The sequence below is a fragment of the Pseudomonas sp. LS_2 genome, assembly GCF_042709235.1.
Taxonomy (GTDB): domain Bacteria; phylum Pseudomonadota; class Gammaproteobacteria; order Pseudomonadales; family Pseudomonadaceae; genus Aquipseudomonas.
Genome location: NZ_JAVAYC010000011.1, coordinates 55,875 through 167,823, shown reverse-complemented (window position 1 = coordinate 167,823; position 111,949 = coordinate 55,875). Strand labels below are relative to the sequence as shown.

Below are 111,949 nucleotides of genomic sequence, written 5' to 3'. Positions count from 1 at the left end.
TTCAGCAAGGTCATGTCCGGCACCCTGCGCCTGATGAACGTGCCGCCTGACAACCTGCCGGCCCCGACCGAACAGCAAGCCGTCAATGCGGCGCCCGCCAAAGGAGGGCGTGGTTGATGACAATGCCATTGAGCAAGCTTTTCGCCCAGGCCAGCCGCGATCCGCTGATTCGCGAGCTGACCCTCGACAGCCGCCAGGTGCGCCAGGGCGACCTGTTCCTCGCCGTGCCGGGCGCCAAGGTCGATGGCCGCGATCACATCGCCGACGCGCTCGCCCGTGGTGCAGCCGCCGTGGCCTATGAAGAGCAGGGCGCCAGCGTGCTGCCGCTCACCGACGTGCCGCTGATTCCGGTGCGCGGGCTGATCGGCCAGCTGTCGCAGATCGCCGGGCGCTTCTATGGCGAGCCGAGTCGTCAGTTGAACCTGGTGGGCGTCACCGGCACCAACGGCAAGACCAGCGTCACCCAGCTGGTGGCCCAGGCGCTCGACCTGCTGGGCCAGCGTTGTGGCCTGATCGGCACCCTGGGGACTGGTTTTCATGGCGACCTGCAGAGCGGGCGCTTGACTACGCCCGACCCGATCGCAGTGCAGTCGACCCTCTACGATCTGAAGAAAGCGGGCGCCAAGGCCGTGGCCATGGAGGTTTCCTCCCACGCCTTGGAGCAAGGTCGTGTTGCGGCCCTTGAGTTCGACATCGCGGTGATGACCAACCTGTCGCGCGATCACCTCGACTACCACGGCAGCATGGAGGCCTACGAGGCTGCCAAGGCCAAGTTGTTCGCCTGGCCGAGCCTGCGTTGCCAGGTGGTCAACCTGGATGACGATTTCGGTCGTCGCCTGGCCGCCGACTTTGCCCGTCGCCCGGCCACCGAGCATGTGGAAACCCGGCTGCTCAGCTACAGCCTCGAGAACCCTGGTGCTTCTCTTTTCTGTCGTGAGGCGCAGTTCTCCGACGATGGCGTACGCGCCACGCTGGTGACCGCCCAGGGCGAGCGAACCTTGCGCAGCCAGCTGCTCGGTCGCTTCAATTTGAGCAATGTGCTCGCGGCGGTGGCCACGCTGCTGGCGCTTGACTATGCGCTGGATGAAATCCTTGAAGTAACCCCGCAACTGCAAGGCCCGGCTGGCCGCATGCAGCGCCTGGGTGGCGGCGACAAGCCGCTGGTGGTGGTCGACTACGCCCACACCCCGGACGCGCTGGAAAAAGTGCTCGAAGCCCTGCGCCCGCACGCCCACGGCAAACTGTTGTGCCTGTTCGGTTGTGGCGGCGACCGTGATCGCGGCAAGCGCCCACTGATGGCCGAAGTGGCCGAGCGCCTGGCCGATCGCGTGCTGGTCACCGACGACAACCCGCGTACCGAAGATCCGCAGTGCATCTTCGACGACATTCGGCCTGGTTTCGCCAAACCTGCCGAGGTGGCCTTTGTCGCCGGTCGTGGCGAGGCCATTGCCCAACTTATCGCCAGTGCCGCTGCCGATGACGTCATCGTGCTGGCAGGCAAGGGGCACGAGGATTACCAGGAGATCAACGGCCAACGCCATGATTTCTCCGATTTGACCGAAGCCGAAAAGGCGCTATCAGCCTGGGAGGCTCCACATGCTTAAGCCCATGACACTCAGCCAGCTGACCACGGCACTGGGTGCACGCCATGTCGGGGCCGACGCCTCGTTCAGCGGTGTCAGCATCGACAGCCGCAGCGTGGGGGCCGGGCAGTTGTTCGTTGCCTTGGCCGGGCCGCGTTTTGATGGGCACGACTACCTGGCGGACGTAAAGGCCAAAGGGGCGGTTGCGGCCTTGGTCGAGCGCGAAGTCGACGGTGTCGACCTGCCGCAGCTGGTCGTCGCCGATAGCCGCCTGGCCCTGGGTCAGCTCGGCGCGCTCAACCGTGCCGCGTACGACAAGCCGGTCGCGGCCATTACCGGTTCCAGCGGCAAGACCACGGTCAAGGAGCTGCTCGCCAGCATCCTGCGTACCCGTGGCCCGGTCCTGGCCACGCGCGGCAACCTGAACAACGACCTCGGTGCGCCCCTGACGCTGCTGGAGATTTCCTCCGAGCACAGTGCAGCGGTGATCGAGCTCGGGGCCTCGCGCATCGGCGAAATTCGCTACACCGTCGGCCTGACCAAGCCGCAGGTGGTCATTTTGAACAATGCCGGCACTGCCCACGTGGGCGAGTTCGGCGGCCCGGAAAAGATCGTCGAGGCCAAGGGGGAAATCCTCGAAGGCCTGGGTGAGGGCGGTGTCGCCGTGCTCAACCTGGACGACAAGGCCTTCGCCATCTGGCGCAAGCGCGCAGGCGCGCACGAAGTGCTGAGCTTCGCCCTGGCCAACGCCCAGGCCGACTTCCATGCCAGCGATATCGGCCGCGACGCCCGGGGTTGCCCATCTTTCACCCTGCACGGGCCCAATGGCAGCGTGCCGGTTCAACTGAACCTGCTGGGTACTCATAACGTTGCCAACGCCCTGGCCGCTGCCGCCGCCGCCCATGCCCTGGGTGTGAGCCTGCCGGGCATTGCTGCAGGCCTCGGCGCGGTGCAGCCGGTCAAGGGCCGGGCAGTGGCGCAACTGGCGCCGAACGGCGTGCGGGTGATCGACGATACCTACAACGCAAATCCCACCTCGATGTGCGCAGCCATTGATATACTCGCCGGCTTTTCCGGGCGCACCCTCCTGGTGCTCGGGGATATCGGCGAACTCGGCCAATGGGCCGAGGAAGGCCATCGCCAGGTGGGCGAGTACGCGCGGGGCAAGGTAGACGCCCTGTATGCGACAGGCACCAACATGGCACATGCGGTCAAGGCGTTCGGTGCCAATGGCCAGCATTTCGCAACTCAAGCCGAGCTTATCGATGCTGTTCGCGTCGAAAGCACCGGCGACACCACTATCTTGATCAAGGGCTCGCGCAGTGCTGCGATGGAAAACGTCGTGGTCGCGCTGTGCGGCGCCAGCGGGGAGAAACATTAATGCTGCTGCTGTTGGCTGAGTACCTGCAACAGTTCTACAAGGGCTTCGCGGTCTTCCAGTACCTGTCCCTGCGCGGGATCCTGGGAGTGCTGACCGCGTTGTCCCTGGCCTTGTGGCTGGGCCCGTGGATGATCCGTACCCTGCAGATCCGCCAGATCGGCCAGGCCGTGCGTAACGACGGCCCGCAATCGCACCTGTCCAAGTCCGGCACGCCGACCATGGGTGGCGCGCTGATCCTCTCTGCCATCGGTATCAGCACCTTGCTATGGGCCGACCTGTCCAACCGCTACGTGTGGGTGGTGCTGATCGTTACCCTGCTGTTCGGTGCGATCGGGTGGGTGGACGACTACCGCAAGGTCATCGAGAAGAACTCCCGTGGCCTGCCGAGCCGCTGGAAGTATTTCTGGCAGTCGGTGTTCGGCCTGGGCGCCGCGGTCTTCCTTTACATGACGGCGCCAACCAGCGTCGAAACCACGCTGATCGTGCCATTCCTCAAGGACTTCACCATTCCGCTGGGCGCAGGCTTCATCGTGCTCACCTACTTCGTCATCGTCGGCTCCAGCAACGCGGTAAACCTCACCGATGGCCTCGACGGCCTGGCGATCATGCCGACGGTGATGGTCGGCGGTGCCCTGGGCATCTTCTGCTACCTGTCGGGTAACGTGAAATTCGCCGAATACCTGTTGATTCCCTACGTTCCGGGCTCGGGCGAGCTGATCGTGTTCTGCGGTGCACTGATCGGCGCCGGCCTTGGCTTCCTGTGGTTCAACACCTACCCGGCCCAGGTATTCATGGGCGATGTCGGTGCGCTGGCCCTGGGGGCGGCGCTGGGCACCATCGCGGTCATCGTCCGCCAGGAAATCGTGCTGTTCATCATGGGCGGCATCTTCGTGGTGGAAACCCTGTCGGTGGTGATCCAGGTGGCGTCGTTCAAGCTCACCGGCAAGCGCGTGTTCCGCATGGCACCGATTCATCACCACTTTGAACTCAAGGGCTGGCCCGAGCCGCGTGTGATCGTCCGTTTCTGGATCATCACCGTGATTCTCGTGCTGATCGGCCTTGCCACCCTGAAGCTGAGGTAAACGAGCGTGTCACTGATCGCTTCCGACCAATTCCGCATCGTTGTCGGCCTCGGCAAGAGCGGCATGTCCCTGGTTCGCTTCCTGGCGAGCCGGGGCATTGCCTTTGCGGTCGCCGACACCCGCGAGCAGCCGCCGGAACTGGAAACCCTGCGCCGTGAATACCCGCAGGTGGAAGTGCGTTGTGGCGAACTCGACCCAGAGTTCCTGTGCCGCGCCAACGAGCTGTATGTCAGCCCTGGCCTGGCACTGGCCACCCCGGCCTTGCAGCAGGCGGCCGCGCGTGGCGTGAAGCTGTCCGGCGACATCGACCTGTTCGCCCGCTATGCCAAGGCACCGATCGTGGCCATCAGCGGCTCCAATGCCAAGAGCACCGTGACCACCCTGGTGGGCGAGATGGCCGCCAAGGCCGGCAAGCGCGTGGCCGTGGGCGGCAACCTCGGCACGCCTGCACTGGACCTGCTGGATGATGCGGTCGAGCTGTACGTGATGGAACTGTCGAGTTTCCAGCTCGAGACCACCGACCAGCTCAATGCTGAAGTGGCCACCGTGCTGAACATCAGCGAAGACCACATGGACCGCTACAGCGGCCTGCCGGCCTATCACCTGGCCAAGCACCGCATCTTCCGTGGTGCACGCCAGGTGGTGGTGAACCGCCAGGACGCGTTGAGCCGACCCTTGCCGGTAGAAGGCCGTCCGTGCTGGACCTTCGGCCTCAACAGCCCTGATTTCAAGGCCTTTGGCCTGCGTGAAGTGGATGGCGAGAAGTACCTGGCGTACGAGTTCCAGGCCCTCATGCCGGTGCGCGAACTGAAGATTCGTGGCGCCCATAACTACAGCAACGCCCTGGCTGCGCTGGCCCTGGGCCACGCCGTTGGCCTGCCGTTCGAGCCGATGCTCGAGGCCCTGCGTGAATTCGCAGGCCTTGCCCATCGCTGCCAGTGGGTCCGCGAGCGAAATGGCGTCAACTGGTATGACGATTCCAAGGCCACCAATGTCGGTGCAGCCTTGGCTGCCATCGAAGGCCTGGGTGCCGATATCGACGGCAAGCTGGTGCTGATCGCCGGCGGCGATGGCAAGGGCGCCGATTTCGCGGCCTTGCGCCAGCCGGTGGCCGAACACTGCCGCGCAGTGGTGCTACTGGGGCGTGATGCCGAACGCCTGGCCGAGACCCTTGGCAATGCCGCGGCGCTGGTGCGGGTCAAGACCCTCGAAGAGGCCGTGCAACGTTGCGCGGAACTTGCCCAGCCCGGGGACGCCGTGCTGCTGTCGCCTGCCTGCGCCAGCCTCGACATGTTCAAGAGCTTCGAAGAGCGCGGGCGCCTGTTCGCCCAGGCAGCGGGAGGGTTGGCATGATCTTCGACATCATCAAGCCATACCCGTCGCCGCTGATCAGTGGCCGTGGCATCGACCTCGACTTCCCGCTGCTCGTCGGCTGCCTCGCGCTGCTTGGCCTGGGCCTGGTGATGATCACCTCGGCCTCTTCGGAAGTGGCCGCCGTGCAGTCCGGCAACCCGCTGTACCACATGACTCGCCACCTGATCTACGTGGCGCTGGGCCTGGGGGCTTGCATCGTCACCATGATGGTGCCGATCGCCACCTGGCAGCGCATGGGCTTCATGCTGCTGATCGGCGCATTTGCCCTGTTGGTACTGGTGCTGGTGCCGGGTATCGGCCGCGAAGTGAACGGTTCGATGCGTTGGATCGGCTTCAGCTTCTTCAACGTCCAGCCCTCGGAAATCGCCAAGGTGTTCGTGGTGATCTACCTGGCCGGCTACCTGGTACGTCGCCAGACCGAAGTGCGCGAGAGCTGGATGGGCTTCTTCAAGCCCTTCATCGTGCTGCTGCCAATGGCCGGTCTGTTGCTGATGGAGCCGGACTTCGGCGCTACCGTGGTCATGATGGGGGCCGCAGCCGCCATGCTGTTCCTGGGTGGCGTCGGCCTGTTCCGCTTCAGCCTGATGGTGGCGCTGGCGGTGGTCGCGGTGTTCGTGCTGGTGCAGGCGCAACCCTACCGGATGGCGCGACTGATCACCTTCACCGACCCTTGGTCGGACCAGTTCGGTTCCGGCTACCAACTGACCCAGGCGCTGATCGCCTTCGGTCGTGGCGAATGGCTGGGCGTGGGCCTGGGCAACAGTGTGCAGAAGCAGTTCTACCTGCCTGAAGCGCACACCGACTTCGTGTTCTCGGTGCTGGCCGAGGAGCTGGGCGTGATCGGTTCGTTGTGCACCGTGGCGCTGTTCATGTTCGTCACCATTCGAGCGCTGTACATCGGCCTTTGGGCCGAGAAGGCCAAGCAATTCTTCGCGGCCTACATGGCCTTTGGCCTGGCCTTCCTGTGGATCGGCCAGTTCCTCATCAATATCGGGGTGAACGTCGGCCTGCTGCCGACCAAGGGCCTGACCCTGCCATTCCTCAGCTACGGCGGCAGTTCTCTGGTGATCTGCTGTGCCTGTGTGGGGCTGTTGCTCAGAATCGAATGGGAGAGCCGCACGCACCTGGGCAGCGAGGAACACGAATTCAACGAGAGTGATTTTGCCGAGGAGCCCCATCATGGCCGCTGACGGCAAGAACATCCTGATCATGGCAGGCGGCACCGGGGGCCACGTGTTCCCGGCCCTGGCCTGCGCCCGCGAGTTCCAGGCCCGTGGCTACAGCGTGCACTGGCTTGGCACCCCGCGTGGCATCGAGAACGAACTGGTGCCTCAGGCCGGGCTGCCACTGCACCTGATCCAGGTCACCGGGCTGCGCGGCAAGGGCAAGCTGTCGCTGCTCAAGGCGCCGTTCACCTTGGTCAAGGCCGTGCTACAGGCGCGGCGCATCATTCGCCAACTCAAGCCGGTATGCGTACTGGGCTTCGGCGGCTATGTCACCGGCCCCGGCGGCGTTGCCGCGCGCCTGTGCGGCGTACCGCTGGTGATCCATGAGCAGAACGCCCGCGCAGGTACCGCCAATCGCCTGCTGGTGCCGCTGGCGGCGCGAGTCTGCGAAGCTTTCCCCGACACCTTCGCGACCAGCGACAAGCGGCGTACCACCGGCAACCCGGTGCGCCCGGAGCTGTTCCTGGAGGCTGCGCGCGCGCCCCTGGCCGAGCGCCGTGCACGGCTTTTGGTGCTCGGCGGTAGCCTGGGTGCGGAACCATTGAACAAATTGCTGCCTAAGGCCCTGTCCGAGGTGCCTGCCGACCTGCGACCGGAAGTTTTCCACCAGGCCGGCAAGCAGCATGCGCCGATCACCGCCGAGCGTTATCGCGAGGCCGGGATCGAGGCTCAGGTAGAGCCCTTCATCAAAGACATGGCCCACGCCTATGGCTGGGCCGACATGGTGGTGTGCCGGGCCGGCGCCCTGACCGTCAGCGAACTCGCGGCGGCGGGCCTGCCCTCGATGCTGGTGCCCTTGCCCCATGCCATCGACGACCACCAGACCCACAACGCCCAATATCTGGCTCGCGAAGGTGCCGCCTTCCTGATGCCACAAGCGACAACTGGCGCAGCGCAACTCGCTGAACGCCTGAACGAGGTGCTGATGCAACCCGAGAAACTCAACACCATGGCCGGCACCGCACGCCGCCTGGCCAAGCCTGCTGCAACCAGCACCGTGGTCGATATCTGCCTGGAGGTGGCCCATGGTTGAAAGCCAGAAAGCCATGCCTCACCCAAAGATGGGCCGTATTCGTCGCATCCACTTCGTCGGTATCGGCGGCGTGGGCATGTGCGGCATCGCCGAAGTGCTGCTGAACCTGGGCTATGAAGTGTCCGGTTCCGACCTCAAGGCTTCGCCGGTCACCCAGCGCCTCGAATCCTTCGGTGCCGAGATCTTCATCGGCCATCGTGCCGAGAACGCCGCCAACGCCGACGTGCTGGTGGTGTCCAGTGCCATCAACCCGGCCAACCCGGAAGTCGCCACCGCCCTGGAGCGCCGCATCCCGGTGGTACCGCGTGCCGAAATGCTGGCTGAGCTGATGCGCTACCGCCATGGCATCGCCGTGGCCGGTACCCATGGCAAGACCACCACCACCAGCCTGCTGGCGTCGGTGTTCGCCGCCGGTGGCCTGGACCCGACCTTCGTCATCGGTGGCCGCCTGACTGCCGCCGGCACCAATGCCCAGCTCGGCACCAGCCGCTACCTGATCGCCGAAGCCGACGAGAGCGATGCCAGCTTCCTGCACCTTCAGCCGATGGTCGCCGTGGTCACCAACATCGACGCCGACCACATGGCGACCTACGAGGGCGACTTCAACAAACTGAAGAAAACCTTCGTCGAGTTCTTGCACAACCTGCCGTTCTACGGCCTGGCGGTGATGTGCCTGGACGACCCGGTGGTGCGCGAGATCCTGCCGCAGGTCCAGCGCCAGACCGTCACCTACGGTTTCAGCGAAGAGGCTGACATCCGCGCCATCAATGTGCGCCAGCAAGGCATGCAGACCCACTTCACCGTGCTGCGCCGCGACTGCGAGCCGCTTGAGGTGTCGGTGAACATGCCGGGCAACCACAACGTGCTCAACGCCCTGGCCACTATCGCCATTGCCACCGACGAGGGCATCACCGACGAAGCTATCGTCCAGGGCCTGTCCGGCTTCCAGGGCGTGGGTCGACGCTTCCAGGTATATGGCGAGCTGCCGGTAGAGGGCGGCAGCGTGATGCTGGTGGACGACTATGGCCACCACCCAACCGAAGTCGCGGCGGTCATCAAGGCCGTGCGTGGTGGTTGGCCGAGCCGTCGCCTGGTCATCGTCTACCAGCCGCACCGCTACAGCCGTACCCGTGACCTGTACGACGATTTCGTCCAGGTGCTTGGCGATGCCAACGTACTGCTGCTGATGGAAGTCTACCCGGCCGGCGAAGAGCCGATTCCCGGCGCCGACAGCCGCCAGCTGTGCCACAGCATCCGCCAGCGCGGCAAGCTGGACCCGATCTACATCGAACGTGGCGCGGAGCTTGCGCCATTGGTCAAGCCGCTGCTGCGTGCCGGCGACATCCTGCTTTGCCAGGGTGCCGGCGATGTCGGTGGCCTGGCCCCGCAGTTGATGAAAAGCCCGTTGTTCGCTGGCGCCGTCGCCAAGCAGGAGAAACCGCTGTGACTATCGCCTACGACAAGCTGCACTCGACCCTCGACCCGAAAGCCTTCGGTCGTGTCGCCGTGCTCTATGGCGGCAAGAGCGCCGAGCGCGAGGTGTCGCTGAAATCCGGCGCGGCGGTGATCGAAGCGCTGACCTCGGCGGGTGTCGACGTGCTGCCGATCGATGTGGGTGACGACCTGCTGGACATTCTGCAACGCGAAACCATCGACCGCGCCTTCATCATTCTTCACGGCCGTGGTGGCGAAGACGGCAGCATGCAAGGCCTGCTCGAGTGCCTGGGCATTCCCTACACCGGCAGCGGCATCCTCGCTTCGGCCCTGGCCATGGACAAGCTGCGCACCAAGCAGGTGTGGAAAAGCCTGGGTATCCCCACGCCGCACCACGCCGTGCTGGCCAGCGAGCACGATTGCGTCGAGGCCGCCAAGGAACTGGGCTTCCCGCTGATCGTCAAACCGGCCCATGAAGGTTCGAGCATCGGCATGGCCAAGGTGAACAACGCCGAAGAACTGGTCGCAGCCTGGAAAGACGCTGCCCGCTACGATTCGCAGGTGCTGGTCGAGCAGTGGATCCACGGTCCGGAGTTCACCATCGCCGTGCTGCGTGGCCAGGTGCTGCCGCCGATCGCGCTGGGCACCCCGCACGTGTTCTACGACTACGACGCCAAGTACATCGCCAACGATACCCAGTACCGCATTCCGTGCGGGCTGAGTGCCGAAAAGGAGCAGGAACTGATCGACCTGACCGCGCGTGCCTGCGATGCCGTTGGCATCGAAGGCTGGGGGCGTCTGGATGTCATGCAGGACGAGCAGGGGCGTTTCTGGCTGCTCGAAGTCAACACCGCACCCGGCATGACCGACCATAGCCTGGTGCCCATGGCGGCCCGAGCGGCGGGCCTGGACTTCCAGCAACTGGTGCTGGCGATCCTGGCTGCCAGTGTCGAGACGCGAGGTTAATAGCCATGCAAGGCGCGATGTTACGTCAGCAGCCCCCCGTGACGCCCGGCCGTAGCAAGCCGGTGCCGCGGGGTGCCAGCCGACTGGTGGCCAAGGAGCCAATGTCGGCGCGCCTGCCCAAGGCCAACTTCAGTGTGTTCAAGCGCCTGCTCTGGCCGGTGCTGCTGGTCGCTGCCGGTTTCGGCGCGTATGAAGGCGCGGTGCGCCTGATGCCCTATGCCGACCGGCCGATCACCAAGATCGCCGTGCAGGGCGACCTCAGCTACATCAGCCAGCAGGCGGTGCAGCAGCGTATTGCGCCGTACGTGGCGGCGAGCTTCTTCAGCGTCGACTTGCCAGCGATGCGTACCGAGCTCGAGCAGATGCCCTGGATCGCCCATGCCGAAGTGCGTCGGGTGTGGCCCGACGAGGTGGTGATTCGCCTCGAAGAGCAACTGCCGGTGGCCCGCTGGGGCGATGAAGCGCTGCTCAACAACCAGGGCCAGGCGTTCACCCCGCGTGAGCTGGCCAACTATGAGCACCTGCCGCAGCTGTTCGGGCCGCAGCGCGCTCAGCAACAAGTGATGCAGCAGTATCAGGTATTGAGCCAGATGCTGCGCCCCATGGGCTTTTCCATCGCTCGCCTGGAGCTGCGCGAGCGTGGCAGTTGGTTCCTGACCACCGGCGCCGGTAGCGCCGGCCCAGGCATCGAACTGCTGCTGGGGCGCGATCATCTGGTGGAGAAGATGCGCCGGTTCATTGCCATATACGACAAGACACTCAAAGAGCAGATCACCAACATCGCCCGCATCGATCTGCGTTACGCCAACGGGTTGGCCGTTGGCTGGCGGGAACCGAATGCACCGACGACGGCCCAACCCGCCGTTGCGAAGAATTAGAGAGAGGCAGGACCATGGCAAACGCGCATAGCGGAAAAATGATCGTCGGGCTGGATATCGGCACCTCCAAGGTGGTGGCGCTGGTCGGCGAAGTGGCCGAAGACGGCACCCTGGAGATCGTCGGTATCGGCACCCACCCGTCCCGCGGGCTGAAGAAAGGCGTGGTGGTGAACATCGAGTCGACGGTGCAGTCGATCCAGCGTGCGGTGGAAGAAGCCCAGCTGATGGCCGGCTGCCGCATCCACTCGGCGTTCGTCGGGGTTGCCGGCAACCATATCCGCAGCCTGAACTCCCACGGCATCGTCGCGATCCGCGACCGCGAGGTCAGCCTTGCCGACCTCGAGCGCGTACTCGATGCTGCCCAGGCCGTGGCCATTCCGGCCGACCAGCGCGTGCTGCACACCCTGCCGCAGGACTACGTGATCGATAACCAGGAGGGCGTACGCGAGCCCCTGGGCATGTCGGGCGTACGTCTGGAGGCCAAGGTGCACGTGGTGACCTGCGCGGTGAACGCGGCGCAGAACATCGAGAAATGCGTGCGTCGCTGTGGCCTGGAAATCGATGACATCATCCTCGAGCAGCTGGCTTCGGCCTACTCGGTGCTGACCGACGACGAGAAAGAGCTGGGCGTGTGCCTGGTGGACATCGGCGGCGGCACCACCGACATCGCTATCTTCACCGAAGGCGCCATCCGCCACACCGCAGTGATTCCGATCGCCGGCGACCAAGTCACCAACGACATCGCCATGGCGCTGCGTACCCCGACCCAGTACGCCGAGGAAATCAAGATCCGCTACGCCTGCGCCCTGGCCAAGCTGGCCGGTGCCGGCGAGACCATCAAGGTGCCGAGCGTGGGCGACCGTCCACCGCGCGAACTGTCGCGCCAGGCCCTGGCCGAAGTGGTAGAGCCGCGTTACGACGAGCTCTTCACCCTGATTCAGGCCGAGCTGCGTCGCAGCGGCTACGAAGACCTGGTGCCCGCTGGCATCGTCCTCACCGGCGGTACCTCGAAGATGGAAGGCGCCGTGGAGCTGGCCGAGGAAATCTTCCACATGCCGGTACGCCTTGGCGTGCCGCACAGCGTTCGGGGCCTGAGCGACGTGGTGCGCAACCCGATCTATTCAACGGGCGTGGGCTTGCTCACCTACGGCCTGCAAAAGCAGACCGAGGACTTGCCCCTGACCGGCAACAGCAGCAGCAACAGCTATGGCGATGAACCTAAGGCCCCAGTGCTTGAGCGCTTCAAGCGCTGGGTCCAAGGCAACTTCTAAGTTTCAAAGCAGTAGTGGTAGGCGCAATAACTAGAGAACAGTAAGGAGAGGGAAAATGTTCGAACTCGTAGACAACGTCCCGCAAAGCCCGGTCATCAAGGTGATCGGCGTCGGCGGTGGCGGCGGCAACGCCGTCAACCACATGGTCAAGAGCAACATCGAAGGCGTGGAATTCATCTGCGCCAACACCGATGCCCAGGCGCTGAAGAACATTGGCGCGCGCACCATCCTGCAACTGGGTACCGGCGTAACCAAGGGCCTGGGTGCTGGTGCCAATCCGGAAGTCGGTCGCCAGGCCGCCCTGGAAGACCGCGAGCGCATCGCCGAAGTGCTGCAGGGCACCAACATGGTGTTCATCACCACCGGCATGGGTGGTGGTACCGGTACCGGCGCTGCGCCGATCATCGCTGAAGTGGCCAAGGAAATGGGCATCCTCACCGTTGCGGTGGTGACCCGTCCGTTCCCGTTCGAAGGCCGCAAGCGCATGCAGATTGCCGACGAGGGCATCCGCATGCTCGCCGAAAGCGTCGACTCGCTGATCACCATCCCCAACGAGAAGCTGCTGACCATCCTGGGCAAGGATGCCAGCCTGCTGTCTGCGTTCGCCAAGGCTGACGATGTACTGGCCGGTGCCGTGCGCGGTATCTCCGACATCATCAAGCGTCCGGGCATGATCAACGTCGACTTCGCCGACGTGCGTACCGTGATGGGCGAGATGGGCATGGCAATGATGGGCACCGGCTGCGCCAGCGGCCCGAACCGTGCTCGCGAGGCCACCGAGGCGGCGATCCGCAACCCGCTGCTGGAAGACGTCAACCTGCAGGGCGCGCGCGGCATTCTGGTGAACATCACCGCCGGTCCCGACCTGTCCCTGGGCGAGTACTCCGACGTGGGTAGCATCATCGAGGCTTTCGCCTCCGATCATGCCATGGTCAAGGTCGGCACCGTCATCGACCCCGACATGCGCGACGAGCTGCACGTTACCGTGGTCGCCACTGGCCTGGGTGCGCGCATCGAGAAGCCGGTCAAGGTCGTCGACAACACCCTGCAGACCGCTCACGCGGCCTACGAGGCGTCGAACCCGGCCCCGGTTCGCCAGGAGCAGCCAGCCGTCAACTACCGTGACCTGGAGCGTCCGACCGTGATGCGCAACCAGGCCCACGCAGGTGCTGCGGCAGCCGCCAAGCTCAACCCACAGGACGACCTGGACTACCTGGATATCCCGGCCTTCCTGCGTCGCCAGGCCGATTAATGGAATTTATCAGGGGTATAAGGGTGATTGGTGTTCAGCAAAGGCCGGGTCTGATATCATTCTCAGCCTTTGTTGATACCTGTTCGCAATTTGCGCTGAAGCGGCCAATGCCATGATTAGACAACGCACCCTGAAGAATACCATCCGTGCTACAGGTGTCGGCCTGCACTCGGGCGAGAAGGTCTACCTGACCCTCAAGCCTGCACCTATCGACACCGGCATCGTCTTCCGCCGCGCCGACCTCGACCCTATCGTCGAGATCCCGGCTCGTGCGGCCAACGTCGGCGAGACCACCATGTCGACGACGCTGGTCAACGGTGACATCAAGGTCGATACGGTCGAGCACCTGCTCTCCGCCATGGCGGGCTTGGGCATCGATAACGCCTACGTCGAGCTCTCCGCCTCGGAAGTGCCGATCATGGATGGCAGCGCCGGTCCCTTTGTATTCCTGATTCAGTCCGCCGGCCTGGAAGAACAGGACGCGCCCAAGAAGTTCATCCGCATCCTGCGCGAAGTGACGGTGGAGGAGGGCGACAAGCGCGCCACCTTCATGCCATTCGAAGGGTTCAAGGTGAGCTTCGAGATCGACTTCGATCACCCGGTCCTGCGCAACCGGACCCAAAGCGCCAGCGTCGACTTCTCCAGCACCTCGTTCGTGAAGGAAGTCAGCCGCGCCCGTACCTTCGGCTTCATGCGCGACATCGAGTACCTGCGCAAGCACAACCTTGCGTTGGGTGGCAGTGTCGAGAACGCCATCGTGGTCGATGAGGACGGTGTGCTCAACGAAGACGGTCTTCGTTACGAAGACGAATTCGTCAAGCACAAGATCCTCGACGCCATCGGCGACCTCTACCTGCTGGGCAACAGCCTGATCGGCGAGTTCAAGGGCTACAAGTCCGGGCACGCGCTGAACAACCAGTTGCTGCGCAAGCTGATTGCAGAGAAAGACGCTTGGGAAGTGGTCACTTTCGAAGATGCCAGCACGGCACCGATCTCGTACATGCGCCCTGTTGCGGCCGTGTAAGTTCGAACACTCTCTAGTTCAATCAAGGCCACCTTCGGGTGGCCTTTTTTATGGCTCGGTCTTTTTGCCTGCGCCTTGCGCGTGGCTGGCCAGTCGCTCCAAGGCCGCCCGCAGTTTGGGGTCGGCGATGCCTTCGGCGGTATCGCGCAGGCTTTCGGCGGCCTGTTCGGAAAGCTCGCTGCCATTGCTTGCGCGCTTGGGCGGGGCTACTGGCGGTTGGACCTTGAACAGGATGCGCTGAAGGTTACCGAATGCCTCCAGCTCTTGAAGCTGGCGCTGCAGACGCTTTTGCTGGTACCGCAGGCGCGTGGCCCAGTGGCCGTCGGTGACCACCAGCAGCAAGGTGCCATCACGCCAGGAGGCAACGTGGCAGTGTTCCCGCGCAGCCGGTTGCAACTGGCTCTCCAGAAGGCGCTGCAGGTGAGCCAGGCGCTCGGCCTGGTTAAGCAGCAGGCGCAGGGGCCTTGCCTGACGCAGCAGAGTAGAGGGCGGCTGGGCGGAAGGGGGTTTGTAGGCCATGGGGATACGCAAGAGGTTACAAGATCGGCAGTCTAACAGATGCCGGTGCCTGCACTTGCGGGCCTGGGCAATCAGGTTTCATGTTGCAGAACCTTGAACTGGGAAAAAATGTCCCTATGTTTAGAACCGCCCCGTAAAAGCGCTGTGCCAGTATCGTGGAAATCCGCTACTTTCCTCACCATCGTTTCCGGGTAGAATGCTCGTTCGCATGCGGCCCAAGGGCTGCACGGGCGACTCACGGGGCCGCCCTCCATCCCTAAGTGTGGAAGATCCTGCCGATATGTTTGCGCCTTTGTTAAAAAAACTTTTTGGAAGCAAGAACGAGCGTGAAGTCAAACGCATGCTCAAGACGGTGAATATCGTCAATGCCTTCGAAGAGAAGATGGTGGCCCTCTCCGATGAACAGCTGCGGGCCAAGACCGTAGAGTTCAAGGAGCGCCTGGCCAAAGGCGAGACACTCGACCAACTGTTGCCTGAAGCCTTTGCCGTTGCGCGTGAAGCCGGCAAGCGCGTCATGGGCATGCGTCACTTCGACGTGCAACTGATTGGCGGCATGACCCTGCATGAGGGCATGATCGCAGAGATGCGTACCGGTGAGGGCAAGACCCTGGTCGGTACCCTGGCCGTCTACCTCAACGCCCTGTCCGGCAAAGGCGTGCACGTGGTCACCGTGAACGACTACCTGGCCCGTCGCGACGCCAACTGGATGCGCCCGCTGTATGAATTCCTCGGTTGCTCGGTCGGCATCGTCTCGCCGTTCCAGCCGCCGGAAGAGAAGCGCGCAGCCTATGCCTGCGACATCACCTACGGTACCAACAACGAATTCGGCTTCGACTACCTGCGCGACAACATGGCCTTCAGCCAGGACGAGAAGTACCAGCGCGAGCTGAACTTCGCGGTCATCGACGAAGTCGACTCGATCCTTATCGACGAAGCGCGTACCCCGCTGATCATCTCCGGCCAGGCAGAAGACAGCTCCAAGCTGTACATCGAGATCAACCGCCTGATCCCGCGCCTGACCCAGCACATCGAGGAAGTCGAAGGCCAGGTCACCCAGGAAGGCCACTATAGCATCGACGAGAAGGCCCGTCAGGTCGAACTCAACGAGGCCGGTCACCAGTTCATCGAGGAAATGCTCACCCAGTCCGGCCTGCTGGCCGAGGGCGAGAGCCTGTACTCGGCGCACAACCTGGGCCTGCTGACCCACGTCTACGCTGGCCTGCGTGCGCACAAGCTGTTCCACCGCAACGTCGAGTACATCGTCCAGGACGGCCAGATCCTCCTGATCGACGAGCACACCGGTCGTACCATGCCGGGCCGTCGCCTGTCCGAAGGCCTGCACCAAGCCATCGAGGCGAAGGAAAACCTGAACATCCAGGCCGAGAGCCAGACCCTGGCCTCGACCACCTTCCAGAACTACTTCCGCCTCTACAACAAGCTGTCCGGCATGACCGGTACCGCCGACACCGAAGCGTTCGAGTTCGCCCAGATCTACAACCTCAACGTGATGGTCATTCCGCCGAACAAGCCTCTGGCGCGCAAGGACTACAACGACCTGGTGTACCTGACCGCCGACGAGAAGTACGCCGCGATCATCGCCGACATCAAGGAAAGCATGGCCAAGGGGCGTCCGGTGCTGGTCGGTACCGCCACCATCGAAACCTCCGAGCACATGTCCAACCTCCTGAAGAAGGAAGGTATCGACCACAAGGTGCTCAACGCCAAGTACCACGAGAAGGAAGCCGAGATCATCGCCCAGGCCGGTGCGCCAGGCGCGCTGACCATAGCGACCAACATGGCCGGCCGTGGTACCGACATCCTGCTGGGCGGTAACTGGGAGGCCGAAGTGGCTGCCCTGGACAACCCTACTGCCGAGCAGATCGCCCAGATCAAGGCCGACTGGCAGAAGCGTCACCAGCAGGTCCTCGAAGCCGGTGGCCTGCACGTGATCGCCTCCGAGCGCCACGAGTCGCGTCGTATCGACAACCAGCTGCGCGGCCGTTCCGGACGTCAGGGCGATGCCGGCTCCAGCCGCTTCTACCTGTCCCTGGAAGACAGCCTGATGCGCATCTTCGCCTCCGACCGGGTGAAGAACTTCATGAAGGCCCTGGGCATGCAGTCCGGCGAGGCCATCGAGCACCGCATGGTCACCAACGCCATCGAGAAGGCCCAGCGCAAGGTCGAAGGTCGCAACTTCGACATCCGCAAGCAGCTGCTCGAATACGACGACGTGGCCAACGAACAGCGCAAGGTGATCTACCACATGCGCAACAGTCTGCTGGCGGCGCAGAACATCGGCGACACCATCGCCGAGTTCCGCAGCGAGGTGCTCGATGCCACTATCAGCCAGCACATTCCGCCGCAGTCGCTGCCCGAGCAATGGGACGTGGCCGGCCTCGAGGCCTCGCTGGCCAGTGATTTCGGGATCAAGCTGCCGATCCAGCAGTGGCTCGACGAGGACGATCATCTCTACGAGGAGACCCTGCGCGAGAAGCTGCTGGCCGAGATCACCAACGCCTATAACGAGAAGGAAGACCAGGCCGGCGAAGACGCCTTGCGTACCTTCGAGAAGCAGATCCTGCTGCGCGTGCTGGACGACCTGTGGAAAGACCACCTGTCGACCATGGACCACCTGCGTCACGGCATCCACCTGCGCGGCTATGCGCAGAAGAACCCGAAGCAGGAGTACAAGCGCGAGTCGTTCACCCTGTTCCAGGAGCTGCTGGAGTCGATCAAGCGCGACACCATCCGGGTACTGTCCCACGTCCAGGTTCGCCGCGAAGACCCGGCCGAAGAAGAAGCCCGCCTGCGCCGCGAGTCCGAGGAGCTGGCCCGTCGCATGCAGTTCCAGCATGCCGCAGCGCCTGGGCTCGAGAGCGAGTTGAGCGAGGAGGGTGGCGAAGTGGCGGTGGCCTCGGCGCCAGTGCGCAACGAGCAGAAGCTGGGCCGCAACGAGCCGTGCTGGTGTGGTTCGGGCAAGAAGTTCAAGCATTGCCACGGGCAGATCGAGTGATCGATTGCTCGTAGTATCCCTAGGGCCGCTTTGCGGCCCTGCTTTTTGATATCAACGTTTTTCTAGGAGCGCACACATGGCTGTCGGTCTCGGTCCCCTGCCCACCCTGCACCCGGTTCCAGGTTTCGAACTCGGCATCGCCTCGGCAGGCATCAAGCGCCCTGGGCGCAAGGACGTGGTGGTGATGCGCTGCGCCGAAGGCTCCAGCGTGGCCGGCGTGTTCACCCTCAATGCCTTCTGCGCAGCGCCCGTGATCCTGTCCAAGCAGCGCGTGCAGGGCACCGTGCGTTACCTGCTGACCAACACCGGCAATGCCAACGCCGGCACCGGCGCGCCTGGGCTGGCCGCCGCCGAGCGCACCTGCGCCAAGCTGGCCGAACTGGCCGGTGTACCGCCTGAGTCGGTGCTGCCGTTCTCCACTGGGGTGATCGGCGAGCCGCTGCCCGTCGAGAAGATCGAAGGCGCGCTGCAAGCCGCCCTGGACAACCTGTCGGAGCACAACTGGGCCGAAGCCGCGACCGGCATCATGACCACCGACACCCTGCCCAAGGGTGCCAGCCGCCAGTTCCAGTTCGAAGGCAAGACCATCACCGTCACCGGCATCAGCAAAGGCGCCGGGATGATCCGCCCGAACATGGCCACCATGCTCGGCTACATCGCCACCGACGCCAAGGTCGCACCCAGCGTGCTCAAGGACCTGATGCTCGATGGTGCCAACAAGTCGTTCAACCGCATCACCATCGACGGCGACACTTCGACCAACGACTGCTGCATGCTGATCGCCACCGGCAAGGCCGATGTGCCGGAAGTGACCGAGGCTCGCGGCGCGTTGTTCGAAGCGCTGAAGCAGGCGGTGTTCGAGGTATGCATGGAAGTGGCCCAGGCCATCGTGCGTGACGGCGAAGGCGCGACCAAGTTCGTTACCGTGCAGGTCAACGGCGGCGGCAACCACCAGGAATGCCTGGACGTCGGCTATGCCGTGGCTCATTCGCCGCTGATCAAGACCGCGCTGTTCGCCTCCGACCCCAACTGGGGCCGTATCCTCGCCGCCGTTGGCCGTGCCGGCGTGCCCGAGCTGGATGTCAGCCTGATCGACGTGTTCCTGGGCGAGGTGTGCATCGCCAGCAAGGGCGGTCGCAGCCCAAGCTATACCGAGGCGCAGGGTTCGGCGGTGATGGCCCAGGAAGAGATCACCATCCGTATCGAGCTGGGCCGTGGCCAGTGCAGCGAAACCATCTGGACCACCGACCTGTCCCACGAATACGTGAAGATCAACGCCGAATACCGCACTTGATATGCATCGGGGCCGCTTGCGGCCCCGTGTTCCAATTCCATGGAGCCGAACCATGAGCTACCACCTGATCATCGGCGACAAACTGTATTCCTCCTGGTCGCTGCGTGGCGCCCTGGCCCTCGAGCTGGCTGGCGTGCCCTACGAGGAAACCCTGGTCAAACTCAACCAGCCCGACACCCGTACGCGCATCCTGGCGTACTCCGCTACCGGCAAGGTGCCGCTGCTCAAGACCGAGCATGGTGTGATTGCCGACTCCCTGGCGATCGCCGAATACCTCAACGAACAGCATCCCGAAGCGCAACTGTGGCCCGCCAATGCCACAGCCCGCGCCCAGGCGCGTTCGGCCTGTGCGCAGATGCACAGCGGTTTCTTCGCCCTGCGCGGCGCCATGCCGTTCGACCTGTCACGTGACGAGGCGCTGGAGAGCGTTCCGCTGGACGTGCAGGTGGATATCGACCGTATCGTCGCGCTGTGGGCCGAATGCCGCCTGGCGGCCAAGGACAGCGGCCCGTTCCTGTTCGGCAAGCCAAGCCTGGCCGATGCCTTCTTCGCGCCGGTGGCCGTACGCTTGCGCACCTACCGCGTGGAAGTGCCCGCCGAAGCTGCGTCCTACATCGAGACGATCTACAACTGGCCTGCCTTCCAGGCCTGGCAGAAAGCTGGCCTGGCGGAGCGTGAAGGGTGAAGCGTATTCACGTGGTAGCCGCCGTCATTCGGGGGGCCGATGGGCGCATTCTGATCGCCCGGCGTGCCGATACCCAGCACCAGGGCGGCCTGTGGGAGTTTCCCGGCGGCAAGGTCGAGCAGGGCGAGGGCGTCGAGGCTGCGTTGGCCCGTGAGCTGCGCGAGGAGCTGGGCATCGAGGTCAGCCGCTCGCGGCCGCTGATCAAGGTCAGCCATGACTACCCGGATAAACAAGTACTGCTGGATGTGCGCGAGGTCGATGCTTTCAGCGGCGAACCCCATGGCGCGGAAGGCCAGCCCCTGGCCTGGGTGGCACCGAGGGATCTTGGCCAGTACGAGTTCCCCGAAGCCAACAAGCCGATCGTCGCGGCTGCGCGCCTGCCTGGCCAGTACCTGATAACCCCGGATGGCCTCGAGCCGCCGGCGTTGCTGCGCGGTATCCAGAAGGCGATTGCCAGCGGTATTCGCCTGGTGCAGTTGCGTGCGCCGGACATGTACGACCCCAAGTACCGCGATGTTGCGGTGGATGCAGTCGGCCTGTGCGCAGGCAAGGCCCAACTGATGCTCAAGGGGCCGCTGGAGTGGCTGGGTGACTTCCCCTCGGCCGGTTGGCACCTGACCGCTGCGCAGCTGCGCAAGTATGCGGCCAATGGCCGGCCGTTCCCGACGGCGCGCTGGTTGGCTGCGTCCTGCCACAGTGCCGAGGAGTTGGCGCTGGCCGAGCAGATGGGCGTGGACTTCGTGACCTTGTCGCCGGTCCAGCCCACCCAGACCCACCCCGAGGCGCTACCCATGGGCTGGGATGAGGCGCAGCGCTTGATCGCCGGGTTCAACCAGCCGGTGTTCCTGTTGGGAGGCCTTGGCCCTGCTGAATGCGAGCGTGCCTGGGATATAGGAGCGCAAGGTGTGGCAGGGGTTCGGGCGTTCTGGCCTGAGGTCTGAGCCGGTCGCATATCCTGTGGGAGCGGGTTTACCCGCGAACCAGGGCAAAGCCCTGGCCATACACCGAGGTGTTTTTTTCGCGGGTAAACCCGCTCCCACAGGTACTGCATTGCGTTATGCGTCTGCGTGGTTCCGATAGGAGCGGCTGTGCGGCTTCCCCATCAGGCTTCGGGCTTGGCCGCTGGCCGCCACAACACTTCCGTCACTCCCTGCCGCCGCCCAATGATCCGCGCCGCGACGAACAGCAAGTCGGACAGCCGGTTGATGTACGCCAGACCAACCCCTTCCAGAGGCTCCAGCGCATTGAGCTGCTGGCAGCGCCGCTCTGCTGTCCTTGCCTGGCTGCGGCACACATGGGCCTGGGCGACCAGCGCCGAGCCGCTGGGAAGGATGAAGTTCTTCAGTGGCCCCAACTCTTCGTTCCAGACGTCGATAGCCGCCTCCAGCCGCTCCACTTCGGCGCTATCCAGTGCCTGGTAGCTGGGCATGGCCAGCTCGCCGCCGAGGTCGAACAGGCGGTGTTGGCAGGGCGCCAGCACCTCGCTGAGCTCCGTCAAGCCCTGCTCGTCCAGCCCGGCCAACAATAGCCCAAGCTGGCTGTTGAGGCTGTCAACCTCGCCGATGGCCTCGATACGCGGGTGGTCCTTGGGCACCCGGCGGCCATCGCCCAGGCCGGTTTCGCCCTTGTCGCCAGTGCGGGTGTAGATTTTCGACAGGCGATAGCCCATGTCATGCCTCCGTGATGGCCGGTACTGCCTGCCCCGGCTGGCTCAGAGGCAGGCGCAGGGTAAAACAGGTGCCCTGGCCCGGGGTGGAGTGCACCTCCATCTGCCCCTTGTGGTTGTTGGTGATGATGAAATACGACACCGACAGGCCCAGCCCGGTGCCCTGGCCGATTTCCTTGGTGGTGAAGAACGGCTCGAAGGTGCGCTTGCGCACGGCCTCCGGCATGCCGATACCGTTGTCCTCGACCTGGATTTCCGCCCACGGCGGGTTGAGCCGGGTACGCAAGGTGATACGCCCCGGTTCGCTGGGCCGTGGTCGCTGGTGAATGGCCTGGGCGGCGTTCTTAAGCAGGTTCAGCAGCACCTGCTCCAGCTCGTTCGCCGTGCACGGCACAGGGCCCAGGCCGGGGTCGAATTGGCGCACGATGGCCTGGCCCTTGAAGTCGAAGCCGATGGCCAGGTCGAAGTCGTTGCCGGCGATCTCCACGGCCTGGTCGATCAAGGCCGGTAGGTCGCACGGGGCCAGTTGTCGGTTGCTGCGACGGCTGAAACTGAGCATGTGGGTGACGATCTTCGCCGCTCGTGCCCCGGCCTGCTGGATACCATCGAGCAACTGCGGCACCTCGCGGCCCTGCAGGTAGCGGTTGACCTCGGCCAGGTCTATCCCCTGCTCGCTGGCTTGCTCCTGGTTGCGGGCAAGCTCCGGCGACAGGCGCCTGCGAATGTTCTGCACGTTGTGCAGGATGGCGCCCAGCGGGTTGTTGATCTCGTGGGCCATGCCGGCTGCCAGGCCGCCGACCGAAAGCATTTTCTCCGACTGCACCATCATTTCCTCCAGCGACAGCCGCTGGGTGATGTCGTCGATACGGATCACCACGCCACGGCCACCACCGCCCATCAGCGGGTAGAAGGTCAGGGCGTAGTGGCGCACGTCGTCGCCCTTGGGCCAGGTGACCCGCTCGATCTTCGCCACGCGGTGCTTTTCGACGCTTTCCTTGAGCTGCGCGAGGAACGGCTTGAGCGGCTCGAACGCGATGAAGATCGGCTGGTTCAGCGCCTCGTCCAGTGGCGTGCCGGAAAGCACGGTGGCTTCGTGGTTCCACTGGGTGACGTAGAGTTGCTCGTCAAGGGCGATGAGCGCAGAGGGCATGGAGTCGATGATGCTGTTGAGGTAGTTCTGGAAACCTGTGAGTTTCTTCTCGATCTTGCTACGTACCTGCACTTCCAGTTCCAGCTTGCGGTTGGTGTGGCGGGTTTCCTCGGCCAGGCCCTGGGCCTGGTCGTAGGCCGACTGGAATTCGTCACGGGCGCGCTTGAGCTGCTGCTCGCGCGCCTCGATCCGCGAAAGCATGGTGTTGAAGGCCTGGCCCAGGCTGCCGATCTCGTCATCGTTGCCGCGCTGGGCGCGCAGGGCATAGCTCTCTTCGCGTGTGACCTGGCGGGTGAGTTCCTCGAGGCTGTTGATCGGCTGGGTGATGAGGCGCTTGATCTGCCGGGCGATCACGATCCACAGCAGCACACTGAACACCAGGATGGCCAGGCTTGCCGAAAGGGTGCCGGTATAGAAGGCGGTGGGCAATTCGCTGCTGGCTACCAGCAACAGGTGGGCAGGCGGGCTGCCGGGGCGCGGCAGGGCGATCAGTTGGGTGCTGCGAAACTCCATCAGGCGCCAGCCGTCGATATTGCGGTAGCGCTTGGGCAGCGTCAGCGGCTCACCCTGCTGCAACTGTGCGAGCAAGCGGCCATCGCTGCCGTAAAGTGCGGCCGCGCGCAGTGGCGAGTAGCTGTCTAGCTCGTCGAGCAGGGCCTTGGCGGCCTCCTCGGAATCGCCAGCTCGGCTCGACAGCTGCGGGTTCGACACCAGTTTGCCGATGGTCTGCAGCGCCTGGGGCGCCATGCTCTCCTGGGTGATCCAGTAGGCGGCACTGATGAACGCCAGGTTGGCCACCAGCAGGATGGTCACCAGAAGCACCAGCAGGGCCGCCAGCAGCTTCTGCCCGACCGGGAGGTTTTCCAGGCGTTGGCGCAGTGTCATGGGAAGGGTTTCGTCCTTTTCGGTTCAGGCACTGGGCAGGCCACGGGCACGCAGGTTATCGACCAGGCGCCGGTGCAACTGTTCCAACCGGTCGATGGCCAGGCCGTGACGTGCGGCGCTGCGGCACGCGTGGCCGAGCAGGTAATGCACTTCGGTGCGCCGACCATGGCGCACATCCTGGTACATGGAAGAGTAGTTGGCGGCGGTGGCGAGGATCACCCGCTGTACCTCCTCGTCGAGGTCCTCGGCGGCCTGGGGCTGGCCGCAGCGTTGCAGCAGCATGGCGAGCTCCTCGCAAAGGCCGGAGACTTCGCTGAGGTGCCCCAGCAGGCCGCCGTTCTGGCAGTCGTGCAGCACGGTCAGTGGGTTGATCGCGCAGTTGAGTGCCAGCTTGCGCCACAGGCGGCTGAGGATGTCAGGCGTCCACTGGCCTGGGATACCGGCCTCTTGCAGGTCAGCGAACCACTCGGGGGGCGTTGGGTTGGTCGGGTCGCCCAGCCAGTTGAAACCGTGGCCTGCAAAATTCACCCGCCAATCCTGCTCGCGAAATGCGCCTTCGGTGCTCGAGGCGAAGATGCAGCGCGCATGGGGCGCCTGCTCGGCGACCTCGTCCTGGCTACCAAGGCCATTTTGCAGCAGCACGATCTCGGCGTCGTGGGCCAGGCGAGGCGCCAGCCGCGCCACGGCCGGAGCGGCGTCGTAGGCCTTGCACGCCAGCAGCAGGCGATGGATCGGCCCCTGGGCGTCGTCGGTTTCAGCGGGAATCGCGTAACGGCTGACGCGCGCCTGTTCGACCAGGGTCAGGCCGCCAGCGGCCTGGTAGGCGGCCAGGCGCTGCGCATCGCGCAGGATCAGGCGCACCGCCTTGCCTGCCCGCGCCAGGCGGCAGGCCCAGAGGCTGCCGAGGCTACCGGCGCCGAGAATATGCCAGGTGCTGCTCATCTGCGTTTCGCAACCCGTTATAATGAGCCCGCATTTTAACCCTCAAAACCGACGCGCTCCATCGTCAGGCCTGCTTTGGGCAGTGGCCTCACCGAGCGCGGTTTTCATGTATGGAGAAAAACCAATGCCTTCGTTCGACGTGGTATCGGAACTGGACAAGCACGAAGTCACCAACGCCGTGGACAATGCGGTGAAGGAACTGGACCGTCGCTACGACCTCAAGGGCAAGGGCAGCTTCGAGTTCAAGGACAAGGAACAGACCGTGCTGCTGACGGCCGAGGCCGAGTTCCAGCTCGAGGCGATGATCGAGATCCTGCGCCTGGCCCTGGTCAAGCGCAAGATCGACGTCAAGTGCCTGGAGGTCAAGGATGCCTATCCATCCGGCAAGGAAATGAAGCAGGAGGCCAAGTTCCGCGAAGGCATCGACAAGGAGCTGGCGAAGAAGATCGTCGCCCACATCAAGGATGCCAAGCTCAAGGTCCAGGCCGCCATCCAGGGCGAGCAGGTGCGGGTGACCGGCAAGAAGCGCGACGACCTGCAAGAGGCCATCGCGGCCTTGCGCGCCAAGGAGTTCGACATGCCATTGCAGTTCAACAACTTCCGCGACTGACCGGGCGCTGGGTAGGAACCTTGATGGCGTAGTAATGTCCATCGGTTCCTGTGGCCGTGGTTTTTCTCACGGCCGGATTTACCGCTGCACATGCCGTTCGGCATCAGGAGATGAACATGGATTTGAACGCCGAAGTCGATCAGTTGGTGCGCCAGTCGCAAACCTGGATACCGCTGATCATGGAATACGGCAGTCGTGTACTGCTGGCCCTGCTGACCCTGGCCATCGGTTGGTGGATCGTCAACAAGCTCAGCGAGCGCCTGGGCAAGCTGGTGGGCATGCGCGCCGACGCCGCCCTGCAGAGCTTCATCAGCACCCTGGCCAATATCGTGATGAAGGTGCTGCTGCTCATCAGCGTGGCGTCGATGATCGGCATCGAAACCACTTCGTTCGTCGCCGCCATCGGTGCTGCGGGCCTGGCCATCGGCCTGGCTTTGCAGGGTAGTCTGGCGAACTTCGCCGGCGGGGTGTTGATCCTGATGTTCCGCCCTTTCCGCATCGGTGACTGGATCGAGGCCCAGGGCGTGAGTGGCACCGTGGACAGCATCCAGATCTTCCACACCGTGCTGCGTACCGGTGACAACAAGACCGTCATCATGCCCAACGGCAGCCTGTCCAACGGCATTATCACCAACACCAACCGCCAGCCGACCCGCAAGGTGGTGTTCGATGTGGGCGTGGACTACGAGGCCGACCTGCAGAAGGCGCGCAACGTGCTGCTGGAGCTGGCCCAGGACCCGCGTGTGCTGCCGGACCCTGCACCGCAGGCGGTGGTGGCAACGCTGGGTGACAGCGCGATCACCGTATCCCTGCGCCTGTGGACCAAGACCGCCGACTACTGGGACGTGATGTTCATGCTCAACGAGCAGGCCCGCGACCGCTTGCGCGCCGAGGGTATCGACATTCCCTTTCCGCAGCGCGTGATACGCGTGGTGCAGGAGCCAGCCGCGCAGTAACATCGCGCTGATAACCTTGGGGCCGCTGCGTGGCCCTCCGCGGGCAAGCCCGCTCCTACAGGATCTACACACTACCTGTAGGCGCGGGCTTGCCCGCGGAGGGGCACACAGCGGCCCCGCATTTTTGGCATACACACCAATTCCCTCTTTCACCCGAAACCCGCCATGAAACCACTGCTGTACATCACCCCCCTCAGGGCCTTGCTGTTCGGCCTGACCCTGGCCCTGTTCGAGTTGCTCACCTACCTGGCCAGCGATGCGGTCATGCCAGCCATGCCGGCGGTGGTCGAGCATCTGCACGCCAGCCCCGAATACATCCCCCATGCCCTGAACCTGTACCTGCTCGGCGCAGTGATGTTGCAGTGGCTGATCGGCCCGTTGGCCGACCGCTATGGCCGTCGCCCGCTGCTGCTGGTGGGGTGCGCGTGCTTCGGCCTGGCTTGCCTGGCGACCTTCTGGGTGCACGACATCGACGTGTTCAACCTGCTGCGGCTGTTGCAAGGCATCGGCCTGGGCTTCGTGGTGACGGTCAGCTACCCGGCCTTGAACGAGGCCTTCAGCGAGGCAGATGCGGTACGCATGATGGCCCTGCTGGCCAATATCGCGCTGCTGTCGCCGCTGCTAGGGCCGCTGGTAGGCACCCTGATGCTGCAATGGCTGGACTGGCGCTGGCTGTTCGTGGCCTTCGCACTGGGGGCGGTGCTGTGCTTCGTGCTGTTGCATAGGCTGATGCCCGAGACCCTCGGCGTCGAACGTCGTGATGGCTCGCGTCTGCCGTTCACACCGATTCACCTGCTGCCCTTGCTGGCAGCCTATGGGCAACTGCTGCGCAACCGCAGTTTCGTTGCCGGTAGCGCCGCGCTGGGCCTGGTCAGCTTGCCGTTGATTGGCTGGATCGGCCTGTCGCCGGTGCTGCTGATTCATGATGAGGGCTTGAGCACGATGGCCTATGCGCTTTGGCAGTTGCCGGTATTCGGCGGCTTGATCCTCGGTAACCTGATCATCAACCGCATCGCCGACCGCTACCCGTTGCCGAGCCTGGTGCGCGGCGCGCTCTGGCCGTATCTCGCAGGCCTGTGCCTGATGGCCCTGGCCACCTGGCTGTGGCCGACGGTGCCCAGCGTGGTAGTGGGTATGGCGATGTACGCTCTGGGCCTGGGGGTGGCCAATCCGGTGCTGTACCGCATGACGCTGTTCTCCAGCATCCAGAGCAAGGGCCTGGTGTCGGCGATGCTGGGGATGATCACCATTGCCCTGCTGGGCCTGGGCGGCGTGGTGCTGGCCATGCTCGGCGGTGGCGCGAGCCTGCTGCATTTCGCGCTGCTGGCAGGTGTTGCCGGGGTGCTGGCGGTATGGCCATTGCGGTACGTGCTAGGTGGGCGGACTGGAGAAGGGGCTGTGGCGCAGTAAGGTGCGTTGGCGGTACCGGCCTCTTCGCAAGCAAGCCCGCTCCTGCAGTACGGCACGCATCTGCAGGCGCGAAGAGGCCATCAGGGTTGCTGCTCGGCCGCCTGGTTTTCCACCGGTGCAGGCTTGCCCTTGCCGGCCTCCTGTCGCCAGTGCAGGGCGATCAGGATCAGCGTTGGCACACCCAGCAGCGCAGTGATCAGGAAGAAGTCGTGGTAGCCGAACTTCTCCACCATTACCCCGGAATAGCCGCCGATCAGCCGCGGCAACAGCAGCATGATCGAGCTCAGCAGCGCGTACTGGGTCGCGGAGAACTTCAGGTTGGTCAGGCTCGACAGGTAGGCGACGAACGCCGAGGTAGCCATGCCTGAGCTGAAGTTGTCGAGGGAAATGGTCACCACCAGCATTTCCAGGTTCGGCCCCATGTCGGCCAGCATCACGAACATGATGTTGGTGCCGGCCGAGGCCACGCCGCCGATGAACAGGATAGGCAGGATGCCGAAGCGTACGATCAGCAGCCCGCCGATGCCTGCGCCCACCAGGGTCATGATCAGGCCGAAGATCTTGCTGACGCTGGCGATCTGGTCCTTGGTGAAGCCCATGTCGATGTAGAACACGTTGGCCATCACGCCCATGACGGTGTCCGACATGCGATAGGTGGCGATCAGACCAAGCAGCAGCAGGGCCTGCCAGCGGTAGCGCACGATGAAGTCGTTGACCGGGGTCAGCACTGGCGCCAGGCCTCGTCGGCCCATGGACGACAGGCAGGCCCAGGTCAGCAGTGCATAGAGGATCAGGCGCAGGAAGGCGCGGTCTTCGAGCAGCAGGTCGAGTACCGTCGCGTCGCCGAAGATCACGCTGGACCAGTCGGTATTGAACATCTGGGTGAAGCTGGCCGGTACCGACACCAGCAGGATGATCAGCACGAATACCGACACCAGCTGGTGCATCAGGCCGTAGCGCGCGGCCGAGAGCTGCGTGCGCAGCGGCACGGGCGGCTCGCGCATCACCAAGGTAGTGAACAGCGCGGGCAGCATCAGCACGCCGAACAGCACGTAAGTGCCGGTCCAGGCCTTGTGCAGGTAGCTGAAACCGGTGGAGCCGAACCATTCGGCAAAGAACAGCGCGCCCGCAGTGGCGAGCAGCGCGGCAACCCGGTAACCGGCCATGTAGCTGGCGGCGAGGGCGGCTTGGCGCTGGTCGTCGGCGATTTCCAGGCGATAGGCGTCTACGGCGATGTCCTGGGTGGCCGAGGCAAAGGCCACCAGCACCGCCAGGGCGATCAACCAGGAAAGATGCTTCTGTGGGTCGCACAGACCCATTCCGACCAGGCCAACCACCACCAGCACTTGCGATAGCAGCAACCATGAGCGACGACGGCCCATCTTGCCGAGCAACGGCAAGCGCCACTGGTCGAGCAGCGGCGACCATACCCATTTGAATGCGTAGGCCAGGCCGATCAGGCTGGCATAGCCGATGGTCTCACGGGCTACGCCGGCTTCGCGCAGCCACACGGAAAGGGTGGAAAACACCAGCATGTAGGGCAGGCCGGCGGCAAAGCCGAGCAGCAGGAGGACCAGGGTAGACGGGCTGGCATAGGCAGCGAGCGCAGCGCGCCAGGTTTTACGGGGCATGGGCCAACATCTGCCTCAAATTTGCTAACACAAAGCGCGCACTCTAACCGCTGTGCTCCATTGGGCGCCAGCCATGGCGCGACATATCCACACGATTATTGGCCACATTTACGCCTTCTGCGCGCAACCTGGCTCGTTGTTCGTCGCCCGAGGGTGTGCCAAGCGCCAGGCTCAACCGGCCACCCGCGCCGAGCACCCGGTGCCAGGGTAGCCGGGTATCGGCTGGCAATTGACCCAAGGTGCGGCCGACCCAGCGTGCCGCACGGCCCAGGCCGGCCAGTTCGGCGAGCTGGCCGTAGCTGACCACCTTGCCTGGCGGCACCTGCCCGAGCACCGAATACAGCGCCGTTCGTCGGGCCTGGGCATCGTCCGGTGAGCTGTCCGGTGCGCCCGACATCAGCGGATGACGCGACGCACGGCCGATGTGCCGGGGCCGCGCGTGCAAACGAGAGGGGAACTCGGTGGCATGGGCTGGGTCTGTCCTTGTTCTGACATTGGGTAGCTGGATAATGCCCGGCTTTTTACTTCAAACCGAGCCTGTATCTGCTTATGCATTCTAGAGCCTTGTTGTGCATCCTCGCTGCCTCGCTTAGCGCCCCGGTCCTGGCCGACACCGTATGGATGAAGAACGGTGACCGGCTGACCGGCAAGATCAAGGTGTTCGATGGTGGCAAGTTGCTGCTGGAGACGCCCTACGGCGGCAATATCGCCCTGGACTGGAAGCAGGTCCAGACCCTGGAAAGCGACCAGGAACTGCTGGTCAAGCAGGACGCCTACAGCGGTGAGCGCACCAAGTCGCTCAAGGCCGCCGAGGCCGGCAAGGTCACCCTTGCCAATGGCGATACGCCCAAGACCGTCGAGCTTGGCAGCATCGAGCAGATCATGAAGCCGCGTCCTTTGGTGGAAGACTTCATGTGGAAGGGCAATGTCGACCTCGCGTTGGACTACAAGCGCGCCGAGAACGACACCGACGACTACGACGTCAGCTTCAAGACCACCGCGCGCCACGGCCGCTGGCGGCATAACGCCGAAGGCGAGTACAACCGCGAGACCAAGGACGACGTCACTACCACCAACAACTGGAGCGCCGAGTACGCCCTGGACCGCTTCATTACCGAGAAGTGGTTCTGGCAGGGGCGCCTGGAGTACAAGCGCGACCAGATCGAAGACCTGGCCCGCCAGCGCACGATCGGTACCGGCCCTGGCTACCAGTTCTGGGACGACGAGCTGGGGGCGTTCTCGCTGGGTGGGTTGATCAACCGTACCGACTTCGAGTACCGCGACGGCGGCAAGGACAACTTCTACGCCGCGGCGGTGAAGTGGGACTACAACCGTTATCTGATCGGCAAGACCGTGGAGTTCTTCAGCAATGGCGAACTGGGCAAGCCGCTGGGCGGCGTGGCCGACTACTCGCTGGATGCCGAGGTGGGACTGCGCTACAAGGTCACCGAGTGGGCCTCGCTCAACCTCAAGGCCGAGAAGGACATCATCGAAGGCAGCGACGACGGTGACCTGGACAGGACCCGCTATACCGCAGGGTTCGGCGTGACCTGGTAACGGCGCAAGCCGTTTCGCCATGCCTGTAGGCTCGGGCATGATGGGGTGCTGAACCGCACAGCCAGGGTTTCGCCCAGATTCGCGGGCAAGCCCGCTCCTACAACGCTATATGTGCAATTGCTGTAGGAGCCGGCTTGCCCGCGAACACCGGCTCATCCGTGCCATCCACCACCGCTGCCAGGTATTTCAGGGTCGCCCGCAGGAACCGAAGCCGGCCTTGCTTTTCTTGCCGCTTGTAGCTTAATAGCTCGCAATTGATTTTCATTCGCCGAGGATCTCGATTGTGAGCTCGAATGCCATCCGCCCCGCCCGCGAACTGCTGCTCAAGGAGTATCGCGGCGTCCTTTCCACCTTGTCCAAGTCGATGCCCGGCTTCCCCTTCGGTTCGGTGGTGCCTTACTGCCTCGACGGCGAGGGCCAGCCACTGATTCTCATCAGCCGTATCGCCCAGCACACCCACAACCTGCAGAAAGACGCCAAGTGCTCACTGCTGGTCAACGAGCGCGATGCCGAAGATGTACAGGCCGTGGGGCGCCTGACGGTGATGGCCGAGGCGCGCAAGCTGGTCGACGAACAAGCCATCGAGGCCGCTGCCGAACGCTATTACCGCTATTTCCCCGATGCCAGCAACTACCACAAGGCCCACGATTTCGATTTCTGGGTGCTGGAGCCTGTGCGCCATCGTTACATCGGCGGTTTCGGCGCCATCCACTGGCTCGATCAGGTCACCCTGGCCAACCCTTTTGCCGGCAAGGCCGAAGCCAGCATGATCGAGCACATGAACAGCGATCACGCCAATGCCATTGCCCATTACGTGGAGCTGACCGACTTGCCGCGCAGTGCCCCGGCGGAATTGGTCGGCATCGACAGCGAGGGCATGCACCTGCGCATCGGCCAGGCGATTCACTGGCTGCCGTTCCCCAGTACCTGCAATACGCCGACACAAGTCCGCGAGGCCTTGGTATTGCTCGCTCGCGCAGACCAATGGCCCGCTGTTGTAGAGGCCGAGGGTTGAAATAGCGAGCACACGCATCCATCTGGGGTCTTATTGGAAGGTTGTCTTCCGTTGAGGGTCGCTTGATGCGTGTTTTCCTACTGCTGTTTCTTATTTTTCCGGTGCTGGAGTTGTTCGTTTTCGTCAAGGTCAGCGCCGCCATTGGTTTCTTCCCGGCGTTGCTGCTGATCATTGCCGGCTCCGCCCTGGGTCTGCTGGTGATGCGTGTGGCAGGCCTGGCCACGGCATTGCGCGCCCGCGAAAGCCTGCAACGTGGCGAGCTGCCTGCCGAAGACATGTTCCAGGGCCTGATGCTGGCCGTCGGTGGTGGTTTGCTCTTGCTGCCAGGCTTTATCAGCGATGTGCTGGGCCTGGTGTGCCTGCTGCCATTCACCCGGAGCCTGCTGGCGCGCAAGGTGCGCCAGCGTGCCGAGGAGCAGGCCATGCGCCAGCGGGCCTTCCAGGACGACCCGTTGCAGGCCCGGCCGCACGACCCTGCCCACCGCCCCAACGTCATCGAGGGCGAGTACGAGCGTCGCGACAAGTGATCCTTGGCGCTTAAGCGTTTGAAAAAAAATCCCCGGACAAGCCTTGTAATCGTTTTCAGAGCCCCTATGTAAGGGTCACCGCAAGGTTTCTGGTGGCAACACCAGACATTACACACAGGGTTCGCCCCCGCGGGCCCTGACCGGCAACGCCGGATAGCCTCAACCGCCGGTCTTGATACCGGCCGATGAAAACCACAATTTGGGAGAGATCGACAATGAAGCTTCGTCCTCTGCATGACCGCGTCGTCATCCGTCGCAGCGAAGAAGAATCGAAAACCGCTGGCGGTATCGTCCTGCCGGGTTCGGCTGCTGAGAAACCAAACCGCGGCGAAGTGGTCGCCGTGGGCGCCGGCCGCATCCTGGACAACGGCGAAGTACGCGCGCTGGCTGTGAAAGTGGGTGACAAAGTGGTTTTCGGCCCGTACTCGGGCAGCAACACCGTGAAAGTCGACGGCGAAGACCTGCTGGTAATGGCTGAGAACGAGATTCTCGCCGTTATCGAAGGCTGATTTCCCCGATTCCCTGCAAGAATTTCAAGGATTAAACGATCATGGCTGCTAAAGACGTAAAATTCGGCGATTCCGCCCGTAAGAAAATGCTCGTTGGTGTCAACGTTCTGGCTGACGCTGTAAAAGCGACCCTCGGCCCGAAAGGCCGTAACGTTGTCCTGGCCAAGAGCTTCGGCGCGCCGACCATCACCAAAGACGGTGTTTCGGTCGCCAAGGAAATCGAACTGAAAGACGCCTTCGAGAACATGGGCGCCCAGCTGGTCAAGGAAGTCGCTTCCAAGGCCAACGACGCTGCCGGTGACGGCACCACCACCGCTACCGTCCTGGCCCAGGCTATCGTCAACGAAGGCCTGAAGGCCGTTGCCGCCGGCATGAACCCGATGGATCTGAAGCGCGGTATCGACAAGGCCACCGCCGCCATCGTCGGCGAGCTGAAGAACCTGTCCAAGCCATGCGCCGACTCCAAGGCCATCGCCCAGGTAGGCACCATCTCCGCCAACTCCGACAACTCCATCGGTGAGATCATCGCCGAAGCCATGGAAAAGGTCGGTAAAGAAGGCGTGATCACCGTCGAAGAAGGCTCGGGCCTGGAAAACGAACTGTCCGTCGTGGAAGGCATGCAGTTCGACCGTGGCTACCTGTCCCCTTACTTCGTCAACAAGCCGGACACCATGGTGGCCGAGCTGGAAGGCCCGCTGCTGCTGCTGGTCGACAAGAAGATCTCCAACATCCGCGAGCTGCTGCCTGTGCTGGAAGCCGTTGCCAAGGCCGGTCGCCCGCTGCTGATCGTTGCCGAGGACGTCGAAGGCGAAGCGCTGGCCACTCTGGTGGTCAACAACATGCGCGGCATCGTCAAGGTTGCTGCGGTCAAGGCACCTGGCTTCGGCGACCGCCGCAAGGCCATGCTGCAGGACATCGCTACCCTGACTGGCGGCCAGGTCATCTCCGAAGAAATCGGCCTGACCCTGGAAACCACCACCCTGGAGCATCTGGGTAACGCCAAGCGCGTCATCCTGTCCAAGGAAAACACCACCATCATCGACGGCGCTGGTGCCGACGGTGACATCGAAGCGCGCGTCAAGCAGATCCGCGCCCAGATCGAAGAGACTTCCTCGGACTACGACCGTGAGAAGCTGCAAGAGCGCCTGGCCAAGCTGGCTGGCGGTGTTGCCGTGATCAAGGTCGGTGCTGGCACCGAAGTCGAAATGAAAGAGAAGAAAGCCCGTGTCGAAGACGCCCTGCACGCGACCCGCGCAGCCGTCGAAGAAGGCGTGGTGCCTGGCGGTGGTGTTGCCCTGGTTCGCGCCCTGGCTGCGATCACCGAGCTCAAAGGCGACAACGAAGACCAGAACGTCGGTATCGCCCTGCTGCGTCGCGCAGTAGAAGCCCCGCTGCGTCAGATCACCGCCAACGCCGGCGACGAGCCAAGCGTTGTGGCCGACAAGGTCAAGCAAGGTGCGGGCAACTACGGCTACAACGCCGCCACCGGTGAATACGGCGACATGATCGAGATGGGTATCCTGGACCCAGCCAAGGTCACTCGTTCGGCCCTGCAAGCCGCAGCTTCGATCGGTGGCCTGATGATCACCACCGAAGCCATGGTTGCCGACCTGCCGGAAGACAAGCCAGCTGCCGGCATGCCTGACATGGGCGGCATGGGTGGCATGGGCGGCATGATGTAAGCCAGCCTTACCCGCTTGAGCTGTAAGAGAAACCCCGGTTCGTGAGAACCGGGGTTTTTTATTGGCCTGCAACCAGGCTTTTCAGGCAATGCTGCCCTGTTCCACCGATGCCACCGCCATACCCCGGCGATACAGCACCAGGTAATAGCAACCCAGCCCGATCAGCCAGCAGAACACCGCCGTCCACAGGTTGTGGGACAAAAAGTGCGCGCCTTGCAGCATGCGCCCGAACGACAGCAGGGAGCCCGCCGCGAGCGCCACCCCCAAGGCCACGCGGGCCAGCCGTGGCTTGCGGTCGCGCAGTGCGAAGAACAGCGCGAACAGGCAAAACCCGGTCGCCGCATGCCCGCCGGGCCAGCATAGCCCTGGCTTGTCGGTGGCCGGACGGGCCTCCAGCAGCTTGCTGTAGGTTTCCTTGCCGCCGAACTGGCTCAGGCTCCACGGGCACTGCACCTGGGTGAGCTGCTTGAGCGGGGTGACGAACGCTGTGGACAACCCCAGCGCCAGCACCAGGCAACCCAGTTCGCGACGCCAGCTGCCCAGCCTCGACCAGAACAGGCTGATGCCAAACGCCAGCAAGGCCAGCAGGCCTAGCACGATCACACCCTGCTTGACCCGGTCGTGCAGGATGTTTTCCAGCCAGTAGCTGTGGCGGCCGATGAACTGCCCGGCCGTCGGGTCGAACATCAGCGTGGCCAGATCCATGTCCAGGGACGTCTTTTCCAGCAGTAGCAGCGCCACCACGGTGGCCAGGGGAATACCCAGGCACAACCACAGGTTGAGCGGGCGAGGGCGAGAGTGAGGCATGGCAGCTCCAAGGGCGAAGGATCGGCCATTCTCGAGCTGGCGCTATGCTTTGTCCGTGAAGGATCGGTGAAAAAACCGTCACGTGTGGTGAATTTCGCCCAAGACTGGCGAAGCGTGACCGATGACCGTAAGCTGCGCCCTGCCGCGCAGAGCGAAAGCGCCGCACAGGAGACCCCGATGCGTATTCTTTTGGTTGAAGACAACCGCGATATCCTCGCCAACCTGGCCGATTACCTGGGCATGAAAGGCTACACGGTCGACTGCGCCCAGGACGGCCTGTCGGGGCTGCACCTGGCTGCCACCGAACACTACGACCTGATCGTGCTGGACATCATGCTGCCCGGTATCGACGGCTACACCCTGTGCAAGCGCCTGCGCGAAGACGCCCGCCGCGACACCCCGGTGATCATGCTGACCGCTCGCGACCAACTGGACGATCGCCTGCAAGGCTTCCGCTCCGGCGCCGACGACTACCTGCTCAAGCCGTTCGCCCTGTCCGAACTTGCCGCGCGCATCGAGGCCGTGCTGCGTCGCGCCCAGGGTGGGGGGCGCCGCGCCTTGCAGGTGGCCGACCTGAGCTACGACCTGGATACCCTCGAAGTGACCCGCCAGGGTCGCCTGCTCAAGCTCAACCCGGTCGGCCTCAAGCTGCTCGCCGTGCTGATGCAGAAGAGCCCGCACGTGCTGCGCCGCGAAGTGCTCGAAGAAGCCCTGTGGGGCGATGACTGCCCTGACAGCGACAGCCTGCGCAGCCACGTCCACCAGCTCCGCCAAGTGATCGACAAGCCTTTCGACAAACCGCTGCTGCATACCGTCCATGGCGTCGGCTATCGCCTGGCCGAGGGCCGCGATGGAGTTTAAGCAAAGCCTTGCCCAGCGCATCATCATCGCCTTCGCGCTGATGAGCGCGCTGGTGGCGGGAGCCTTCGCCTTCGGTATCGTCGCCACTGTGCACCTGGTCGAGGAACGCTTGATCTCCTCGGTGCTGGGCGGCGACCTGCAACGCCTGCTGCGCATGGACAGCGTCAGCGACTGGAGCCATCGCCCACGCCCGGACCAACTGTTCTACTTCAGCGGCGGGCGCGACGATTTCGAGCTGCCCAAGGACCTGCGGCACCTGCAACCCGGCTTTCACGAGGTATTCCGCGACCAGCTGTCGTACCACGCCATGGTCGAAGTGGTCGATGGTCGTCACTACGTACTGCTGCAGGACCAGAGCGACTTCGAAGAGCGCGAGCGGGTGCTGTTCGCGGTGGTGGTGGTGGGGTTTCTGCTCAGCCTGGTGCTGGCCGTGGTGCTCGGCTGGTTGCTGGCGCGCCGGGTGATGGCGCCGGTGATCCGCCTGGCGCGCCAGGTGCGCCATCGTGACCAGCTGCTGGGCCTGGCGCCGCCCCTGGCGCCGGACTACGCAGCGGACGAGGTGGGCCAGTTGGCGGCGGCGTTCGACGATACCCTCGGCCGTCTGCGCGATGCCCTGACCCGCGAGCGCTTGTTCACCAGCGATGTCAGCCATGAACTGCGCACGCCGCTGATGGTGCTGGCCACCTCCTGCGAGCTGCTGATGGAAAACCCAGGACTGGATAGCCGCTCACGCAATCAGGTGGAGCGGATCGCCCGAGCCACCGAAGAGATGCGCGAGCTGGTCAAGACCTTCCTGATGCTGGCCCGCGCCCAACGCGACGAAGGCGCAGTGGCCTCGCGCCTGACCTTGCGCGAAGTGGCGGACGATCTCACCGGCGTATGGCGCGACACCATCGAGCAGAAAGGCCTGACCCTGTATTACGACGGCCGGGTCAGCGCCAGCCCGGTGCTGTACAACGCCACCTTCCTGCAATCGGTGATGGGCAACCTGCTGCGCAACGCGGCGCACTATACCGACAGTGGCTATATCCGCCTCAGCCTCGAGCCCTATGGGTTCAGTGTCGAGGACAGTGGGGTGGGCATACCGGAGGAACAGCGCGAGGCGATGTTCCGCCCCTTCGTGCGCGGCGATGAGCGACGCGGCGAGGGGCTGGGGTTGGGCTTGTCGCTGGTGCAGCGGATCTGCGATGACCAGGGCTGGCGCGTGACACTGACCGCCAGCGCACCCCATGGCTGCCGCTTCCAGGTAGACCTGAGCCAGGGTACGGTCTTGCCAGCCGACTTGGACGATCAGGTGTCAGTCCAGGAGTAAATTTTTGTAAGACTTTGCTGTTTGATGTAATGGATTTTTCACATCGGCATGACCTGGCGCCAACGCTCTGCCTCCTAAGGTAGCGGCATTGGAATCAGGAGATGCCGCATGCGTAGCCCCACCAAGCTTGAGTTTTCCGACAAGTACGACCAGCAACACGCCCACGAATATTTCCTCAAGCACCAGGACGGCCTGGCCCGTCGTCTTTCCCACCAACGTGACGAGCAGTTGGCCCGCCGCGCCCTGGCGCTGGCCGGCGAGCCCGGTCTTGTGCTCGACCTGCCGTGCGGCGCAGGCCGTTTCTGGCCGCTGCTGGCGGAAAAAGCCAACCGCGTCATCATCGGCGCCGACAACTCGGAAGCGATGATCGAGACAGCCTGTGCGTCACAACCGCCGGAAGTAGTGGCAAGGGTACGCCCCTTGCAAACCTCTGCCTTCGCCATCGACCTGCCCGACAACGCCGTGGACAGCATCTTCTGCATGCGGTTGTTCCACCACATCGGCGATGCCGCCCACAGAAAACTTATTCTTGATGAATTTCAACGGGTTAGCCGGGATAGCGTGATCCTTTCGCTGTGGGTGGATGGCAATTTCAAAGCCTGGCGGCGGAAAAAACTGGAAGAGCGGCGCCGCGCCAAAACGATGCGGGACAGTTACCAGAACCGCTTTGTGTTACCGGCAGATACGGTTGAGCAAGAATTCGCCGCCGCCGGCTTCAGGGTTCAGGAGCGTTTGGATTTCCTGCCGTTCTACGCCATGTGGCGTGTCTATGTGCTACGCAAGGGGTGACGGTTTGAAGGCTACAGCTCAAGGTCAGGCATCGCAGTTCGAACATTACTGGCAGCAGCAGGGCGAGTGGGTAGAGGCACCCAACCAGCGACGCGGCGGTGAAAGCGGCGTGCAACGCCTGGACGACGGTAATGGGCAGTTGCTTTATGCCAAGCGCCAGGTTGGCCATATCTACCGTAGCCTGCGCCATCCATTCGGCCGCCCGACGGTATTGCGCGAGGTCGATGCCTTGCAGAGCGTGGAGCAACTGGGCGTGCGCGTGCCGCGCATCGTGTTCTGCGGTGTCGAACGTGATGTCGAGCAACAGTGGCGAGCGTTGCTGGTGAGCGAGGCGCTGGAGGGCTTCGTGGACCTCGACACCTGGCATGCCGAGGGGGCTCGCGAACGTTACCCGGAGGCACTTCACGAGCGCATGCTCAAGGACTTGGCCGACAACCTGGCGCGCATGCACCTGGGCCACTGGCAGCATGGCTGCCTGTATGGCAAGCATGTCTTCGTGAAGGTGCTGGGTGAAGGCGAGCAAGCCCGCGCCGAAGTGGCCTTGCTGGACTTGGAGAAATGCCGACGGCGCATCAGTTGCCAGCGTGCGGCCTACAACGACCTGCACCAGCTTAAGCGCCATTCGTCACTCAACCCGGCAGAATGGCAAACCCTGCTCTACTTTTACCAGATGGCGTTTGGCAGCGCTGTCAAAGGGTTAGGGTAATGAAACTAGAAATAGCTCGAGCTTTGTTTCTGCTTGGTGCGCTGGCGGTCACCACCGTGGCGGTGGCTGCCTGGGAACAGCCGCGTCCGACGGTGTTCAGCAAGGGTGAGTTGCTAAGCCAGTGCGCTTCGCCGCGTGTGGCGAAGCAGGAAGAGGCGAGCAGTGCCAAGCCCGACCAGGACCTGTTGCTGTTCCTGTTCGGCATGCGCCAGGGCTTGCGGCCGTTTGGCTGATGGCTGCTGGTTGACGACCAAGGCCCCGCTGATGCGGGGCCTTGGTGTTCATGGGCCGGGATTTCGTGTCGCCTGTAGCGGCCCGTGCGCACGCTGCAGGAGCGGGCTTGCCCGCGAAAGGGCCGGTACAGGCAACCTCACCCTTGCTGGTTCACCGGCTGGGCCCCAGCCGCCACCTCCCGGTGCGCCAGCAAACTGTAGATGCACGGCAGCACGAACAAGGTGAACAAGGTGCCAATCGACATACCCGTGGCAATCACGATACCGATGTCGAACCGGCTGACCGCCCCTGCACCGGTAGCCAGAATCAGCGGCACCATGCCGAACACCATGGCCGCGGTGGTCATGAGCACTGGCCGCAGGCGAATCGCCGCCGCTTCCTCGATCGCCTCGCGAACCCCCAGGCCCTTCTCCACACGCAACTGGTTGGCGAACTCGACGATCAGGATGCCGTGCTTGCTGATCAGCCCGATCAGCGTCACCAGCCCCACCTGGGTGTAGATGTTCATGCTCGACACCCCGAGGAACAATGGCAGCAGCGCGCCGCAGATCGACAATGGCACCGTCACCAGGATCACCAGCGGGTCGCGGAAGCTCTCGAACTGCGCCGCCAGCACCAGGAAGATGATCGCCAGGGCCAGGCCGAAGGTCACCCACAACGCGCTGCCTTCCTGCACGAACTGGCGCGCCGCGCCAGCGTAGTCGAACGAGAAGCCCTCGGGCGCTTCCTCGCGGGCGATATCGACCACGGTCTGCAACGCCTCGCCGATGCTCACCATCGGCACGCCCTGGATGATTGCCGAGTTCAGTTGCTGGAACTGGTTGAGTTGGCGCGGCCGGGCCCGGTCGCTGAGCGTGATCAACGTCGCCAACGGCAGCAACTGGCCCTGGTCGTTCTTCACGTAGTAGTTGTTCAGCCAGTCGGGGTTATCGCGGTAAGGTCGCTCGACCTGGGCGATCACCTTGTAGCTGCGACCCTCCAGGGTAAAGCGGTTGATCTCCGCCTCGCCGAGCAACGTCGCCAGGGTGCCGCCCAGGGCATCCATGGACACCCCCATCTGCGCCGCCTTGGCACGGTCGATGGACACCACCACCTCCGGCTTGTCGAAGGCCAGGTCGATATCCAGGAAAGCGAACTTGCCCGAGGCCTGGGCGCGGTCCTTCACCCGCTGGGCAACCTCGAGCAGTGCCGGGTAGTCGCCAGCGGTGTTGATCACGAACTGGAACGGCAGGCCCTCGCCCGTACCTGGCAGCGAAGGCAGGTTGAAGCCGAATATCTGCAAGCCGCCGATGTCCTCGAGCTTGGCCTGCACCAGCGGCAGCAGTTCCATCTGCGTGCGGTCGCGCTCGTTCCAAGGCTTGAGCAGGAAGCCGCCGATGCCGCTTTGCACACCGTTGAAGCCGTTGATCTGGAACGACGAGTAATACTCGGGGAAGGTCTTGAACAGCGGCGTGAACTGGTCTGTGTAGGCATTCAGGTAGTCGAGGTTGGCCGGTTGCGGCGAGCTGCTCATCATGAAGATCACGCCCTGGTCTTCCTCCGGGGCCAGCTCGCTTTGGGTGAACATCAGCAGCAGCGGGATCAGGCACAGGACGATGGCGGCGAACACCAGCACCACCGGCCGGCTGTCCAGGGTGCCGTGCAGCAGGCGCTGGTAGCGCACTTTCAGGCGCTCGAAGATCACATCCAGGCGGTGGGCCAGGCCGCTGTCGTTCTGCTCGGGGCGCAGCAGCAAGGCGCACATCATCGGCGACAGGGTCAGGGCGACGATGCCGGAGATCACCACGGCCCCGGCCAGGGTCAGGGCGAATTCCTTGAACAGCGCGCCGGTCAGGCCCTCCAGGAAGCCGATAGGTGCGTACACCGCGGCCAGGGTGATGGTCATCGACACCACCGGCATGGCGATTTCCCGCGCGCCCTCAAGGGCCGCGTCGGTGGGCGTCTTGCCTTCCTCGATATGGCGGTGGATGTTCTCCACCACCACGATGGCGTCATCCACCACCAGGCCGATGGCCAGCACCATCGCCAACAGTGTCAGCAGGTTCAGCGAATAGCCCATCATCTGCATGAAGAACAGCACGCCGATCATCGACAACGGAATGGTCACCACCGGGATCAACACCGAGCGCAGCGCGCCGAGGAATAGGAACACCACGACGATGACGATCAGCACCGCCTCGGCAAGGGTCTTGATGACCTCGTCGATGGAGGCCTGGATGAACAGCGTGGCGTCGTAGGCGATGGACACCTTGAGCGCCGGCGGCAGCTGGGCCTCGAGCTGCGGCATGATGCCCCGCACGGCCTTGATTACCTCCAGCGGGTTGGCTGCGGGCGTGGCTGTCACGCCGATGTACACCGACGGTGTGCCATCGAACGAGCTGACGGTGTCGTAGTTCTCCGCGCCCATCTCCACGCGCGCCACATCGCCCAGCAGCACGCGGCGGTCGCCCTCGGTCTTGACCGGCAGCGCGGCGAAGGCCTCGGCCGACTTCAGCTCGGTGGCCGCGTTAATACTGGTGACCACGTACTCACCCTTTACCTCGCCCGCAGCGGCGAGGAAGTTGTAGCGGCGCACGGCGCTGGTCACGTCGCTGGCCGAGAGGCCAAAGCCGGCCAACTTGACCGGGTCGACCCAGATACGCATGGCGAACACCTGGTTGCCGAGGATTTCCGCCTCGGCCATGCCCGGCAAGGTGGCGAGCTTGGGCTGGATCACCCGCGAGAGGTAGTCGGTGATCTGCGGGTTGCTCATCTCTTTGGAGTAGAAGCTGATGTACATCAGCGCCGAGGCATCGGCGGCCTCCTTGCTCAGCACCGGGTCTTCGGCGTCTTGCGGCAGTTCGTTGCGCACTTCGTTGGCCTTGGCCAGCAACTGGGTGAACAGGCGGTCGCTGTCGGCGCCGATGCGCGCGTAGACCGAGATCACCGAGAAGTTCTGGCGGCTCACCGAGGTCATGTAGTCGATGCCATCGGCACTGGCCAGGCTCTGCTGCAAGGGCTGGGTGATGTAGCCCTGGATGGTCTCGGCGTTGGCCCCGGGGTAGGCGGTGGTCACCGTGATCAAGGCGTTTTCCATTTCCGGGTACTGGCGGATCTGCAGCTTGCTCCAGGCCTGGAAGCCCAGCAGCAGGATCAGCAGGCTGACCACGCTGGCCAGCACCGGGCGACGAATGAAGGGGTCGGTGAATGCCATGCCAACCTCCTTCAGGGCTTGTCGCTGGATGGTTTTACGGGCGGGTCCTGGCTGATACGGATCGCCGCGCCCGGGGTTAGCTTCAACTGCCCGGCGGTGACCACCTGCTCGCCGGCTTCAAGGCCTTGGCTGACAACCACCACGCCATCACGCCGCTCGCCGGTCTGTACAGCGCGCTGCTCGGCAACCAACTGCGCCTGGCCATCTTCGGCCTTCTTCTCGGTGGCCACGTACACCGAGTTGCCATACAGGGTGTAGGTGATCGCGCTTTCCGGTACCACCACCTGCGGGCGTGGGTCGGGCAGCAGCACCAGGAGGCTGGCGAACATGCCGGGCAGCAACTTGCCGTCGGGGTTGGGCAGGGTGGCGCGCACCAGCAGGTTGCGCGTGCTTTCCTCGACCTTGGGGTTGAGGGCGCTGATGGCGGCGCTGAAGGTCTGGCCGGGGAACGCCGCGACCTGCACCTGCACCTGCTGGCCAAGGGCGAGCTGCGGCAGGGCTTGCTCGGGCACGTTGAAGTCGACGTAGAGGCTGGAGAGGTCCTGGAGGGTGGCGATCACCGTGCCGCTGGCGAGGTAGGCACCGATATCCACCTGGCGGATGCCGATGGTGCCGCTGAACGGTGCGCGCATGCTCTTCTTGGCCAACGAGGCCTTGAGCTGGTCGACCACGGCCTGGTTACGCCGGTACTGGGCGCTGAGTCGGTCGAACTCGCCGCGAGAAATGGCCGAGTCGCCGACCAACTGGCTGCCACGGTTGTAGTCGACCTTGGCCAGGCCCAGGTCGGCCTGGGCGGTGCCCAGCAGGGCGGTTTCCTGTTCGCTGTCGAGTTCGAGCAGCAGCTGGCCCGCCTTGACCTGCTGGCCGGAATCGAAGTGCAGGGAACGGACCGTACCGGCTACTTCCAGGCTCAGCTCCACGCCTTGCAAGGCCTTGAGGCTGCCGACCGCCGGCAGGCGCTCCTGCCAGGTGCGTTGTTCGGCCTTGGCCGCAGCCACGCTGATGGGGGGCTTGGGGGCGGAGAACATCTGGATCTGCCGATAGATGGAGAATGCCTTGATACCCGCCAGGGCGAGCACGATCAGCAAGACGACAGCCAGCATGATCAGCATGCGGCGACGAAGCATGGGTCCGGTTCCTTGGAAATCGTTGTTATGGGTATGGCACGACGGCGGGCGCTCCTGCCCATGTGCACTGAGGGGAAGTATTGCCTGATTTGCGGGAAGTGGGGAAGGGCAGGAAGAAATTGTTGCGGGTACCGGTCGGCGCAGAACCTGCAGGCGCGGGCTTGTCGGGGCGCCGAACCGCCGCGAGCACCAGCGTGGCCGGTAGCATCACCCGCGCTGCATCGTTCGCGGGCCCGCTCCTGCAAATCCAGCGGCGTCCTTGCAATCAATCAAACCAGATGCAGGTGGTTGTCCCACAACCCCGAAGGCAGGTTCAGCGGCTGCCCGACCCATTCCGCCTGGCGGCAATCATAGAACCGGCAACGCCCCTGCCCGGAGGTCACCACGAAGCCCTCTTTCACGGCCCCGATCCCCGCACAATCGGGCATCGGCGCATCCAGCCTCACCGCACCGCTGTCCAGGTCCCAGATAAATACCCGGTTGGCCCGTGGTGCGGTCAGCGCCACCAGGCGCAAGTCGCTGTGGATCGCCACGCTGGCGGTGTACTGGGCCATCGATTGCAACTGCCGCTCAGGCACCGGGAAGGCCTTGAACGGCTCGCCCGGGCGCTTGATCGCCAGCAGTTCTGCCATCACCTCGGAGCCGCCCATGAACTGCTGGCAGGCCACGATGGTGCCGTCGGTGCCGACCGCCAGGTGCCGTATGCTGTTCATCTGCTGGGCGAGGGTTTCCTTGCTCAGCAGGGTACCGTCGCGCTGCATCAGCACCAGGCTCGGCTCCATCGCGTCGAGGTTCATTTCCACGCGGCTCTCGGCTTCGGTGCGGATACCACCGTTGGCCACCACCAGGGTTTCACCGTCGGGCAACCAGGACACCTCGTGAGGGCCGATGCCGTGGGTGGAAATTTCCCCCGTGTACACCAGGCGCTCGCCTTCGAAGCGGTACACCCCGAGCACGCCACGGCCTGGGTCGGTGGTGTCGTTCTCGGTGGCGTACAGCCATTCACCGCCTTTGTGAATCACCGCGTGGCCATAGAAATGCCGGTTCGGCTGCGAGGTCACGGTCTGCAACAGGCGGCCATCGCGCAGGTCGACCAGGTAGCTTTCGGTACCGGGGCGACGCGCGACGAACAGCGCGACGGGCTGCTCGGGGTGATGGATGATCGCATGGCAACGCTGGGCCACCTGGGTGGCGAACACCTGGGTGCCGTCCAGGCGGTAGCCCACGGCGTAGTGTCCGCCATCGGCATCGTCGCGCGCCGACAACAGCAGCGGTTCGCTGCCTTTGTTGCGCAGCAGGCTCCAACCGCCGAGGGTCAGGGCGCTGAGCACAACGCTACCGAGTTTGAGGGCCTGGCGTCGCAGCATGATCAGTCACCGTCGTTGGCATTGAAGCCCAGCTGGATGTTCAACGCCTTGGCCAGCTCGCCTTCGTGCAGGCGGTGGACGACGTTGAGGCTGTCGTAGATCTGGTTGAGCGCCTGCTTGCCGGCGTCGTCCTGGAGCAGCTCGGTCAGCGACTTGTCGTTGTCGGCCAGCAGTTTGGCAGCGGTCGCGTAGGCATCGTCGATCTTCTGCGCCAGGGCATCCTGGTCCTTGCCCAGCAGACCGCGCAGGCCCTTGTTGTCGACCCCGAGCCACACGGTCTGGGCGGCCTTGAGCGAGGCTTCCAGGCTCTTGAGCGAGGAATGGCTGCGCCAGGCTTCGGCCTGGAACGGCTGGGGAATGCCTTTGCTCTGCCGACCCATGGGGGCGCCGAGCTTCTTCTTCAACGTGTCCAGTGCGGTGACCTGGGCGCGCAGCAGGTCGGCAATGGCCTCGTGGGAGTCCGCGTAGCGCTGGTTGGGGAACTTGGTCATCTGCGACAGCATGCCGTCGGTGCTGTTCCAGCCCTTGAGGATCTCTTCGGCCAGGGTCTTCTGGTGTTCGCCGATGGCGACCAGCAGCGGACAGTAGCGTGCCTTCTGCTCGGCGGTGGCGAGGTCTGGCTTGCTGTCGAACAGGATGTATTCGTAGGCCGACAGGCCACGCACCACCACGCTGGCCTTGCCCAGGGCAGCGGCATCGACCGGCGCGTCGCCGGCTACCAACTGCTCGACCTGGCGGCCGACCAGGTTCTTCTTGTCGGGCCAGAACTGCACCTGCCAGGCGCGGTTGCCTTCGGCCAGCGGGCCGACCAGTAGCGGCTGCAGCTCGGCCCAGGCTTTTTGCGCGGCGAGGAAGTCGGCGCGGGCCTTGTCCAGCGTTTCCTTGCCTTCGCAGTAGGCCAGGGCGCTGGCGGCCAGCATGCGGTCGGCGTCGACCCAGCGGCTGTAGGTGGGCAGGATCACCTGCTTGGCGATGGCGGCGGAGGTCACGGCCTGTGGGTCCTGCGGGGAGCAGGCACCGAGGGCGAGTGCGGCGAGGCTGGTGAACAACAGTTTGGGACGGAACATGCCCGGCTCCTTGCGCGTTTAAAGTGAATTCAGGAACGCCAGCAGCGCAGCGCGCTGCTCGGCATTGAAGGTCAGTACCTGACGGCGTGCAGCCTCGGCCTCGCCGCCGTGCCAGAGCACCGCTTCGAGCAGGTTGCGGGCGCGCCCGTCATGCAGGAACTGGGTATGGCCGCTGACCGTTTCGGTCAGGCCGATGCCCCACAGCGGCGGCGTGCGCCAGTCCTGGCCGCCGGCCGCGAATTCGCTGCGGTTGTCGGCAAGGCCCGGGCCCATGTCATGCAGCAGCAGGTCGCTGTAGGGGCGGATTACCTGGCCTGCCAGCTCCGGCTCCTCGGGGTTGGCGCCGGTAGTGAATTGAGGGGTGTGGCAGCCTTGGCAGCCGGCCTGGAAGAACAGGGTCTTGCCGGCCAGCACCTGGAGCGAGTCGACATTGCGCCGTGCAGGCACCCCGAGGTTGCGGGTGTAGAAAGTCACCAGGCGCAGGATATTGTCACTGACTTCCTTTTCGCCATCGGCGCCGTCGCCGTTGGGCGCGGTCAGGCACTCGGTCTGTACCTGCGTGCAATCGTCCTCGGGTTTGAGGGTGCTGGTCAGGCCCATGTCGCCGGCGAAGGCATGCACGTTCTGCTGGTTGACGTTGGGCTGTCCCGCTTTCCAGCCGAAGCGGCCGACCACGGTCTTGCCCTCGGCGTCGTCCCACACGCGATTGGCGCGGCCGCGGATCCCATCGCCGTCGCGATCGTGCGGGTCTTCGTTGGCCAGTATCGCCGCCTCGGGAATGGCTTCGAGCAGTCCCAGGCCGATCATCGGCGGGGCGATGCGTGCGGAAAACCGTGTGTCGGGGTGCATCGGGCCGTAGCCCAACTGGGTGATCTGCAAGGTCGGGCGACGCAGCTCGACCTGGTGGCCATCGGCGAAGGCCACGCTGTGGGTATCGTAGGTGACACGCACCTTGCCTTCAGGCTTCACGCCGGGGATGGCCATGTCTTGCAACTGGGTGCCGTAGGTGGGTTCGGGCACCACGCCCAGGCGTTCGATTTCCTTGGCGTAGGCGGGCTGGTCGGGCAGCGACAGGCGCACCAGCATCGACACCGCGTTGCTGGCGTCGGGCTCGGGCGGGTGGCCGCGGCCGTCGCGCACGTGGCAGTTCTGGCAGGCATTGGTGTTGAACAGCGGGCCCAGGCCGTCGCGTGCGGTGGTGGTGGACGGGGCGATCACCCAGGGGCTGCGGAAGAAGCTGTTGCCGACGCTGAAATCCAGGCGCCGCTCGGGCGTGAGGTTGGCCGAGGGCATCGCGAAGGCATTGCGGTCGCTGCGCAGCACGGTCGCCTGGCCACCGGAAAGCGCTTCGCCGGGCTCGGCCTGGGTGAAACGCGGGGCGTCGTCACAGGCGGCCAGGGCGAGGGCCAGCAGCAGGAGGCTTGGGCGAAGCAGGGACATCGATGATCCTGGGCGTGGGGTAAAACCGGCGAGCAAGCTTAGCAAACTGGGGGAAGTGGAATAAGAGCAATTTGCAATTGCTACATGAAAGTGCTGTCAGGAAGAGGTTCTTTTGGCTGTGCTGGCCTCTTCGCGGGTAAACCCGCTCCCACAGGTACGGCGCCACTCTCAAGAGTTGCGGGGACCCTGTGGGAGCGGGTTTACCCGCGAAGAGGCCCTCAAGGCGAATAAAAAAGGCGGCCCGAAGGCCGCCCTCTTGTGAGCCCTCAACTTCGATCAGAATTCGTGATCGGCAGTATCCGGGTTCAGGTTGTCGATGCCCAGCTTGCCTGCGGCCTGCTCGATGGCACCGGTCTGCTTGACCAGCGCGGCAATCGCGTCACGCACGATCTGGTTGCCGGCCGCGTTGTCGGCGGCGATCAGCTGGTCGTAGTGCTCGCCCTTGAGGGCGTGGTCGACGATCACCTGGATCTTCGCCTCGGTGCTTTCCAGGTCAGCCTTGAGGGTGGCGTCGGTGGCCGGGTCGACCTTGGCTACCAGCGAGGACAGGCTCGGGCCGGTCAGCTTGCTGCCGTCGACACGGGCGTACTCGCCCAGGTACACGTTGCGGATGCCCTTGGCGTCGTAGAAGTGCGAGTAGTGGGTGTTGTCGCTGAAGCAGTCGTGCTCGTCTTCAGGCGAGTTCGCCTCCAGGGACACCTTCATGCGCTCACCGGCCAGCTCGCCCAGGGACAGGCTGCCCATGCCGAACAGCATCTTGCGCAGGCCATCGTTGGCAGGCTCTGCTTCCAGGCTCGCGCGGTAGTTGTCGGCGACGTTCGGTGCCCAGTTGCCGACCATTTCCTCGAGGTCTTTGACCAGCAGGTCGGTGACCGCCTTCAGGTAGGTGCGGCGACGGTCGTTGTGACCGCCAGTGGCGCCTTTGCCTTCGAGGTAGTCGGATGCCGGGCGGTTGCCCGCGCCTGGGCCGGTGCCGTTGAGGTCCTGGCCCCACAGCAGGAATTCGATGGCGTGGTAACCGGTGGCGACGTTGGCTTCGGAGCCGCCCAGCTCGTTCAGGCTGGCCAGCTTCTCAGGAGTGATGTCCTTGACGTCGACCTTTTCTTCGCCCACCTGGATCTCGGTGTTGGCGATGATGTTGGCGCTGCCGGCCGGGTTGCCCAAGGCGTGCTCGTAGCTCTTGTCCACGTAGTCGATCAGGCCTTCGTCCAGCGGCCAGGCGTTCAGCTGGCCTTCCCAGTCGTCGATGATGGTGTTGCCGAAGCGGAACACTTCGCTTTGCAGGTAAGGTACGCGGGCGGCGGCCCAGGCGTCCTTGGCAGCCTTCAGGGTGTCGTCGTTGGGCTTGGCCAGGAATGCATCGATGGCGGTTTGCAGCTGCTTGGCGGTGCTCAGCGAGTCGCTGTACACGGCATGGACGATCTCGGCGTAGTGCTTGACCACGGCCTTGGCAGCGGCTTCATCGACAGCGCCCGGCGTCGCGGCGGCAGTGCTGGCGGCAGCAGGTGCCTGGGCTTGCGGCGCGGCGGCCTTGTCATCCTTGCCTTCGCCACAACCGGCGAGAGCGATGGCGATGGCCAGCAGACTGGCGGAGGCCAGAGGCATTCGAATCATTGTGGTCTTCCTGCGTCGAGTGGTTGAACCGTGGGAACCGTGCGTAGTGGCACGCCAAACCGCAACATAATGCGAAAGATTTGCATTTGGTGTAAAGGGTTTGCCACGGATTTCATGAAATGCCCGCGTACGGGCATTGTCGGTGGGTAGGCTAGAGGACCGAGACCTGGTTGCGCTGCGCTTGCCTGAGAAACGCCGTCAGCTCGCGTGACGGCAGGGGTTTGCTGTAGTGGTAACCCTGCCCCTCGTGGCAGCCCTGGGCAATGATGTAGCTCTCCTGCTCGGCGGTTTCCACGCCTTCGGCGATCACTTGCATCCCCAGGCTCTTGCCCAGCTGGATGATGGCACGCACGATGGTGGCGTCGTCGTCGTCATCGAGCAGGTCCTGCACGAAGCTCTTGTCGATCTTGATCTTGTCCAGCGGCAGCGACTTCAGGTAGCTGAGCGAGGAGTAGCCGGTACCGAAGTCATCGATGGCGATCAACGCGCCGGAGCGGCGCAGGCTCAGCAGGTGCTGGGCGGCGGTGCTGATGTCTTCCATCAGGCCGGTCTCGGTGACCTCAAGCTCCAGGCTGCGCGGCGGCAGGCGGTAGATCTGCAAAAGGTTGTTGACCACCCGCGGCAGCTCGTTGTGGTGCAACTGCACGGTGGACAGGTTGACCGCCATGCGCAGTTCGCTGAAGCCCAGGTCGTGCCATTCGCGCAGCTGGCGGCAGGCCTGGTCGAGCACCCATTCGCCGATGCTGATGATGTTGCCGTTCTGCTCGGCCAAGGGAATGAACTGATCGGGCGGCACCATGCCCAGGTCCGGGTGCTGCCAGCGCAGCAGCGCCTCGACCCCGACCACGCGGTGGTCGCGGTAGCTGACCTGGGGCTGGTACACCAGGTACAGCTGGTTGCGCGGCAGGGCTTCGCGCAGGTCTTTCTCCAACTCGCGGCGCCGCCGCATCTCGCTGTCGACACTGGCGATGTAGAACTGGTAGCGGTTGCGCGAGCGGGCCTTGGCCAGGGTCATGGTCTGTTCGGCCTTTTGCAGCAGTTTCTCGGTGCTGTCGCCATCCTCGGGGAACAGGGTGATGCCGATGGTGGCGCGCAGGCGGATCTCTTGCAGGTCGAGGGCGAACGGCACTTCCAGGTCGTCGAGGATGCTCTGGGCCAGCTCTGCGGCCTCGTAGGGCTGCTCGATGTTGGCCTGGACCAGGGCGAACTGGTCGCCGCCCAGGCGAGCGAGGGCGCCCAGGCGGCCACTATGGGCGCGCAGGCGGTCGGCCAGGGCCAACAGCAGTTGGTCGCCGACCTGGTAGCTGAACTGTTCGTTGATGCCCTTGAAGTCGTCCAGGCCCACGCACAGCACTGCCACCCGATGTTGCAGGCGCCCGCCGTCGGCGAGGATCTTGTCCAATTGGTGCTGCAACTGCTGGCGGTTGGGCAGGCCGGTGAGGAAGTCGTACTGGGCCATGCGTTGCAGGCTGTTTTCTGCCTCATGGCGCAGGTGCGTGTTGCGCTCGATCGAGGCCAGCAATTGGTTGGCGGTGTTGACCCAGATGCCCAGTTCGTTGCGCTCGTGGCCCTTGAGCAAGGGAATCTGGTGCTGGCTGGGGCGGTCGGGGTTGATCTGGGTGAGGTGCTCGATGATCTTCGACAGCGGCTTGGTCAGCAGCCAGTGGTAGACCAGGTACAGCACTAGGCCCATGGCCATGGCCCGCAGCACCCCGGAAATGAAGATGATCACCGCATTGATCAGAAAGCCCTGGCCGTAGCCGGCGGTGTCCAGGGTGATGTTCAGGTCGCCGTAGTACTCGCTGTAGGGCCCGCGGCCGACCAATTGCGTGGTGAAGGTTCGTTCCTGGCCGAGGATCAGGTCGGTCAGCCAGCGCAGCGACGACGCCTGCAAGGGGCGGGACTTTTCCGCCAGCATGGTTTCGTTGGGGTGGCCGATCGCCGCCATGCGCACGGCCTGGTCCTGGAACAACCCTTCCATGACCTGCATGCCCATTTCCCGGTCGAGACTGTACACCGCCTGGGTGGAAGGGTCGCGGAACATGTCGAGGATACGCTGGGCGTCGTGGTTGACGGCCTGGCGCGTCTTGTACGCGTCGTAGACGATCTGAGCGCAACTGAGGACGACACCGACCGCCAGCGCCGAAAGCAGCACGACCCTGAGCAACTTGACGGATAAGCTGTTCCGAAATTCCAGCTTCAATGGGGTTTCCTTAATCCATGCGCGTGCCATTATTTTGCCATCAATTGCTGGCAATACACTATTGACCCGTTTGCCGCGGCATTCGACGTTCTGGTCGATGGATCTGCCCCTCGGCACTGTATCGGTTGTTCGGCCCAGCGACTTGAGTGTGCGGCGTCAACTTTCCAGAAGATTGATGTTAGCGCGCTATCGGCTGCGAGCAAGAGGGGGGCTTGAGGCATGCTAGCCAAAAGCCATAAAAAAACCCGGCCGAGGCCGGGTTTTTTATAGGGCTGACGAAAATCAGGCCTTGAAGGTCTTGCCTTCGAACTGCTGGGCGACGAATTCCCAGTTCACCAGGTTCCAGAACGCCTCGACGTATTTCGGGCGCAGGTTGCGGTAGTCGATGTAGTAGGCGTGTTCCCAGACGTCGCAGGTCAGCAGCGGGGTGTCGCCGCTGGTCAGCGGGCAGCCGGCGCCGATGGTGCTGGCCAGGGCCAGGGAGCCGTCGGCCTTCTTCACCAGCCAGCCCCAGCCGGAGCCGAAGGTGCCGACGGAAGTCTTGGTGAACTCTTCCTTGAACTTGTCGAAGGAACCGAAGGCCTTGCTGATGGCGTCGGCCAGGGCACCGGTTGGCTGGCCACCGCCGTTTGGCGACAGGCAGTTCCAGTAGAAGGTATGGTTCCAGACCTGGGCGGCGTTGTTGAAGATGCCGCCGGAGGAGCTCTTGACGATCTCTTCCAGGGTCTTGCCTTCGAATTCGGTGCCTGGGACCAGGTTGTTCAGGTTCACGACATAGGTGTTGTGGTGCTTGTCGTGGTGGAACTCCAGGGTTTCCTTGGAGATGTGCGGCTGCAGGGCATCGTGGGCGTACGGCAGCGGCGGCAATTCAAAAGCCATGGTGGAATCTCCTGATTCAGGTCTAGTTCGCGGTTTGCGCAAGGCCGATCACGGGCGGCCCTATGAGCGTCGGCGAGTTTTTACTCTTTGCGACGCAAGGGCTGGATCATAGCACCAGCCCCCGCGCATAACCACGCAACAACCGTAGGGAATAAAGGTTCCAGAGCTGTTCGTGTGGTTCGTCGCACCGTGTTGACCTCGTTGCGGGTACGTCACCTTGCTGAGGACGGTGGTGGACCTGTGAAGCGGATCTACCCGCGAGGCAGTCAACGAAATCGTCACGGCGAATAATGAAGGGCTCAGTTGAAGATCAACTGCGCCGCCACCGCAAACATCATCACCGCCACCATCAGGTCGAGCAGGCGCCAGGTGCTGGGGCGCGCCAGCCACGGCGCCAGCCAGGCTGCGCCGAGGGCAAGGGTGAAGAACCACACCAGGGATGCGCTGGCCGCACCGGCCACGTAGGCGCCGGGCACGGTTTGCTGGGCGCCGAGCGAGCCGATCAGCAGCACGGTGTCCAGGTATACGTGAGGATTGAGCAGGGTCACCGCCAGGGCGCTGAGCAATACGGCTCGACGCGAGCGCAAGCCCAGGCCTTCCTGCTGCTCCAGGCTCTGCGTCGAGCAGGCGCGCTGCAGCGCCTTGGCGCCGTACCAGATCAGGAACAGCGCGCCACCCCAGCGCGCAGCGGCAAGCAGGGTCGGGTTGTGCGCCAGCACCGTGGCCAGGCCGAACACCCCGGCGGCCACCAGGACCGCGTCGCACACCACGCACAGCAAGGCCACCGGCAGGTGGTGCTCGCGGCGCAGGCTTTGCGCCAGGACGAATGCATTCTGGGTACCGATGGCCATGATTAGGCCAAAGGCCACCAGCATGCCGTTCATATAGCTTTGCCACATCGCAGGAACACTCCACGGGCGCAGACCCGGAAGGCTGCGCGGATGATCGAAGAAGATGCTGGCCATTATGGCGAGGCGGCCTGTATAAGAAAAACCAATAGAGCTCATCAGGCATTAGGAAAATCGATGTTCGATTACAAATTGCTCGCCGCCCTCGCCGCAGTGATCGAGCAAGGCGGTTTCGAGCGTGCGGCGCAGGTGCTGGGCCTGTCGCAGTCGGCGGTGTCCCAGCGCATCAAGCTGCTGGAGGCGCGGGTCGGTCAGCCGGTGTTGGTGCGCAGTACGCCGCCCGGTCCTACCGAGGTGGGGCGGCAGTTGCTCAACCATGTGCAGCAGGTGCGACTGCTCGAACGTGACCTGCAGCGCCAGGTGCCGGCACTGGACGAGGAGGGCGCGCCCGAGCGCCTGCGCGTGGCGCTCAATGCCGACAGCCTGGCGACTTGGTGGGCGGGGGCGGTCGGGGATTTCTGCGCCGGGCAGCGGGTGTTGCTGGACCTGGTGGTGGAAGACCAGGAAGTCGGCCTCAAGCGTATGCGTGCGGGTGAAGTGGCGGCCTGCCTGTGTGGCAGCGAGCGTCCGGTGGCCGGGGCGCGTAGCCTGCCGCTGGGGGCCATGCGCTATCGGGCACTGGCAAGCCCGGCGTTCATGGCGCGGCATTTCCCAAAGGGCTTCGAGGTGTCGAGGCTGGCCCGTACCCCGGCGGTGGTGTATGGCCCGGACGATTTCCTGCAACACCGCTACCTGTCTTCACTGGGTATCGACGAAGGTTTCCTGCATCATCTGTGCCCCTCGTCCGAGGGCTTCCTGCGCATGACCGAAGCCGGCCTGGGCTGGGGGCTGGTGCCTGAGTTGCAGGCGCGCGAGCAAATGGCCAGCGGGCGGCTGGTGGAAATCTGCAGCGATACGCCGATCGACGTGCCGTTGTACTGGCATCATTGGCGCAATGGCGGGCAACTGCTCGGGCAACTGACCGAACATCTGCGTAAGGCGGCGCCGGGTTGGCTGGTGCCGTTCCCGGCGTGAACGGCGTCAGTTGCATCCTTCTGTAATCTGGTAAGGCGGAGTCTTCCTACATGTTAATTCTGGTCACCGGCGCGAGCGGCTTCATTGGTGGACGCTTTGCGCGCTTCGCCCTGGAGCAGGGCCTTCAGGTGCGAGTCAGCGGTCGCCGTGCCGAGGGCATGGAGCACCTGGTCAAGCGCGGTGCGCAGTTCATTCCGGGCGACCTGGGCGATGCCGACGTGGCCCGGCGCCTGTGCCAGGGCGTGGACGCGGTGGTGCATTGCGCGGGCGCGGTGGGCACCTGGGGGCGCTACCAGGACTTCCATCAGGGCAATGTGGTGGTCACCGAGAACGTCGTCGAAGGTTGCCTCAAGGAACACGTGCGGCGCCTGGTGCACCTGTCGTCGCCCTCTATCTATTTCACCGGCCGCTCGCGCCTGGATATCCGCGAAGACCAGGTGCCGCGCCGCTTCCACGATCACTACGCGCTGACCAAGCACCTGGCCGAGCAGAAAGTCTTCGGCGCCCAGGAATTCGGCCTTGAGGTATTGGCCCTGCGCCCGCGCCTGGTCACCGGTGCCGGCGATACCAGCATCTTCCCGCGGCTGATGCGCATGCAGGCCAAGGGGCGCGTGGCGATCATCGGCAATGGCCTGAACAAGGTCGACTTCACCAGCGTGCACAACCTCAACGATGCCTTGCTCAGCGCGCTGTTCGCCGAGAAGCAGGCGCTGGGCCAGGCCTACAACATCAGTAACGGCCAGCCGCTGCCGTTGTGGGATGTGGTGAACTATGTAATGCGGCAGATGAACCTGCCGCAGGTTACCCGCTACCGTTCCTACGGCCTGGCTTATAGCGCGGCAGCGCTCAACGAGGCCGCCTGCATGCTCTGGCCGGGGCGCCCGCAGCCGACCCTTTCGCGCACCGCGATGCAGGTGATGAGCAAGGACTTCACCCTCGATATCAGTCGCGCGCGGCAGTATCTGGACTATCGCCCCAAGGTGAGCCTGTATACCGCGCTGGATGAATTCTGCGCTTGGTGGAAGAACCTACCGGGCGCGTGATGGTCATCAGTGCGCCCCTTGCGGTTTATACTCATGCCCATTTGCTACTACTGCGGTTGAACGAGCCATGCGTAACGACGCCCACGACGATTTCGACGATGTACCCCCCCTGCGCGCCGGCACCCCGGATGACGACGAACTGCTGCCGGCCCACGTCGCGCGCACTCGCCAGAAGGCTGCGCGGCCTGCCAGCACCGGCCCGCTGTGGGCGCTGCTGGGCGCCGCGTTCATTGCCGTGGCCGGCATCGGCTGGTGGAGCTTCCAGCAGATCTCGCTGATGGAACAGCAACTGGTGGCCACCCAGGAAAGCTTCGCCCGTATCAGCGAGGAGGCGGCGGGGCGTTTGCAGGCGATCAGCGGCAAGGTCGAGGCCAGCGAGTCCACGGCCAGCACCGGCAGCGAAGCGCTGAAATTGCAGATCACCCAGTTGCAGGCGCGCCTGGCCGAGCAGAGCAAGCAGCAGGAAGGGGTGGCCGGGCAGGCGGGGGACCTGGGCAAGCGCCTGGAGCAGGTGCTGGCCGATACCCGTGCGCAGCAGAAGGTGGTGACCGAACTGCAAAGCCAGCTGCAGGCGCAACTCAAGGCGGTGAACGGCGAGTTGGCTGCGCTCAAGTCGGGCCAGTTGGATGGGGGCAAGCTCGATGGCCAGATCAAAAGCTTGAACGAGGAAATAGCTGCGCTGAAGAGGCAGGGCAATCCGAAGGCTGCAATCGAAAGCCTCGAGCAGGATGTGCTGGTGCTCAAGAGCCAGGTTGAGAACCGCCCGGCGACGCCTGCCGCAGGCGGTGCCTCGGTGCAGGAGTTCGATGCCTTCCGTGGGCAGACCACGCGCAACATCAACACCCTGCAAAGCCAGATCCAGAACCTGCAACAGCAGATCAACGCCCGGCCATAAGTGCCCTGTAGGAGCGGGCTTGCCCGCGAGGCACACACCGCGGTGCATGGCACCGGCTCTGCCGGTGTTCGCGGGCAAGCCCGCTCCTATAGGTCTGGCGTGCTACGGAATTGCGACCTTACATCCGCGGATAATCGATATACCCCACCGGCCCCTTGGCATAGAAGGTTTCCGGGTGCGCCTCGTTCAGCGGTGCATCAGCGGCCAGGCGTGCCGGCAGGTCGGGGTTGGCGATGAACGGCACGCCGAAGGCCACGGCATCGGCGGTTCCATTGCTCAGCGCGGCATTGGCGCTGGCCTTGGTGAAACGTTCGTTGACGATGTACGGGCCGCCGAAGGCCTCCTTGATCAGCGGGCCGATGCTGTCGTCGCCTTCCTTCTCCCGCGAGCAGATGAACGCCACACCGCGCTTGCCCAGCTCACGTGCGATGTAGGTGAAGGTTTCGGTGAGGTCGCCATCGCCCATGTCGTGGAGGTCGGCGCGTGGCGACAGGTGCACACCCACGCGTTGCGCCCCCCATACCTCGATGGCCGCATCGGTCACTTCCAGCAGCAGGCGCGCACGGTTCTCCAACGAGCCACCGTACTGGTCGGTGCGCTGGTTGGTGCTGCTTTGCAGGAACTGGTCGAGCAGGTAGCCGTTGGCACCGTGAATTTCCACGCCATCGAAACCGGCAGCCTTGGCGTTCTCCGCGCCTACTCGGTAGGCCTCGACGATGTCGGCGATTTCCTCGGTTTCCAGGGCGCGCGGGGTGGGGTAGTCGGCCAGCGGACGCACCAGGCTGACGTGCCCCTTGGGCTGGATGGCGCTAGGGGCAACCGGCGGCTCGCCATTGAGGTACATCGAATGGGAAATGCGCCCGACGTGCCACAGTTGCAGGAAGATCCGCCCGCCAGCGCCGTGCACCGCCTGGGTCACGTTGAGCCAGCCACGCACCTGGTCGGTGGACCAGATACCGGGGGTGTCGGGGTAACCGACGCCCATCGGCGTCACCGACGTCGCCTCGCTGAGAATCAGCCCGGCGCTGGCGCGTTGCACGTAGTACTCGGCCATCAGCGCGTTGGGTACGCGGCCTTCGTCGGCGCGGCAGCGGGTCAGCGGGGCCATGATGATGCGGTTGGGCAGCTCGAGGTCGCCCAGGGTGATCGGGTCGAAAAGCGTAGTCATGCTGTAAGCCTCGCGTGGGTCAGTTGGATGCAGCGGCCAGTTCGGTCTCGCGACCGCGCTGGCTGAGGGTGATGAGGGTGACGATCAGTGCCAGTCCCGCCAGGGCCGCAGCGGCCAGGGGCACGCGGGTCAGGCCCAGGCCCTGGGCGATGACCACGCCGCCGACCCAGGCGCCCAGGGCGTTGCCCAGGTTGAAGGCACCGATGTTCAGGGTCGATACCAGGTTCGGCGCGGCCTTGCCATAGAGCACGACGTTCACTTGCAGGGCAGGCACTGCGGCGAAAGCGGCGACCGCCCAGAGGAACAGGGTGATCTCGGCGGGAATCAGTGCGCTGACGGTCCAGCTGAGCAGGCTGGACACCAGCGCCATGGCGACGAACACGCCCACCAGGGTGGCCCCCAGGCGGCGGTCGGCCAGCTTGCCGCCAAGGATGTTGCCCAGGGTCAGGCCGATCCCGATCAGCATCAGGGTCCAGGTGATACCCCGTGGCGAAACGCCGGTAACCTCGCCAAGCAGCGGCGCGACATAGGTGAACAGGGCGAACACAGAGGCCGAGAACATCACGGTCATGCTCAGCGACAGCCAGATACCGGCACCCTTGAGTGCGGCCAGCTCTGCGCGCATGTCGACCGCTTCGGCATCGCGTTGCAAGGGCAGGTAGCGGATCAACCCGATCAACGCGACCACGCCGATGGCGGTCACCGCCCAGAACGTCGAACGCCAGCCCATGGCCTGACCCAGGGCGGTGCCCAGCGGCACGCCGAGCACGTTGGCCAGGGTCAGTCCGGTGAACATCAGGGCCACCGCCGAGGCGCGCCGGTTGGCCGGTACCAGGCTGGCGGCCACCACCGAGCCGATGCCGAAGAACGCACCGTGGCACAAGGCCGTGACCACCCGGGCGAACATCAGCAGGTTGTAGTCGCTGGCCACGGCGCACAGCAGGTTGCCGACGATGAACACGCCCATCAGCACCACCAGCGCAGCCTTGCGCGGCAGGCGGGCGGTGGCCAGGGCCATGAACGGCGCGCCAAGGGCCACGCCCAGGGCGTAGCCGGTCACCAGCCAGCCTGCGCGGGGAATGGTCACGCGCAAATCCTGGGCCACCTCGGGCAGCAGGCCCATGATGACGAACTCGGTGGTGCCGATGGCGAAGGCGCTGAGCGCCAGGATCATCAGGGAAAGGGGCATCGCAAGGTCCTTGTCAGAGCTCTCTGCTCATTTGCGCGAGGAAGGCCTGGATGGTCACTTCGTTGCGTTTGAAGAAGTGCCATTGGCCTACCTTATGGCTGCTGACCAGACCGGCCCGCTGCAAGGTGGCCAGGTGGGCGGAGACGGTCGACTGCGACAGGCCGCAGCGTTGGTCGATCTGCCCGGCACAGACACCGTTTTCGAGGCTGTGGTACTGCTCGGGGAAATGCACCGAGGGGTCTTTCAGCCAGTTGAGGATGTCTCGCCGGACCGGATGGGCCAGCGCTTTTATTATCTCGTCGAGATCGAGAGGCATGGATGGGCTCGTGGTGTATAGCGGTATATCGCGATGTGGCGAAATATAGATCGCTGCATCGCGATATACAAATATCAAAGGGTTCTGAATCAAGGCTGAAACGCTATATCGCGTCATAACGATATGCGTTCGGCCGGTGCTAGACTGCCGCCATGAACTACCTCGCACACCTTCATCTGGGCGGTCGAGCGCCGCAGCAACTGCTGGGCAGCCTGTATGGCGACTTCGTCAAAGGCAGCCTCGAAGGGCGCTTCGCGCCCCAGCTCGAAGCGGCCATCCGGCTGCATCGGCACATCGACAGCTATACCGACAGCCACCCCTTGGTGCTCGCGGCGCTGGCGCGTTTCCCAAGGGAGCGGCGGCGTTTTGCCGGGATTGTCCTGGACGTGTTCTTCGATCATTGCCTGGCCCGGCACTGGGCAGACTATGCCGACCAGCCGCTGGAACAGTTCACCGGGGAGTTCTACCGGGTGCTGTTGGCCGAGCCCGAGCTACCGGGGCGGCTGGCGCGGATTGCGCCGTTCATGGCGGCGGACGATTGGCTGGGTGCCTATGGTGATTTCGCAACGCTCGAGCACGTGTTCGGCGGGATCGCCAGGCGCTTGTCGAGGCCCGAGGGAATGAGCGGGGTGATGGACGAGCTGGACCGGCTGTATGAGCCGTTGCTCGCCGACTTTCGTGAGTTCTACCCGCAGTTGCAGGCGTTCGCCGCTGCGTCGCGCTGAAGCCGAGTGCGGCATCAGCGGTTGACGACGAACCTGTGGGAGCGGGTTTACCCGCGAAAGCAACACCGCGGTGCATGGCACCGGCTGTGCCGGTGTTCGCGGGTAAACCCGCTCCCACAGGTTATCCGTAACGCTTACGCGCTGCGCTCGGTCTGCATTTCAGTTATCCAACCCCAACCACTGCCAACCACTGCGCGGGAAGCGCACGCTCACCGGCAGCGAATCGACCCGCCAGGCATCGGCCAGGGGCTCGTCGAAGCTGGCCGGCACCATCAGCCCACGGGCCGGGCTGATGCTCGGACGGGTTAGGCGTTTACTAGGCCGCTTTGGCTTGAGCGCGCGCAAGGCCTAGCGGTTGCGTTTCGCCGAACAAAGCCAGCTGCACGGCATGCTGCGCCTGCAGGGCAAGCACTGCGCGCTCCTTGCCTTGGCTGGCGAGGGGCGCCAGCAGGTGCAGGCGCACCTGGCCACGCGGATGGGCGAACAGGCGCATCAGGTGCGACACCAGGTCGTCATCGCCAATGAAGGGGGCAATGGAGTCGCGCTGACCCTCGCGCAGGTATTCGATCGCCACAGGTTGCACCGCGATGCCTTGGTCGATGGCGCCTGCCAGCAGGCGGCCGTGGAACGTACGCAGGCCGCGGCCGTCGGTGGTGGTGCCTTCCGGGAAGATCAGCAGGGGCCGTTGCTGGCCCAACTGCTGGCTGATCTGTTCGCGCAGCCGCTGGCTGTCGCCACCGCCCCGGCGAATGAACAGCGTGCCGGCCTTTTCCGCCAGCCAGCCGGCCAGCGGCCATTGGCGCACTTCGGCCTTGGACAGGAACGACAGCGGCGCGAGCATGCCCAGCAGAGGGATGTCGGTCCAGGACACATGGTTGCTGACCCACAACATCGGCTGGCGCGGCAGCTCGCCGACCACCTGCACCTCGAAGGGCAGGGCGGCGACCAGGCGTTTCATGAACAGGCAGGTCCAGCGCTGGCGGCGCTCGGTGGAGGCGCGCAGGCCGGCGCGTTCGCCGAGGGCAATGGCGCTGGCCATGGCCATGCCCAACGACAACACCAGCAACAGGCGCAGGAGGCGGGCGCTGGCCCGCAGGCTCGGCATCAGACCGCCGCCTTGAAGTGGCGGGCGTAACGCGGGCAGAGGTCGTCGCGCTTGAGCAGGATGAACACATCGGCCACCTGGAAATCCTCGTCCCAGCAGGGCTCGCCGCAGATCTTCGCGCCCAGGCGCATGTAGGCCTTGAGCAGCGGTGGCATTTCGGCGATGACGTTGTTTGGCAACGGCAGGCTCGGCAGCGGGTTCTTCGGTTCGGCGCGCAGGTGCTCGGTGCACAGATAGCGCTCGCGCAGACGCTGCATGATGGCGTGGGCCTGTACGCCGCCGTCCTGCATGGGGATGCTGGCGCACCCCATCAGGTAGCTGTAGCGGCCTTCGTTGAGCACTTCGGCAAGTTCGCCCCACAGCACGGCGATGGTGCCGCCATTGCGGTAGGCCGGGGCTACGCAGGTGCGGCCCAGCTCCAGGATCGGGCCTTCGAGTTGCAGCAACCCATGCAGGCTGAATTCTTCTTCGCTGTAGAAGCGGCCGAGGCTGCTGGCGGCCTGGTGATCGAGCAGGCGAGTGGTGGCGACCAATTCGCCGGTACTCAGGTCGCGAACGCCAATGTGGCGGCAATGTACGTCGTAGTCATCCATGTCCAGGCCCAGCTCGGCGCCTTTGAGCTTGGCCTTGAATTCCGCGCTGAATACCTGATAGCGCAAGGCCTGTGCTTCCTGCAGGGCCGCAGCGCCGACCAGGCGTTCGGCTTGCAGACGGCGTTCAGTGCTGTTGTCGCCAGAGCGAGCGATCCGAGTCATTACGAGTCTCCATAAGCCAGCCATATGAGGGTTGCGGCCGGTCGGCTTTGTTGTGCAAAGTCAGCCTAGGTAGCCCCGGTGTCACCTCCGTGAATCTTTGGTGATGCTTGCGTGACACCCCCTGCGAGGAGTTTTTCGATGCCTTGGTTGCAACGACTCAACGACCCATTGCGCCTGCCGCTGGCGGCCAGCCTTGGGCAAACCCATACGGCCCTGCTCGAGCACCTGGGTGCGGTCAACCCGTTCGAGCTGGCCGTGCTGGGCGGGCGCGCTATGCCCACGCCGGGGCTGGCCTTCCTGGTCGGTTACCAAGCGGCCTTGCGTGTGCTCTGGCCCAGTGCGCCAGCCGGCCTGGGCGCGCTGTGCGCCACCGAGCGGCGCAGCGTGCGCCCGGCCGATATGCAGACCCGCCTCGACGGCTTGCGCCTGACCGGCAGCAAGGGCTTCGTCACCGCAGGCCTTGAGGCCGAGTGGCTGCTGGTGGCCGCGCGCTGCGAAGCGCCGGGCGAGCCCCCGCGCCTGAGCCTGGCAGTGGTCTATCCCGGCGAGCCCGGGGTCACCCTCGAAGCACTGCCGACCCTGCCGCTGATGCCCGAGGTCGGCCACGCCCGCCTGGCGTTGCACAACGCGGCCTGCGAGCTGCTGGCCGGCGATGGCTGGGATGCCTACGTCAAACCCTTCCGCTCCCTCGAAGACTTGTACGTGCTCGCCGCGCTGGTGGCCTGGCTGTATGGCGTGGGCCAGCAGTGCACCTGGCCGCAGGCATTGCAACTGCGCCTGGTGGGCTTGCTCGCTGGGTGCGCCGAGTGCAGTCGGCAGTGCGCCGATAGCGTGGCCTGCCACGTGCTGCTTGCCGGCCTGTTCGCCCAGTTCGATGGATTACGGGGTGATATCGACAGCGCCCTGGCCGGTGGCCCAGAGGCCTGGGCGAGCCTGTGGCAGCGTGACCAAGGCCTGCTGGCATTGGCCGCCTCTGCTCGGGATAAGCGTCTGGCCAAGGCCTGGGCCGCCGCCGGATTGTCATGAAACCCTGGCAGGCTCGGCCGATTCGCAACGCGAGGAGCGGCAATGGGCAAACTGCGGCAAGGGTTGTTGAGCATCCTGGGGCTGGTGGCGTTATCGGCGTCGGCCGAGGAATGGCCCGCGCCTGACTGGCAACTCGACCCGGCCCGCTACGACTGGCAGGCGGTCGATGACTATGCCTTCCCGGCGCGTGACGAAGCCGAGCGCCGTGGCGTGCGTAGCGATGCGCTGCTGATCGTGCGCGACGGACGCATCGTGCATGAGCGCTATACCGCCCCGACCCGTGCCGATACCCCGCACCTGACCTGGTCGATCAGCAAGAGCGTACTGGCCACGCTGCTGGGCGTGGCCCAGGCCGAGGGCCGCTTCCAGCTTACTGATCCGGCAGCGCGCTACTACCCGCCCTTGCAGGCGCACCCGCAGCTCAAGCTGGTCGACCTGCTGCACTGGGCCAGTGGCTTGGCCTGGCAGGAAGGTTACGAATACGCGCCGCTGAAATCCTCGGTGGTGGCAATGCTCTATACCCGTGGCCGCCAGGACATGGCCGCGTTCACCGCCGCCAATTTTGCACAGGTGTCACCGGGCAGCCGTTTCGCCTATTCCAGCGGCGACAGCAACCTGCTGGCCGCCGCCCTGCGCGGCATGCTCGAGCCAGGTCGCTACGCCGACTACCCCTGGCAGGCACTGTTCGAGCCACTGGGTATCGCCAGCGCAACCTGGGAGCGCGACGGTGCGGGCACCTATGTCGGTTCTTCCTACCTCTACCTCAGCGCCCGCGACCTGGCGCGCATCGGCCTGTTGATGGCGCGCGACGGGCGCTGGCGCGAGCGCCAGTTGCTGACCCCGGAGTGGGTGCGCTTCAACCGCACGCTGTTCACCTGCGCCAAGGGCATACCGGGCGAGGCCAACCCCGGTGGCCACTGGTGGTTGAACCAGCCGTTGCCAGGCCAGCCGACACCCTGGCCGAGCGCTCCCGTGGACACCTTTGCAGCGCTCGGTCATTGGGGCCAGGCGTTGTACATCGTACCCTCTCGCCAGTTGGTGATCGTGCGCTACGGCGATGATCGCGATGGCAGCTACCGCCACGAAGAACTGCTCAAGCGCGTGCTGGCGGTGCTGGTCAAGGAGGGGGCATGAAGCGTGTGTTGCTGGTGCTGCTGGCAGTAATGCTGGCCTGGGGTTGGCACGAGCGCCAGGCCCTGAGCGATTTTCCGGGCATTCTTTCGGCCTACTCGGCCAAGGAGTATTGCTCGTGCCGTTTCGTCATGGGCTTCGATGCGGACTACTGCCGAAATTACGTACGCCAGTACCTGCCACTGAGCTTGCTGGAAGAAGACGGCGCCGCGCGTACGGTGCTGGCCGAGGGCCTGGGCCAGCGCAGCCAGGCCGCCTGGCAGGGCCAGCGCGAGGGCTGTCGCTTGCTGCCGTGAAAGCGCGCGGGTAAGGTTGACGGCCTTGTTTGTCGAGGTTTCCCACTCATGCTGTCGCGTTTGCTCCCCGTCCTGCTGCTGGCCCTGAGCCTGCCTGCCCACGCCAACTGGCACCTTGATGGCGAGTCTTCGCGCTTGTCGTTCATTACCGGCAAGAACGGCGACACCGCCGAGCTGCACCGTTTCCTGGTGCTGCATGGCAAGGTCGAGCGTAATGGCGCGGCCAGCCTGAGCATCGAGATGGAGTCGATCAGCAGCGGCATTCCCCTGCGCGATGAGCGCATGCGTGAAGACCTGTTCGAGGTGTCGCGCTTCCCCAAAGCCACGGTGCAGGCGCAGCTCGACCTGCGGCCGATCAACGACCTGGCCAATGGCGCGCAGTTGGAACTGCGCCTGCCGCTGACCCTGACCTTGCATGGCCACTCGCACAACTTCAATGCACTGCTGCTGGCCACGCGTTTGGACGAGCGGCGTTTCCAGGTGGTGACCCTCGAGCCCCTGTTGCTGCGCGCCGAGGACTACGACCTGCTGCCAGGGTTGGAGCGCCTGCGCAAGTTCGCCGGCCTCAATTCGATCAACCCATCGGTGCCGGTGAGTGCGGTGCTGATCTTCACCGCCCGCTGACATGCCGGGGCCGGTCTTTCCGTGGCGCGATGGCAACCAGTTCGAGCTGATGGTCGACGGCCCCGAGTTTTTCCCGCGCATGCTCCTGGCGATTGTGCGTGCCGAGTATCAGGTCGACCTCGAACTGTACCTGGTGGAAGCCGGGGCTTGTGCCGAGGCGGTGGTCGAGGCGCTGGAGTCGGCGGCCCGGCGTGGCGTGCGGGTGCGTTGCCTGTTCGACGACTATGGCTCGCTGGCCTTCACCACGCCCTTGCGCCAGCGCTTGCAGGCGGCCGGCGTGCAGTTGCGCTGGTACAACCGCCTGCGCTGGCGGCGTGGCCTGCGCAACCTGTACCGCGACCATCGCAAGCTGCTGCTGGTGGATGAGCGCTGGGCCGCAGTGGGCGGCACTGGGGTTACCGATGAGTTCTGGACGCCGGGCGAGGCCAGCAGCGAGTGGCATGAAGTGATGGTGCGCATGGAAGGGCCGATCGTCACTGACTGGCAGTTGCTGTTCGACCGCCAGTGGCACGCCAACCACCGACGTACCGCCTGGCGCCCCCCGGAAGGCTTCGGCCTGCCGCGCCTGCCCCGGGTGCCGGCGCATGGCCAGGGCCTGGGCCGGGTAGCCTATGCCGATGCGCGCCAGCACCGTGACATCCTCCACGCGCTGGTGCGTGCCTTGAACAGCGGCCAGCAGCGTATCTGGCTGGCTACCCCTTATTTCCTGCCGACCTGGAGCGTCCGCCGCTCGCTGCGCCGTGCCGCGCAGAAGGGCCTGGACGTGCGCCTGCTGCTCACCGGCCCACGCACCGACCACCCATCGGTGCGCTATGCCGGGCATCGCTACTATCCACGGCTGTTGCGCGCGGGGGTGCGGATCTTCGAATACCAGCCGTGTTTCCTGCACTTGAAGATGGCGCTGGTGGACGAGTGGGTGAGTATTGGTTCGTGCAACTTCGACCATTGGAACCTGCGTTTCAACCTCGAGGCCAATGTCGAGGCCATCGACCCGCCGCTGAGCGCTGCCGTGCGGGCCAGCTTCGAGCGGGATTTCGCCCTCAGCGAGGAGGTCGACCTCGATCACTGGCACGCGCGCCCGCTGTGGCGGCGGGTCAAGCAGCGGGTATGGGGCTGGCTCGACCGCCTGGTGGTGAACCTGCTCGACCGGCGCGACTGAGGGCGGCTGCGCACATCGCCAAAGCGAACTATCGTGCAGGTTTGTTTCTCTGCAAACGAAGGAGTGGATGCGATGACGGCCAAGAAAATTCTCATGCTGGTGGGTGATTTCGTCGAAGACTACGAAGCCATGGTGCCGTTCCAGGCGCTGTGCATGGTCGGCCATACGGTGCATGCGGTGTGCCCGGAGAAAGTCGCAGGGCAGACGGTGCGCACCGCCATTCACGACTTCGAGGGCGAGCAGACCTACAGCGAGAAGCCGGGGCATAACTTTGCCCTGAACTACGACTTCGTCCAGGTGCGTGCCGAAAGTTATGACGCGCTGTTGATTCCCGGTGGGCGAGCGCCTGAGTACCTGCGGCTGGATGAACGGGTACTGAAGCTGGTGCGTGAGTTCGACCAGGCGGGCAAGCCGATTGCGGCGGTGTGCCATGGCGCGCAGTTGCTGGCGGCGGCGGGGGTGCTCGAGGGGCGCCAGTGCAGTGCGTACCCGGCGTGTGCGCCGGAGGTGAAATTGGCGGGTGGCACCTTCGTGGATATCGCCATCGACCAGGCGCATGTGGATGGCAACCTGGTCACGGCCCCGGCGTGGCCGGCGCATCCGGCCTGGTTGGCGGCATTTCTCAAGGTGCTGGGCACGCGGGTTGCCTGAGCCCAGAGGGAGGGGGGCATGGCTGTTGGGGCGCTGAACCTGCAGGAGGGGCTTGCCCGCGAAGAGGCCAGTGGCCTCACCCTACCTGCTCGACCCAGTCACTGAGGTTGTAGTAATTGGTCACTCGGGCGATTTTCCCGCAGTGGATATAGAAAAAGGCTCCAGCCGACAACACGTAGCGCTGCCCCTGGGCGGCTGGCAGGCCTTCGTCGTCGGCCAGGTATTGGCCATGCACGGTGAATTCCGCCGCCGCCCGGCTACCATCGCTGTTCTGCATCACCACGATATCTGCCAGGCGCTCACGGTAGCAGCGGTTCATCTTGTCCATGAAGCGGGTGAATGCCGCCTTGCCCATCTGCCGCTCGCCCTGGTTGATGTCGTGGATCACGTCTTCGCTGAGCAGGGCGAGGAAGGCCGGCATGTCGCCGGCATTGAAGGCGGCGTAGTAGGCGTGCACCAGTTCGGTAGCGGTCATGGCAATGTTCCTGTCGTGTACGGGAAAGGGCGTGGCGATGGCCGGATGATAGGGTTTCCCCAAGTGCCCGACTTAGCCGAGGGCGTCATCCACATCGACAAAACGACCGCCCCGCATGGAAATACGCCTGCTGCACGGCGCGGCCATCGCGCCCTACATCGACGACCTCGCTCGCCTGCGCCTGGCAGTGTTTCGCGAGTTTCCCTACCTCTACGACGGCACGGCGGAGTATGAGGCCGACTACTTGTCCACCTACGTGCGCTCCGAGCGCAGCCTGGTAGTGCTGGCCCTGGATGCCGGCCAAGTGGTGGGCGCCTCCACCGGCCTGCCGCTGGCCGATGAGACCGCAGCGTTTCAGCAGCCCTTCCTCGACCAGGGGCGCAACCCGCGCAAGGTCTACTACTTCGGTGAATCGGTATTGTTGCCGGCCTACCGTGGCCAAGGCCTGGGCGTGCGCTTCTTCATCGAGCGCGAAGCCTATGCGCACAAGCTTGGCGCGTTTCACTACTGTGCGTTCTGCGCGGTGGAACGGCCCAATGGTCATCCACGCAGGCCTGCGGACTACAAGCCATTGCATGGTTTCTGGCGCAACCGTGGTTTCCTGCATCAGCCTTCGCTGCGTACTTCCTACACTTGGCGCGACCTGGACGAGCAAGAGGAATCGCCCAAGACCCTGTCGTTCTGGCTCAAGGAGCTGCTGCCATGATTCGCGTCGCCGCCTGCCAGTACGCCATCGAGCTGCATGAAAGCTGGGACGCCTACGCCGCGCACCTGGAGGATCTGTGTACCGAGGCCGCAGAGGGCGGGGCGCAGTTGCTGTTGCTGCCCGAATATGCCGGGTTGGTGCTCAGCGGGCAGTTGCCAGAGGCGCAACGCAGCGACCTGCACGCTGCCATTGCCGCTATCCAGCCGCTCATAGCACCTTGGCTGGCGCTGTGCGAAGGCATTGCCCGGCGCCTGGGCGTGTATTTGCTGCCCGGCAGCGTGCCGGTGCGCGAAGCCGATGGGCAGTACCGAAATCGCGCCTGGCTGCTAGGCCCGGAGGGTACGTTGGGCTACCAGGACAAGCTGATGATGACCCGCTTCGAGCGCGAGCAATGGCACATTGCTGCGGGCCAGGGGCTGAGGATGTTCGAGACGCACCTGGGGCGCCTGGGCGTCCTGATCTGCTACGACAATGAGTTTCCCATGCTTGCACGACGCCTGGCCGAGCAGGGGGCCGACCTGATCCTCGCACCCAGTTGCACCGACACCGAGGCGGGCTACTACCGGGTACGCATCGGCGCCCAGGCGCGTGCGCTGGAGAACCAGGTGGCAGTATTGCAGAGCTCGACAGTGGGGCTGGCGCCTTGGTCGCCGGCGCTGGATGAGAATATTGGCCGGGCAGGGCTGTTCGTGCCGCCGGATCACGGTATGCCGGGGGATGGGGTGGTGGCGCTGAGTGATGAGTTGAGCCCGCTGCGTAGCCAGTGGCTGGTGGCGGAGCTGGATTTGGCGGCAGTAGCCAGGGTGAGGCGGGAAGGACAGGTGTTCACCCGGCGGGACTGGCCGGAGCAGTTCGAACGCATTAGCTGAAAACAGCGGCGCGCCCTTCGCGGGCAAGCCCGCTCGTGTAGGAGCGGGCTTGCCCGCGAAGGGCGCGCCACGGTTACAACGGCTTTACTTCACTTCAACAGCCAGGCTTTCGGCGATCTTGCTCTGCCACAGCGCAGGGCCGGTGATGTGCACCGATTCACCTTGGCTGTCGACCGCAACGGTCACGGGCATGTCCTTGACCTCGAACTCGTAGATCGCTTCCATGCCCAGCTCGGCGAAGGCCAGCACCTTGGACTTGCGGATCGCCTGGGCCACCAGGTAGGCAGCGCCGCCCACGGCCATCAGGTACACGGCCTTGTTGTCCTTGATCGCCTCGATGGCGGTCGGGCCACGTTCGGACTTGCCGATCATGCCCAGCAGGCCGGTCTGCTCGAGGATCTGGCGGGTGAACTTGTCCATGCGCGTGGCGGTGGTCGGGCCGGCTGGGCCTACCACTTCGTCACCGACCGGGTCGACCGGGCCGACGTAGTAGATGAAGCGGCCTTTGAGGTCCACCGGCAGCTCTTCGCCACGGTTGAGCATCTCGACCATGCGCTTGTGCGCAGCGTCGCGGCCGGTAAGCATCTTGCCGTTGAGCAGGACGGTCTCGCCCGGCTTCCAGCTGGCGACTTCTTCCGGGGTGATGTCGTCGAGGTTCACGCGGCGCGCGCTCGGGCCGGCTTCCCAGACGATTTCCGGGTAGGCGTCCAGCGATGGCGCTTCCAGCTCGGCAGGGCCGGAACCGTCGAGCACGAAGTGGGCGTGACGGGTAGCGGCGCAGTTGGGGATCATGCACACCGGCAGGGAGGCGGCGTGGGTCGGGTAGTCCATGATCTTCACGTCGAGCACGGTGGTCAGACCGCCCAGGCCCTGGGCGCCGATGCCCAGCTGGTTGACCTTCTCGAACAGCTCCAGGCGGATCTCTTCGATGCGGTTCTGCGGGCCACGGGCCTTCAGTTCATGGATGTCGATGGACTCCATCAACACTTCCTTGGCCATCACGGCGGCCTTCTCGGCGGTACCGCCGATGCCGATGCCGAGCATGCCAGGCGGGCACCAGCCAGCGCCCATGGTCGGGACGGTCTTGAGCACCCAGTCGACGATCGAGTCGGACGGGTTGAGCATGGCCATCTTCGACTTGTTTTCCGAGCCGCCGCCCTTGGCTGCGACGTCCACCTCGACCTTGTCGCCGGGGACGATGGAGTAGTGGATCACCGCCGGGGTGTTGTCCTTGGTGTTCTTGCGGGCACCGGCCGGGTCGGCCAGGATCGAGGCGCGCAGGACGTTTTCCGGCAGGTTGTAGGCGCGGCGCACGCCCTCGTTGATCATGTCGTCCAGGCTCATGGTCGCGCCGTCCCAGCGCACGTCCATGCCTACGCGCACGAACACGGTGACGATACCGGTGTCCTGGCAGATCGGGCGGTGGCCGGTGGCGCACATGCGCGAGTTGATGAGGATCTGGGCGATGGAGTCGCGCGCGGCGGGCGACTCTTCACGCAGGTAGGCCTCGTGCATCGCCTGGATGAAATCGACGGGGTGGTAGTACGAGATGAATTGCAGGGCATCGGCGACGCTCTGAATCAGGTCGTCTTGCTTGATCACGGTCATGCAGCGCGCTCCTCTATAAAGGCGGGAACATTCGTAAAGGCGTTCCGACGGTGCCGACCAGCGTGCCGGATGCCCTGGGGCTCCGGCAGGTCGGGCCGGTGCAAAAAAAGGCGCGGCAGTATACCGCGCATCCAGGCCTGGCACACCTGCGTGTGGTCTGGACCATGGTCGCCCGCCGGGCGGCACCTTTTTTGCTGCCATGGCGCCGTTGCCTTAGAGTGGCGATGTGATGGCTGGAGATGAAACGAACATGCCCGAACTTTGCGTCGGCGAACGTCGCTGGGCGGTGCCCAGCGGCAGCAATCTGCTCGATGCGCTTAATCACGCAGGCATCGCCGTGCCTTATAGCTGCCGCGCCGGAAGCTGTCATGCCTGTCTAGTGCAGTGCCTGGACGGGCAACCTGTGGATGCCTTGCCCGAGGCGTTGGCCCTGGAGAAATACGCACAGGGCTGGCGCCTCGCTTGCCAGTGCCGGGTGACAAGCGACCTGCGGGTGGCGGTGTTCGACCCGCTGAGCGATGGGCTCGCTGCACGGGTTTGCAGCATTGACGGGGTAGGCGATGTGCTGCGCCTGCGGCTGCGCCCCGAGCGCCCTTGGCGTTACCGGGCCGGCCAGCACGTGGTGCTATGGCTTGGCGGGGTGGCCCGGCCTTACTCGCTGGCGAGTTTGCCGGGCGAGGACGATTTCCTGGAGTTTCATCTGGATTGCTCGCGGCCCGGTGCGTTCTGCGACAAGGCTCGGCAGTTGCAGGTGGGGGATGACGTGCGCCTGGGCGAGTTGCGCGGTGGGGCGTTGCATTACGACCCGGACTGGCAGGCGCGGCCGTTGTGGCTGCTGGCGGCGGGCACGGGCTTGGCACCTTTGTGGGGCATTCTGCGCGAGGCGTTGCGGCAAGGGCACGAGGGGCCGATCAAGGTGCTGCACGTGGCCCGCGAGCACTACCTGGCCGAGGCGCTAGAGGCGCTGGCGGGGGAGCAAGTGAGCGTGGAGTTGGTGGCGAGCGAGGATTTTGACGAGGTATTGGCGGGGTTGCGCTTGGCGTCACGCCAGACGGTGGCGTTGGTGTGCGGGGCGCCGGGGCGGGTGGAACAGTTTGCGCGGCGGCTGTTTATAGCGGGGGTGCCCAGGGGGCAGGTGTTTGCTGATGTGTTTAGCGAGCATGCCTGAGGTTTTGTGGCGGTAGTACCGGCCCCTTCGCGGGTAAACCCGCTCCCACAGGTACTCCGCTGATTTCAAATGCAGCGGGGTGCCTGTGGGAGCGGGTTTACCCGCGAAGGGGCCGGTACTGGCACCCAGAGGATCAACCTACCAGCGGGTCACCCACATGCAGGATCTTCATGCCATTGGTGCCACCGATGGTGTGGTAGCTGTCGCCCTTGGTCAGGATCACCCAGTCACCTTGTGCCACCAGGCCGCGCTTGAGCAGTTCGTCGACTGCCGCCTGGCTCACCTTGTCGGCCGGCAGCGAAGCTGGGTCGAAAGCGATCGGGTGGACGTTGCGGAACAGCGAGGCGCGCGCCTGTGTGGCGCGGTGCGGCGACAGTGCGAAGATCGGCACGTGCGAACGCAGGCGCGACATGATCAGCGGGGTGTAGCCACTTTCGGTGAGGGCGATGATCGCCTTGACGCCCGGGAAGTGGTTGGCCGTGTACATCGCCGCCAGGGCGATGCTTTCGTCGCAACGCTCGAAGGTGGTGTGCAGGCGGTGGCTGGACTTCTGGTTGGTCGGGTGCTTCTCGGCGCCCTGGCAGATGCGCGCCATGGCTTGTACCGCTTCGATCGGGTAGGCACCGGCGGCGCTTTCGGCCGACAGCATCACCGCATCGGTGTTGTCCAGCACGGCGTTGGCCACGTCGGATACTTCGGCGCGGGTCGGCATCGGGTTCTGGATCATCGACTCCATCATCTGGGTCGCGACGATCACCGCTTTGTTGTTGCGGCGGGCGTGCTGGATGATCTTCTTCTGGATGGCGATCAGCTCGGCGTCGCCGATTTCCACGCCCAGGTCGCCACGGGCGACCATCACGGCGTCCGAGGCGGCGATCAGGCCGTCGAGGGTCTCGTCGTCGGCAACCGCTTCGGCGCGTTCGATCTTGGCCACCAGCCAGGCGCTGCCGCCGGCTTCGTCGCGCAGCTTGCGGGCGTATTCCATGTCCTTGGCGTCACGCGGGAAGGACACGGCCAGGTAGTCCAGGTCCATTTCCGCGGCCAGCTTGATGTCGGCCTTGTCTTTCTCGGTCAGGGCCGGAGCGGTCAGGCCGCCACCCTTGCGGTTGATGCCCTTGTGGTCGGACAGCGGGCCACCGATGATCACCACGCAGTGCAGTGCGTCAGCCGTGGCGGTCTCGACGCGCATGACCACGCGGCCGTCATCGAGCAGCAGTTCGTCGCCTACGCCGCAGTCCTTGACCAGATCGGGGTAGTCGATGCCGACGATGGACTGGTTGCCCTCGGTCAGCGGGTGTGCGGTGGAGAAGGTGAACTTGTCACCGACTTTCAGTTCGATGCGCTTGTTGCTGAACTTGGCGATGCGGATCTTCGGACCCTGCAGGTCGCCCAGCAGTGCGACATGGCGGCCGTTCTTGGCGGCGATGTCACGGATCAGGCGGGCGCGCGCCTTGTGCTCGTCCGGGGTGCCGTGAGAGAAGTTCAGGCGTGCCACGTCCAGGCCGGCGAGGATCAGCTGTTCGATCACTTGCGGCGAGTTGCTGGCGGGGCCCAGGGTGGCGACGATTTTGGTACGGCGGATGGTCATGCACAGACTCCTATAGTGAAGCGCAGCGAAAGGCTACTCCTCAATTGCGCTGTAGTCATTGTTCCGTTGCACTACCTTGCAGGTTGTCAGGGTGGCGTTTGAACGGCCCAGGTATGCTTGCAAAAGCCTGTGAAGATTTGCCGTGTCAGGCCGATACATTGCCCAACAAAGGAGATTTTCCCATGCGAGCCCTGATCGTTTTAGCCATGGCGGCCAGTGTCGTTGGCTGCACCCGCTGGTCCATGGACCACCACCTGAACAACGCCTACCGCGCCTATGACCGCGGCGACTGCCAGCGCGTGATGCTGGAGCTGTCCCAGGTCGACCGCACCAGCCGCGCACGGCCGTTCATCCACCCGGAAGTGTCGATGCTGCGCGGCCAGTGCCTGGAGCGCCAGAAGCTCTACGTGGATGCCGTGCAGACCTACCAGTACCTGATCCAGCGCTACCCGCAGAACGAATACGCCTATCGCGCCAGGGCGCGCCTGCAGACCCTCGAGCAGCTCGGCCACCTGCGCGGCACGCCACCGGCCGTGGCGACCCCCGCAGCGTCCACACCTTGGCGCTAATACCAAAGTGACAATGATTTCACGGGATTTGCCAACCGCGCTGGGCTAGTCTGTAAAACACATGCAACGATCAACGCCAGTACCTCGTCTTTCTGGCACAGGTACGAACAACATGTTTATCGAACGCCACATAGAACGTCACCAACTGCCATGCGTGCTCAAGGTGTACAACCGGACCACCGACCAACACATCGGTTACCTGGGTAACGCTTCTGAAGATGGCCTGATGCTGATCAGCCAACTGCCGGTGCTGGTCGGGCCGGATTTCGAGCTGCAATTGCGCGTGCCGCTTGCGGGCGGCGGCTACCAGTTCATCAACCTCACCGCCAGTTGCTTGTGGTGCAAGGAAGACCAGACGCCAGGCCACTACGATGCTGGCTTCATGCTGTTGCAGCCGCCGCATGAATACGATGAGTTCGTGCGCTCGCTGCGCGGCTTCTTCAGCTTCCGGCCTGAGAACGCTTCGGCCTGAGGCGTGCTGGGTTAGACTCACCGTCGACCTTTGTTCAGGACGACCCCGTGAGCTCCAGCATTTTCTGGCATGACTACGAAACCACCGGTATCAACCCGCGCTGCGACCGGCCGCTGCAGGTCGCTGGCGTGCGCACCGACCTTGACCTCAACGAGATCGAGGCGCCGGTCAACCTCTACTGCCGCCCCAGCGACGATATCCTGCCGCATCCGGCCGCATGCCTGGTGACCGGCATCACCCCCGAGCAATTGGCAAGTCGCGGCCTGGGCGAGGCTGAGTTCATGACCCAGGTGCATGAGCAACTGGCGCGTCCCGGCACCTGTGGCGCTGGCTACAACAGCCTGCGTTTCGATGACGAAGTGACCCGCTACAGCCTCTATCGCAATTTCTTCGACCCCTATGCCCGCGAATGGCAAGGTGGCAACAGTCGTTGGGACTTGATCGATGTGGTGCGCACCGCTTATGCCTTGCGCCCCGAGGGGATCGCCTGGCCGCAGCAGGACGGCCGCACCAGCCTGCGCCTCGAATTGCTCAGCAAGGCCAATGGCCTCGAGCATGGCCATGCCCACGAAGCGCTTTCCGATGTGCGGGCGACCATCGCGCTGGCGCGCCTGATTCGCGAGCGGCAGCCCAAACTGTATGACTGGTTGTTCCAACTGCGCAGCAAGCACAAGGTGATGGAGCAGGTGCGCTTGTTGCAGCCCTTGGTACATATTTCCGGGCGCTTTTCCGCCGAGCGTAATTATCTTGGCGTAGTACTGCCTTTGGCCTGGCACCCCAGTAATCGCAATGCACTGATTGTGTGCGACCTGCATCTGGAAACCCTGCCTTTATTGCAGGAAAGTGCACAGGCATTGCGTCAGCGTTTGTACACGCGGCGTGACGAATTGGCCGACGGAGAAGTACCTGTACCGCTCAAACTGGTGCACATCAATCGTTGCCCCGTGCTCGCCCCGTTGTCGGTCTTGCGCCCTGCCGATCAACAGCGCCTGGGGTTGGATATGCACTTGCTGCAATCGCGTGCAGAGCAGTTGGCCAATCAACAGTCGGTCTGGCAAGACAAGCTGGAAAGCATCTACAGGGGTGATGAGTTCACCCCCAGCGAAGACCCGGAACAACAGTTGTACGACGGATTTCTTGGCGATCGCGATCGACGTTTGTGTGAGCAAGTGCGTCAGGTAGAACCACGGCAACTGGGGCAAGGGCAGTGGATGTTCGATGATCCACGGCTGCCCGAGTTATTGTTCCGCTACCGCGCGCGCAACTTCAGCGACACCTTGAATGAAGAGGAGGCGCAACGTTGGCAGCGCTTCTGCCAACAACGCCTGAGCGAACCGCAGATGGGCGCGCCGAACACCCTCGGCGACTTCGAGCAGGCATTGCAGAGCCACTGGGCTGGCGCCGACGAGGCGGGGCGCCGGGTGCTGGACGCCTGGCAGGTGCATGTGCAGGCACTCAGGGCGAGGTTGCAGATTTAACTGAACAGATAAAGAAAAACGCCGGCTAGGAGCCGGCGTTTTTCATGTACAGCGCAAGGTAGGCAATAACGGGAATCAGTCCAGCAGGGTTGCCCAACCTTCAACCACGTCACCGCCCCACTTGGCTTTCCATTCTTTCAGGGTCTTGTGATTGCCACCCTTGGTTTCAATCACTTCGCCATTGTGCGGGTTCTTGTATTGCTTGACCTTGCGCGCACGCTTGGTGCCAGTGGTCTTGACCGCGCCACGTGGGGCTTTGCTCAGTTTGGACTCTGGGTCGAGCAGGGCGATCACGTCACGCAGGGACTTGGAATATTCACCCATCAGGGCGCGCAGTTTGCCTTCGAATTCCAGTTCTTTTTTCAGTTTGTCATCTTGCGACAGATTGGCCAGACGAGCTTGAAGTTCCTTGATGGCTTCTTCGGTGGCGCGATATTCGTTGATCAGGGACATGAGGCGTTCCTTGTTGGATGTACAGAGAGACAGTGGGCCAATAGTAAACAGGCGCTACTCTCAAGTAAACAATTAAAAAAGCCATGAACTGTTAATTGTCGAATGGCAGCATAACTCTTAGCTAAACAGAAATTTACATGTTGCTGCCACCGGCTTCGGCCCCGTATGACAAGGGAGCGGGCCCTTTGGTCAATGGTTACTGCGTTTTTCCTGGCAGGCCGCTAGAATGTGCGCCTTTGCGAAGTTCTGGAGTCCGATTCATGCGCACCTACCGTCTGACGATTGCCTGCCCCGACCGTGTCGGTATCGTGGCAAAGGTCAGTAATTTCCTGGCTCTTTATAACGGCTGGATCAACGAAGCCAGCCACCACTCCGACGAGCAGAGTGGCTGGTTCTTCATGCGCCATGAAGTTCGCGCCGAGTCGTTGCCGTTCGATATCAACGCGTTCCGCGAGGCATTCGCGCCGATTGCCGAAGAGTTCTCCATGACCTGGCGGATCACCGACTCGGCGCAGAAGAAGCGGGTGGTGCTGATGGCCAGCCGCGAGTCGCACTGCCTGGCCGACCTGCTGCACCGCTGGCACACCGACGAGCTGGACTGCGACATTCCTTGCGTGATCTCCAACCATGACGACCTGCGCAGCATGGTCGAGTGGCACGGCATTCCGTTCTTCCATGTACCGGTGGACCCGAAAGACAAAGCCCCGGCCTTCGCCGAGGTATCGCGACTGGTCGAAGAACATGGGGCCGATGTCGTGGTACTGGCGCGCTACATGCAGATCCTGCCGCCGCAGCTGTGCCAGGCGTACGCCGAGCGCGTCATCAACATCCACCACAGCTTCCTGCCGTCGTTCGTGGGGGCCAAGCCTTACCACCAGGCCGCGCTGCGTGGCGTGAAGCTGATCGGCGCGACCTGCCACTACGTCACCGAAGAGCTCGACGCCGGCCCGATCATCGAGCAGGACGTGGTGCGGGTGAACCATGCCGACAGCATCGAAGACATGGTGCGCTTCGGCCGCGACGTGGAGAAGATGGTGCTGGCCCGCGGCCTGCGCCATCATCTGGAAGACCGCGTGCTGGTGCATGGCAACAAGACGGTGGTGTTCGACTGACCCCAAGTGCCCAGGCCTGCCTCGTCGCGGGGCAGGCCCGGTGCAGCGTACAAGTGGAGGTTTACCGATGGCACGCAACAAACCCACCGCCTCAGCACCCCCCACCCTTGGCGAAGGCTGCCTGGCCCGCTATGACTTGGAGGCCTTGAGCGACGAGGACGGCACCGAATTCGAAGGCGCCGCCGACCTCTGGCAACAGCTCAACCCGCCTGTCGACGCCAGCGTTCCAGCAACGGACGGGCCAGCAGGCACACGAACACCGGACCACCTGCCACCAGATAGAAGTAATAGGTAACCGCGCGCCAGATCAGTATCGCCGCCGCCGCCGTCGAGGCGCCTACCAGCGGTGCCAGCAGTGTGGCCGACGTCAGCTCGGCAGCCCCCGCGCCGCCTGGCAGCAGGCTGAACTGCCCCGCGCTCAGGGCCAGCACCTGCACCAGGAAGCTCGGTATCCACGCCAGCTCCACGCCCAACCCCAGCAGCACCAGGTACAACACGCTGTAGCGCAGGCTCCAGTGCGCACACGTGAGGGCGAAGACCAGCGCCAGGGTGCGCTTGGGCAAGCGCCAGGTATCGGCCAGGGCATGCAGGAACCGCAGCAACTTGCGCGCCCAGCGCCGCCGACGCGCTGGCGACATGCCCAGGCGCCGCAGCAGCCGACCATTGCCGCGCATCAGTCCACGGCGATAGCGCAGTAGCATGACTATCGCCGCCATTGCCGCGCACAGCATCAGCGCACTGCCCAACAGCATACTTTCCTGACTGTGCCCCAGGCGGTGAAACAGCGCATAGCCAGCAATCGCCAGCATGGCGCAGAAGAAGAACAGCAAGTCGTTCAGCTGGTCCATGGCGAACACTGCGCCGCTGCGTGCTGGGCCGATACGTTCGCGTGACAGCAGCGCCATCAGGGTCAGTGGCCCGCCGCCGCCGCCCGGAGTGGTGCAGATGGCGAATTCGGTCGCCATCACCACACCGATACAGCGCAGCATGCCCAGCCTTGTGCCTTGCTGGCCGAGCAGCAGGCGCAGGCGCATGGCATTGATTACCCAGCACAGCAGGATCATGCCCAACAGCGCCAGCATCAGCCCAGGAGCGAAGGCCCGCAGCCGTGGCCAGAGTTCGCTGCCACCGAGCAATGTGGGCACCGCTACCGCGAACAGCAGCGCCAGGCCCAGCCAGGCCAGGCGCTTCATGGAGACGGCTGGCGCGCCAGCCAGGCGGATTTGGTCAGCGGCTCGCGCCCTTGCTCGAGCAAGCGGGTGAGGGTGCGCAGCCAATAGTCACGGGCACTGGGGTGGCGCATGTCGACGGGGTGCAAGCCCAGGCGCAGCGTCGCAGCCTCGCGCCAGCGGCGGTTTTGCCAGTCGCAAACCACTCGCGACAACCCTCGGCGCCAGGCGCTGCGTGCGCTCCAGACCAGGCCGGGGGCGTCGATGGCAGTAAAATCCGGCAGCCGATATAGGTGCCGGGGCGTGCTGGTGTAGCGTAGCGGCAGCCGGCGCAAGGCCTGCCGCGTACCTTCGCTCATCAGCCAGGCCGGGGCGACGAAACCTGCCACCGGCCAGCCCTGATGTGCGAATGCGTCCAGGCCGGCTTCCAGGCGTTGCATCGCTTGGTGCTGCGGCAAGCCATAGAATTCGCCTTCATGGGTATAGATCCGGCGCATGAAGAACTCGCCCGGCGTGCGCGGCGCTGGGCTGTCGTCGGCATGGTAGAGGCCGTGCAGGGCCAGTTCGTCACCGCGGGCCAGCCGCCGTTCGAGCATGCGGCAGAAGGCTGGGTGATGGGCCAGGGCGTTGCGATGGTGGAAGTCGGGCACTACCAGCCAGGTCATCGGCACCTCGCCCAAGGCGTCGACGGCTTCGACGAAGGGCTGGTAGTCGGGCCAGGTTTGCGGCGCCACGTCATGCAGTACCAGCATCAGGCTGCCTGGTTTGGCGATTGGCTCAGCCATGGGCGCGGGCTCGCGGCTGGTGGCCGAGCACGGCCTGATAATGTTGCAGCAGGCCACTGACCACGGCGTCCCAGGCATAGTGCTGCTCGACATGGCGACGGGCTTGGGCGCCCAGCTGGGAAACACCTTCCTCGAATACCTCGCGCACCGCGTTGGCCATCGCCAGGCCGTCATTGGGCCGGCACAGTCGCCCACCCGCGGGCGTGACGATCTCGTCGAACGCCCCGGCGCGCACGGCCACCACGGGTGTGGCACTGGCCATGGCTTCGAGGATCACCAGGCCGAAGGTTTCCTGGTCGCCGGCGTGTACCAGCAGGTCGGCGCTGGCGAGCAGGCGGGCGACTTGTGCAGGCGGGCAGAACTGGTCGATCACCGTGACGTTGTCAGGCACGTTGGTCGGCATGTTCGAGCCAACCAGCAGCAGGTGGTAGGGGCGTCCGAGGTGGCCGATGCAGTCCAGCAGCACCGGCAGATTCTTCTCCCGCGAGCCGCGCCCGGCGAATACCAGCAGGCGGCTGTCTTCGGGTATGCCCAGCTCGGCACGCAGGTGCGGGTCGTGGTGCGTGGGGCTGAAGGTCGCAAGATCGACCCCCAGCCTCTGCACATGCACGTCGCGCACGCCCAGGCGGCGCAGTTTGTCGGCCATCACCTGGCTGGGCGCCAGGACTCGGTCGAAATGGCCGTACAACTTGCTGACGTAGGCTTCGACATTGGGAGTAAACCAATTGCCCATGCGGTTGCTCACCAGCAGCGGCAGGTCGGAGTGGTAGAAACCGATCACTGGCACATCCAGCTTGCGCCGAGCTTCAAGCGCCGCCCAGGCGGTGAGGTAAGGGTCGCCGACTTCGATCAGGTCGGGCTCTAGGCGGCGCAGTACGTTGCACCAGGGCGCCAGGCGCACCGGAAAGCGATAACCCTTGCCGAAGGGCAGGGGTGGGGCAGGGACCTGGTAGATACCATTGGCATGCCGTGCAGTGGGGCCGGGGCCTGGAACCAAGAGGCTGTGACGCACGTCATGCCTGGCGTCGAGGCGGCGATGCTTGGCATCGAGGTAGGTGCGTACGCCGCCGCTGGCCGGCGCATAGAACATGGTGATGTCAGCGATGTGCACGATCAGCATCCCTCCGGGACCGGCTTCGGGTGTGTCATCGAGCTGTCATGAGCTTTCGATGACGCGCCTGAAGATTGACCTTACTGAAGGATAGTTTGTTCGATCGCGAACTGGGTTGATCCTGGTGTTCGCAAAATTGGCTTAACTGAAGTGATATCGACTTTGTCGCCACCGTTTAAGAAGAGGACGAACGCCCATGTCTGATCCATCGCAATTGGTTGTAGGCGCGGGGCTGGATGGCCTGCCGGTATTCCAGTCCATGCGTCTGGCCAACCGTCATGGGCTGGTGGCTGGCGCTACCGGCACGGGCAAGACGGTCACCCTGCAGCGTCTGGCAGAAGTGTTCAGTGATGCCGGTGTTGCCGTATTCGCTGCCGACGTGAAGGGCGACCTGTGCGGCCTGGGCGCTGCCGGGGCGCCGCAAGGCAAGGTGGCCGAGCGGATTGCAGGCATGCCCTGGTTGCAGCACCAGCCAAAGGCCTATCCCGTGAGCCTGTGGGATATAGCCGGGCAATCGGGCCATCCCCTGCGCACCACCCTTAGCGAAATGGGCCCCTTGCTGCTGGGCAACCTGCTGGAATTGACCGACAGCCAGCAGGCGGCGCTGTATGCAGCCTTCAAGGTCGCCGACCGGGAAGGTCTGCTGCTGCTCGACCTGAAGGACCTGAAGGCACTGCTCGGGCACCTGCGCGACAACCCCCAGGTACTGGGTGAGGACAGCGCGCTGATGACCAGTGCCTCGACCCAGGCCCTGCTGCGGCGCCTGGCCACCCTCGAGCAGCAGGGCGCCGAGGCGCTGTTCGGCGAGCCTGCATTGCAACTGGACGACCTGCTGCGCCCGGATGGCGACGGCCGTGGCCGCGTCCACCTGCTCGACGCCAGCCGCCTGGTGCACGAGTCGCCGAAGGTCTACGCGACTTTTCTGCTGTGGTTGCTGGCCGAGCTGTTCGAGCAGTTGCCTGAGCGCGGCGATGCCGACAGGCCGGTGCTGGCGCTGTTCTTCGACGAGGCGCACCTGTTGTTCAACGACACCCCGAAAGCCCTGCAAGACCGCCTGGAACAAGTGGTGCGCTTGATCCGGTCCAAGGGCGTGGGAGTGTACTTCGTCACCCAGTCGCCCGCCGACCTGCCTGATGCAGTGCTGGCCCAACTGGGCTTGCGTATCCAGCACGGCCTGAGGGCATTCACTGCCAAGGAGCAGAAGTCGCTCAAGGCGGTGGCTGATGGTTTCCGCCCCAACCCTGCCTTCGACACGCTGGCGGTGCTCACCGAGCTGGGCATCGGCGAGGCATTGGTCGGCACCCTGGAAGACAAGGGCACCCCGGCGATGGTCCAGCGTGTGCTGGTGGCGCCGCCGCAGTCGCGCATCGGACCGCTTTCTGGCAGTGAACGCACGGCGCTGGTGGGCGCGTCGCCGTTGGCTGGGCGCTACGACAAGCCAATAGACCGGGAGTCGGCCTATGAAATGCTGACCCAGCGCAAGGGCGAACCGGTAGAGCCGTCGCCTGTGCCAAAGGCCGATGAGGACAGTTTTGCCGACAAGGCCGGAGAGTTCTTGCAGAGCGCGGCGGGGCAGGCGATCAAGTCGGCGGTGCGCCAGGCCGCCAACCAGCTGGGGCGCCAGTTGGTACGGGGACTGATGGGGTCGTTGCTGGGCGGCAAGCGGCGCTGACAGGCCAATCGGGAAGCACAAAAAAGGCGCCCGCAGGCGCCTTTCTCATGGGCTGCGAACGCTTCAGCTGATCGCTTTCGACGCCAGCCAGAACAGCCCGGCAGCCAGGCCCATCGAGGCCGGCAGGGTCAGTACCCAGGCCAGCAGGATGGTCTTGACGGTGCCGCCTTGCAGACCGCTCTTGTTGGCGACCATGGTCCCGGCCACGCCCGACGACAGCACGTGGGTGGTGGAGACCGGCAGGCTGAAGATGTTGGCCATGCCGATAGCGCACGCTGCGGTAATCTGCGCAGACATGCCCTGGGCATAGGTCATGCCCTGCTTGCCGATCTTCTCGCCAACCGTCAGCACCACACGCTTCCAGCCGACCATGGTGCCCAGGCCCAAGGCCAGGGCGACGGCCACGATCACCCAGAACGGGGCGTATTCGGTAGTGGCGGTGAGGTCCTTGCGCAGTTTCTCCAGGTCAGCCTTTTCACGGCTTTCCAGGCCTGGCAGCTTGCCGACTTTCTTCGCGGTGTCGTCCAGGCACAGCAGGTAGCGACGCACTTCCACGCGCTGCTCGGCGCTCAGGGCGCGGTAGTCGGTGACACCGGCCATGGCGGTTTGCAGGGCAGCTATGGTCGGCTCGGTCTGCTGTGGGTTGCAGCTGAACTGCTCCGGCAGGTCGGTAGACTTGGCCTTGCCCAGTGCCAGGTACTCGCCGAGGGTGGCGGCGTTGCGCTGGTAGAACTGGCTCAGGTGCACCGTGGCGTCGCGGGTACGCTCGATCTGGTAGGTGGTGCTGTTCAGGTCGAGGACGAACTTGGCCGGGACGATACCGATCAGCACCAGCATGATCAGGCCGATACCCTTCTGGCCGTCGTTGGAGCCGTGCACGAAGCTCACGCCCATGGCCGACATGACCAGCACCAGGCGGTTCCAGAACGGCGGGTGCTTCTTGTCGTCGAGCTTGCGGCGTTGCTCGGGAGTCTTGTGCATCTTCGACAGCGGGCGCCACCACTTCAGGCCCAGCAGCAGCAAGGCGGCGACGGCGAAGCCGGCCATGGGGGAGAACACCAACGACAGGGCGATGTCGATCGCCTTCTGCCAGTTGACGCCGTCACCCAGCGGAATGTCGCTGATCAAGGCGTTGGCCAGGCCCACGCCGAGGATCGAGCCGATCAGGGTGTGCGAACTGGAGGCCGGGATACCGAAGTACCAGGTGCCCAGGTTCCAGGCAATGGCCGCAGCGAGCAGCGAGAAGACCATGGCCAGGCCGTGGCCGGTGTTCACGTTGATCAGCAGCTCCACCGGCAGCAGGTGGACGATGGCGTATGCCACGCCGACACCGCCGAGCAACACGCCGAGGAAGTTGAACACCCCGGAGAAGAACACGGCCAGGTGTGGAGGCATGGCCTTGGTGTAGATGACGGTGGCTACCGCGTTGGCGGTGTCATGAAAGCCATTGATGAACTCGAATGCGAGCACGAAGGTCAGTGCGAGCACCAGGCTCACCACCACCCAGGCATCCAGTCCGCTGAATAAATCGATCATGAAGGTTTTCTGGCGGTAAAGTGGGGCGCGGAGTATGCCAGAAAACTACGACAATCGATGCATCTGCTGCTGACGGATGGCAGGTTTTCATCGCGCAGAAAGCGCCGTCTTCGCAGCATGGGCGTACGCGAAGGTTGAAAAAAACAAGGTTAACGTCGGGAAAAACCGCTGATCTGAGGGGTAAGTCAACGGTTTTCGAAAATTAAAACGTTCGTATGAAATTTGTCAGATTCCATTTCGTCGAACCCCGTGCGCTTCAGCAGCTTTCCGTGCCTCGGCGTACCGGCAGGGACGGGTGCGTTTATCCCTCGTTTTCGGGCGCGTCGCTTCGCAATTCCTTTTCCATGCGCTCGAGTTCTTGTGAGAACGCCTGGTCCTGAACAGTGGCTCGTTTGCGCCAAGGCTTGCGTTCCGGCTCCGGTTGCGCGGCGTAAGTGGTGACTTCGCCACCGTAAACATCCTTGTAACGTTCGGCCTGGCGCTCGAGTTCCGCGCGCAGTTCATCTTTCGTCACAGTATTGACCTGAAAAGTTTAATGTTGACCCATGCGCGTGGCACTTGGAACTTGCGGCGGACATGAGTGAAAAGACCACCGTGCTGGACACGATAGTTTCCTTCGGATGCCATGACACTTCGGTGCTTGACGGCCCTGCCTGTGCTCACCGAACCTTCGTGCGCTCGGCAATCTGCCGCTTGAGCGGGGTATTGGATCCATGGTTGCCGCAGGCCAGTGTCGGCGCGCGAAGTATAACAATCGCACCCCCGAAGCACATACTCTTTATACAGGCAGGTTCAGGGATACCGAATCAAGGTTGCACGTGGCTATTCGGCGTTTTCAATTACCGTGAACTTTGAGTCGCACGACGCGCTGGAAGTTCGCTAACGGTATAAATGAAAACGGCCTCGCTGGAGGGCGAGGCCGTTGCCTAGGGACTTCTACGGTGGGTACCTGACCAGTCTCTCCAAAGAAGCCACAAGTGGCAGCATAAAGGTATAAGCAAACGTGTCAGCGGTCAATTGCGATTATCGGCCGTTTGTTCGATAATCGCACGAATCGCCGGTTTTGTTGAGGTTGTCCGATGAGCGAAGAAACCAAGGAATCCGCCAGCAACGATCAGGCACGTGGCGGCATGCCGCCGCTGGCGCCCCCGATCGTTGCGTCACCCGCCAAGCGTATCCAGGCGTTTACTGGCGACCCGGACTTCATGACCTCCCTGGCGCGCGGGTTGGCGGTGATCCAGGCGTTTCAGGAACGCAAGCGACACCTGACCATCGCGCAGATCAGCCACCGCACCGAAATCCCCCGGGCTGCCGTACGGCGCTGCCTGCACACCCTGATAAAACTGGGCTATGCCACCAGTGACGGGCGCACCTACTCGTTGCTGCCCAAAGTGCTGACCCTGGGCCATGCCTACCTGTCCTCGACGCCCCTGGCGGTTTCTGCGCAGCCCTACCTGGACCGCATCAGCGATCAGTTGCACGAGGCGGCCAACATGGCCACCCTCGAAGGCGATGACATTCTCTACATAGCCCGTTCGGCCACGGTAGAGCGCCTTATTTCGGTGGACCTGTCGGTGGGCGGACGCTTGCCTGCCTACTGCACGTCGATGGGGCGGATTCTGCTGGCCGCGCTGGATGACGCCAGCCTGCGCGAGTATTTCGAGCGCGCCGACCTCAAGGCCCGCACCAGCCGCACCTTGCATGACCCCGAGTCGCTGTTCGCCTGCATCCAGCAGGTCCGCGCCCAGGGTTGGTGCGTGGTCGACCAGGAGCTCGAACAAGGCCTGCGTTCGATCGCCGTGCCGATCTACGATGCCTCCGGACAGGTGCTGGCGGCGCTCAACGTCAGCACCCACGTCGGCAGGGTGACGCGCAGCGAGTTGGAGCAGCGCTTCCTGCCGATCCTGCTGGCGGCCAGCCGCGACCTGTGCCATCAGCTGTTCGGCTGATTCCAGGGCCGTACAGGCCGCACGAGGGCAAGGGATAGCCCTGCAACAAATAGTTCGATAATCGCACACAAGGTCGATTATCGGATTGTACGCCCTCAGCCTCCTGCTTAATCTGAGCCCATCGCAGCCCGCCTGCACCTGACCGACTCAGCCTGACCAGGAATCTCCAAAATGGCAGCAATCCTCTCGCTTCACGAGGCGGTGAAGCAGTTCGTCCACGATGGCGACAGCGTTGCCCTCGAAGGTTTCACCCACCTGATCCCGACCGCCGCCGGCCACGAGATCATCCGCCAGGGCAAGCGCGACCTGACTCTGGTGCGCATGACCCCCGACCTGATCTACGACCAACTGATCGGTGCCGGCTGCGCGCGCAAGCTGATCTTCTCCTGGGGTGGCAACCCCGGCGTCGGCTCGCTGCACCGTTTGCGCGACGCAGTAGAGAAACAGTGGCCGCATCCGATCGAGATCGAGGAACACAGCCACGCGGACCTGGCCAACGCCTACGTCGCTGGCGCCTCGGGCCTACCGTTCGCGGTGCTGCGTGCCTATGCAGGTTCCGACCTGCCCAAGGTCAACCCATTGATCAAGAGCGTCACCTGCCCGTTCACTGGCGAAGTGCTGGCCGCCGTGCCTTCGGTGCGTCCGGACGTCACGGTGATCCACGCGCAGAAGGCCGACCGCAAAGGCAACGTGCTGCTGTGGGGCATCCTTGGCGTACAGAAGGAGGCGGCCCTGGCGGCCAAGCGCTGCATCGTCACCATCGAAGAAATCGTCGATGACCTGCAGGCGCCGATGAACGCCTGCGTATTGCCGACCTGGGCGCTGAGCGCCGTGTGCCTGGTGCCGGGCGGTGCCCATCCGTCCTACGCCCACGGCTACTACGAGCGCGACAACCGCTTCTACCAGGCCTGGGACCCCATCGCCCGCGACCGGGCGTCGTTCAGCGCCTGGATCGACACCTATATCCGTGGCACCGCCGACTTCACCGAATACCAGGCCAAGCTGGAGGCCGCACAATGAGCTACTCCACTTCTGAAATGATGACCGTCGCCGCCGCCCGACGCCTGCGCAACGGCGCGGTGTGCTTCGTCGGTATCGGCCTGCCTTCGAAGGCGGCCAACCTGGCCCGCCTGACCTCCTCGCCTGACGTGGTGCTGATCTACGAGTCCGGCCCGATTGGCGCCAAGCCCAGCGTGCTGCCACTGTCGATCGGTGATGGTGAACTGGCCGAAACCGCCGATACCGTGGTGCCGACCGGCGAGATCTTCCGCTACTGGCTGCAAGGCGGGCGTATCGACGTGGGTTTCCTCGGTGCCGCCCAAGTCGACCGCTTCGGCAATATCAACACCACCGTGGTCGGTGACTACCACGCACCCAGGACCCGCCTGCCTGGCGCTGGCGGCGCACCGGAAATCGCCGGCTCCGCCAAGCAGGTGTTGATCATCCTCAAGCAGTCGCCACGTGCCTTCGTCGACAAGCTGGACTTCGTCACCTCGGTCGGGCATGGCGAAGGCGGCGACTCGCGCAAGCGCCTGGGCCTGCCAGGCGAAGGGCCGGTGGGCATCATCACCGACCTGTGCATCATGGAGCCGGAAGCGGGCACCCATGAGTTCGTGGTCACGTCGATCCACCCCGGCGTGACCCGCGAGCAGATCGTCGCTGCCACCGGCTGGCCGATCCGCTTCGCCGACAGCGTGCAGACCACCGAGGCACCAGACGACAACGAGCTGGCTGCGCTGCGTGACCTCGAGGCGCGCACCGCAGCCGCCCATGGCCAGACCGCCGGAGAAGCCTGATGCGCGACGTCTTCATCTGCGATGCCATTCGCACCCCCATCGGCCGCTTCGGCGGCGGTCTGGCCAGCGTGCGCGCCGACGACCTGGCGGCGATTCCGCTCAAGGCGCTGATCGAACGCAACCCGCAGGTACAGTGGGAGCAACTGGACGAAGTGTTCCTCGGCTGCGCCAACCAGGCCGGCGAAGACAACCGCAACGTCGCGCGCATGGCCTTGCTGCTGGCCGGGCTGCCCGAGAGCGTGCCAGGCGTGACCCTCAACCGCCTGTGCGCCTCGGGCATGGACGCCATCGGCACTGCCTTCCGCGCCATCGCCTGTGGCGAGATGGAGCTGGCCATTGCTGGCGGCGTCGAGTCGATGTCGCGCGCGCCGTTCGTCATGGGCAAGGCCGAGAGCGGCTATTCGCGCAACATGAAGCTTGAAGATACGACCATCGGCTGGCGCTTCGTCAACCCGCTGATGAAGGCCAGGTACGGCGTCGATGCCATGCCCGAGACCGCGGACAACGTCGCCGATGACCACCAGGTGTCGCGCGCCGACCAGGATGCCTTCGCCCTGCGCAGCCAGCAACGCGCTGCCGCCGCGCAGGCTGCTGGCTTCTTTGCCGAGGAGATCGTGCCGGTGCGTATTGCCCACAAGAAAGGCGAGACCGTGGTCGAGCAGGACGAGCACTTGCGTCCGGATACCACCCTGGAAGCGCTGGCCAAGCTCAAGCCGGTCAACGGTGCCGACAAGACCGTCACCGCCGGCAACGCTTCGGGCGTCAACGACGGGGCAGCGGCGCTGATCCTGGCGTCCGCCGAGGCGGTGAAGAAACACGGCCTGACGCCACGTGCGCGGGTGCTGGGCATGGCCAGCGCGGGTGTAGCGCCACGGGTGATGGGCATTGGGCCGGTGCCTGCGGTGCGCAAGCTCACCGAGCGTCTGGGCATCGCGGTCACCGACTTCGACGTGATCGAGCTCAACGAAGCGTTCGCCAGCCAAGGCCTGGCTGTGCTGCGCGGGTTGGGTGTGGCTGACGATGCGCCCCAGGTGAACCCCAATGGCGGGGCCATTGCCTTGGGGCACCCGCTGGGCATGAGCGGTGCGCGCCTGGTGTTGACCGCTTTGCACCAGTTGGAGAAGAGCGGCGGGCGCATGGGGCTGGCGACCATGTGCGTGGGCGTTGGGCAGGGTCTGGCGCTGGCGATCGAGCGGGTTTGATGGCGTATTGAGCACGTCCGACCTGTTCGCGGGCACGCCCGCTCCTATGCGTTTTGCGGGTTTTCTGTAGGAGCGGGCTTGCCCGCGAAGGGCGGTAGCACGGTGTGACTGTGGAACGAGAGTGTTACTGGGTATGTCTAGATTGGGCAGTAACCCTCCAGGAGTGAACAAGCCATGACCTCAACCCATTACACCAGCGAAGAACGCAGCAAGCGCATCTTCGCCATTGTCGGTGCCTCTTCGGGCAACCTAGTGGAATGGTTCGACTTCTACGTCTATGCGTTCTGCGCCATCTATTTCGCCCCCGCCTTCTTCCCTTCCGATGACCCCACCGTGCAATTGCTCAACACAGCCGGCGTGTTCGCTGCGGGCTTTTTGATGCGCCCCATCGGTGGCTGGATCTTCGGACGCCTGGCCGACCGCCACGGGCGCAAGAATTCCCTGATGATCTCTGTGCTGATGATGTGTGCAGGCTCCTTGCTCATTGCCTGCCTGCCCACCTACGCCAGCATCGGCACCTGGGCCCCGGCGCTGTTGCTGTTCGCTCGCCTGGTGCAAGGCCTGTCGGTGGGCGGCGAGTATGGCACCACCGCCACCTACATGAGCGAAGTGGCGCTGCGCGGGCAGCGCGGCTTCTTCGCCTCGTTCCAGTACGTCACCCTGATCGGCGGCCAATTGCTGGCGGTGTTGGTGGTGGTGATCCTGCAACAGCTGCTGACCGAGCAGGAACTGCGTGACTGGGGCTGGCGCATTCCGTTCGTGGTCGGCGCGGTCGCTGCGCTGATCTCGCTGATGCTGCGCCGCTCGCTGAAAGAGACCAGCAGCGCCGAAACCCGCCAGGACAAAGACGCAGGTTCCATCGGCGGCCTGCTGCGCAACCACGGCGCGGCGTTCATCACCGTGCTTGGCTACACCGCCGGCGGCTCGCTGATCTTCTATACCTTTACCACCTACATGCAGAAGTACCTGGTCAACACCGCTGGCATGAGCGCCAAGAGCGCAAGCTTCGTGATGACTGGCGCGCTGTTCCTGTACATGTGCATGCAGCCGTTGTTCGGCATGCTCTCGGACCGCATCGGCCGACGTAACTCGATGCTGCTGTTCGGCGCTTTGGGCACACTGTTCACCGTGCCGTTGCTGATGGCCCTGAAGACCGTCAGCAGCCCGTTCATGGCGTTCGTGCTGGTGACCCTGGCGCTGTGCATCGTCAGCTTCTACACCTCGATCAGCGGCCTGGTGAAGGCCGAGATGTTCCCGCCACACGTACGTGCACTGGGCGTGGGCCTTGCGTATGCGATAGCCAACGCGGTGTTCGGCGGCTCGGCTGAATACGTGGCCCTGGGCTTGAAGACCATGGGCATGGAAAACACCTTCTACTGGTACGTCACCGCCATGATGGCCGTGGCCTTCCTGTTCAGCCTGCGCCTGCCCAGGCAGGCGGATTACCTGCACCATGACGACTGAAGTGCCATTGCCTTGGCCCCGCATGCGTCATGCTGAATATCAACGTTTCACTGCCTGAAGGAGACCGCTGTGGCGCAACTGCAACTGGCCGATGGCGTACTGCACTACCAACTCGACGGACCGGCCAATGCCCCGGTGCTGGTGTTGTCCAACTCGCTGGGCACCGACCTGCACATGTGGGACACCCAGGTGCCACTGTGGAGCGCGCATTTCCGGGTGCTGCGCTACGACACTCGCGGCCACGGCGCCTCGCTGGTCACGCCGGGCAGCTATGCCATCGAGCAACTGGGCCGCGATGTGCTGGCGCTGCTCGATGCGCTGGATATCCAGCAGGCGCACTTCGTTGGCTTGTCCATGGGCGGGTTGATCGGCCAGTGGCTAGGTATCAATGCTGGCCCCCGACTGCTCAGCCTGACCTTGTGCAACACCGGTGCGAAGATCGGCAGCGACGAGGTGTGGAACACGCGTATCGACACCGTGCTCAAGGGCGGTCGTGAGGCCATGGTCGGGCTGCGCGATGCCTCCATTGCCCGCTGGTTCACGCCTGCTTTCGCCCATGCCGAGCCAGCCCAGGCCCAGCGCATCACCGAAATGCTGGCGCAGACTTCGCCCGAAGGCTATGCCGCCTGCTGCGCCGCTGTGCGCGATGCCGATTATGGTGAGCAACTGGCGAGCATCCAACTGCCGACGTTAGTGGTCGCCGGGACCGAGGATGCGGTGACCACCCCTGAGCATGGGCGCTTCATGCAGAACCGCATTGCGGGCGCGGAGTACGTGGAGTTTCCTGCGGCGCACCTGTCGAACGTGGAGATCGGCGAGCCGTTCAGTCGCCGCGTGCTCGATTTCCTGCTGGCCCGCAGCGGGCTGTAGATAGGTCGAGCGTCAAGGTGAATCAGTGCCGACCTCTTCGCGGGTAAATCCGCTCCCACGGGTTCACTGCCGCCCTCAAAAAACGGCACAGCACCTGGGAGCGGGGTACCCGCGAAGAAGCCGACGCTAAAGGCGAATCAAGCCGCGGCGTTCTTGTGGCGCACGGCCACCGGCCCGGCATTGGCTTCGATGGCTTTTTTCAGGTCGCTGCACAGCCCGGCCATGAACGCCACTTCCGCCACCACGAACAGCGGCCCGACGATCAACCCGCTCAGGTCATCGACGAAGGCGGGCTTGCGCCCCTCGTAGTGATGCCCGACGAACTGGATGATCCAGCCCACCACGAAGGCCCCGAGCCCTGCGCTCAGCCACAGCCCGGTGGCCTGCACCGCCAGCGCCTGCCCGGCCCACAGGCACAGGCCCAGCAGCGCACCCATCACCAGGCCGAAGCGCAGGTCCAGGCGCAGGTAGAACCACACCGACCACGCCGCCAGCAGCAGCGCCGGCGATAGCCAGATACCCGCCACTTCCCAACCGGGGCGCGACAACAAGATAGCCACCGCCAGCACGATCAGCGGGATGCCGACGAAGTGCGTGGCGATGTTGCGAGGGTCGCGGTGGTAGGCCGCGTATTGACTCAGGTGATCGACGAGGTTTTTCATTGTTGTTCCTCCATCCGGGTTTTAGCGCAGCTTGCCCCGGCCCATTCGCTGTCGTCTGTCGCCTGGCCGACAGAGTTCATTCAATGAGGCGTCATGGATAACCCACGTGCCCAGCTGCTGCATGGCCAGTGGTTCAAACAATTGCCCGTTGCTGTTCAGGATAGCCTGCTGGCGCTGGCCAAGCCGCGCACCTTGGCTGCCGGGCAGTGCCTGTTCCAGCGCGGCGACCCGCCTTGCGGGCTTTACGCGGTATTGAGCGGTGCGATGCGGGTAGGGGCGGTGAGCAGCGATGGCAAGGAGGCGCTGCTGACCTTGGTCGAGTCGCCCTACTGGTTTGGCGAGATCAGCCTGTTCGATGGCCAGCCGCGCACCCACGACGCCTTCGCCGAGGGCGCCACGCAGCTGCTGTGGATTCCCCAGGCGGCGTTGCTCGACTGGCTTTCACGTCACCCGGTGCACTGGCGCGACTTGGCCTTGCTGATGAGCCACAAGCTGCGCTGGGTATTCATTGCCCTTGAACAACAGCACCTGCTGGCAGCGGCTCCGCGCCTGGCGCATCGTTTGTTGCAGATTGCCGAGGGCTATGGCGAGCGCGACGAGCCGCAATGGCGTTTGCAGCTTTCCCAGGAGCAGCTGGCACTGATGCTTTCGCTGTCGCGCCAGACCATCAACCAGATCCTCAAGCACCTGGAACAGGCGGGTGTGGTGCGTCTGGCCTATGGCGAGGTGCAGATCCTCGATGCCGAGCGCCTGCGGCAGATGGCAGTGCAGCCGGGGTGAGCGTCGGTCAGACTCAGGCAGTTCCGGCCTCTTCGCGGGCCAGCCCGCTACTGCTGAAGCCAGGCTGAGCCTGTAGGCGCGGCTTGCCCGCGAAGAGGCCCACGGCGAAACCAGAAAAACAAAAAGCCCACCGCGAAGGTGGGCTTGATGCGTATCAACCAGCCATCAACCTTTCGGCGTGGCCACCGCAGCCTGCTGCTGCTGGGTCTGCTCGTACCAGCCACCGCCGAGTGCCTTGTACAGGTTGACCTCGCTGGTCAGCTGCGAAAGGCGGTCGATGATCAGTGATTGCTGGGCGCTGAACAGGTTGCGCTGGGCATCCAGGAAGGTGAGGTTGCTGTCGATACCGATGCGGTAGCGGCGTTCGGCCAGGCGGTAGTAGTCCTGGTTGGCGGCCACCAGGTCGCGCTGGGCCTGCAACTGCTCTTCGAAGGTCTTGCGCGCGGCCAGGCCGTCGGAGACTTCCTGGAAGGCCGTCTGGATGGTCCTTTCGTAGCGTGCGACGTTGATGTCCTTCTGGATCTTCGAGTATTCCAGGCTCGCCTTCAGGCTACCGGCGTTGAAGATCGGCAGGTTGATCTGCGGCTGGAACAGCCAAGTGCCCGAACCACCCTTGAACAGCCCATCCATGTCCGAGCTCAGGGTGCCCGCATTGGCGGTCAGGCTGATGCTTGGGAAGAACGCGGCGCGGGCGGCGCCGATGTTGGCGTTGGCGGCCTTGAGCAGGTGCTCGGCTTCCTGGATGTCCGGGCGACGTTGCAGCAGGTCGGACGGCAGGCCAGCGGGCACTTCGGCCAACTGCTCGGCATCGAGCTTGAGCGGAGCCGGCAGGTTGGCCGGCACGCCGGTGCCCAGCAGCACGGTCAGGCTGTTGAGGTCCTGGGCCACTTGACGCTGGTACTGCGACAGCCGTACCCGCGCGCCTTCGACGGCGGTGCGTGCCTGGCTCAGGTCCAGTGCCGAGGCCACGCCCACTTCGTTGCTGCGGCGGGTGAGGTTGTAGCTTTCCTCGTAGGTCTTGAGGGTTTCCTCGGTCAGCTTCAGCAGCGCCTGGTCGGCCTGCCAGGTGTAGTAGGCGTTGGCCACGCTGGCCACCAGGGAGATTTGCGTGGAGCGGCGCGCCTGCTCGCTGGACAGGTAGGTCTCCAGAGCTTGCTGGGTAAGGCTGCGCACGCGACCGAACAGGTCCAGCTCATAGGCGCTGACGCCCAGGGTTGCCGAGTACTGGCTGGTGATGTTGGCTTGGCCGGTCTGCGACAGGTCGCCCGGCACCCGCTGGCGGCTGCCGCTGCCGGTGGCCGAAACCGCCGGGAACAGGTCGGCACGCTGGATGCGGTACTGCGCGCGGTAGGCGTCGATGTTCAGCGCTGCGACCCGCAGGTCGCGGTTGTTCACCAGCGCGGTCTGCACCAGTTGCTGCAGCGCCGGGTCGTGGAAGAACTGGCGCCAGCCCTGCTCGGCAGCGGCGACGTTGGCCGACTCGGTCGGCGAGTATGCAGGGCCTTGCGGCCACTGCGCGGCCACCGGGGCTTCCGGGGCCTGGTAGTCGGGGATCAGCGAACAACCGCCGAGAATGAATGCGGTGACCGCAAGGGACAACAAAGACTTGGTCATTGCCCAGCCTCATAACGTGGAGTTTCAGGAGTGGCGTCTTCTTTCGGCTTCTTGCTGCCGAAGACGGACGACACCAGGACGAAGAACAGCGGTACCCAGAAGATGGCCAGCACGGTTGCACTGAGCATGCCGCCGATTACCCCGGTGCCGATGGCGTGCTGGCTGCCCGCACCGGCGCCGCTGGCGATGGTCAACGGTACCACGCCGAGGATGAATGCCAGCGAAGTCATGATGATCGGGCGCAGACGCATGCGGCACGCCTCGATGGTCGCATCGAACAGGCTGCGGCCCTGCTCGTGCAGTTCCTTGGCGAATTCCACGATCAGGATCGCGTTCTTCGCCGCCAGGCCAATGGTGGTCAGCAGGCCCACCAGGAAGTACACATCGTTGGACAAGCCGCGCAGGCTGGTGGCCAGCAGCGCACCGATGATACCCAGCGGCACCACCAGCACGACTGCGATCGGGATCGACCAGCTCTCGTACAACGCTGCCAGGCAGAGGAACACGAACAGGATCGAGAGGGCGAACAGCGCCGGCATCTGCGAGCCGGAGAGTTTTTCCTCGTAGGACATGCCGGTCCAGGAGTAGCCGATGCCCGCCGGCAGCTCGCCTGCGATGCGCTCGACCTCGGCCATGGCTTCACCGGTACTGTAGCCCGGCGCCGGGGTGCCGAGGATCTCCACCGCCTCAACGCCGTTGTAGCGCGAAAGCTTGGGCGAGCCGTAGGTCCATTCGCCCTTGGCGAAGGAGGAGAACGGCACCATTTCGCCCGCGCTGTTGCGTACGTACCACTTCTGCAGGTCTTCCGGGCTCATGCGAGCATTCGACTCGCCCTGGATGTACACCTTCTTCACCCGGCCGCGATCGATGAAGTCGTTGATGTAGTTGCCGCCAAGGGCGATCGACAGGGTGGCGTTGATGTTGGCGATGGTCACGCCCAAGGCGCTGGCGCGTTCATCGTCGATGGTCAGCTGGTACTGCGGTTCGTCGTTCAGGCCGTTGGGGCGCACAGCAGTGAGAACCTTGCTTTGCGAAGCCTTGGCGAGGAACTGGTTGCGCGCTTCCATCAGCTTGGCATGGCCGACGCCGCCACGGTCCTGGAGGAACACGTCGAAGCCGGTGGCGTTACCCAGTTCCAACACCGCAGGTGGCGCGAAGGCGAACACCATGGCATCACGGAAACCGAAGAAGTGCTGCTGGGCGCGCTTGGCGAGGGCGAACACGCTGTTTTCGGCCGGACGCTCGTCCCAAGGCTTGAGCATGATGAACGCCAGGCCCGAGCTCTGGCCGCGACCTGCAAAGTTGAAACCGTTCACGGTGAATACCGAGGATACGGTGTCGGACTCTCCCTCGAGCAGGTACTCGCGCATCTGGTCGAGCACTACCTGGGTTCGCTCGGCACTGGAGCCGGCCGGGGTCTGTACCTGGGCGAACAGTACGCCCTGGTCTTCCTCGGGAAGGAATGCAGTGGGAATGCGCATGAACAGCCAGATCATGCCCACCACGATCAGTGCGTAAGCCAGCAGGAACGGTATCTTGTTGCGCAGGATGGCGCCGACGCTGCGCTCGTAGCCGTGCACACTGCGATCGAAGTTGCGGTTGAACCAGCCGAAGAACCCGCGCTTGGCCACATGGTGCTCGCCCTTCTTCAGCGGCTTGAGCATGGTGGCGCACAGGGCCGGGGTGAAGATCAGCGCCACCAGCACCGACAGGCCCATGGCCGAGACGATGGTGATGGAGAACTGTCGGTAGATCACGCCCGTGGAGCCGCCGAAGAAGGCCATCGGCAGCAGCACCGCCGAGAGCACCAGGGCGATACCCACCAGGGCTCCCTGGATCTGCTCCATCGAACGCTTGGTCGCCTCCTTGGGCGGTAGCCCTTCCTCGGACATCACCCGCTCGACGTTCTCCACCACCACGATGGCGTCGTCCACCAGCAAGCCGATGGCCAGGACCATGGCGAACATGGTCAGGGTGTTGATGCTGAAGCCTGCGGCGGCGAGGATGCCGAAGGTACCCAGCAGTACCACCGGCACGGTCATCGTGGTGATGATCGTGGCGCGGAAGTTCTGCAGGAACAGGTACATCACCAGGAACACCAGCACCACGGCCTCGATCAGGGTGTGGATCACCCCGCTGATCGATTCGGTGACGACCGGAGTGGTGTCGTACGGGAACACCGCCTTCACGCCTGGCGGGAAGAACGGCTCCAGCTCGCTGATGGTATTGCGGATGGCCTTGGCGGTGTCCAGGGCGTTGGCCCCGGTAGCCAGGCGAATCGCCAAGCCCGAAGCCGGCTTGCCATTGAACTGCGCGGTGACGGCATAGTTCTCGCCACCCAGGGCGACCCGGGCGACATCGCCCAGGCGTACTTGCGAGCCGTCGGCGTTGACCTTGAGCAGGATCTTCTCGAACTGCTCGGCGGTTTGCAGGCGCACCTTGCCGATGATGGTGGCGTTGAGCTGGTTGCCCGGCACCGCAGGCAGGCCGCCGAGCTGGCCGGAAGACACCTGGATGTTCTGCGCCGAGACCGCGTCGCGTACGTCCACCGGGGTCAGCTGGAACTTGTTCAGCTTGGCCGGATCGAGCCAGATACGCATGGCGTACTGGGCACCGAAGACCTGGAAGTCACCGACGCCTGCGGTCCGCGAGATCGGGTCCTGCATGTTCGAGACGATGTAGTTGGCCAGGTCCTCGCGGTTCAGACTGCCGTCCTCGGACACCAGGCCGATCACCATCAGGAAGTTACGCACCGACTTGGTCACGCGGATACCCTGTTGCTGCACTTCCTGCGGCAACAGTGGGGTGGCCAGGTTCAGCTTGTTCTGCACCTGCACCTGCGCGGTGTCAGGGTTGGTGCCCTGCTCGAAGGTGGCGGTAATGGTCATGCTGCCGTCGGAGTTACTTTCCGACGACACATAGCGCAGCTTGTCGATACCGTTGAGCTGCTGCTCGATGACCTGCACCACGGTGTCCTGCACGGTCTGCGCCGAGGCGCCCGGGTAGGTCACGGCGATGGCGATGGCCGGCGGGGCGATGCTGGGGTACTGGTTGATCGGCAGCTTGAGGATCGACAAGGCCCCGACCAGCATGATCACCAAGGCGATCACCCAGGCGAAGATCGGGCGATCGATAAAGAACTTCGACATGGTTTACTCCGCTTTGGCGTCTGCTTTCGCTGCACCGGCCTGGGCTGGGCTGGCCGGCTTCTTGACGTTGGTGGCTTCGCCGACCTTGACTTCCACGCCTGGGCGCACGAACTGCAACCCTTCGGTGATCAGCCGATCGCCTGGCTTGAGGCCGTCTTCGATCAACCATTCGCTACCCAGGGTGCGGCTGGCCTTGAGCTGGCGCAGCTCGACCTTGTTCTCCTGGTTGACCACCAGGGCGGTCGGCGAACCCTTGAGGTCGCGGGTTACGCCTTGCTGAGGCGCGAGGATGGCGTTGGCATTGACCCCGGCCTGCAGGCGGGCGTGCACGAACATGCCCGGCAGCAGGGTGTGGTCGGGGTTGGGGAAGATCGCCCGCAGGGTCACGGAACCGGTGGTTTCGTCGACCGCGACTTCGGAGAACTCCAGGCGGCCGTCCTGCTTGAACAGGCTGCCGTCCTCGAGCACCAACTGCACCTTGGCGGCGTTGTCGCCGGCCTTCTGCAGGTTGCCGCTCTCCAGGTCGCGGCGCAGCTTGAGCAGCTCGGCGGTGGACTGGGTGACGTCGACGTAGATCGGGTCGAGCTGCTGGATGGTCGCCATGGCGTTGGCCTGGCCATTGCTCACCAAGGCACCCTCGGTGACCGAGGAACGACCGACGCGGCCACTGATCGGCGCCAGCACCTTGGTGTAGCGCAGGTCGATCTGCGCGCTCTTGAGCGAGGCTTCGGCCTGCAGGCGCCGGGCATTGGCGTCGTCGTATTCCTGCTTGGACACCGCCTGCTCGTCGATCAGTTGCTTGTAGCGGTCGGCCAGCGAGCGGGTAGCCTGGAGGTTGGCCTGGGCGTTGGCCAGGGTGGCCTCGTAGACGGCAGGGTCGATCTGGTAGAGCTGCTGCCCTTCCTTGACGTCGCTGCCTTCCTTGAACAGACGCTTGAGGATGATGCCATTGACCTGCGGGCGCACTTCAGCCACCCGGTAGGCGGTGGTGCGCCCCGGCAGCTCGGAGGTCAGGGTGAAGGCTTGCGGTTGGATGGTCACGACGCCTACCAGAGGAGCCTGCGCCGCTGGCGCTGCTTCTTCTTTCTTGCAGCCACTGAGCAAGGTTGCCAGGGCGACGGCGGAAACCAGGGCGGTAACGGCTGGCTTGAATTGCATGAGGATCCTCGGGTCGCTGGAGCAGGGGGCGCTCAAGAATAGTGGAAGATTATTGTCAGAAAAATCGCTATCGGGTGGATAAGTAGGATGCTAAGGAATATACTTACATTCACGGCTGTTTGTAAATAGCCCATGGTAATAGCCCGCTACTACCACGGTGCCTGATTAACGCACCATTAACGCACCCGGGAGCCGCCCTGCAGAGGCGACCCCGGCCGGATTCCCGAGCGCCCAGGCGCTGGGCCCAGATGAGGTTGAGCTGCCATGGTCCGTCGTACCAAAGAAGAAGCCCTGGAAACCCGCGCGCAGATCATCGAGGCGGCGGAAAAGGCTTTTTACAAGCGCGGGGTCGCGCGAACTACCTTGGCTGATATCGCTGAGTTGGCGGGCGTGACGCGCGGTGCCATCTACTGGCACTTCAGCAACAAGGCCGACCTGGTGCAGGCGCTGCTCGACAGCCTGCACGAAACCCATGACCACTTGGCGCGCGCCAGCGAAAGCGAGGACGAGCTCGATCCGCTTGGCTGCATGAGGAAATTGTTGCTGCAAGTGTTCAGCGAGCTGGTGCTCGACGCCAGGACCCGGCGTATCAATGAAATCCTGCATCATAAGTGCGAGTTCACCGATGACATGTGTGATATCCGCCAGCAGCGCCAGAGCGCGATCGTCGAATGCCATGAAGGTATTGTTCGGGCCTTGAGCAATGCCGTGCGCCGGGGCCAGTTGCCCGAGGACCTGGAGATCGAGCGGGCGGCGATCGCGATGTTCGCCTATGTCGATGGCCTGATCGGGCGCTGGCTGTTGTTGCCGGACAGCTTTGACCTGCTGGGCGGTGTCGAACAATGGGTCGACACCGGCTTGGATATGCTGCGCTTGAGCCCAAGCTTGCGCAAATGAGACTTTGTTAAGGATTGTGAGGAGCTGTTTCTCTATTCCATTCTGCCAAAGGGGCCGCGATGCGGCCCTTTCGCGTTTCAATGCCCACGCAGTTGCCTGTCTGGCAGGGCCAGCGCTGCCAGCAGCCCAGGCAGCGCCACGGCGGCGCTGGCCAGCAGCAGGTCGCGGAAGGTTTGCGCCAGGTGCGCCTGGCTGACCGGGTCGGCCTGGCCAGCCTTCAAGCTGCCCAGCAGTGGGTTGCCCAACGCTTCGAGCCCACCGGAATGCAGCAGCGCCAGCAGCAGGCTGGACATGCAGGCCACCCCCATGGCCCCGCCCAGGGAACGGAACAGGTTGGTGGTACTGGTGGCCACGCCGATGTCGCGCATCTCGACCGCACTCTGGGTGCCTACCAGCGAGGTAGGGAATTGCATGCCGCCCGCGATGCCGGTCAACAGCATGAACAGCGCGCCCAGCCCGGTAGACTGCGGCGGGGTCAGGGCCATGCCGACAATCGCCAGCGGCATGAGCATGGCGCCAGCGAGAATCTGAGGCTTGTAGCGCCCAGTGAAGGTCGTCAGTCGACCCGCGCTGAAGGCGCCCAGGGGCAACCCCATGGCCAGCGGCAACAGATGCAGGGCGGCGCTGTCGGCTCCGGCACCGGTCAGGCTCTGGTAGCGCAGCGGCATGAGCATGGTCAGCGAGATGGACTGGAAACTGGCGAAGAAGATCACCCCCCAGCACAGCACTGCGACCCGGTTGCCGAACAGCTTCAGCGGCAGCAACGGTTCTGTGCAGCGACGCTCATGGGCGACGAACAGGGCCAAGCCCAGCAGTGCGCAGGCGAACAGCGCCAGTACCGGCGGGGATAACCAGGCATGGCCCTGGCCAACCAGGGTGATGCCCAACAGCAGGCTGCCAAGGCCCAGGATCATCAGCACGGCGCCGAGGTAGTCGACCCGTGCCTGGCGATGTACCACCGGCATGCCGATCAAGGCACGGCGGATCACCCACCAGGCGAACACGCCCAACGGCAGGTTGATCCAGAACACCCAGCGCCACGACAGGTATTCGGTCAACCAGCCGCCGAGCACCGGCCCGGCGACGCTGGCCAACGCGTACATGCTGCTGAAATAACCCTGGTAGCGGCCACGCTCCCGAGGAGGGATGAAGTCGCCGATGATCGCCTGGCTGACCGACACCATGCCCCCGGCGCCGATGCCCTGCAGCACCCGCGCCAGCACCAGTTGTTCCATGTTCTGGGCCAGCGCGCAGAACGCCGAGGCCAAAGTGAAGACGGCAGTGCCGGTAAGGATCATGCGGCGCCGGCCATAGAGGTCGCCCAGCTTGCCGTAGATCGGCACGGCCACGGTCATGGCCACCATGTAGCCGGAAATCACCCAGGCCAGCAGGCCGACATCGTCGAACTGTGCGGAAATGGCCGGTAGGGAAACGGCGACGATGGTCTGGTCCAGAGCGCCAAGCAGAATCGCTAGCATCAGCGCGCTGAGCACGCTGCGCAATACGGCTGGAGGGAGGGCGGCGGTCACGGGGCGAGGGCACCTTGTGGTCAGGGCAATGGCGGGCGCCTTTGCCGATGCGAGTCGGGAAAGTGTAACCTGAGTTAGGTAGCTTCCTATGTAAAATCTGCATCCCCTATGCACGATCGGCATACCTGCTTTCATCCGCTGGCCTATGGCCGCGTGATATCTTGAACCCCTCGCAGCCGCCAAAACCCGCGTCTTGCACCGCTTTGGTGCGATCGTGCGCGTGCAAGCCCGTGGCGCTGCTTTTCCACACCTTCTATTCCTCTGCCTGCATGTCGAGCATGACCGCCCTGATGGCGACGGTTGGAAACAGATCAGGTAGACCCGAACCAGGGGTCGGTAGTCAGACAGTTCAAATTTCATGTTCTAGCGGAGTGATCATGCCAAAGGCTTCCCACAATGACCTGCGTTTTGCCTTCCGCGAGCTGCTCGCGTCAGGCTCGTGCTATCACACCGCATCGGTATTCGACCCCATGTCGGCCCGCATCGCCGCCGACCTCGGTTTTGAAGTCGGTATTCTCGGCGGCTCGGTAGCCTCCTTGCAGGTGCTCGCCGCACCGGACTTCGCCCTGATTACCCTCAGCGAGTTCGTCGAGCAGGCCACCCGTATCGGCCGTGTCGCCCAGTTGCCAGTGCTTGCCGATGCTGACCACGGTTATGGCAATGCCCTTAACGTGATGCGCACGGTGATCGAACTGGAGCGCGCCGGCGTGGCGGCACTGACCATCGAGGACACCCTCCTGCCGGCGCAGTTTGGCCGTAAGTCCACGGACCTGATCTCGGTAGAAGAAGGTGTCGGCAAGATCCGCGCGGCACTGGAAGCCCGGGTCGATTCGGCGCTGTCGATCATCGCCCGGACCAATGCCGGGGTACTGAGCACCGAGGAAATCATCGTGCGCACCCAGAGCTACCAGAAGGCCGGCGCCGACGGTATCTGCATGGTAGGGGTGAAGGATTTCGAGCAGCTTGAGCAGATCGCCGAGCACCTGAGCGTGCCGCTGATGCTGGTCACCTACGGCAACCCAAGCCTGCGCGACGACGAGCGCCTGGCGCGCCTGGGCGTACGCATCGTGGTCGACGGCCATGCCGCCTACTTCGCGGCGATCAAGGCCACCTACGACTGCCTGCGCCTGCAGCGCGGGCAGCAGAACAAGTCCGAGAACCTCAGCGCTACCGAGCTCTCGCACACCTACACCCAGCCCGAGGACTACATCCGCTGGGCCAAGGAGTACATGAGCGTCGAGGAGTGATCGGCGTGGGCGCCGTCAGCTTACCTGAGGGCGCTCAATGTCGCGGCGTGCGGCACGCAGTGATCGTGCACGCAGGTCGCTGAGGCAGTGGGCTGGTTGCGTATGGACTCGACGCGCCAGCAAGCAGAACCAAAAAGCCCGGCCACGGCGACCAGGGCCAGGACAACAGCGCAACGACGGGTCTTGATGCCCATGGTGCTTATCTCCTGCTATGCAACAGGTTATGTCTTGAAGCATAGGTCAGGTTCATGGCGGACGTCGGCTTTGCCGCCGAATTCTGCGCGTTGGGTTTAGAACATTTCTATATCAAGCCGCGATCCCACTCCGGTTTTTCGCTGAATTGCTGCGCCAGGAAATCCAGCATGCTGCGCAGTGTGGCCGGCATGTGCTTGCGTGAGGTGTAGACGGCATACAGGCCCAGCTCCCGCGGCCGTGCCTGGGGCAGTAGGCGCACCAGTTCCCCGGCGTGTAGTGCAGGGGCGGCGGCGTAGGTCGGCAACATGGCGATACCTGCACCCGCCATGGCGGCCCTTTGCAGGGTCATGGCTTCGTTGGCGCTGATGTTTCCTTGCACCGGCACCGCCACGCTGCGTCCCGCCACTTCGAAATGCCAGAGGCTGTGGCCGAAGTAGGCGTGGGTCAGGCAGTTGTGCTGGCCCAGGTCCTCGACCTGGCGCGGAACCCCGTGCAGTTCCAGGTAGCCAGGCGCGGCGCAGATCACCGAATGGCAAACGCCCAGGCGCCGCGCGATCAGGTTCGGGTCAAGGTCGTTGCTGGTGCGAATCGCCAGGTCGATGCGTTCGTCCACCAGGTTGACCGTGCGATCGAGCACTTGCAGGTCGACCTTCACGCCACGGTAGCGTTCTACGTAGGTCGCGATGGCGCTGACCAACTGCGCCTGGGCGAACGAGGGCGAGACGCTGATGCGTAACTCCCCGCGTGGTGTGTCGTCTGGCGGCTGCACGACGGCTTGCAGCTCGTCGGCCATCTCCAGCATCTGTCGACAGCGCGGCAGGGTTTGCTGGCCGGCGGCGGTCAGGCTCAGCTTGCGCGTGGTGCGTTGCATCAGGCGTGCGCCTACCCACTCCTCGAGTTCGGCGAGGTAGCGCGAGACCACGGGGCGTGACAGTTGCAGATGGTCCGCCGCTGCAGACTGGCTGCCCAGGTCGACGACGGTGACGAATACGCGCATCGCGTTGAGACGGTCCATGATTTGCCCGGTTTCAGAAACAAACTATGAAGCAGAATCGCATTTTTTGTGACGAATCGGGCAACTAAGCTGTGGGTCTTCAACTTTTCTGATGGAGCGTTTCCCATGAGCAAGATCGCAATCATCGGCGCCACTGGCCGTGCGGGCCGCCAATTGCTGGAAGAGGCCCTGCGCCGCGGTCATGAAGTGCTGGCCATCGCCCGCAACCCGGCGGCCTTGCAGGGGCACCCTGGCGTCACGGTGAAGGCCCTGGATGTCAACGATGGCGCAGCCCTGCAAGCTGTGTTGGGGGGTACGGATGCCGTGCTGAGCGCGGCGCAGTTCGCCACTATCGAGCCGCAGGCGATCATCACGCCGGTCAAGCGTGCCGGGGTTGGGCGTCTGCTGGTGGTCGGTGGTGCGGGGAGCCTGTTGCTGCCGTCCGGGCAGCGGGTGATCGACAGTCCCGACTTTCCCGAGGAATACAAGGCCGAGGCCAACGGTGGCGTGCGCTTTCTTGAGGCCTTGCGCCAGGAAAACGGCCTGGACTGGAGCTTCCTGTCGCCGTCGGCCGAGTTCTTCGCGGGTGAACGCACCGGGCAGTACCGATTGGGCAAGGACCACCTGTTGATCGCCGAGGATGGCAACAGCTCGATCAGCTTCGCCGATTTTGCCATCGCCATGCTCGATGAGCTGGAGCAGCCTGCGCATTCACGCCAGCGCTTTACCGTGGGCTATTGAGTGGCTTGAGTCTCCAGCCAAGCCATCAAGGCTTCCAGCCCCGGTGGCAAGGCTTTTGAGGGGCTGACCAGGTAATAGCCTTTGCCGGTCGGCACCTTCAAGTCGAACGGCATGCACAGGCGGCCACTGCGCAGGTCATCGCCGATCAACGCCCAGTCGCCGATGGCTATGCCGGTGCCTTGCGATGCCATGGCCATCGCCATGTCCAGGGTCTCGAAATGCTGTTTCGGGCCGTGGGGCTCCAGCCTTGCGCCTGCCGCGTGCAACCATAGCTGCCAGTCGTGTTCGTCCCGCGAAGGGTGCAGCAGCATATGCCGCGCCAGGTCTTCCGGGCGCTGCAGCGGCGCAGTTGTGTCGAGCAGCGAAGGCGCGCACACGGGCGTCAGTTGCTCGTCGAACAGCTTGCGTGCCTGCAGGCCGTGGTTGGGGGGGCTGCCATAGACCACCGCCGCGTCGAAGCCTTCGTGGCGGAAATCCACCCCATGCTGCACGGTGGTGGTCAGTTCCACCGGCACGTCCGGGCGCAGGGCCTGCCATTCCATCAGGCGCGGCAGCAGCCAGCGCATTACGCAGGTAGGGGCCTTCAGCTGCAAGGTGGCGCTGCGCCCCCCGACTTCGCGCACGCCCTGCTCGATCAGCCCGAACACCTGCTGCACCCGTGGCAGCCAATCCTGCCCTTCGCGGGTCAGGCTCAGGCCACGGGCCTGGCGCTGGAACAAGGCATAGCCCAGATGCGCCTCGAGCCCGGCGATCTGCCGGCTGACGGCGCCTTGGGTAAGGTGCAGTTGCTGTGCGGCACGGGTGAAGTTGCAGTGCTGCGCGGTCACCAGGAAGGTATGCAGGGCGGGAAGGGGAGGGAGTCGTTTCATCGTCGCAAGCCATGAGCTGAGAGCATGGCTAGTATGTGTTTTTTTGCCTTGTGGCGGTAGCCGCGCCTTGGGTCCAATGGGCAGTGATTTCAACAAGAACCAGGGTGAAGACGATGGCTACCTGCGGCGAAGTATTGGTCAAACTCCTTGAAGGCTATGGCGTGGACCATGTCTTCGGTATTCCCGGCGTGCATACGGTAGAGCTTTATCGAGGCCTGGCCGGGTCGTCGATCCGCCATGTCACGCCGCGCCACGAGCAGGGCGCAGGCTTCATGGCCGACGGCTATGCGCGCACCCGTGGCAAGCCTGGGGTGTGCTTCATCATCACTGGCCCCGGCATGACCAATATCACCACCGCCATGGGCCAGGCCTATGCCGACTCCATCCCGATGCTGGTGATTTCCAGCGTGCAGTCGCGCAACGCCCTGGGCGGCGGACGCGGCAAGTTGCACGAATTGCCTAACCAGTCGGCGCTGGTGGCCGGGGTGGCGGCGTTCTCGCACACCCTGATGAGCGCCGACGACCTGCCGCAAGTGCTGGCGCGTGCCTTCGCTGTATTCGATGGCGCCCGGCCACGTCCGGTGCATATCGAGATTCCGCTGGACGTACTGGTCGAGCCCGCCGACCACCTGCTGTCTGCACGCCCGGTGCGCACCTGCCGTGCAGGCCCGGCAGCGTCGGCGGTGGCGCAGATGGCCGAGCGCCTGGCCCAGGCTCGCCGCCCGCTGATCCTGGCCGGCGGCGGTGCCCTGGCGGCGGGCGAGGCCCTGGCGGGTCTTGCCGAGCATTTGCAGGCGCCGGTGGCATTGACCATCAATGCCAAGGGCTTGCTGCCCGCTGCGCATCCCTTGCAGATCGGCTCGACCCAGTCGCTGCCCGCCACCCGCGCGCTGGTGGCTGAAGCCGACGTGGTACTGGCGATCGGCACCGAGCTTGCCGAAACCGACTACGACGTGACCTTCAAGGGCGGCTTCGAAATCCCTGGCAGCCTGCTACGGATCGACATCGACCCGGACCAGACCGTACGCAACTACCTGCCGGAGCTGGCCCTGGTGGCCGATGCCGAGCAGGCGGCGCATGCGTTGCTCGTTGCCCTGCGCGAGCAACCCGGTCCGGCACCGGACGACAGTTGGGGGGCAGGCCGTGTCATGCGCCTGCGCCAGGCGCTGGCGGCCGACTGGGACCAGCCGACCCTCAGCCAGACCCGCCTGCTGACCGCCGTGCTGCAAGCCTTGCCAGAGGCCATCATCGTCGGCGACTCGACCCAGCCGGTCTACACCGGCAACCTCACCCTCGACCTGGACCGTCCGCGCCGCTGGTTCAACGCCTCGACCGGCTACGGCACTCTTGGCTATGCGCTACCGGCGGCCATGGGCGCCTGGCTGGGCAGTGCCGAAACCATTGCCGAGCGCGCCCCGGCGGTATGCCTGATCGGCGATGGCGGGCTGCAGTTCACCCTGCCGGAACTGGCCAGTGCGGTAGAGGCACAGGTGCCGATGATCGTGCTGCTGTGGAACAACCAGGGCTACGAGGAAATCAAGAAGTACATGGTCAACCGCGCCATCGAGCCGGTGGGCGTGGACATCCACACCCCGGACTTCATCGGCGTAGCCCTGGCCCTGGGCGCGGCGGCGGAGCATGTCGGTGACGTGGCGCAGTTGCAGGCAGCGTTGGCCAAGGCGGTGGAGCGCCAGGGGCCGACCTTGATCCAGGTCGACCAGGCGCAATGGCAGGGCAAGGTGGTGGGGTGAGGGCCAGGCAAGCGCTACGGGTACGGCCCCGTTCTTGAGGCCAGTATCGCTCCCACACGCTCGGCCTTGCCCATTGACGGTTCAGCCTGCGCTGGACCTGAGCCGCGCCACATCCCGAATCGGCGGAGCGCCATACAGGCGGCTGTACTCGCGGCTGAACTGCGAAGGGCTTTCATAACCCACCTTGTAGCCGGCCACAGCCGCCTCCAGCCCATCGTTGAGCATCAGCCGCCGCGCTTCCTGCAAGCGCAGCTGCTTCTGGTATTGCAACGGGCTCATCGATGTCACCGCCTTGAACCGATGGTGCAAGGTCGAGGTGCTGAGGTTGACCTCGCGGGCCAGGTCGTCGATGCGCAGCGGCAAGTGAAAGTGGTTGTTCAACCAGGTGATGGCCTGGCTGACGCGGTGCGTCTGGCTGTTGGCCAAGGCGATTTCATACAGGCGGTAGCCCTGCGGCCCACGCAGCAGGCGATAGAGGATTTCTCGGCGGATCAACGGTGCAAGCATCGGGATATCGCGCGGCGTATCCAGCAACCTGACCAGGCGCAAGATAGCATCGAGCAAGTGCGGGTCGAGCCTTTCCACGTACAGGCCGCGGCCCGAGGGCATGTTGGGCACCAGCATCGGCCCGCTTTCGGCGATCAGCTGGCTTATCTCGGCGGCGTCCAGGTCCAGGCGCAAGCCCAGGGCGGGGTTTTGCGGCGAGGCATCGAGCTTGACCCCGCTGATCGGCATGGCCACCGACACCACCATGTAATGCAGCGGGTCGTAGGCGTACTGTTCATCGCCCAAAAACAGGCTCTTGCTGCCTTGGGCCAGCAGGCACAAGGCCGGCAGCGCCAGGCCGGGCACTGAACGCACGTTTTCCTGGTAGCTGGACAGGTACAGGGATTCGACGGCCGAAGGGGGGCCGTACAGTTCGCCGGCGTGGCGTTGGATCAACCCGGCAAGCTCCTGGCGCTGGGCTTCCAGGCTGGGCTCGAGGGGCGTAGAGGTGGACGAAGGGGCGGTCATGTCGGATTCCTCCATGGACCGGGCCAGCATAAGTTCGGCCAGCAATAGGTGCTAGTCGAATGCTGCAAGGCGATTGCCTGATCCTGCAATTCGACAGGATCAGGCAATCGTCAGGCAGTAATAGCCTAACGGCCCGTGTGGGCGAGGGCCTAACCTTGGCAACCTGGCTTTTGCGTCCCGTTCGCTTCAAGGAGATCGTTCATGACCCTGACTAAACCAGTCACTCACCTGGCTTTCATCCGTGCCAGCACCGGCCGTTCGGCTGAGCTCGGCATGCGCCTGCGTGACCTGCTCGAACCTTCGCTGCGTACCCCAGGTTGCCTGAACTTCAGCGTGCAACGCTGCCAGGTCGATGACGATCTGTGGCTGCTCAGCGGCAGCTGGACCGACCCACAGGCGATGAACGGCTATTTCGCCTCGCCCACCTTGTCGGTGTTCAGCGACCTGGTGCAGGAACGGGTGCTGTCGAGCATGCACTTGCACACCTTCGACTGATGCCGATTGCGCTAGAATTCGCGCCCTCGATCATCAGCAGGAGTGCATATCAATGGCACGCAGGGAATTTCCAGGCTTCGAAGCCGTTTCGGCCATGGTGCCGGCGCAAGGCGGTGGCTACCACGCGGCCATTGCCGTGAAGGCCTTGCACATGGGCGGTGCACCGCGTTTTCACAAGGTGCTGGACGGCCAGGTGTTCAGCTCTGCACTGGCGGCCGATGAGGCTGCCAGTGCGGAGCTTGCGCGTTTGCAGGGCGTTGCCGAGGACGCTGCGCTGGTCTGGTGATCAGGCCTTGGGGCGGGCCATCTTGAACAGCTCGCCCAACGCGAAGTAATCGGCTGGGCCGCCACCGCGCAGGATCGGCTCGCCGGCGGCGGTGTCGTAGATGCCGTCGTTGAGCAGGTGCTCGGCAATGTGCACCGCTACCACCTCACCCAAGATCAGCCAGCTGGGCACCAGTTCCTGGTCGGCGCGCTTGAGCTGGATGATCTGGCTCACCTTGCATTCGAAATTCACCGGGCTCTCGGCCACGCGTGGTACGGCGATCACCCGCGAGGCTGCCGGGGTCAGGCCACTCAAGACGAACTCATCGACCTCTGCCGGTACCGCCGCGCAGCTCTGGTTCATCTGCTCGGCCAGCGGGCGGGTGGCGAGGTTCCAGACGAACTCGCCGGTCTGCTCGATGTTGTTCAGGCTGTCCTTACGACCGACGCTGCAGAAGCCGACGATGGGCGGAATGTAGTTGAAGGCATTGAAGAAGCTGTAGGGCGCGAGGTTCAGGCGGCCTTCAGTGTCGTGCGAGGAGATCCAGCCGATGGGGCGGGGGCCGACGATGGCGTTGAACGGGTCGTGGGGCAGGCCGTGGCCTTTGGCGGGTTCGTAGTAGTACATCTGCGCGGGCCGTGGCCCTTCCTCTGGGATGGACGAGGCGTCTAGTGTGCCAAGGCTTTGCCTGGCTGGAAACAATAAGCCCGGCCTAGGCCGGGCGGGTAGCGTACATCGCTTGTCAGCTGATGCGGTGGCCGTTGGTGCGGTCGAAGCCGTCTTCGGCGAAGCGAGCGCCGTTGGTGCGGTCGAAGCCGTCCTCGGCGAAGCGAGCGCCGTTGGTGCGGTCGAAGCCATCTTCGGCGAAGCGAGCGCCGTTGGTGCGGTCGAAGCCGTCTTCGGCGAAGCGAGCGCCGTTGGTGCGGTCGAAGCCGTCTTCGACGAAGCGAGCGCCGTTGGTGTTGTCGGAGCCGCCTTCGGTGGGGCGTGCACCGTTGGTGTTGTCGTAGCCGTCTTTGAGGAAGCTTGCCACTTGGTTGTGGGCGGCGGCGAAGTCGTGGGCGTTGGTGCGTTTGAAGCCATCTTCGGCGAAGGCGCCAGCAGCGAATACCGAGAGGGCCAGGGTGAGGATCAGTTGGTTTTTCATGATGGTTGCTCCAGTAGGGTTTGGGTTTGTTCTTGCTATGGGTCCTATGCTACGCCTATTGAATCGATAAAAAAGCGCAAAAAATAGCCTGTTTACATTCATTAATTCGATTTATCTGGTTTTGCTTGGATCTTTGCGGGCAAGCCCGCTACTACGGGCTCGCAGTTCCATCCGGGCGGCACGCTACCTGTAGGAGGGGCCTTGCTCGCGAAGGGGCGCAAAGCGGCCCCATTCTCGAAGGCAAAAAAAGGGGCGCCCCGTTACCCGGAGCGCCCCTTTGTCTACTACTGAAAATTACTCAGTGGTAATGCGCGAATGCGTCTTGGTGTCCTTCATGGTCACGTACACCAGCAGCGAGCAGGCGATACAGGCAGTGACGTACCAGTAGAAGCCGCTTTCCAGGCCGATGCTCTTGAACCAAAGCGCCACGTACTCAGCGGTGCCGCCGAAGATCGACACGGTCAGTGCGTACGGCAGGCCGACGCCCAGGGCGCGGATCTCGGTGGGGAACAGCTCGGCCTTTACCACGGCGTTGATCGAGGTGTAGCCGCTGACAATGATCAGCGCCGCCATGATCAGGAAGAACGCCCCCCACCAAGTCTCGATGGTATGCAGGGTGCTGAGGATCGGCACGGTGAACAGGGTGCCGAGCACGCCGAAGGCGATCAGGATCGGGCGGCGGCCGATCTTGTCGGACAGCCCGCCGATCACCGGTTGCAAGCACATGAAAAGAAACAGTGTGGCCGCCGAGATGCTGGTCGAATCCGTGATGCTCATGCCCACCGTGTTGACCAGGTACTTCTGCATGTAGGTGGTGTAGGTGTAGAAGGCCAGGGTACCGCCCATGGTCAGGCCGACCACGGTCAGCAGTTCCTTGGGGTGGCGCATCAGGGTGCGCATCAGGCTTTCCTTGGATTTTTCCTTCTTGGTGAACGAGGCGGTCTCTTCCATGCCACGGCGCAGGTACAGCGCAACCACAGCGCACAGCGCGCCGATCACGAAGGGTACGCGCCAGCCCCAGGCGTACAGCTGCTCGGTGGTCAGCACGTTCTGGAGGATTATCAGCACCGCCAGGGCGATGAGCTGGCCGGAAATCAGCGTCACATACTGGAAGCTGGAGAAGAAGCCACGGCGCTCCTTGGTGGCCATCTCGCTGAGGTAGGTGGCCGAGGTGCCGTATTCACCGCCGACCGACAGGCCCTGCATCAGGCGCGCGATCACCAGCAGGATCGGCGCCGCGACGCCGATGGTTTCATAGCCTGGGGTCAGGGCGATCACCAGGGAGCCTGCGCACATCAGCAGCACCGAGGCCATCAGCGCGGCCTTGCGGCCCTTGCGGTCGGCGTACAGGCCCATCAGCCAGCCACCGATCGGGCGCATCAGGAAGCCCACGGCGAAGATCGCAGCGGTATTGAGCAATTGGGTGGTGGTGTTGCCGGCAGGGAAGAATGCCTTGGCGAAGTACAGCGAGAATGCAGCGTAGACGTACCAGTCGTACCATTCGACCATGTTGCCGATGGAGCCGCTGAAGATCGACTTGAGGCGGCTGCTGGTGGTTTTCTCCGCGACGGGCGCGTTGGCCGCCCCGGCAGAAAGGGTGGTGGTGTTATCCATTAGGGATACCTTCTCGTTGTTTTTGTGAGGCGCGCGTAACCGCGGCTTGCCAGAGGTTTTGCAGAAGGTGTGCCAAATGGGGGCGAAGCGATTCAAAAGCGGGGTGGATTGCACCATTCGCGGGCAAGCCAGCTCCTGCAGGAACCGCGCTGGCTCAAGGGCTACGCGGTTCTCGCAGGGGCGGGCTTGCCCGCGAATGGCAGCGCCGCCAAGTCTTGTCGATAACTGGTATTTCGCTCTGTGTGAGCGCTTTATTGCCTATTCATGGTTTCCGATAGGCAATAATCCGCTCATTCGCGATCAAGGAAGTCCTCACGCACCAACCCATGACGCTGCATCTTTTCGTTGAGCGTGCGTCTGGGCAGTTGCAGGGTTTCCATCACTCCTTTGATTTCCCCCTTGTGCTGGCGCAACGCCGCACGCAGGCATTGCGCCTCGAAGGCCTCCATCTGCTCGCCGAGCGATTGCCCGCCGGGCGCCACCTCGATGTTTGGCGCGCCCAGCCCCAGGGCATGGCGCTCGGCTGCGTTGGCCAGCTCGCGCACGTTGCCCGGCCAGTCATGCCCCAGCAGTTGCGCCAGCTGTGCCCCGCAAAGCGGTGGCGCCTCGCGGCCCAGGCGCTCGGCGGCGGTGCGGGCGAAATGCTCGAACAACAAGGGAATGTCCTCGCGCCGCTGGCGCAGCGGCGCCAGGCGCAGCTCGGCGACGTTCAGGCGGTACGCCAGGTCTTCGCGAAAGCGCCCGGCACGGGCTTCGTCGAGCAGGTCGGGCTTGGTCGCGGCGATGATCCGCAGATCCACGCTGATGCTCTGGTTGGCGCCCAGGCGCTCCAGCTTCTGCTCCTGGATCACCCGCAGCAGCTTGGCCTGCTGGGCCAGGGGCATGCTCTCGATTTCATCGAGGAATACCGTGCCGCCGTTGGCGTACTCCAGCTTGCCGATACGCTTGCCCTGGGCGCCGGTGAAGGCACCGCTTTCATGACCGAATAGCTCGGCCTCGAACAGGGCTTCTGGAATGGCCGCGCAGTTGAGTGCGACGAAGGGCTTGTCGGCGCGTGGGCCGAAGTCATGCAGGCAGCGGGCGACGCGCTCCTTGCCGCTGCCGGTTTCACCTCGAATCAGCACGTTGACCGGCAGCGCCGCCAGGTCCAGCACCTGGCGGCGCAACTGCTGCAAGCCCTGGGACATGCCCAGCAAGGTGTACTCCAGGCGTGCCTTGAGGTCGGCCTGCTGGTGCAGGCGGCGGTTCTCCAGCACCAGTTGGCGCTTGTCCAGGGCACGGCGCAGGCTGCCCAGCAGGTTTTGCGGGGTGAAGGGTTTCTCGAGGAAGTCGTAGGCGCCGTTGCGCATGGCTTCCACCGCCATTGGCACATCGCCGTGGCCGGTCAACAGGATCACCGGCAGGTCGGGGTCGTCGGCCTGCAAGCGCTCGAGCAACTGCATGCCACCCATGCCTGGCATGCGCACGTCGCTGATGACCACGCCGGGAAAGTGCTGGGGCAGGCGCGCCAGGCAGTCTTCGGCGCGGGCGAACAGCTGCACGCTGAAGCCCGACAGGCTCAGCCACTGTTCCACCGCAGTGCGGATGCTGGCTTCGTCGTCGACGACGATCACTGAA

General features: G+C 64.2%; 105 protein-coding genes (2 of these 105 only partly in view). 61 read left to right on the top strand and 44 right to left on the bottom strand.

Translation table 11 applies throughout. The annotated features are described in order from the left end of the window. The 13 genes from RAC97_RS12940 to lpxC form a co-directional block, all read left to right on the top strand. On the top strand, positions 1-117 hold the final stretch of the coding sequence (locus tag RAC97_RS12940; RefSeq protein ID WP_375101189.1) for a peptidoglycan D,D-transpeptidase FtsI family protein. It extends 1,617 nt beyond the left edge of the window; only the last 117 of its 1,734 coding nucleotides appear in the window; the start codon falls outside the window, past its left edge; its stop codon occupies positions 115-117. After that, the gene (gene murE / locus RAC97_RS12935; RefSeq protein ID WP_375101131.1) at positions 117-1,604 is read left to right on the top strand and encodes a UDP-N-acetylmuramoyl-L-alanyl-D-glutamate--2,6-diaminopimelate ligase; all 1,488 of its coding nucleotides are present in this window, start codon (positions 117-119) and stop codon (positions 1,602-1,604) included. Before RAC97_RS12940 ends, murE begins: the two co-directional genes overlap by 1 nt. Beyond that, positions 1,597-2,964 (top strand): UDP-N-acetylmuramoyl-tripeptide--D-alanyl-D-alanine ligase, encoded by a 1,368-nt coding sequence (murF, locus tag RAC97_RS12930; RefSeq protein ID WP_375101132.1) that lies wholly within the window; start codon positions 1,597-1,599, stop codon positions 2,962-2,964. The genes murE and murF overlap by 8 nt, the downstream gene beginning before the upstream one ends. Beyond that, positions 2,964-4,046, top strand: coding sequence for a phospho-N-acetylmuramoyl-pentapeptide-transferase (gene mraY / locus RAC97_RS12925; RefSeq protein WP_375101133.1), 1,083 nt, complete (start codon positions 2,964-2,966; stop codon positions 4,044-4,046). The genes murF and mraY overlap by 1 nt, the downstream gene beginning before the upstream one ends. A 6-nt stretch (positions 4,047-4,052) precedes the next feature. After that, positions 4,053-5,399 carry a UDP-N-acetylmuramoyl-L-alanine--D-glutamate ligase gene (murD, locus tag RAC97_RS12920; RefSeq protein ID WP_375101134.1) on the top strand — a complete coding sequence of 449 codons (1,347 nt, stop codon included), beginning with the start codon at positions 4,053-4,055 and terminating at the stop codon, positions 5,397-5,399. Continuing rightward, the gene (ftsW, locus tag RAC97_RS12915) at positions 5,396-6,610 is read left to right on the top strand and encodes a putative lipid II flippase FtsW (RefSeq protein ID WP_375101135.1); all 1,215 of its coding nucleotides are present in this window, start codon (positions 5,396-5,398) and stop codon (positions 6,608-6,610) included. Before murD ends, ftsW begins: the two co-directional genes overlap by 4 nt. Then, positions 6,600-7,679, top strand: a complete 1,080-nt coding sequence (gene murG, locus RAC97_RS12910) for an undecaprenyldiphospho-muramoylpentapeptide beta-N-acetylglucosaminyltransferase (RefSeq protein WP_375101136.1) — start codon at positions 6,600-6,602, stop codon at positions 7,677-7,679. Before ftsW ends, murG begins: the two co-directional genes overlap by 11 nt. Continuing rightward, positions 7,672-9,126 (top strand): UDP-N-acetylmuramate--L-alanine ligase, encoded by a 1,455-nt coding sequence (gene murC / locus RAC97_RS12905; protein WP_375101137.1) that lies wholly within the window; start codon positions 7,672-7,674, stop codon positions 9,124-9,126. Before murG ends, murC begins: the two co-directional genes overlap by 8 nt. Further along, complete coding sequence (locus tag RAC97_RS12900; RefSeq protein WP_375101138.1) at positions 9,123-10,079, top strand: D-alanine--D-alanine ligase; 957 nt, start codon at positions 9,123-9,125, stop codon at positions 10,077-10,079. The genes murC and RAC97_RS12900 overlap by 4 nt, the downstream gene beginning before the upstream one ends. Positions 10,080-10,084: 5 nt before the next feature. Beyond that, complete coding sequence (locus tag RAC97_RS12895; RefSeq protein ID WP_375101139.1) at positions 10,085-10,957, top strand: cell division protein FtsQ/DivIB; 873 nt, start codon at positions 10,085-10,087, stop codon at positions 10,955-10,957. A 14-nt stretch (positions 10,958-10,971) separates the two neighbouring features. Beyond that, entirely contained in the window at positions 10,972-12,228 is a 1,257-nt protein-coding gene (ftsA, locus tag RAC97_RS12890; RefSeq protein ID WP_375101140.1) for a cell division protein FtsA, read from the top strand. Positions 12,229-12,283: 55 nt separating this feature from the next. Beyond that, positions 12,284-13,480, top strand: a complete 1,197-nt coding sequence (gene ftsZ, locus RAC97_RS12885; protein WP_375101141.1) for a cell division protein FtsZ — start codon at positions 12,284-12,286, stop codon at positions 13,478-13,480. Between the two features lie 112 nt (positions 13,481-13,592). Continuing rightward, on the top strand, positions 13,593-14,504 hold the full coding sequence (lpxC, locus tag RAC97_RS12880; RefSeq protein WP_375101142.1) for a UDP-3-O-acyl-N-acetylglucosamine deacetylase: 912 nt from the start codon (positions 13,593-13,595) through the stop codon (positions 14,502-14,504). Positions 14,505-14,552: 48 nt separating this feature from the next. On the opposite strand, the gene RAC97_RS12875 is transcribed toward lpxC, so the two are convergent. Continuing rightward, a complete protein-coding gene (locus tag RAC97_RS12875; protein WP_375101143.1) occupies positions 14,553-15,023 on the bottom strand; it encodes a DUF721 domain-containing protein in 471 nt (156 codons plus the stop codon). Positions 15,024-15,303: 280 nt separating this feature from the next. Here RAC97_RS12875 and secA point away from each other — a divergent pair, with 280 nt between their 5' ends. The 4 genes from secA (at position 15,304) to RAC97_RS12855 (ending at position 20,956) form a co-directional block, all read left to right on the top strand. Next, a complete protein-coding gene (secA, locus tag RAC97_RS12870; protein WP_375101144.1) occupies positions 15,304-18,036 on the top strand; it encodes a preprotein translocase subunit SecA in 2,733 nt (910 codons plus the stop codon). Between the two features lie 76 nt (positions 18,037-18,112). Then, positions 18,113-19,330, top strand: a complete 1,218-nt coding sequence (gene argJ, locus RAC97_RS12865; RefSeq protein ID WP_375101145.1) for a bifunctional glutamate N-acetyltransferase/amino-acid acetyltransferase ArgJ — start codon at positions 18,113-18,115, stop codon at positions 19,328-19,330. 52 nt (positions 19,331-19,382) lie between these two features. Then, positions 19,383-20,015, top strand: a complete 633-nt coding sequence (locus RAC97_RS12860; protein ID WP_375101146.1) for a glutathione S-transferase family protein — start codon at positions 19,383-19,385, stop codon at positions 20,013-20,015. Further along, complete coding sequence (locus RAC97_RS12855; protein WP_375101147.1) at positions 20,012-20,956, top strand: Nudix family hydrolase; 945 nt, start codon at positions 20,012-20,014, stop codon at positions 20,954-20,956. Before RAC97_RS12860 ends, RAC97_RS12855 begins: the two co-directional genes overlap by 4 nt. 161 nt (positions 20,957-21,117) lie before the next feature. Here RAC97_RS12855 and RAC97_RS12850 read toward each other — a convergent pair whose 3' ends face one another. The 3 genes from RAC97_RS12850 to RAC97_RS12840 are packed head-to-tail and all read right to left on the bottom strand — an operon-like array spanning position 21,118 to position 24,658. Further along, the gene (locus RAC97_RS12850) at positions 21,118-21,684 is read right to left on the bottom strand and encodes a cob(I)yrinic acid a,c-diamide adenosyltransferase (RefSeq protein ID WP_375101148.1); all 567 of its coding nucleotides are present in this window, start codon (positions 21,682-21,684) and stop codon (positions 21,118-21,120) included. Between the two features lies 1 nt (position 21,685). Further along, positions 21,686-23,716, bottom strand: coding sequence for an ATP-binding protein (locus RAC97_RS12845; RefSeq protein WP_375101149.1), 2,031 nt, complete (start codon positions 23,714-23,716; stop codon positions 21,686-21,688). A gap of 24 nt (positions 23,717-23,740) precedes the next feature. Then, positions 23,741-24,658 (bottom strand): putative 2-dehydropantoate 2-reductase, encoded by a 918-nt coding sequence (locus tag RAC97_RS12840; RefSeq protein WP_375101150.1) that lies wholly within the window; start codon positions 24,656-24,658, stop codon positions 23,741-23,743. A gap of 124 nt (positions 24,659-24,782) precedes the next feature. Between RAC97_RS12840 and RAC97_RS12835 the strand changes: the two genes are divergently transcribed. The 3 genes from RAC97_RS12835 (at position 24,783) to RAC97_RS12825 (ending at position 27,634) form a co-directional block, all read left to right on the top strand. Then, positions 24,783-25,268 carry a YajQ family cyclic di-GMP-binding protein gene (locus RAC97_RS12835; RefSeq protein WP_375101151.1) on the top strand — a complete coding sequence of 162 codons (486 nt, stop codon included), beginning with the start codon at positions 24,783-24,785 and terminating at the stop codon, positions 25,266-25,268. Positions 25,269-25,384: 116 nt separating this feature from the next. Continuing rightward, the gene (locus RAC97_RS12830; protein WP_375101152.1) at positions 25,385-26,224 is read left to right on the top strand and encodes a mechanosensitive ion channel family protein; all 840 of its coding nucleotides are present in this window, start codon (positions 25,385-25,387) and stop codon (positions 26,222-26,224) included. A gap of 165 nt (positions 26,225-26,389) precedes the next feature. Beyond that, on the top strand, positions 26,390-27,634 hold the full coding sequence (locus RAC97_RS12825) for an MFS transporter (RefSeq protein ID WP_375101153.1): 1,245 nt from the start codon (positions 26,390-26,392) through the stop codon (positions 27,632-27,634). Positions 27,635-27,714: 80 nt separating this feature from the next. Here the strand turns inward: RAC97_RS12825 and RAC97_RS12820 are convergent, their stop codons facing one another. Both RAC97_RS12820 and RAC97_RS12815 read right to left on the bottom strand, forming a co-directional pair. Continuing rightward, positions 27,715-29,265 (bottom strand): AmpG family muropeptide MFS transporter, encoded by a 1,551-nt coding sequence (locus tag RAC97_RS12820; RefSeq protein ID WP_375101154.1) that lies wholly within the window; start codon positions 29,263-29,265, stop codon positions 27,715-27,717. 43 nt (positions 29,266-29,308) lie between these two features. After that, positions 29,309-29,662 carry an MGMT family protein gene (locus RAC97_RS12815; RefSeq protein WP_375101155.1) on the bottom strand — a complete coding sequence of 118 codons (354 nt, stop codon included), beginning with the start codon at positions 29,660-29,662 and terminating at the stop codon, positions 29,309-29,311. Positions 29,663-29,814: 152 nt separating this feature from the next. Here RAC97_RS12815 and RAC97_RS12810 point away from each other — a divergent pair, with 152 nt between their 5' ends. Continuing rightward, the gene (locus tag RAC97_RS12810) at positions 29,815-30,822 is read left to right on the top strand and encodes a DUF481 domain-containing protein (RefSeq protein WP_375101156.1); all 1,008 of its coding nucleotides are present in this window, start codon (positions 29,815-29,817) and stop codon (positions 30,820-30,822) included. 97 nt (positions 30,823-30,919) lie between these two features. Here RAC97_RS12810 and RAC97_RS12805 read toward each other — a convergent pair whose 3' ends face one another. Continuing rightward, positions 30,920-31,087 carry a hypothetical protein gene (locus tag RAC97_RS12805; RefSeq protein ID WP_375101157.1) on the bottom strand — a complete coding sequence of 56 codons (168 nt, stop codon included), beginning with the start codon at positions 31,085-31,087 and terminating at the stop codon, positions 30,920-30,922. Positions 31,088-31,105: 18 nt separating this feature from the next. Between RAC97_RS12805 and RAC97_RS12800 the strand changes: the two genes are divergently transcribed. From RAC97_RS12800 to groL, 4 genes are all read left to right on the top strand, one after another. Further along, complete coding sequence (locus RAC97_RS12800) at positions 31,106-31,837, top strand: HugZ family protein (RefSeq protein WP_375101158.1); 732 nt, start codon at positions 31,106-31,108, stop codon at positions 31,835-31,837. A gap of 65 nt (positions 31,838-31,902) precedes the next feature. Next, positions 31,903-32,364, top strand: coding sequence for an FxsA family protein (locus RAC97_RS12795; protein ID WP_375101159.1), 462 nt, complete (start codon positions 31,903-31,905; stop codon positions 32,362-32,364). Between the two features lie 215 nt (positions 32,365-32,579). Beyond that, positions 32,580-32,873 (top strand): co-chaperone GroES, encoded by a 294-nt coding sequence (locus RAC97_RS12790; RefSeq protein ID WP_016395539.1) that lies wholly within the window; start codon positions 32,580-32,582, stop codon positions 32,871-32,873. A 41-nt stretch (positions 32,874-32,914) separates the two neighbouring features. Further along, positions 32,915-34,555: a chaperonin GroEL gene (gene groL / locus RAC97_RS12785; protein WP_375101160.1), complete on the top strand. Its 1,641-nt coding sequence runs from the start codon at positions 32,915-32,917 to the stop codon at positions 34,553-34,555. An 81-nt stretch (positions 34,556-34,636) separates the two neighbouring features. On the opposite strand, the gene RAC97_RS12780 is transcribed toward groL, so the two are convergent. After that, complete coding sequence (locus tag RAC97_RS12780) at positions 34,637-35,362, bottom strand: phosphatase PAP2 family protein (RefSeq protein ID WP_375101161.1); 726 nt, start codon at positions 35,360-35,362, stop codon at positions 34,637-34,639. Between the two features lie 177 nt (positions 35,363-35,539). Between RAC97_RS12780 and colR the strand changes: the two genes are divergently transcribed. The 5 genes from colR (at position 35,540) to RAC97_RS12755 (ending at position 39,263) form a co-directional block, all read left to right on the top strand. Next, a complete protein-coding gene (gene colR / locus RAC97_RS12775; RefSeq protein WP_279805076.1) occupies positions 35,540-36,223 on the top strand; it encodes a two-component system response regulator ColR in 684 nt (227 codons plus the stop codon). Next, entirely contained in the window at positions 36,213-37,535 is a 1,323-nt protein-coding gene (locus RAC97_RS12770; RefSeq protein WP_375101162.1) for a sensor histidine kinase, read from the top strand. Before colR ends, RAC97_RS12770 begins: the two co-directional genes overlap by 11 nt. 108 nt (positions 37,536-37,643) lie before the next feature. Then, on the top strand, positions 37,644-38,324 hold the full coding sequence (locus tag RAC97_RS12765; protein WP_375101163.1) for a class I SAM-dependent methyltransferase: 681 nt from the start codon (positions 37,644-37,646) through the stop codon (positions 38,322-38,324). Positions 38,325-38,328: 4 nt separating this feature from the next. Next, positions 38,329-39,030, top strand: a complete 702-nt coding sequence (locus RAC97_RS12760; RefSeq protein ID WP_375101164.1) for a lipopolysaccharide kinase InaA family protein — start codon at positions 38,329-38,331, stop codon at positions 39,028-39,030. Next, positions 39,030-39,263 carry a hypothetical protein gene (locus RAC97_RS12755; RefSeq protein ID WP_375101165.1) on the top strand — a complete coding sequence of 78 codons (234 nt, stop codon included), beginning with the start codon at positions 39,030-39,032 and terminating at the stop codon, positions 39,261-39,263. The genes RAC97_RS12760 and RAC97_RS12755 overlap by 1 nt, the downstream gene beginning before the upstream one ends. Before the next feature lie 137 nt (positions 39,264-39,400). On the opposite strand, the gene RAC97_RS12750 is transcribed toward RAC97_RS12755, so the two are convergent. From RAC97_RS12750 to RAC97_RS12710, 9 genes are all read right to left on the bottom strand, one after another. Further along, the gene (locus RAC97_RS12750) at positions 39,401-42,457 is read right to left on the bottom strand and encodes a multidrug efflux RND transporter permease subunit (protein ID WP_375101166.1); all 3,057 of its coding nucleotides are present in this window, start codon (positions 42,455-42,457) and stop codon (positions 39,401-39,403) included. An 11-nt stretch (positions 42,458-42,468) separates the two neighbouring features. Continuing rightward, positions 42,469-43,584 (bottom strand): efflux RND transporter periplasmic adaptor subunit, encoded by a 1,116-nt coding sequence (locus RAC97_RS12745; RefSeq protein ID WP_375101167.1) that lies wholly within the window; start codon positions 43,582-43,584, stop codon positions 42,469-42,471. Positions 43,585-43,853: 269 nt separating this feature from the next. After that, positions 43,854-44,951 carry a DUF1513 domain-containing protein gene (locus RAC97_RS12740; protein ID WP_375101168.1) on the bottom strand — a complete coding sequence of 366 codons (1,098 nt, stop codon included), beginning with the start codon at positions 44,949-44,951 and terminating at the stop codon, positions 43,854-43,856. A gap of 2 nt (positions 44,952-44,953) precedes the next feature. Continuing rightward, positions 44,954-46,018, bottom strand: coding sequence for an imelysin family protein (locus RAC97_RS12735; protein ID WP_375101169.1), 1,065 nt, complete (start codon positions 46,016-46,018; stop codon positions 44,954-44,956). A gap of 18 nt (positions 46,019-46,036) precedes the next feature. Next, on the bottom strand, positions 46,037-47,458 hold the full coding sequence (locus tag RAC97_RS12730) for a di-heme oxidoredictase family protein (RefSeq protein WP_375101170.1): 1,422 nt from the start codon (positions 47,456-47,458) through the stop codon (positions 46,037-46,039). 276 nt (positions 47,459-47,734) lie between these two features. Continuing rightward, on the bottom strand, positions 47,735-49,072 hold the full coding sequence (locus RAC97_RS12725) for an imelysin family protein (protein ID WP_375101171.1): 1,338 nt from the start codon (positions 49,070-49,072) through the stop codon (positions 47,735-47,737). A gap of 151 nt (positions 49,073-49,223) precedes the next feature. Then, positions 49,224-51,275 carry a putative bifunctional diguanylate cyclase/phosphodiesterase gene (locus RAC97_RS12720; RefSeq protein WP_375101172.1) on the bottom strand — a complete coding sequence of 684 codons (2,052 nt, stop codon included), beginning with the start codon at positions 51,273-51,275 and terminating at the stop codon, positions 49,224-49,226. Between the two features lie 282 nt (positions 51,276-51,557). Continuing rightward, the gene (locus RAC97_RS12715) at positions 51,558-52,154 is read right to left on the bottom strand and encodes a superoxide dismutase (protein WP_375101173.1); all 597 of its coding nucleotides are present in this window, start codon (positions 52,152-52,154) and stop codon (positions 51,558-51,560) included. 299 nt (positions 52,155-52,453) lie between these two features. Then, entirely contained in the window at positions 52,454-53,053 is a 600-nt protein-coding gene (locus RAC97_RS12710; RefSeq protein WP_375101174.1) for a LysE/ArgO family amino acid transporter, read from the bottom strand. Positions 53,054-53,179: 126 nt separating this feature from the next. Between RAC97_RS12710 and RAC97_RS12705 the strand changes: the two genes are divergently transcribed. The 3 genes from RAC97_RS12705 to RAC97_RS12695 all read left to right on the top strand — a co-directional run bounded on the left by RAC97_RS12705 (position 53,180) and on the right by RAC97_RS12695 (position 56,014). Next, complete coding sequence (locus RAC97_RS12705) at positions 53,180-54,076, top strand: LysR family transcriptional regulator ArgP (RefSeq protein ID WP_375101175.1); 897 nt, start codon at positions 53,180-53,182, stop codon at positions 54,074-54,076. Between the two features lie 50 nt (positions 54,077-54,126). Next, positions 54,127-55,119 (top strand): NAD-dependent epimerase/dehydratase family protein, encoded by a 993-nt coding sequence (locus RAC97_RS12700; protein WP_375101176.1) that lies wholly within the window; start codon positions 54,127-54,129, stop codon positions 55,117-55,119. 67 nt (positions 55,120-55,186) lie between these two features. Continuing rightward, entirely contained in the window at positions 55,187-56,014 is an 828-nt protein-coding gene (locus tag RAC97_RS12695; RefSeq protein WP_375101177.1) for an ATPase, read from the top strand. 118 nt (positions 56,015-56,132) lie between these two features. On the opposite strand, the gene RAC97_RS12690 is transcribed toward RAC97_RS12695, so the two are convergent. Genes RAC97_RS12690 through RAC97_RS12680 form a run of 3 tightly spaced genes read right to left on the bottom strand, consistent with a single transcriptional unit; the run spans position 56,133 to position 58,687 of the window. Continuing rightward, positions 56,133-57,182, bottom strand: coding sequence for an alkene reductase (locus tag RAC97_RS12690; RefSeq protein WP_375101178.1), 1,050 nt, complete (start codon positions 57,180-57,182; stop codon positions 56,133-56,135). Between the two features lie 19 nt (positions 57,183-57,201). After that, positions 57,202-58,371, bottom strand: a complete 1,170-nt coding sequence (locus RAC97_RS12685) for an MFS transporter (protein ID WP_375101179.1) — start codon at positions 58,369-58,371, stop codon at positions 57,202-57,204. 13 nt (positions 58,372-58,384) lie between these two features. Then, a complete protein-coding gene (locus RAC97_RS12680; RefSeq protein ID WP_375101180.1) occupies positions 58,385-58,687 on the bottom strand; it encodes an ArsR/SmtB family transcription factor in 303 nt (100 codons plus the stop codon). Between the two features lie 152 nt (positions 58,688-58,839). On the opposite strand from RAC97_RS12680, the gene RAC97_RS12675 reads away from it, so the two are divergent. Beyond that, positions 58,840-59,412, top strand: coding sequence for an ACP phosphodiesterase (locus RAC97_RS12675; RefSeq protein WP_375101181.1), 573 nt, complete (start codon positions 58,840-58,842; stop codon positions 59,410-59,412). 316 nt (positions 59,413-59,728) lie between these two features. Here the strand turns inward: RAC97_RS12675 and RAC97_RS12670 are convergent, their stop codons facing one another. Both RAC97_RS12670 and olsB read right to left on the bottom strand, forming a co-directional pair. Then, on the bottom strand, positions 59,729-60,517 hold the full coding sequence (locus RAC97_RS12670) for a lysophospholipid acyltransferase family protein (RefSeq protein ID WP_375101182.1): 789 nt from the start codon (positions 60,515-60,517) through the stop codon (positions 59,729-59,731). Next, the gene (gene olsB / locus RAC97_RS12665; RefSeq protein ID WP_375101183.1) at positions 60,517-61,272 is read right to left on the bottom strand and encodes an L-ornithine N(alpha)-acyltransferase; all 756 of its coding nucleotides are present in this window, start codon (positions 61,270-61,272) and stop codon (positions 60,517-60,519) included. Before olsB ends, RAC97_RS12670 begins: the two co-directional genes overlap by 1 nt. 138 nt (positions 61,273-61,410) lie before the next feature. On the opposite strand from olsB, the gene RAC97_RS12660 reads away from it, so the two are divergent. From RAC97_RS12660 to RAC97_RS12635, 6 genes are all read left to right on the top strand, one after another. After that, positions 61,411-62,298: an acyl-CoA dehydrogenase gene (locus RAC97_RS12660; RefSeq protein ID WP_375101184.1), complete on the top strand. Its 888-nt coding sequence runs from the start codon at positions 61,411-61,413 to the stop codon at positions 62,296-62,298. Positions 62,299-62,340: 42 nt separating this feature from the next. Further along, positions 62,341-63,432 (top strand): serine hydrolase domain-containing protein, encoded by a 1,092-nt coding sequence (locus RAC97_RS12655; RefSeq protein ID WP_375101185.1) that lies wholly within the window; start codon positions 62,341-62,343, stop codon positions 63,430-63,432. Continuing rightward, positions 63,429-63,725, top strand: a complete 297-nt coding sequence (locus tag RAC97_RS12650) for an amidase (protein ID WP_375101186.1) — start codon at positions 63,429-63,431, stop codon at positions 63,723-63,725. The genes RAC97_RS12655 and RAC97_RS12650 overlap by 4 nt, the downstream gene beginning before the upstream one ends. A gap of 48 nt (positions 63,726-63,773) precedes the next feature. Next, entirely contained in the window at positions 63,774-64,349 is a 576-nt protein-coding gene (locus RAC97_RS12645) for a YceI family protein (RefSeq protein WP_375101187.1), read from the top strand. 1 nt (position 64,350) lies between these two features. After that, entirely contained in the window at positions 64,351-65,508 is a 1,158-nt protein-coding gene (locus RAC97_RS12640) for a phosphatidylserine/phosphatidylglycerophosphate/cardiolipin synthase family protein (RefSeq protein WP_377747945.1), read from the top strand. A 72-nt stretch (positions 65,509-65,580) separates the two neighbouring features. Next, on the top strand, positions 65,581-66,159 hold the full coding sequence (locus RAC97_RS12635) for a DJ-1/PfpI family protein (RefSeq protein ID WP_375100582.1): 579 nt from the start codon (positions 65,581-65,583) through the stop codon (positions 66,157-66,159). 76 nt (positions 66,160-66,235) lie between these two features. Here the strand turns inward: RAC97_RS12635 and RAC97_RS12630 are convergent, their stop codons facing one another. Continuing rightward, positions 66,236-66,634 carry a nuclear transport factor 2 family protein gene (locus RAC97_RS12630; protein ID WP_375100581.1) on the bottom strand — a complete coding sequence of 133 codons (399 nt, stop codon included), beginning with the start codon at positions 66,632-66,634 and terminating at the stop codon, positions 66,236-66,238. 115 nt (positions 66,635-66,749) lie between these two features. Here RAC97_RS12630 and RAC97_RS12625 point away from each other — a divergent pair, with 115 nt between their 5' ends. Both RAC97_RS12625 and RAC97_RS12620 read left to right on the top strand, forming a co-directional pair. After that, positions 66,750-67,340: a GNAT family N-acetyltransferase gene (locus RAC97_RS12625; RefSeq protein WP_375100580.1), complete on the top strand. Its 591-nt coding sequence runs from the start codon at positions 66,750-66,752 to the stop codon at positions 67,338-67,340. Next, positions 67,337-68,209: a carbon-nitrogen hydrolase family protein gene (locus RAC97_RS12620; protein WP_375100579.1), complete on the top strand. Its 873-nt coding sequence runs from the start codon at positions 67,337-67,339 to the stop codon at positions 68,207-68,209. Before RAC97_RS12625 ends, RAC97_RS12620 begins: the two co-directional genes overlap by 4 nt. Before the next feature lie 84 nt (positions 68,210-68,293). Here RAC97_RS12620 and RAC97_RS12615 read toward each other — a convergent pair whose 3' ends face one another. Next, a complete protein-coding gene (locus RAC97_RS12615) occupies positions 68,294-69,817 on the bottom strand; it encodes a fumarate hydratase (protein WP_375100578.1) in 1,524 nt (507 codons plus the stop codon). A gap of 250 nt (positions 69,818-70,067) precedes the next feature. Here RAC97_RS12615 and RAC97_RS12610 point away from each other — a divergent pair, with 250 nt between their 5' ends. Then, entirely contained in the window at positions 70,068-70,985 is a 918-nt protein-coding gene (locus RAC97_RS12610; protein WP_375100577.1) for an iron-sulfur-binding ferredoxin reductase, read from the top strand. Positions 70,986-71,118: 133 nt separating this feature from the next. Here the strand turns inward: RAC97_RS12610 and pyk are convergent, their stop codons facing one another. Next, the gene (gene pyk / locus RAC97_RS12605; RefSeq protein ID WP_375100576.1) at positions 71,119-72,573 is read right to left on the bottom strand and encodes a pyruvate kinase; all 1,455 of its coding nucleotides are present in this window, start codon (positions 72,571-72,573) and stop codon (positions 71,119-71,121) included. A gap of 182 nt (positions 72,574-72,755) precedes the next feature. Here pyk and RAC97_RS12600 point away from each other — a divergent pair, with 182 nt between their 5' ends. The 3 genes from RAC97_RS12600 to sbcB all read left to right on the top strand — a co-directional run bounded on the left by RAC97_RS12600 (position 72,756) and on the right by sbcB (position 75,092). Continuing rightward, on the top strand, positions 72,756-73,142 hold the full coding sequence (locus RAC97_RS12600; protein ID WP_375100575.1) for a tol-pal system YbgF family protein: 387 nt from the start codon (positions 72,756-72,758) through the stop codon (positions 73,140-73,142). A 112-nt stretch (positions 73,143-73,254) separates the two neighbouring features. Beyond that, entirely contained in the window at positions 73,255-73,614 is a 360-nt protein-coding gene (locus RAC97_RS12595; protein ID WP_375100574.1) for a PilZ domain-containing protein, read from the top strand. A gap of 47 nt (positions 73,615-73,661) precedes the next feature. Then, a complete protein-coding gene (gene sbcB / locus RAC97_RS12590) occupies positions 73,662-75,092 on the top strand; it encodes an exodeoxyribonuclease I (protein WP_375100573.1) in 1,431 nt (476 codons plus the stop codon). 75 nt (positions 75,093-75,167) lie between these two features. On the opposite strand, the gene mvaT is transcribed toward sbcB, so the two are convergent. Continuing rightward, positions 75,168-75,545: a histone-like nucleoid-structuring protein MvaT gene (gene mvaT / locus RAC97_RS12585; RefSeq protein ID WP_043206401.1), complete on the bottom strand. Its 378-nt coding sequence runs from the start codon at positions 75,543-75,545 to the stop codon at positions 75,168-75,170. Positions 75,546-75,805: 260 nt separating this feature from the next. On the opposite strand from mvaT, the gene purU reads away from it, so the two are divergent. Next, positions 75,806-76,657, top strand: coding sequence for a formyltetrahydrofolate deformylase (gene purU, locus RAC97_RS12580; protein ID WP_375100572.1), 852 nt, complete (start codon positions 75,806-75,808; stop codon positions 76,655-76,657). 200 nt (positions 76,658-76,857) lie between these two features. Here the strand turns inward: purU and RAC97_RS12575 are convergent, their stop codons facing one another. From RAC97_RS12575 to RAC97_RS12565, 3 genes are read right to left on the bottom strand one after another with little or no spacing between them, the layout of a single operon-like run. Further along, a complete protein-coding gene (locus RAC97_RS12575; protein WP_375100571.1) occupies positions 76,858-77,850 on the bottom strand; it encodes a lysylphosphatidylglycerol synthase transmembrane domain-containing protein in 993 nt (330 codons plus the stop codon). Continuing rightward, on the bottom strand, positions 77,847-78,611 hold the full coding sequence (locus tag RAC97_RS12570; protein ID WP_375100570.1) for a DUF2334 domain-containing protein: 765 nt from the start codon (positions 78,609-78,611) through the stop codon (positions 77,847-77,849). The genes RAC97_RS12575 and RAC97_RS12570 overlap by 4 nt, the downstream gene beginning before the upstream one ends. Further along, a complete protein-coding gene (locus tag RAC97_RS12565) occupies positions 78,604-79,731 on the bottom strand; it encodes a glycosyltransferase family 4 protein (RefSeq protein WP_375100569.1) in 1,128 nt (375 codons plus the stop codon). The genes RAC97_RS12570 and RAC97_RS12565 overlap by 8 nt, the downstream gene beginning before the upstream one ends. Before the next feature lie 187 nt (positions 79,732-79,918). Between RAC97_RS12565 and RAC97_RS12560 the strand changes: the two genes are divergently transcribed. Beyond that, entirely contained in the window at positions 79,919-81,394 is a 1,476-nt protein-coding gene (locus RAC97_RS12560; RefSeq protein ID WP_375100568.1) for a helicase HerA-like domain-containing protein, read from the top strand. A gap of 63 nt (positions 81,395-81,457) precedes the next feature. Here the strand turns inward: RAC97_RS12560 and RAC97_RS12555 are convergent, their stop codons facing one another. After that, positions 81,458-82,930 carry an inorganic phosphate transporter gene (locus RAC97_RS12555; protein WP_375100567.1) on the bottom strand — a complete coding sequence of 491 codons (1,473 nt, stop codon included), beginning with the start codon at positions 82,928-82,930 and terminating at the stop codon, positions 81,458-81,460. Between the two features lie 301 nt (positions 82,931-83,231). Then, complete coding sequence (locus tag RAC97_RS12550) at positions 83,232-83,444, bottom strand: hypothetical protein (protein ID WP_375100566.1); 213 nt, start codon at positions 83,442-83,444, stop codon at positions 83,232-83,234. A gap of 565 nt (positions 83,445-84,009) precedes the next feature. Between RAC97_RS12550 and pcaR the strand changes: the two genes are divergently transcribed. The 6 genes from pcaR (at position 84,010) to pcaD (ending at position 90,211) form a co-directional block, all read left to right on the top strand. Next, on the top strand, positions 84,010-84,879 hold the full coding sequence (pcaR, locus tag RAC97_RS12545; RefSeq protein WP_375100565.1) for a pca regulon transcriptional regulator PcaR: 870 nt from the start codon (positions 84,010-84,012) through the stop codon (positions 84,877-84,879). A gap of 171 nt (positions 84,880-85,050) precedes the next feature. Continuing rightward, positions 85,051-85,899, top strand: coding sequence for a CoA transferase subunit A (locus RAC97_RS12540; protein WP_375100564.1), 849 nt, complete (start codon positions 85,051-85,053; stop codon positions 85,897-85,899). Continuing rightward, positions 85,896-86,675, top strand: coding sequence for a CoA-transferase subunit beta (locus RAC97_RS12535; protein WP_375100563.1), 780 nt, complete (start codon positions 85,896-85,898; stop codon positions 86,673-86,675). The genes RAC97_RS12540 and RAC97_RS12535 overlap by 4 nt, the downstream gene beginning before the upstream one ends. Beyond that, positions 86,672-87,877, top strand: coding sequence for a 3-oxoadipyl-CoA thiolase (gene pcaF / locus RAC97_RS12530; RefSeq protein WP_375100586.1), 1,206 nt, complete (start codon positions 86,672-86,674; stop codon positions 87,875-87,877). The genes RAC97_RS12535 and pcaF overlap by 4 nt, the downstream gene beginning before the upstream one ends. Before the next feature lie 174 nt (positions 87,878-88,051). Further along, on the top strand, positions 88,052-89,341 hold the full coding sequence (locus tag RAC97_RS12525) for an MFS family transporter (protein ID WP_375100562.1): 1,290 nt from the start codon (positions 88,052-88,054) through the stop codon (positions 89,339-89,341). A gap of 69 nt (positions 89,342-89,410) precedes the next feature. After that, positions 89,411-90,211 (top strand): 3-oxoadipate enol-lactonase, encoded by an 801-nt coding sequence (gene pcaD, locus RAC97_RS12520; RefSeq protein ID WP_375100561.1) that lies wholly within the window; start codon positions 89,411-89,413, stop codon positions 90,209-90,211. A gap of 137 nt (positions 90,212-90,348) precedes the next feature. On the opposite strand, the gene RAC97_RS12515 is transcribed toward pcaD, so the two are convergent. Next, positions 90,349-90,873 carry a DUF962 domain-containing protein gene (locus RAC97_RS12515; RefSeq protein ID WP_375100560.1) on the bottom strand — a complete coding sequence of 175 codons (525 nt, stop codon included), beginning with the start codon at positions 90,871-90,873 and terminating at the stop codon, positions 90,349-90,351. A 93-nt stretch (positions 90,874-90,966) separates the two neighbouring features. On the opposite strand from RAC97_RS12515, the gene RAC97_RS12510 reads away from it, so the two are divergent. After that, entirely contained in the window at positions 90,967-91,653 is a 687-nt protein-coding gene (locus tag RAC97_RS12510) for a Crp/Fnr family transcriptional regulator (protein WP_375100559.1), read from the top strand. Between the two features lie 165 nt (positions 91,654-91,818). Here the strand turns inward: RAC97_RS12510 and RAC97_RS12505 are convergent, their stop codons facing one another. From RAC97_RS12505 to RAC97_RS12495, 3 genes are read right to left on the bottom strand one after another with little or no spacing between them, the layout of a single operon-like run. Continuing rightward, positions 91,819-93,267, bottom strand: a complete 1,449-nt coding sequence (locus RAC97_RS12505) for an AdeC/AdeK/OprM family multidrug efflux complex outer membrane factor (protein ID WP_375100558.1) — start codon at positions 93,265-93,267, stop codon at positions 91,819-91,821. Further along, entirely contained in the window at positions 93,264-96,416 is a 3,153-nt protein-coding gene (ttgB, locus tag RAC97_RS12500) for a multidrug efflux RND transporter permease subunit TtgB (protein ID WP_375100557.1), read from the bottom strand. The genes RAC97_RS12505 and ttgB overlap by 4 nt, the downstream gene beginning before the upstream one ends. 3 nt (positions 96,417-96,419) lie before the next feature. Next, entirely contained in the window at positions 96,420-97,574 is a 1,155-nt protein-coding gene (locus RAC97_RS12495) for an efflux RND transporter periplasmic adaptor subunit (protein ID WP_375100556.1), read from the bottom strand. Positions 97,575-97,838: 264 nt separating this feature from the next. On the opposite strand from RAC97_RS12495, the gene RAC97_RS12490 reads away from it, so the two are divergent. Next, entirely contained in the window at positions 97,839-98,471 is a 633-nt protein-coding gene (locus tag RAC97_RS12490) for a TetR family transcriptional regulator (protein WP_375100555.1), read from the top strand. Positions 98,472-98,548: 77 nt separating this feature from the next. On the opposite strand, the gene RAC97_RS12485 is transcribed toward RAC97_RS12490, so the two are convergent. Then, complete coding sequence (locus tag RAC97_RS12485) at positions 98,549-100,000, bottom strand: MDR family MFS transporter (protein WP_375100554.1); 1,452 nt, start codon at positions 99,998-100,000, stop codon at positions 98,549-98,551. Positions 100,001-100,377: 377 nt separating this feature from the next. Here RAC97_RS12485 and RAC97_RS12480 point away from each other — a divergent pair, with 377 nt between their 5' ends. Beyond that, positions 100,378-101,247 carry an oxaloacetate decarboxylase gene (locus RAC97_RS12480; protein WP_375100553.1) on the top strand — a complete coding sequence of 290 codons (870 nt, stop codon included), beginning with the start codon at positions 100,378-100,380 and terminating at the stop codon, positions 101,245-101,247. 20 nt (positions 101,248-101,267) lie between these two features. Here the strand turns inward: RAC97_RS12480 and RAC97_RS12475 are convergent, their stop codons facing one another. Beyond that, the gene (locus tag RAC97_RS12475) at positions 101,268-101,441 is read right to left on the bottom strand and encodes a hypothetical protein (protein WP_375100552.1); all 174 of its coding nucleotides are present in this window, start codon (positions 101,439-101,441) and stop codon (positions 101,268-101,270) included. A gap of 107 nt (positions 101,442-101,548) precedes the next feature. Next, entirely contained in the window at positions 101,549-102,457 is a 909-nt protein-coding gene (locus tag RAC97_RS12470) for a LysR family transcriptional regulator (protein WP_375100551.1), read from the bottom strand. A gap of 105 nt (positions 102,458-102,562) precedes the next feature. Here RAC97_RS12470 and RAC97_RS12465 point away from each other — a divergent pair, with 105 nt between their 5' ends. Next, entirely contained in the window at positions 102,563-103,177 is a 615-nt protein-coding gene (locus tag RAC97_RS12465; RefSeq protein ID WP_375100550.1) for an NAD(P)-dependent oxidoreductase, read from the top strand. On the opposite strand, the gene RAC97_RS12460 is transcribed toward RAC97_RS12465, so the two are convergent. Then, a complete protein-coding gene (locus RAC97_RS12460; protein ID WP_375100549.1) occupies positions 103,171-104,046 on the bottom strand; it encodes a LysR substrate-binding domain-containing protein in 876 nt (291 codons plus the stop codon). The two genes, RAC97_RS12465 and RAC97_RS12460, sit on opposite strands and share 7 nt — an antisense overlap. A gap of 113 nt (positions 104,047-104,159) precedes the next feature. Between RAC97_RS12460 and RAC97_RS12455 the strand changes: the two genes are divergently transcribed. Further along, positions 104,160-105,797 carry a 5-guanidino-2-oxopentanoate decarboxylase gene (locus RAC97_RS12455; RefSeq protein ID WP_375100548.1) on the top strand — a complete coding sequence of 546 codons (1,638 nt, stop codon included), beginning with the start codon at positions 104,160-104,162 and terminating at the stop codon, positions 105,795-105,797. An 81-nt stretch (positions 105,798-105,878) separates the two neighbouring features. On the opposite strand, the gene RAC97_RS12450 is transcribed toward RAC97_RS12455, so the two are convergent. After that, positions 105,879-106,811 (bottom strand): AraC family transcriptional regulator N-terminal domain-containing protein, encoded by a 933-nt coding sequence (locus tag RAC97_RS12450; RefSeq protein WP_375100547.1) that lies wholly within the window; start codon positions 106,809-106,811, stop codon positions 105,879-105,881. Between the two features lie 201 nt (positions 106,812-107,012). On the opposite strand from RAC97_RS12450, the gene RAC97_RS12445 reads away from it, so the two are divergent. Further along, positions 107,013-107,306: a putative quinol monooxygenase gene (locus RAC97_RS12445; protein ID WP_375100546.1), complete on the top strand. Its 294-nt coding sequence runs from the start codon at positions 107,013-107,015 to the stop codon at positions 107,304-107,306. A 52-nt stretch (positions 107,307-107,358) separates the two neighbouring features. Continuing rightward, positions 107,359-107,592, top strand: a complete 234-nt coding sequence (locus tag RAC97_RS12440; protein ID WP_375100545.1) for a hypothetical protein — start codon at positions 107,359-107,361, stop codon at positions 107,590-107,592. On the opposite strand, the gene RAC97_RS12435 is transcribed toward RAC97_RS12440, so the two are convergent. From RAC97_RS12435 to RAC97_RS12420, 4 genes are all read right to left on the bottom strand, one after another. Next, a complete protein-coding gene (locus RAC97_RS12435; RefSeq protein WP_375100544.1) occupies positions 107,593-108,198 on the bottom strand; it encodes a flavin reductase family protein in 606 nt (201 codons plus the stop codon). Positions 108,199-108,313: 115 nt separating this feature from the next. Next, the gene (locus tag RAC97_RS12430; protein ID WP_375100543.1) at positions 108,314-108,718 is read right to left on the bottom strand and encodes a heme utilization protein; all 405 of its coding nucleotides are present in this window, start codon (positions 108,716-108,718) and stop codon (positions 108,314-108,316) included. Positions 108,719-109,012: 294 nt separating this feature from the next. Beyond that, a complete protein-coding gene (locus tag RAC97_RS12425; RefSeq protein WP_375100542.1) occupies positions 109,013-110,332 on the bottom strand; it encodes an MFS transporter in 1,320 nt (439 codons plus the stop codon). Positions 110,333-110,622: 290 nt separating this feature from the next. Continuing rightward, positions 110,623-111,949: the 3' portion of a sigma-54-dependent transcriptional regulator gene (locus RAC97_RS12420; protein ID WP_375100541.1), read on the bottom strand. 8 nt of this gene lie beyond the right edge of the window; the window shows 1,327 of its 1,335 coding nt (coding positions 9-1,335); its start codon lies off the right edge, out of view; the stop codon is at positions 110,623-110,625.

Excerpts from the sequence above, each read along its gene's own strand:
- RAC97_RS12495 (WP_375100556.1), bottom strand. The coding sequence starts at position 97,574 with ATGCAATTCAAGCCAGCCGTTACCGCCCTGGTTTCCGCCGTCGCCCTG.
- murF (WP_375101132.1), top strand. The coding sequence starts at position 1,597 with ATGCTTAAGCCCATGACACTCAGCCAGCTGACCACGGCACTGGGTGCA.
- RAC97_RS12535 (WP_375100563.1), top strand. The coding sequence starts at position 85,896 with ATGAGCTACTCCACTTCTGAAATGATGACCGTCGCCGCCGCCCGACGC.
- RAC97_RS12705 (WP_375101175.1), top strand. The coding sequence starts at position 53,180 with ATGTTCGATTACAAATTGCTCGCCGCCCTCGCCGCAGTGATCGAGCAA.
- ftsA (WP_375101140.1), top strand. The coding sequence starts at position 10,972 with ATGGCAAACGCGCATAGCGGAAAAATGATCGTCGGGCTGGATATCGGC.
- RAC97_RS12700 (WP_375101176.1), top strand. The coding sequence starts at position 54,127 with ATGTTAATTCTGGTCACCGGCGCGAGCGGCTTCATTGGTGGACGCTTT.
- RAC97_RS12675 (WP_375101181.1), top strand. The coding sequence starts at position 58,840 with ATGAACTACCTCGCACACCTTCATCTGGGCGGTCGAGCGCCGCAGCAA.
- RAC97_RS12560 (WP_375100568.1), top strand. The coding sequence starts at position 79,919 with ATGTCTGATCCATCGCAATTGGTTGTAGGCGCGGGGCTGGATGGCCTG.
- colR (WP_279805076.1), top strand. The coding sequence starts at position 35,540 with ATGCGTATTCTTTTGGTTGAAGACAACCGCGATATCCTCGCCAACCTG.
- mraY (WP_375101133.1), top strand. The coding sequence starts at position 2,964 with ATGCTGCTGCTGTTGGCTGAGTACCTGCAACAGTTCTACAAGGGCTTC.
- RAC97_RS12655 (WP_375101185.1), top strand. The coding sequence starts at position 62,341 with ATGGGCAAACTGCGGCAAGGGTTGTTGAGCATCCTGGGGCTGGTGGCG.
- RAC97_RS12440 (WP_375100545.1), top strand. The coding sequence starts at position 107,359 with ATGGCACGCAGGGAATTTCCAGGCTTCGAAGCCGTTTCGGCCATGGTG.
- RAC97_RS12470 (WP_375100551.1), bottom strand. The coding sequence starts at position 102,457 with ATGGACCGTCTCAACGCGATGCGCGTATTCGTCACCGTCGTCGACCTG.
- RAC97_RS12625 (WP_375100580.1), top strand. The coding sequence starts at position 66,750 with ATGGAAATACGCCTGCTGCACGGCGCGGCCATCGCGCCCTACATCGAC.
- RAC97_RS12455 (WP_375100548.1), top strand. The coding sequence starts at position 104,160 with ATGGCTACCTGCGGCGAAGTATTGGTCAAACTCCTTGAAGGCTATGGC.
- RAC97_RS12750 (WP_375101166.1), bottom strand. The coding sequence starts at position 42,457 with ATGGCATTCACCGACCCCTTCATTCGTCGCCCGGTGCTGGCCAGCGTG.
- RAC97_RS12770 (WP_375101162.1), top strand. The coding sequence starts at position 36,213 with ATGGAGTTTAAGCAAAGCCTTGCCCAGCGCATCATCATCGCCTTCGCG.
- lpxC (WP_375101142.1), top strand. The coding sequence starts at position 13,593 with ATGATTAGACAACGCACCCTGAAGAATACCATCCGTGCTACAGGTGTC.
- olsB (WP_375101183.1), bottom strand. The coding sequence starts at position 61,272 with ATGACTCGGATCGCTCGCTCTGGCGACAACAGCACTGAACGCCGTCTG.
- RAC97_RS12845 (WP_375101149.1), bottom strand. The coding sequence starts at position 23,716 with ATGACACTGCGCCAACGCCTGGAAAACCTCCCGGTCGGGCAGAAGCTG.
- RAC97_RS12830 (WP_375101152.1), top strand. The coding sequence starts at position 25,385 with ATGGATTTGAACGCCGAAGTCGATCAGTTGGTGCGCCAGTCGCAAACC.
- RAC97_RS12695 (WP_375101177.1), top strand. The coding sequence starts at position 55,187 with ATGCGTAACGACGCCCACGACGATTTCGACGATGTACCCCCCCTGCGC.
- RAC97_RS12480 (WP_375100553.1), top strand. The coding sequence starts at position 100,378 with ATGCCAAAGGCTTCCCACAATGACCTGCGTTTTGCCTTCCGCGAGCTG.
- RAC97_RS12565 (WP_375100569.1), bottom strand. The coding sequence starts at position 79,731 with ATGCTGATCGTGCACATCGCTGACATCACCATGTTCTATGCGCCGGCC.
- RAC97_RS12795 (WP_375101159.1), top strand. The coding sequence starts at position 31,903 with ATGCGTGTTTTCCTACTGCTGTTTCTTATTTTTCCGGTGCTGGAGTTG.
- RAC97_RS12725 (WP_375101171.1), bottom strand. The coding sequence starts at position 49,072 with ATGATTCGAATGCCTCTGGCCTCCGCCAGTCTGCTGGCCATCGCCATC.
- RAC97_RS12820 (WP_375101154.1), bottom strand. The coding sequence starts at position 29,265 with ATGCCCCGTAAAACCTGGCGCGCTGCGCTCGCTGCCTATGCCAGCCCG.
- RAC97_RS12710 (WP_375101174.1), bottom strand. The coding sequence starts at position 53,053 with ATGTGGCAAAGCTATATGAACGGCATGCTGGTGGCCTTTGGCCTAATC.
- groL (WP_375101160.1), top strand. The coding sequence starts at position 32,915 with ATGGCTGCTAAAGACGTAAAATTCGGCGATTCCGCCCGTAAGAAAATG.
- RAC97_RS12540 (WP_375100564.1), top strand. The coding sequence starts at position 85,051 with ATGGCAGCAATCCTCTCGCTTCACGAGGCGGTGAAGCAGTTCGTCCAC.
- RAC97_RS12735 (WP_375101169.1), bottom strand. The coding sequence starts at position 46,018 with ATGTTCCGTCCCAAACTGTTGTTCACCAGCCTCGCCGCACTCGCCCTC.
- RAC97_RS12835 (WP_375101151.1), top strand. The coding sequence starts at position 24,783 with ATGCCTTCGTTCGACGTGGTATCGGAACTGGACAAGCACGAAGTCACC.
- ttgB (WP_375100557.1), bottom strand. The coding sequence starts at position 96,416 with ATGTCGAAGTTCTTTATCGATCGCCCGATCTTCGCCTGGGTGATCGCC.
- RAC97_RS12685 (WP_375101179.1), bottom strand. The coding sequence starts at position 58,371 with ATGCCCCTTTCCCTGATGATCCTGGCGCTCAGCGCCTTCGCCATCGGC.
- RAC97_RS12600 (WP_375100575.1), top strand. The coding sequence starts at position 72,756 with ATGCGAGCCCTGATCGTTTTAGCCATGGCGGCCAGTGTCGTTGGCTGC.
- RAC97_RS12860 (WP_375101146.1), top strand. The coding sequence starts at position 19,383 with ATGAGCTACCACCTGATCATCGGCGACAAACTGTATTCCTCCTGGTCG.
- RAC97_RS12475 (WP_375100552.1), bottom strand. The coding sequence starts at position 101,441 with ATGGGCATCAAGACCCGTCGTTGCGCTGTTGTCCTGGCCCTGGTCGCC.
- RAC97_RS12430 (WP_375100543.1), bottom strand. The coding sequence starts at position 108,718 with ATGAAAAACCAACTGATCCTCACCCTGGCCCTCTCGGTATTCGCTGCT.
- murC (WP_375101137.1), top strand. The coding sequence starts at position 7,672 with ATGGTTGAAAGCCAGAAAGCCATGCCTCACCCAAAGATGGGCCGTATT.
- RAC97_RS12435 (WP_375100544.1), bottom strand. The coding sequence starts at position 108,198 with ATGTACTACTACGAACCCGCCAAAGGCCACGGCCTGCCCCACGACCCG.
- RAC97_RS12810 (WP_375101156.1), top strand. The coding sequence starts at position 29,815 with ATGCATTCTAGAGCCTTGTTGTGCATCCTCGCTGCCTCGCTTAGCGCC.
- RAC97_RS12825 (WP_375101153.1), top strand. The coding sequence starts at position 26,390 with ATGAAACCACTGCTGTACATCACCCCCCTCAGGGCCTTGCTGTTCGGC.
- ftsZ (WP_375101141.1), top strand. The coding sequence starts at position 12,284 with ATGTTCGAACTCGTAGACAACGTCCCGCAAAGCCCGGTCATCAAGGTG.
- RAC97_RS12460 (WP_375100549.1), bottom strand. The coding sequence starts at position 104,046 with ATGAAACGACTCCCTCCCCTTCCCGCCCTGCATACCTTCCTGGTGACC.
- RAC97_RS12660 (WP_375101184.1), top strand. The coding sequence starts at position 61,411 with ATGCCTTGGTTGCAACGACTCAACGACCCATTGCGCCTGCCGCTGGCG.
- RAC97_RS12680 (WP_375101180.1), bottom strand. The coding sequence starts at position 58,687 with ATGCCTCTCGATCTCGACGAGATAATAAAAGCGCTGGCCCATCCGGTC.
- RAC97_RS12610 (WP_375100577.1), top strand. The coding sequence starts at position 70,068 with ATGCCCGAACTTTGCGTCGGCGAACGTCGCTGGGCGGTGCCCAGCGGC.
- RAC97_RS12740 (WP_375101168.1), bottom strand. The coding sequence starts at position 44,951 with ATGCTGCGACGCCAGGCCCTCAAACTCGGTAGCGTTGTGCTCAGCGCC.
- RAC97_RS12575 (WP_375100571.1), bottom strand. The coding sequence starts at position 77,850 with ATGAAGCGCCTGGCCTGGCTGGGCCTGGCGCTGCTGTTCGCGGTAGCG.
- RAC97_RS12645 (WP_375101187.1), top strand. The coding sequence starts at position 63,774 with ATGCTGTCGCGTTTGCTCCCCGTCCTGCTGCTGGCCCTGAGCCTGCCT.
- argJ (WP_375101145.1), top strand. The coding sequence starts at position 18,113 with ATGGCTGTCGGTCTCGGTCCCCTGCCCACCCTGCACCCGGTTCCAGGT.
- RAC97_RS12670 (WP_375101182.1), bottom strand. The coding sequence starts at position 60,517 with ATGCCGAGCCTGCGGGCCAGCGCCCGCCTCCTGCGCCTGTTGCTGGTG.
- RAC97_RS12715 (WP_375101173.1), bottom strand. The coding sequence starts at position 52,154 with ATGGCTTTTGAATTGCCGCCGCTGCCGTACGCCCACGATGCCCTGCAG.
- RAC97_RS12640 (WP_377747945.1), top strand. The coding sequence starts at position 64,351 with ATGCCGGGGCCGGTCTTTCCGTGGCGCGATGGCAACCAGTTCGAGCTG.
- RAC97_RS12525 (WP_375100562.1), top strand. The coding sequence starts at position 88,052 with ATGACCTCAACCCATTACACCAGCGAAGAACGCAGCAAGCGCATCTTC.
- RAC97_RS12755 (WP_375101165.1), top strand. The coding sequence starts at position 39,030 with ATGAAACTAGAAATAGCTCGAGCTTTGTTTCTGCTTGGTGCGCTGGCG.
- RAC97_RS12595 (WP_375100574.1), top strand. The coding sequence starts at position 73,255 with ATGTTTATCGAACGCCACATAGAACGTCACCAACTGCCATGCGTGCTC.
- RAC97_RS12630 (WP_375100581.1), bottom strand. The coding sequence starts at position 66,634 with ATGACCGCTACCGAACTGGTGCACGCCTACTACGCCGCCTTCAATGCC.
- RAC97_RS12570 (WP_375100570.1), bottom strand. The coding sequence starts at position 78,611 with ATGGCTGAGCCAATCGCCAAACCAGGCAGCCTGATGCTGGTACTGCAT.
- RAC97_RS12690 (WP_375101178.1), bottom strand. The coding sequence starts at position 57,182 with ATGACTACGCTTTTCGACCCGATCACCCTGGGCGACCTCGAGCTGCCC.
- RAC97_RS12650 (WP_375101186.1), top strand. The coding sequence starts at position 63,429 with ATGAAGCGTGTGTTGCTGGTGCTGCTGGCAGTAATGCTGGCCTGGGGT.
- RAC97_RS12505 (WP_375100558.1), bottom strand. The coding sequence starts at position 93,267 with ATGACCAAGTCTTTGTTGTCCCTTGCGGTCACCGCATTCATTCTCGGC.
- pyk (WP_375100576.1), bottom strand. The coding sequence starts at position 72,573 with ATGACCATCCGCCGTACCAAAATCGTCGCCACCCTGGGCCCCGCCAGC.
- mvaT (WP_043206401.1), bottom strand. The coding sequence starts at position 75,545 with ATGTCCCTGATCAACGAATATCGCGCCACCGAAGAAGCCATCAAGGAA.
- RAC97_RS12790 (WP_016395539.1), top strand. The coding sequence starts at position 32,580 with ATGAAGCTTCGTCCTCTGCATGACCGCGTCGTCATCCGTCGCAGCGAA.
- RAC97_RS12840 (WP_375101150.1), bottom strand. The coding sequence starts at position 24,658 with ATGAGCAGCACCTGGCATATTCTCGGCGCCGGTAGCCTCGGCAGCCTC.
- RAC97_RS12805 (WP_375101157.1), bottom strand. The coding sequence starts at position 31,087 with ATGAAAATCAATTGCGAGCTATTAAGCTACAAGCGGCAAGAAAAGCAA.
- RAC97_RS12745 (WP_375101167.1), bottom strand. The coding sequence starts at position 43,584 with ATGCTTCGTCGCCGCATGCTGATCATGCTGGCTGTCGTCTTGCTGATC.
- secA (WP_375101144.1), top strand. The coding sequence starts at position 15,304 with ATGTTTGCGCCTTTGTTAAAAAAACTTTTTGGAAGCAAGAACGAGCGT.
- RAC97_RS12515 (WP_375100560.1), bottom strand. The coding sequence starts at position 90,873 with ATGAAAAACCTCGTCGATCACCTGAGTCAATACGCGGCCTACCACCGC.
- RAC97_RS12850 (WP_375101148.1), bottom strand. The coding sequence starts at position 21,684 with ATGGGCTATCGCCTGTCGAAAATCTACACCCGCACTGGCGACAAGGGC.
- RAC97_RS12555 (WP_375100567.1), bottom strand. The coding sequence starts at position 82,930 with ATGATCGATTTATTCAGCGGACTGGATGCCTGGGTGGTGGTGAGCCTG.
- RAC97_RS12730 (WP_375101170.1), bottom strand. The coding sequence starts at position 47,458 with ATGTCCCTGCTTCGCCCAAGCCTCCTGCTGCTGGCCCTCGCCCTGGCC.
- RAC97_RS12445 (WP_375100546.1), top strand. The coding sequence starts at position 107,013 with ATGACCCTGACTAAACCAGTCACTCACCTGGCTTTCATCCGTGCCAGC.
- pcaR (WP_375100565.1), top strand. The coding sequence starts at position 84,010 with ATGAGCGAAGAAACCAAGGAATCCGCCAGCAACGATCAGGCACGTGGC.
- RAC97_RS12875 (WP_375101143.1), bottom strand. The coding sequence starts at position 15,023 with ATGGCCTACAAACCCCCTTCCGCCCAGCCGCCCTCTACTCTGCTGCGT.
- RAC97_RS12620 (WP_375100579.1), top strand. The coding sequence starts at position 67,337 with ATGATTCGCGTCGCCGCCTGCCAGTACGCCATCGAGCTGCATGAAAGC.
- RAC97_RS12450 (WP_375100547.1), bottom strand. The coding sequence starts at position 106,811 with ATGACCGCCCCTTCGTCCACCTCTACGCCCCTCGAGCCCAGCCTGGAA.
- RAC97_RS12510 (WP_375100559.1), top strand. The coding sequence starts at position 90,967 with ATGGATAACCCACGTGCCCAGCTGCTGCATGGCCAGTGGTTCAAACAA.
- murE (WP_375101131.1), top strand. The coding sequence starts at position 117 with ATGACAATGCCATTGAGCAAGCTTTTCGCCCAGGCCAGCCGCGATCCG.
- RAC97_RS12425 (WP_375100542.1), bottom strand. The coding sequence starts at position 110,332 with ATGGATAACACCACCACCCTTTCTGCCGGGGCGGCCAACGCGCCCGTC.
- RAC97_RS12635 (WP_375100582.1), top strand. The coding sequence starts at position 65,581 with ATGACGGCCAAGAAAATTCTCATGCTGGTGGGTGATTTCGTCGAAGAC.
- RAC97_RS12780 (WP_375101161.1), bottom strand. The coding sequence starts at position 35,362 with ATGCCTCACTCTCGCCCTCGCCCGCTCAACCTGTGGTTGTGCCTGGGT.
- murG (WP_375101136.1), top strand. The coding sequence starts at position 6,600 with ATGGCCGCTGACGGCAAGAACATCCTGATCATGGCAGGCGGCACCGGG.
- RAC97_RS12465 (WP_375100550.1), top strand. The coding sequence starts at position 102,563 with ATGAGCAAGATCGCAATCATCGGCGCCACTGGCCGTGCGGGCCGCCAA.
- RAC97_RS12490 (WP_375100555.1), top strand. The coding sequence starts at position 97,839 with ATGGTCCGTCGTACCAAAGAAGAAGCCCTGGAAACCCGCGCGCAGATC.
- ftsW (WP_375101135.1), top strand. The coding sequence starts at position 5,396 with ATGATCTTCGACATCATCAAGCCATACCCGTCGCCGCTGATCAGTGGC.
- RAC97_RS12765 (WP_375101163.1), top strand. The coding sequence starts at position 37,644 with ATGCGTAGCCCCACCAAGCTTGAGTTTTCCGACAAGTACGACCAGCAA.
- RAC97_RS12895 (WP_375101139.1), top strand. The coding sequence starts at position 10,085 with ATGCAAGGCGCGATGTTACGTCAGCAGCCCCCCGTGACGCCCGGCCGT.
- purU (WP_375100572.1), top strand. The coding sequence starts at position 75,806 with ATGCGCACCTACCGTCTGACGATTGCCTGCCCCGACCGTGTCGGTATC.
- RAC97_RS12615 (WP_375100578.1), bottom strand. The coding sequence starts at position 69,817 with ATGACCGTGATCAAGCAAGACGACCTGATTCAGAGCGTCGCCGATGCC.
- RAC97_RS12815 (WP_375101155.1), bottom strand. The coding sequence starts at position 29,662 with ATGTCGGGCGCACCGGACAGCTCACCGGACGATGCCCAGGCCCGACGA.